This is a genomic window from Rhodopseudomonas telluris (assembly GCF_042432815.1).
GTDB lineage: Bacteria > Pseudomonadota > Alphaproteobacteria > Rhizobiales > Xanthobacteraceae > Rhodopseudomonas > Rhodopseudomonas telluris.
In genome coordinates this window covers 1-113,702 of the sequence record NZ_JBHLWM010000005.1, presented here as the reverse complement: position 1 = coordinate 113,702, position 113,702 = coordinate 1, and the positions used below count along the sequence as shown (strand labels likewise).

Genomic DNA, 113,702 nt, shown 5'->3' with positions numbered 1-113,702 from the left:
CAAGTCCGACACATACGCCGGTGCGGCCTATGCGAGCTGGACTCCCGGCGCCGCTGTCGTCGATGTCCGGGTCGCCGCCGGCCCGAGCCAGATGTCGACCAGCCGCCAGATCATGTTCTCGCCCGCCAGCCTGCAGGGCAGCTCCAACGGCGTCGGCGTCGGCACAACGGTGGAGGCCGGTTATCGCTTTGCGCTTGCCCCCAACGTCACGATCAAGCCGTTCGCCGGCCTGAGCTGGCAGGGTTTCCGCCGTGACGCCTATAGTGAGAACCAGCAGTCGTTCGGCCTCGCCTATGCGGCACAGACCTACGACAAGCTCACAACGACACTCGGAACCTCGCTGAGCGCGCGGCTGCGCACGATCGACGGGATCACCATCATGCCGGAGCTGAAGGTCGGCTGGGGCTACGATCTGCGGGATACCACGCTGGTCAGTCAGGCCGCGCTGCTCGATCAGCCCTTCCTGGTTCAGGGAGCACAGCCCGGCCGCAACGCCGCTCTTGTCGGCGCTAAGGTTTCCGGATGGCACACCGAAACCTTCCGGATGTTCGCTGCCTATAACGGTGAGTATCGCAGCAATGCGACGAGCCACCAGGTCTCGGCAGGCGCTCGCGTCAACTGGTAAACAGGGCGAGGGCGAACGAGCAACCAGAGCGCTCGCCCTCGGCCAATCCTGCCGCTTCGTCACTGCTTCTTGCCGCCCCGTCGCTCCGCGTTGCGCGAACAGGCTTGACCCCGCACCGGGTCAGGACGCCACACGTTGGTAGCGCCCCTGCCGTGATGGGCCATGCCCCGCAGTGACAAGTTCAAACGATCTGTTGGCGGCGGTCTGCAAGGTGACGCCAGCGGCTCGGCCTCGCTACGACGCTGGAGGCGGCTACCGGTTCGCGCTGACGTCCGACATCCTTCTCAAGCCTTTTGTCGCCGCGAGCTGGCAAGCCCTTCGGCGCGGCGGCTTCGCAAGGTATCCTTCCGGATGTTTTCGGCGTGTAGCGGCGAATATCGCAGCAACGCGGCGAGACACCAGCTCCAGCTCGGTGCACGCGTCACCTGGCGAGCGCTGCTGCCGTCGTGCCCCTCGCACCTTCTCAAGAAGCAAACCCTCAGGCGGGTCTTGAGGACGTTTAAGCGGCCATCCTGTGCTGCCGGCTGTTGCGCGGCAGCTTGACCATCACGATGGTGCCGGCGCCGAGCGTCGAGCGCAGCTGCATCGAGCCGCCGTGCAGCTTCGTCAGCGACTTGGCGATGGCGAGGCCGAGACCCGAGCCATGATAGCTCTTGGTAAGTTGGCTTTCGACCTGCTCGAACGGCTGGCCGAGCCGCCGCAGCGAATGCGGCGCGATGCCGATGCCGGTGTCGGCGATCATCAGGACGATCGAATCCTGTCGGGTTCGGCTGCGCACTTGGACGCGGCCACCGTCCGGGGTGAACTTGACCGCGTTGGACAGCAGATTGATCAGGATCTGCTTGATCGCCCGCCGATCCGCAACGATCGGGATGTCGGCTTCGATGTCCGAGCGTAGGTCGAGATGCTTGTTGTGGGCACGGCCGGCGACGACCTTCAGCGACTCGCCGAGCGTGCGGGCGAGGTCGAGCTCCTCCATCTCCAGCCGCATCCGGCCGGCCTCGATCTTGGACATGTCGAGGATGTCGTTGATGACCTCGAGCAGATAGTGCCCGCTGGTCATGATGTCGTGGCAGTATTCCTGGTACTTCTCGGAGCCGAGCGAGCCGAACATCCCGCTGCCCATGATCTCGGAAAAGCCGATGATCGCGTTGAGCGGCGTGCGCAGTTCGTGGCTCATATTGGCCAGGAACTTCGACTTGGTCTGGTTGGCTTCCTCGGCGCGGGTTTTCTCCTCGGAATATTTCCGCGCGAGGTCGGCGAGCTCGATCGCCTGCCGCTCCAGCTTCACCTGGGAGATCTTGAGGTCGGCGACGGTGGCGCGCAGCCGCAGGTCGTTGTCGACCAGCTTCTGTTCGTGCGCCTTGATGCGCGTGATGTCGGTGCCGACGGCAACGTAGCCGCCGTCCTTGGTGCGGCGCTCGCTGATGTGCAGCCAGCTGCCGTCGTCGAGCTGTGCCTCGAAGGTCCGCGCGCCCAGCCCTGCGCGTCCGCTGCTGTCGGTCAGTCGCGTACGGATCTCCGGCATCCGGCCGACTTCGATCACCGTCTCGTACGAGGTGCCCGGCGCCACCGCGGAATCCGGCAGCTTGTGCAGGCGCTGGAAGTGCGAGTTGCACAGCACCAGGCGATTGTCGGAATCCCACAGCACGAACGCTTCGGGGATGGTTTCAATCGCGTCGCGCAGCCGAAGGTCGGCCTCGACGGTGCGTTCCGCCAAACTCTTTTGCTCGGTGATGTCGACCGCGATGCCGATCAGATGCTTGTTCTCGGTGAGCGTCTCCTGGCTCAATTCGCAGCGCATCCGCAGCCAGATCCAATGGCCGTTGGCGTGGCGCATCCGGAAGCTGTGGTCGATGTGGTCGGCGTTGCCGGCGATCAGCTTGTCGCCGATCGCGAACAGATCGATGTCGTCGCTGTTCACCAGTGCATTGACCTCGCCGAACGTCAGAAGGTCGCTGCGGCTCTCGAGCCCGAGCAGTTCGAACATCGACCGCGACCAGAAGATGCGGCCGCGCGACAGATCCCAATCCCACAGGCCGCAGCGCCCGCGGTTGAGCGCGGTGTCGATCCTGCTGCGCACCGCGTCGTTGATCAGATCGCCCTCCCGGGCGCGGGTCGACTGCCAGTGGAATGCGAAGCCGAGGATCAGCACGACGAAGCCGGTGGTGGCCGACAGCGTGATTTGCAGGGCTGCGTTGGAACGCAGGAACGAGCTGGTGTCTTCCTGGATGACGATGACCTGGCCGGGCAGGGACTTGACGATATGCAGCGTCGCCAGCGCGGTCGCGCCGCTCGGCAAGACGATTTGCGAGACGGTGCCTTGCTGCGCCGAGCGAGTCAGCGGCGGCGCGGCACTGATGATCTCCAGAAACTTGTTCGCGGATCGCGCGCTGTCGTCGCCGGGAACGCGCGCCAATACGCGTTGATCAATCCCGGTGACGATGACGTGCCGTCCTGCGGCGATGCCCCAGGACGGAATCAGGGCGGGCAGCAGATTTTGCAGACGCTCGACCGAGGCGGGACGGTCGAGCCGCACCACGCCGATATGCTCGAGCCGTTCGGCGAGCAGATCGGCGAGTGCGCAGAGATCGCGATTGAGGGCGGAGTTCTTTTGACGCGTCTGGTCGACGACCTGTACGGCGGCGCCGAAGCAGATCGTCACGAGGAATGCGATGATCAGGATTGGCACGGCGCGGCGGAGCACCGGCTCGGCCGTCAACAGCCGATGGTAGGCCGGTTTAGCGATCGACTGCGCAAGTCCTTTGATCGAATCGGACTGTACGCAGGCGCTCGCCGCCTGCACGCGCGCCATACTGTGGCCCCCACCAATGTCTGTCAGCACCCCGTTCGAACGACATTTTCGTCGTTCGAATCATAGCTGATTTGAATCCACTTTTCGGGGGCTGTCGAGAGTCAACGATTCTGCCGATCGGATAAATTCTTATCCAAAGATGAATCGGACTCTCATTTGTGTGTGAGGACGAGTCCGAAACGAGAACGGGACTCGTAGTTCACGCAGGTGGGGCGGCTCACTCGGCGTTCGGCGGCTCGGCGTGACTGATCACGCGCTTCACGGTCGGGAACGCGCGGCGAAGCCGCCGCTCGATGTCGTCGACCTGTTCGTGCACCGAGATCACGCTGAGCGAGGGCGCGGCGTAACAATGGAAATTGACGATCTCGCCCGCCTCGGTGTCGCGAACGCGCACATTGTGGATGTTGTAGATCACGCCTTCACCGGCGAGTTCGATCAGCGCGCAGCGGATCTCCTCGGTGCGGCGCGGCGCGGCGTCCGAGCCGTGCGGCATTTCCGGCTCGAGCGGCTCGATATGGGTATCGACTTCGACGTCCGTGCCGAAGTCTGCCCGGATGTGCCGTTCGAGTTCGTGCGCGATGTCGTGGGCCGCGACCAGCGGCATGTCGCCGTCGACTTCGAGGTCGATGCTCACGGTGATCTTGCAGCCGAGATCGTGCACGGTGACGTGGTGGATGGCGAGGCCGGAATTGCGAGCAATCACCATGACGCGCTCGCGCACCGTCTCATTGTCGCGGGCCACGGGGATCGCCGTAAAGGTGAGGTCGGCGTCCTCGAACACCTGCTGCAGGGCGTCCTCGGCGCGCCGCTTGATCTCGTCGATGCGATCGATCGGGTAGGTGCGCGGCACCTCCACCAGTGCGTCGATGAAATGCGTCGGGCCGACCATGCGGGTCCGCAGCCGTTCGATGCCGACGACGCCGGGGACGGCGCTGATCACGTCGCGGGCTTTTTCGGAGACGCCTTCGGGGGCGCGGTCGAGCAGCGTCTGGATCGTCGAACGTCCAAGCCGCAAACCGAGAATCGAGATCATGACGGCCACGCCGATCGCAGCAGCGGCGTCGCCCCAGGTGAAGCCCAGTGCCGACAGGGAAAGACCTGCGATCACCGCGAACGAGCCGAGCACGTCGGACGAGAAGTGCAGTGCGTCGGCGGCCAGCGCCTGACTCTTGGTCGCGACCGCGGTTCGGTGCAGTGCCCATGCGCGCCATGAGTTCACCACGATATCGACGCCGAGGATGCCGAAGGCGAGCCACGAAAACGCAGGCGGCGGCGCGCCTTCGCGCAGCCGGCTGGTCGCCTCGACCAGGATGCCGCCGGCGAGTACGTATAACAGCGCGATGACGCCGAGCGCCGACAGGCTTTCGATCTTGCCGTGGCCGTAGTGATGCGCATCGTCGGCCGGCCGGTCCGAGATTCGGACCACGAACCAAGTGATAATCGTTGCGACGAGATCGATCGAACTGTGCAGAGCTTCGGAGATCAGCGCCAGCGAACCAATGGCGAGTCCGATGGCGAATTTGGCCGCGGCCATGCTGGCGCTCGCCAGCACGGACACCGCAGCCACACGCGATTTGGTGCTGGCGTAGTTACTCATGGGCCGGGGTTTAGCAGCCCGATCCTGAACATAAAAGCCGACGAATCCGAGAATACGCGCGCAATTGCGCGAGGCGCGCTAATGCGAACTATTCTTAGATTTTTCGGCGTCGCCTCGTCGTCGTGGAACTCGTTACAGCGTCACGACAATCTTGCCGAGATGCCGGTTGGCTTCCATGTGTGCGAACGCCTTGTCGATCTCGGCGAATGGGAACACTCGGTCGATCGGCAACTGCAATTTGCGGCTTTCGACGGCGGGCCAGATATCTCCGCGCACTTGCCGGAAGATCTCTCGGATTTCCTCGATGCTGCGTGACCGGAAGGTGACGCCCACGTAGTCGATGCGGCGCGCCGCATGCAGGTCGAAGTTGAAGTCGGCATGCGTGCCGCCGAGACGCCCGACATTGACGATGCGGCCGAGCACGCGGGTGGCAGCAAGAGTCTGATTGGCGATGCTGCCGGAGATCTGGTCGATGACGAGATCGACGCCGGCGCCGCCAGTGGCCGCCAGCACCTGATCGACCCAGCCGGCTCCGGACGTGTCGATCGCGAGGTCGGCTCCGAACTCTGCCAGCCGATCGCGCCGTCCCTTGTCGGTCGACGAGCCGATCACCAGCTTGGCGCCCTTCAGCTTGGCGATCTGCAGCGCCATCAGCCCAACGCCGGAGCTGGCTCCCTGGATCAGCACTGAATGACCGGCGCGCAGCTTGCCGACCGCGATCAACGCATTGTGCATCGTGGTCAGAGCAACGGGCAGGGTGGCGGCCTGCTCGAAGCTCATGTTGTCGGGGATCGGAAACAGCCGGCCGTGATCGGCGAGAGTGTATTCGCCGAACGCCGCAGCGCCCGAGCCCATCACCCGATCGCCCACCTTGCAGCCATAGGCCTCGTCACCGAGCGCGACGATCTCCCCGGCCCATTCCATCCCCAGCACCGTGCCGACACCGCCGGCTGCGCCGTGGGCATGGCCCTTGGTCATGCCCAGATCGGCCCGGTTGAGGCCGCAGGCGCGGACCCGGATCAGCGCCTGCGGTCCGGTCGGAGCCGGCTTGTCGACATCGGCGAGGGCGGCGCCGCCGGCGCCGTAGACATAGGCCTTCATCTGGCTGCTTCCCGTATGGTCGCCCGGCGGCGGTTTACTCCGCCGCTTGGCGTGCGCCACCCGATAGCATCGATTCCAGCCGCGCGCGAATGATCGCTTCGGCGTCCCGCACGATGCGCGAGACGAGCTCGGCGCAGCTCGGGATGTCGTGGATCAGGCCTTGTACCTGGCCGGCCGACCAGACGCCTTCGTCGGTGTCGCCATTGACGTACACCATCTTGCCACGCGCGCCGGCCACCAGCTCCTTCACCTGCTCGAACGTTGCGCCCTGCTTCTCCAGCGCGATCACCTGCTGGCTGACCGCGTTCCTGGCGACGCGCGAAGTGTTGCGCATGGTGCGGAAGATCAGGTCGGTCGAACGCTCGTCGTTTGAGACGATCTTCTCCTTCACCGCCTGATGGATCGGGCTCTCCTTGGTGCACATGAAGCGCGTGCCCATGTTGATGCCGTCGGCGCCGAGCGCCAGCGCCGCGACGAGGCCGCGCGCATCGGCGAAGCCACCGGAGGCGATCATCGGCACCTTGATCTTGTCGGCGGCGGCCGGGATCAGGATCAGGCCGGGGGTGTCGTCTTCCCCAGGGTGTCCGGCGCATTCGAAACCGTCGATCGAAATGCCATCGACGCCCATCCGCTCTGCCGACAGCGCATGGCGGACGCTGGTGCACTTGTGCAGCACCTTGACGCCGGCCTTCTTGAATTCGTCGACATGCTCCTGCGGCTTGTTGCCCGCGGTCTCGACCACCTTCACGCCGGCTTCGATGATCGCCTGACGATACTCGGCATAGGGCGGCGGCTTGATGGCCGGCAGGATGGTGAGATTGACGCCGAACGGCTTGTCGGTGAGGTCGCGGCAGCGCGCGATTTCCTTGGTGAGATCTTCCGGCGTCGGCTGCGTCAGCGCGGTGATCATGCCGAGCGCGCCGGCATTTGCGACCGCTGCCACCAGCTCGGCGCGGCCGACCCATTGCATGCCGCCTTGCACGATAGGATGCTCGACGCCAAAGGCTTCGGTGAAACGGGTCTTGATCATGATGGGATCCTCGGACGTTCGCGGCGCCTCACGCGCCTGTTGCTGTTGTGGTGCGGCGGCAGATTGCCGAACCCAACACGAAATGTCCAATGCGGCGCCAGCGCACCGCCTTTCCCGAGTCTTTCCGGGGGCGCTCGCGCAGCGAGTGAGCCCAGGATCACTGTGTTGCTACAACTTCACGATTCTGGGGTCGCGGACTGTGTCCGCGCCCCGGATGAGATGCCTGAGGAGAGACCTTTAGCCTTTCACCGCCTGATGGAATTCATTGTGCAGTTCGCCGATGCCTTCGATCGCGATGGTGACGCTGTTGCTGGCTTCCTTCATCACGCCGACGCCGACCGAAGTGCCGCAGCAGATCAGGTCGCCGGGCTCCAAGGTCATGTCGTGTGACAGCAGGCTGACCAGCTTGTGCGGAGCAAAGATCATGTCGGCGACCGGGTAGTTCTGCCGCTCCGCTCCATTGAGGATGGTGCGGATCGACAGCGTCTGTGGATCGAGGCCTGTGGCGATCGCCGGGCCGAACGGTCCGAAGCCGTCGAAGCTCTTGGCGCGCGCCCACTGCGGGAAGCTCGGATCGCGGTTGAGGATATCGGCCGCAGTGATGTCGTTGACGCAGGTGTAGCCGAAGATATGCGACGCAGCGTCGGCTTCCGAGATGTTGCTGGCGCGCTTGCCGATGACGATGCCGAGCTCGCCTTCGTACACGACCTTGCCGTCGTAGGAGACGGGGCGGCTCACCACCGTGCCGTGCGCCGCGACGCTGGTGGTGGCCTTCAGGAAGTACAGCGGCTCCGGTGGGATCGACTGGTTGAGCTTCGCCGCGAGCGCGCGAAAATTGTTCCACAGGCCGATGATCTTGCCCGGCGCACACGGTGCCAGCAATTCGACGTCGCCGAGCTGCAGAGTCTGCCCGGTCGGCTTGTTGGCGCCGAACATGTCGCCGTCATGCACGGTGATATCCGAATGCGCGATAGTGCCGAACCCGATCGCGCCACCGGCGCGGAAGCGAACCCATTTGGTCATGGCGTGTGTCTCCTGAAGTCCAGACTAGTTAGTTGCGGGCGCGCTGGCCAAGCTCATTCCGCCATGCCCGGGCTTGACCCGGGCATCCACGCGTTCAAGCAAGGCCCTGCTTGCGTCCTTGGATGGCCGGGTCAAGCCCGGCCATGACGGGGAGAGGTGGTCGAGCGAATTAATAAAGGCCCGCCACCTTGGCGCGCTGGATCACCAGGCCGAGCACGGCGTCGATCGCCGGGGTCGGGATGCCGGTCATCTTGCCCATTTCCTGCACGACGGTGACCAGCGGATCGATCTCCATCGGCCGGCCGCGTTCGAGGTCCTGCAGCATCGAGGTCTTGTGGGCGCCGACCTTGCGGGCCCCTTCGATGCGGCGTTCGACGTCGACGCGGAACTTGACGCCGAAGGTCTCGGCGATCTGCTGCGCTTCCAGCATCATTGCCTTCGACAGCGCGCGCGTCGCCGGATCGGACGCGATCACGTCGAGCGTGGCATGGGTGAGGGCGCTGATCGGATTGAAGCAGACATTGCCCCACAGCTTCAGCCAGATCTCGTCGCGGATGCGGTCGAGGATCGGGGCCTTGAGTCCGGACGCTTCCAACAGCTTCGACAGCTTCTCGACGTCCGCGGTGGTCTCGCCGGAGGCTTCGCCCACCGGGAATTTATCGCCGTAGACGTGGCGCACCACGCCGGGGCCTTCCAGTTCGGTCGCCGGATAGACGATGCAACCGATGCCGCGCTCCGGACCGAGCTCGTTCCACTGCCGGGCGCCCGGGTCGATGCTCTCCAGCGTGCGGCCCTCGAACTGATTGCCGTGCTTGTAGAAGTACCAATACGGCACGCCATTGACGGCAGTGACGATGCGGGTGTGCGAGCCGAGCAGCGGCTTCATCGCGTCGATCGCGCCGGTGATCGAATGCGCCTTGAGGCAGATGATGATGAAGTCCTGCGCGCCGAGTTCGGACGGCGTATCGGTCGCCTTGACCTTAACCACGCGCTCCTCGTCGCCGATCAGCAGCTTGAGGCCCTTCTCCTTCATCGCGGCGAGATGGGCGCCGCGCGCCACCAGGCTGACGTCTGCGCCCGACTGCGCGAGCTGAACGCCGAGATAGCCGCCGATCGCGCCGGCGCCGTAGATACAGACTTTCATCGATCATCCCAGTTGCGAAGCCGGGCAAAGCCGGCGACGAGGTGTGCGACATCGCGAACGGCTCCGCGAGGTCTTGATGGTGAGTGGTTATTCAACAGTTCAGGGGCCTCTTCAAGCGGCGCGATTGAGCACGCCGGTCCGCAGCTTGCTCCATCCGTCATTGATCACCGACCAGAACAGCGCGATCAGGCCGAGGATCATGATCGAGCTGACCAAACCGTTGGAGAAGAACACGCCAAGCGAGCCCTGCGAGCCCAGCAGCGACTGCCGAAATGCCTCTTCGGCCTTGTCGCCCAGCACGATGGCGAGCACAAGCGGCGCCAACGGGTAGTCGCACTTCTTCAGCACATAGCCGATGACGCCGAACATCAGCATCAGCATGACGTCGACGGTCGAGTTGTGCACCGAATAGGCGCCGATCGCGCACAGCACCAGGATCAGTGGCGCGATGATGCTGAATGGAACGCGCAAGATCGCGGCGAACAGCGGCACGCAGGTGAGCACGACCAGCAGGCCGGCGAGGTTGCCGAGATACATCGATGCAATCAGGCCCCAGACGAACTCCTTCTGCTCGACGAACAGCATCGGGCCTGGTTGTAGGCCCCAGATCAACAACCCGCCGAGCAGCACCGCGGCGGTGGGCGATCCGGGAACGCCGAGCGACAGCATTGGCAGCAGCGCCGCGGTGCCGGCGGCGTGCGCCGCGGTCTCCGGCGCGATCACGCCGTCGATCTCGCCCTTGCCGAAATTACTGCCGCGCTTCGAAACCCGCTTGGCGATGCCGTAGCTCATGAACGAGGCCGGCGTGGCGCCGGCCGGCGTGATGCCCATCCAGCAGCCGATCACGCAGGAGCGCAGCGAGGTCATCCAATAGCGCGGCAGTTCCTTCCAGGTGTGCAGCACCACGCGCAGATTGATCTTCGCTTTGCCGCCGCGGAAGGCTAGGCCGTCCTCCATCGTCAGCAGGATTTCGCCGATCCCGAACAGGCCGATCACCGCGATCAGGAAGTCGAAGCCGTTCAGCATCGGCGTGAAGCCGAAGGTCAGGCGGAGCTGACCGGTCATCGAATCCAGCCCGACAGCTGCGAGCGCGAAGCCGATCATCATGGCCGCGAGCGTCTTGAACGGCGGCTCCTTGCTGAGGCCGATGAAGGAACAGAACGCCAGGAAATACACCGCGAATTTCTCCGCGGGGCCGAACCGCAGCGCGAAGCCGGCGACCAGCGGCGCCACCAGCGTGATCATGATCACCGCGAACAGCGCGCCGACGAAGGACGAGGTGAAAGCCGCGGTCAGCGCTTCGCCGGCCTTGCCCTGCTGCGCCATCGGATAGCCGTCGAAGGTGGTGGCGACCGACCACGGCTCTCCGGGAATGTTGAACAGGATCGAGGTGATGGCGCCGCCGAACAACGCCCCCCAATAGATGCACGACAGCATGATGATCGCCGAGGTCGGCGACATGCTGAAGGTCAGCGGCAGCAGGATCGCGACCCCATTGGCGCCGCCGAGGCCGGGCAGCACGCCGATGATCACACCGAGCACGATGCCGATGAACATCACCGCGATGTTGAACGGCTGTAGGGCAACAGCGAAGCCGTGAAACAGATTGACGAGTTCTTCCATGCGCGGGGTCCTGCCGGGGCCTGATGCTGACGGTTACAGTCCGAGCCAGTCTTCGAGCGGGCCTTTGGGCAGCGGCACCAGGAACCAGCGTTCGAACACGATGTAGGCGACCACCGGCGTGCCGATCGCGACGGCGAGCGTCGTCAGCCAGCGATATTTGCCGAGGACGCGCATGAAATAGGCGATGAAGAGCGCGGAGCCGACATAGAGCCCGACGAACGGCATCGCCAGCACGTAGACGGCGGTCGGATTGATGACGCTGAAGACGTGCCGGATCTGGACCCACTCGGCGAACAGCGTGTCGGGATCGCTGCGCAGCGCGTTGAGGAAATTGATCGCGCTGGCGGCGATGATGCACAGGCCGACATAGAACGGGAAAAAACCGGCGCGAGGGCCTTCGGGGCCCCAGGTGATGCCGGCTTGAACGCTACCCAGCACCACGACACCGCCGAACACCGCGATCACGACGGCGACGACGGCTTCGACGCCCCGATGCGTCGGCGCTGAGGTCTTGGTCTCGATGACTGGCATGGATCCTCCGCGATGGTCATCCGCTGCAAAGGGCGACGGTCCACCGGTCGCCTATGTGGTGATCGCTCGGTGTGATCAGTTGCCCGGTGCGAGGAAGCCGGCGTCCTTCATCAGCGTCTCGTGCCGCTTCTCTTCGGTCGCGAGCCATTTGGCGAAGTCGTCGCCGGTCATGAAGGTGGTGTTGAAGGAGCCGCTCTTCATGAATTCCTTCCAATCCGGCGTCTCGCGCACCTTGTTGAACAGGTCGACGTAGTAGGCGACCTGATCCGGCTTCGCCTTCGGTCCCATGAACACGCCGCGCAGCATCAGGTACTCGATGTCCAATCCTTGCGACTTGCAGGTCGGAATGTCCTTCCAGGCCTTGTCGTCGGCCACCGGGTCGGCGTAGTCCATCGGCTTGGCGTCGAACACGCAGAGCGGCCGCAGCTTGCCGCCGCGCCACTGTGCCACCGCTTCGATCGGATTGTTGACCGTCGAATCGACGTGGTTGCCGACGAGTTGGACCGCGACTTCGCCGCCGCCCTTATAGGGGATGTAGGTGAGCTTGACGCCGGCGGCCTTCTCCAGCGCCACGGTGATGATCTGGTCTTCCTGCTTGGAGCCGGTGCCGCCCATCTTGATGCTGCCGGAGGGCGCGGCCTTCACCGCATCGAGATAGTCCTTCGCGGTCTTGTAAGGCTTCTCGGCATTCACCCAGAGCACGAATTCGTCGAGCGCCAGCATCGCGACCGGGGTGAGGTCTTTCCAGTTGAACGGGATGCCGGTGGCGAGCGGGGTGGTGAACAGATTCGACAGCGTGATGATGATCTTGTGCGGATTGTTCGCCGCCATCTTCACGTCGAGAAAGCCCTCGCCCCCGGCGCCGCCTGATTTGTTGACCACCACCAGCGGCTGCTTCATCAGATTGTATTTGGTGACGATGCCCTGAAGGGTGCGGGCCATCTGATCGGCGCCGCCGCCGGTACCTGCAGGAACGATGAATTCGACCGGCCGGGTCGGTTCCCATGCGGCGTTTGCCGGACAAACTGCAACGGCGCTGCTGATCGCTGCCGCGACGCCAAACGCAAGACGAGCCACTCCACGTGCCATGTCGCTTCTCTCCCTGGATGGTTCGCCGATCTTTGTCGTCGGCTTCGCTGAATTGATCAGTCGCTGCGCATGATTGTTCCATCAACGCAGCAAAGCTGCAAACGAAATTGCTGAAAATCGCTTAGTATCATCGGATGGCCGGCGCGGGCTGTGTTCCCGCGCCGATACCGCCTCGTGGACCTTTGGCCTCGGTGCTCGATCGGATGCAGCGGTGGCCTATTCGGCCGCTTGCTTCCGCGGCGGCGTGGTGGCGCCGGACTCGTGGATCTCGGCGACGTGAGCGTCGCTGAAACCGAGCACCTCGCGCAGGATTTCGTCAGTGTGCTCACCCAGCAGCGGCGAGCGCTCGACGTGCGTCGGCGAGTCCGACAACTTGATCGGGTTGCCGACCGACAGGTACTTGCCGCGGGTCGGGTGATCGACCTCGACGATCGTGCCGGTGGCGCGCAGCGACTGATCCTCGGCCAGTTCCTTCATCGACAGGATCGGACCGCAGGGGATGTCGTCCTGGTTGAGGATTTCCATCGCCTCGAACTTGGTCTTGGTCATCGTCCATTGTTCGATGCGGGCGAAGATCTGGTTGAGATGCTTCAGCCGCGCCGGCGGCGTCGCGTAGTCCGGGTGGCTCTTCCAGCCGGTCTCGCCGATCACGTCGCAGATCTTCTCCCAAACCGGGGCCTGGGCGATGAAATAGATGTAGGCATTGGGATCGGTCTCCCAGCCCTTGCACTTGAGGATGCGGCCGGGCTGGCCGCCGCCGGAATCGTTGCCGGCGCGCGGCACGGCGTCGCCGAACGGAATGCCTTCACCGAACTGGCTGTATTCCTTGAGCGGGCCGTGGGCGAGACGCTGCTGATCGCGCAGCTTGACGCGTGACAGGTTGAGCACGCCGTCCTGCATCGCGGCGGTGACGCGCTGGCCGCGGCCGGTGTGCTGGCGCTGATACAGCGCGGTGACGATGCCGAGCGCGAGATGCAGGCCGGTGCCGCTATCGCCGATCTGCGCACCGGTGACCAGCGGCGGGCCATCGCGGAAGCCGGTGGTCGAGGCGGCGCCGCCGGTGCACTGCGCGACATTCTCATAGACCTTGCAGTCCTCGTACGGACCCGGGCCGAACCCCTTGATTGACGCGACGATCATGCGCGGGTTGATCTCCTGGATCTTCTCCCAGGTGAAGCCCATGCGATCGAGCACGCCGGGGCCGAAATTCTCCACCAGCACGTCGCAGGTGCGGATCAGCGCGGTCAGCACCTCCTTGCCCTTCGGGTTCTTGGTGTCGAGCGTGATCGACCGCTTGTTGTGGTTCAGCATGGTGAAATACAGGCTGTCCACCTTCGGGATGTCCTGTAGCTGACCGCGGGTGATGTCGCCGGTGCCGGGCCGCTCGACCTTGATAACGTCGGCGCCGAACCACGCCAGCAACTGCGTACAGGTCGGCCCGGACTGGACGTGGGTGAAGTCGAGAACGCGAACGCCGTCGAGCGCCTTGGTCATCTGGTTACTCCGGAGTGCCTAATTCGTGTTGAGGTGAAAGCTCAATTCCGTCATTGCGAGGAGCGAAGCGACGAAGCAATCCAATGGCCCCGTGCTCGGCGCCACTGGATTGCTTCGCCTTCGGCTCGCAATGACGTGGAGAGGTTGCGTCACGCGAACAGCTCCTGGCCGTGCGCCTCGACATAGTCGGCGAGCCGCAGCGTGTGATCGCGCGCCAACTTCTCGGCGAGTTCGGTATCGCGCGCTTCCAGCGCCTCGATCATTGCCAGATGTTCCGGCAACGATGCGGCGATGCGTTCCTTGCGGCCGATGGTCAGCTGACGATAGCCGCGCACGTGGATCAGGATGTCGTCGGTCATGTCGACCAGCACCTGCGACTCGCTCAGCGAGATCAGCGCCTGGTGGAACACGATGTTGGCGCGCGAATATTCTTCGATGTGATCCTGCGGCAGCCGGTCCGGGCCGAAGTCCTTGAACACGTCGCGCAGCGCTGTGATGTCGCGCTTGCGGGCCATCGTGGTGATCAGCCGTGCCGCCATGCTTTCCAGCGCCGCCCAGGCGCGGATCATGTCGACGATCTCGGCTTTGGTTCGGCGCACCACGACGATGCCGCGGCGGGGCAACGCCTTCACCAGCCCGTCCTGCTCGAGCATCGCGATCGCTTCGCGGATCGGCGTGCGGCTGACGCCGAGCTTGTCCGACAGCGCGCGCTCGTCGAGCATCACCGGCTCGGGCGTTGTGTAGATGTCCATCTTGAGGATGGCCTGCTTCAGCGCCTGATAGGCCTTGGCCTTGTAGCTGACTTCCGGCGCAAGGCGCGCGACAGCGAGATCCGGCTCGCTGACGACGTCCACTGCTCGGGGTCTGGCGCGCGCGATCATCTCGTCCGGTCGGCCTCAGTCTCTCTGGCAACTTGATCTGGCATACCAGATGCCAGGGGTCAAGGGCGCGATTTCGCTTCTGCGAGATGTCGAACTCCCGCGAGAGAGCTGTGGCATGCCAGCAATGGATCGGTGGGCGGAGGGGGTTTTGGCCGGGTTTTGCCCGCTCGCGGAGACGTAGGACTGTTTTGAACTCGCTCTGCAGAGCGAAAGACGCCTGCCAACTAATAACTCCAGCGTACGTGCAACAACTGATCTTGCGTCGCAGCAGAAATTTGCTGCGACTGCTCACCTTCAAGTGATGCGTGGGTTCGCAACCACGCGATGCTTGCGCGCGTTTCGTCCGGACTCTATCTTCGATCTATTGCGACATCAGTTCTGCAATCCTCGGGAGGACATCATGGCCTGGAAGAAACCTGCGATCGTCGAAATCTCCGTCGGCATGGAAATCAACATGTACGCCTGCGCGGTGCGCAAGTAATCAGCCGCAGCGCGGTTGTTGAGTTCCGAGCAGTCGGCGTGTTGCGCCGGCTGCTTTGTTTTTTGTGCGAGGGGACTGAATGATGCGCGTCGTCGTGCTGGGCGCCGCAGCGGGAGGTGGCGTTCCGCAGTGGAATTGCGGATGCCCGGTGTGCCGTGAGGCATTCGCCGATCCGGCGGCGCGCCGGACACAGGCGTCGGTGGCGGTCAGCGCCGATGGCGCGCACTGGTTCCTGATCAATGCCTCGCCGGATTTGCGCCAGCAGGTGATCGCGACGCCGCAGCTGCATCCGCGCGACGGCGCGTTGCGCCACAGTCCGATCGCCGGCGTCATTCTCACCAACGGCGAGGTCGACGCGGTCGCCGGCCTGCTGTCGATGCGCGAAGGCTCGCCTTTCAGCATCTACGCACATCCCAAGGTTCTGGCGATCCTGAAGGCCAACAGCATCTTCAACGTCCTGAATGAGCGGCTGGTGCCGCGACGGCCGATCGGCATCGATCAGCCGTTCGAGCCCGCGCTGCCGGACGGATCGCCCTCAGGCCTCCTCGTCACGGCCTTCGTGGTTCCTGGCAAGGGTGCGTGGTATCTCGAAGGTCAGGTGCATCCCGGCGGCGACGCGGGGGATGGCGACACGATCGGCCTGACCATCACCGACAAGGTGACGGGCACATCGGTTCACGTCCTCACCGCCTGCGCGCGGGTGACCGAGGAACTCAAGGCGCGGCTCGCGGGCGCGGCCCTCGTGCTGTTCGACGGCACAGTGTGGCGTGACGACGAACTGATCGCCGCAGGGCTCGGCCACAAGACCGGGCAGGCGATGGGCCATATTTCGATGGCGGGCAACGATGGTGCCATCGCCGCGCTCGGCGACATCGGCATTGCGCAAAAGCTGTTCGTGCATATCAATAACTCGAACCCGGCACTGCTGGCGGAGTCCGCCGAGCGTCAAGCCGTGGAGCAAGCGGGTTGGACGATCCCGCCCGACGGGATGGAGGTGACGCCGTGAACGCGATGACGGCTTTTTCGATCAACGGCGCCGCGCCTCTACAGACCGCCGACGAGCTCGAAGCGGCGCTGCGCCAGATCGGCGCGGCGCGCTATCACAATCTGCACCCCTTCCATCGCCTGCTGCACGGCGGCAAGCTGAACAAGGGGCAGGTGCAGGCCTGGGCGCTGAATCGCTACTACTATCAGAGCACGATCCCGATCAAGGACGCGGTGGTGATCTCGCGCTTTCGCGACCGTGCGACGCGCGTCGAATGGCGGCACCGGATCGAGGATCACGACGGCGATCTCGGCAGCGAAGGCGGCATCGAGCGCTGGCTGAAGCTCACCGAAGGCCTCGGCCTCGACAGCGCCTATGTCGAATCCACCGAGGGCATTCTGCCGGCGACGCGGTTTGCGGTCGATGCCTACGTGCATTTCGTCAGGGATCGATCGCCGCTGGAGGCGATCGCGTCGTCGTTGACCGAGCTGTTCGCGCCGAACCTCCACGAGGAGCGTATCTCCGGCATGCTGGCGCATTACGACTTCGTCAATCCGGATATCATGAGCTACTTCAAGCGTCGCCTGACTCAGGCGCCACGCGACGCCGATTTCGCGCTTGAGTACGTCAAGCGCCATGCGACCACTCCGGCGGAGCGCGAAGCAGTCTGCAACGCGCTGATTTTCAAGACCAACGTGCTGTGGGCGCAGCTCGACGCGTTGCATCACGCCTATGTGGACGGGCACATTCCGCCCGGCGCCTTCGTGCCGCGGGTCGGGTGAGGGCGGGCGATGGCGCGCAAGGTCGACATCACCGAAAGCAGCCGGCCAATCTTGCCGCGCCACGCCAAGCTGCGCTTCGACGAAACGCGGCAGCGCTGGGTGATCCTGGCGCCGGAGCGCGTGCTAGCCCCCGACGAGATCGCGGTCGAGATCCTGCAGCTGTGCGACGGCGTGCGCAGCGTCTCTGACATCGTCGATGAACTCGCCGCCAAGTACACGGCCGATCGTACCGAGATCGGCGCGGACGTCGTGGCGATGCTGCAGGACCTCGCCGACAAGGGGTTTATTGCCGAGGCGCGGGAGCCGGCGCCATGAGCGATAGCGTGCTTTCAAAAGCGTCGGCTGACGCCGCGGTGTTGGATAAGCCCGGCAGCGTCGCGGAGAGCTACGGCATTCCGCTGGCGGTGCTGCTCGAGCTGACGCACCGCTGCCCGCTGCAATGCCCGTACTGCTCCAACCCGGTCGAGCTGGAGCGCGGGAGTGCGGAGCTGTCGACCGACGAATGGAAGCGCGTGCTGAGCGAACTCGCCGCGATCGGCGTGCTGCAGGTGCATTTCTCCGGCGGCGAGCCGACCGCGCGCAAGGATCTGGTCGAACTCGTTCAGCACGCCAGCGACCTCGGCCTCTACACCAATCTGATCACTTCCGCCGTGCTGCTGACGCGCGAGCGGCTGGCCGCGCTGGCCGATGCCGGCTTGTGCCATGTCCAGATCAGCTTCCAGGGCAACGAACCGCTGCTGGCAGATCGCGTCGGCGGCTATGCCAATGGCCATGCCAAGAAACTGGAGGTCGCGCGCTGGACTCGCGAGCTCGATCTGCCGCTGACCGTCAATGCGGTGATGCATCGGCAGAACCTGCACCAGTTGCCGAACATTATCGAGATGGCCGTGGCGCTCGATGCCGACCGGCTCGAAGTCGCCAACGTGCAGTATTACGGCTGGGCACTGAAGAACCGCGCCGCGCTGATGCCGACGCTGCAACAGATCGAAGACTGCACCGCGCTGGTCGAGGCTGCACGCGAGCGACTCAAGGGTGTGCTGGCGATCGACTACGTCGTGCCGGATTACTACGCGCTGCGGCCGAAGACCTGCATGGGCGGCTGGGGCCGGCAGTTTTTCAACATCTCGCCGAGCGGCAAGGTGCTGCCGTGCCACGCCGCCGAGACGATCACCGGGCTGGCGTTCGATTCCGTTCGCGATGGAACGTCGATTGCTGAAATCTGGCGGGATTCAGAGGCGCTCAATCGTTATCGCGGCACGGGCTGGATGCAGGAGCCGTGCGCGAGCTGCGCCTTCAAGGAAGTGGATTTCGGTGGCTGCCGCTGCCAGGCCTTCGCGCTGGCCGGCGCCGCCGCGGCGACCGATCCGGCCTGCGCGCTATCGCCGCTGCACGAGCGGATCTTCAAGACCGCGGAGGCGGAAGCGGAGGGCGGTGGGGACAGGTTCGTGTACCGCAACTTCGCGGGTGGCACGGCGGAGACATAAGAGTGTGAGCACGACCTCACCCCGTCAGTCCGGGGCGCGCGCAGCGCGAACCCGGAATCCATAACCCCAGGTGTCAGCTATTACTACGCGATGGGGGCACCGCGGTGCTTCACCGCGAGTCCAGGGGCTATGGATTCCGGGTCTGCGCGCCAAGGGCGCGCATCCCGGAATGACACGTCGATAGGACGTGCCTAGAACACCACCACCGACCTGATCGACTTGCCCTCATGCATCAGCTCAAAACCCTTGTTGATATCCTCGAGCTTGAGCACGTGCGTGATCATCGGGTCGATCTCGATCTTGCCGTTCATGTACCAGTCGACGATCTTCGGCACGTCGGTGCGGCCGCGCGCGCCGCCGAAGGCGCTCCCTTTCCAGACCCGGCCGGTGACGAGCTGGAACGGGCGGGTCGAGATTTCTTTGCCGGCTTCGGCGACGCCGATCACCACCGAGACGCCCCAGCCGCGGTGGCAGGCTTCCAGCGCCTGGCGCATCACCGTGGTGTTGCCGGTGCAGTCGAAGGTGTAGTCGGCGCCGCCGTCGGTCAGCGCAACCAGATGCTGGACGATGTCGCCCTCGATCTTCTTCGGGTTGACGAAGTTGGTCATGCCGAAGCGGCGGCCCCATTCGGCCTTGTCGTCGTTGATATCGACGCCGACGATCTTGTCGGCACCGACCATCTTGGCGCCCTGGATGACGTTGAGGCCGATGCCGCCGAGGCCGAACACAACGACATTCGAGCCGGGCGTCACCTTGGCGGTGTTGACCACCGCGCCGACGCCGGTGGTGACGCCGCAGCCGATGTAGCAGCTCTTGTCGAACGGCGCGTCGTCGCGGATCTTCGCCACCGCGATCTCCGGCAGAACGGTGAAGTTCGAGAACGTCGAGCAGCCCATGTAGTGGAAGATCGGCTGGCCCTTGTAGGAAAAGCGCGAGGTGCCGTCCGGCATCAGGCCCTTGCCCTGGGTGGCGCGGATTGCGGTGCAGAGATTGGTCTTCTGGCTCAGGCAGCTTTTGCACTGCCGGCATTCCGGCGTGTACAGCGGGATGACGTGATCGCCGACCTTCACCGACGTCACGCCGGGGCCGACTTCGCGCACGATGCCCGCGCCTTCATGGCCGAGGATCGAGGGGAAGATGCCTTCGCTGTCGAAGCCGTCGAGCGTGTAGGCATCGGTGTGGCAGATGCCGGTCGCCTTGATCTCGACCAGGACCTCGCCGGCCTTCGGCCCTTCGAGATCGACTTCGACGATTTCGAGCGGCTTCTTGGCTTCGAACGCGACGGCGGCCCGTGTCTTCATGGCGATCCTCCTGGCAGGCAACATGCGAGTGCCACCCGGTATCGCAAATCGGCGCGGCGACTTGAACCGTTTTCTGACCGTTGCGGATACGAGGCTCAGGCGGAGGCGGCGCGGACTTCGTCGTCGACCGGCATCTCCTCGGCCGCATTCGGGTCGCCCGGCGCAGTGGCCCAGGCGAGTTCGACGAGCGTGACGATGCGGCGGCCGGTGCCGTCAAACTGGCAGACGATCAGGCCTTGTTCTTCGATATAGGTCAGCAGCCGGCGCGCGCGGCGTAGCGAGTGCGTGCCGTAGGCGCGGGCAATCGCCGCGTCGCCGGGGCAGGGCCAGCCTTCCTTGGCGGCGCGCGCGATCATCATGAACACGCCCTGCATGTCGTCGGGCAGGATGCTGGCGCGCAGCGTCACGTCCTGCCAGCCGTCGTCGGCCGCCATCTCGGCCGTGAGGCCGGCGCGCGCATGCGTCAGCATCCGGCGAAACTCGACCATGTCGGGGATCGTTGCAGCCAGGCCTTCGATCCGGCAGCGCACGATGAATTCCTGATACAGCACGCCGATCGCGCGGAAGCCGGCATCGGGCTCGGCGAGGATCGCGCGCAGGATGCGGTCGAGCCGCTCGCGCCGCTCGGCGAGTTGCTCATCGGTCAGCGGCGCGGCTTCCGACTCGGGACGAGCCTCGAGCGCGGCCGACTTCGCCGCCATCAGCTGGCTGAGCAGGTCGGGCGCCGGCTGCCGGCGCTGCGGCCGCGTGATCGCGGCGTCGGGCGGCGGGGCGGCGAGGATGACGGCGCGGGCGTCTTCCAGCGCGGCTTCCGGCAGCGGCATCAATTTCGGCGAGGCGTTGCGCGGATGCGTTTCGGTCGGTCCGATGCGCAGGCCGAGCGGGCGGCGGGAGAGGGCCGGGCCGAGCGCCATGAACTGACCGCGCTCGAGATCGCGAAACGCTTCGGCCTGCCGACGCTCCATGCCGAGCAGATCGGCCGCGCGCGCCATGTCGATGTCGAGGAATGTGCGGCCCATCAGGAAGTTCGAGGCCTCGGCCGCGACGTTCTTGGCGAGCTTGGCGAGCCGCTGCGTGGCGATCACGCCGGCCAAACCGCGCTTGCGGCCGCGGCACATCAGATTGGTCATCGCGCCGAGCGACAGCTTTCGCGCATCGTCCGACACTTCACCGGCGACGGCGGGCGCGAACAATTGCGCCTCATCGACCACCACGAGCATGGGGTACCAATGATCGCGCGCGGTGTTGAACATGCCGTCGAGAAACGCAGCGGCGCGGCGCATCTGATTTTCGGCGTCGAGGCCTTCGAGATTGAGGACGGCGGACACACGATGCATGCGGGCGCGCTCGCCCGCGACCTGCAGGCCGCGCTCGGTGTGGTCCTCGGCGTCGATGACGAGATGGCCGAAGCGCTCGGCCAGGGTAACGAAGTCGCCCTCGGGATCGATGATCGCCTGCTGCACCCAGGGCGCGCTCTGCTCCAGCAGGCGGCGCAGCAGATGGGACTTGCCGGAGCCGGAATTGCCCTGCACCAGCAGACGGGTGGCCAGCAATTCCTCGAGATCGAGAGTCGCCGCGCCGCCGCCGCTGGTTTGCCCCATCTCGATCGCAACGGTCATGTCGGCCCGACTCTCCTTTCGGAGGAGGGGGCTTAACAATCCGAAGCTACCCCGTCGAGCGTGCAGAGGGGATTGCTCGCCGTTATGCACCGGAGGGTGGTTACAGGAACCGCCAGCTATTTCGATGAAGCGTGATTCGAAATGCCGTACAGCACCAGATCGACGCTGGCTTCCGTGAATCTGCCGATCTCGAACTGCTTGCGAGTTCCGAACAGCATCGACCACAGGCAGACCAACAGCGAGGGGCTCATAATCATCTCGATGAATTCCGTCGCCGGCGTGGGCCGGAATTCGCCTGCGGCGACGCCTCCGTCGATCACCGTTTTGAATTGCTCCAACATCGGCAAGACGAATTCGTCGTAGTGACGGTCGACCAACTCGGGAAAACGCCCGCCCTCTGAGATGAGGAATCGCAGGACTTCGCGGGATTCGCGATTGTCAGCGATATGGCCGTAGGTGAAGGCCATCAGCGCGCGCAACCGCTCGGTGTAGGAGCCCTGCAGGGTGGATACGTAATTCGCCAGATCGGGAAGGAAGGTCTGCGACTTATGCCGGACCATCTCCTCGAACACGCGCTCCTTGGCGTCGAAATAAAAATAGACTGTGCCCTTGGTCACACCGGCTCGAGCCGCCACGTCTTCGAGGCGGGTGGCCGAATAGCCGTGCTGCACAAATTCTTCGAACGCTGCGTCCAGAATCTCGGCGGGGCGCTCGGCTTTGCGTCTTCTGCGCGTTTTGACTTCGGAAGGCATTACGAACTCCAGTTGTCGGACCATACTATTGACTTCCGAGTCAGTCAATAATACTGAGGGCGGGCCGATTGATGGAATGGGTCGTTTTTGCATGCTCTCTTCGTTCCGGATCATCCTGCTGGCGCTTCTCGCGTTGAGCCTGGCGGGCTGCGGGGGCGAAAAATCCCAGCCCGCGCGCCAGCACATGCTGGTCAAGACCGAAGTGGTCCAGCTGCAGCCCTGGCAAACCGTCATCCGGCTGACGGGCGACGTGCAGGCGCGGGTCAGCACTGAATTGTCGTTCCGGGTCAGCGGTCGGGTAACCGAGCGGCTGGTCGACGTCGGGGCCCATGTGAACGCCGGAGACGTGCTGGCGCGGATCGATCCCACCGAACAACAGGCAGATCTCGCCGGGTCTCAGGCTGCGGTCGCTGCGGCCGAGGCGCAGCTGCGGGTCGCGAAAGCCAATTTCGAGCGCCAGAAATCGCTGATCGACAAGGGCTTCACCACCCGCGTCGCATTCGACCAGGCGCAGGAGTCGCTGCGCACCGCCGAGGGCTCTCTGGAGACCGCCAAGGCGCAGCTCGGCAATGCAACCGACGCCTTGAGCTACACCGAGCTGCGCGCTAGCGCCTCCGGCATCATCACTGCCCGCAACATCGAAGTTGGTCAGGTCGCCCAGGCGGCTCAATCGGCTTACACGCTGGCCGAGGATGGCGCGCGGGATGCCGTGATCGACGTCTACGAGTCGATCTTCCTGACGCCGTGGGAGGGGCGAAGCGCCAAACTGACGCTGCTGTCCGATCCGTCCGTCACCGCGATGGCGACGCCGCGCGAGATCTCGCCGACCGTCGACCCGAAAAGCGGCTCGGTGCGCGTCAAGATGTCGATCATCGATCCGCCCCCGGCGATGACGCTCGGCAGCGTGGTCGTTGCGGAAGGGCGAAGCAAGCCGGTCCAGCGGATCGTCGTTCCCTGGAGCGCTTTGACCTCGGATGCCAATGGACCCGCCGTCTGGGTGGTGGATCCGCAGAGCCACGCGGTGTCTTTGAAGAGCATCGTCGTTCAGACATACGAGACCAATTCGGTTGTTGTCGCCAATGGTCTGGCGCCCGGTGACCGCGTCGTGACGGAGGGCGGCAAACTGCTGCGCCCGGCTCAAGTCGTCACCTACGACGGGGTGAACGCATGACGACGCTTCGAATAGTCGGCGTCGCCGTCGCCTGTGTGCTGGTCGCCGGCTGCGGCAAGAAGGCTGAGCATCCGGAGCCGATCCGGCCGGTGCTCTCGACGGTGGTCGCACCGCTGGAGGCGACCAGCCTTGCGGTGGTCGGCACCGTCGAGCCGCAGTTCAGGACCGATTACGGATTCCGCATGCTGGGGCGCCTGATCGCCCGGCCGGTCAACATCGGCGACACGGTCGAAAAGGGCCAACTGCTCGCGGCGGTCGATCCGTTTGCGGCCGAATTGTCGGTGCGATCGGCGCTGGCCGATCTGTCGACCGCGCAAGGTCAGTTTGCCAATGCCAGCGCGACGGCCGATCGCCAGCGCACGCTGATCGAGTCCGGAGCTACCACCAAGGCGACGCTCGACTCCGCCGAGCAGAGCAGTGCGGCCGCGCAGGCCGCGGTGACGCGCGCGCAATCCAATCTGACCAAGGCGCGCGAGCAGCTCAGCTACACCAAGCTCGAAGCAGAGTACGCCGGCGTCGTCACGGCGGTCAGCGTGCAGGTCGGCCAGATCGTCAATCCCGGTCAGACGGTGGTGACGGTCGCAAGACCGGATATCCGCGAGGCGGTGATCGACGTCGCGGACGAACTCGCCGGCATGCTCAAGATCGGCACGCCGCTGACGGTGAAGCTGCAGCTCGATCAGCAGATCCAGACCGGAGGCAAAGTGCGCGAAGTTGCGCCGCAGGCGGACCCCGTCACCCGTACGCGCCGCGTTCGTATCACCCTGATATCGCCACCTGACACATTCCGGCTCGGCTCGACCATCACCACGCTGATCCCCGGCAAACCGCGGCGCGGCTATCTGCTGCCGGCGACGGCGATCCTGACCGAGAATGGTCAGTCCAGCGTCTGGGTGATCGATCCGGCCACCAAGTCGGTCCACAAGCGCAAGGTGCAAGTCGCGCAGAGCGACGACGGTTCGGTCGAGGTGACCGAAGGAATCAACGCGGGCGAGCGCGTGGCGAGAGCGGGGGTGCATCAACTTAAGGAGGGCCAGCGCGTCCGCCTCGAAGGGGAACCGCAAGCGTGAAGAAGTTCAACCTCTCCGACTGGGCTCTGCACCATCGTTCGATGGTGTGGTACTTCATGATCGCCTTCATGGCGGCCGGCCTGTTTTCGTATCTCGAACTCGGCCGTGAAGAAGATCCGGCATTCACGATCAAGACGATGGTGATCCAGGCCAAATGGCCCGGCGCCTCCGCCGAAGAGACGACGCGCCAAGTCACCGATCGGATCGAGAAGAAGCTCGAGGAGCTGGAGTCGCTCGACTACACCAAGAGCATCACCACCGCTGGCGAGACCACGGTGTTCGTCAATCTGCGCGACACTACCAAGGCACGGGACGTCGTTCCGACCTGGGTGCGCGTGCGCAACATGATCAATGACATCAAGGGCGACTTCCCGCAGGGCGTCGTTGGTCCGGCCTTCAACGACCGTTTCGGCGACGTGTTCGGCAATATCTACGCCTTCACGAGCGACGGCCTTACGCAGCGCCAGCTCCGCGACCAGGTCGAGGACGTCCGCGCCAAGGTATTGCAGGTGCCCAATGTCGGGCGCGTCGATATCGTCGGCGCCCAGGACGAAGTGATTTATCTGGAATTCTCGCCGCGCAAGCTGGCGGCGCTCGGGCTCGACCAGCGCTCGATCATCTCGTCGTTGCAGGCCCAGAACGCCATCACGCCGTCGGGTGTGCTGCAGGCGGGGCCGGAGCGCGTCGCGGTCCGCGTCAGCGGGCAGTTCACGTCGGAAGAGAGCCTCAAGGCGATCAATTTGCGGGTCAACGACCGGTTCTTCCCGTTGACCGAGATCGCCACCATTCACCGCGGCTATATCGATCCGCCGACGTCGCTGTTCAGGTTCAAGGGCGAGCCGGCGATCGGGCTGGCGATCGGCATGAAAGCTGGCGCCAACCTGCTGCAATTCGGCGAGGCGCTCAAAGAGAAGATGAAGCTGATCTCCGCCGATCTTCCGGTCGGCGCCGAAGTCCATCTGGTCTCGGATCAGCCGCAGATCGTCGATGAAGCTGTATCGGGGTTTACCCGTGCGCTGTTCGAGGCGGTCGCGATCGTGCTGGCGATCAGCTTCATCAGCCTCGGCCTGCGCGCCGGCCTGGTGGTGGCGATTTCGATTCCGCTGGTGCTGGCGATCACCTTCCTGGTGATGTCGTATTCCGACATTTCGCTGCAGCGGATTTCGCTCGGCGCGCTGATCATCGCCCTGGGTCTTCTCGTCGACGACGCCATGATCGCGGTCGAGATGATGGTGGCGCGGCTTGAAATCGGCGACTCCCTGGAGAAAGCGGCGACCTACGTCTACACCTCGACCGCGTTTCCGATGCTCACCGGCACGCTGGTGACGGTGGCGGGTTTCATTCCGATCGGCCTGAACAGCAGCGCCGCCGGTGAATTCACCTTCACGCTGTTCGTCGTCATCGCGGTGTCGCTGATCACGTCGTGGATCGTCGCGGTGCTGTTCACGCCACTGCTCGGCGTCACCATCCTGCCGAAGAAGATGAAAGGCCATCACGAGACCAAGGGGTGGTTCTCGAGGGCCTTCACCCGCGCGCTGACATTCTGCATGACCTGGCGGTGGCTCACCATCGGCGTCACGGTGGCGGCGTTCGCGCTGTCGATCGTCGGAATGGGCTTCGTGCAGCAGCAGTTCTTTCCGTCTTCGGATCGCAACGAACTGATCGTCGACTGGAATCTGCCGCAGAACAGTTCGATCGCCGAGACCAGCGCGCAGATGGCGCAGTTCGAGCGCGAGGTGCTGCAAGGCAAGGACGGCATCGATCACTGGTCGACCTATGTGGGTCAGGGAGCGCCGCGTTTCGTGCTGTCGTTCGACGTGCAGCCGGCCGATCGGGCGTTCGGTCAGATGGTGATCGTCACCAAGAGCCTCGCCGATCGCGATCGGCTGCAACCCGAGCTGCAGGCCTATCTGAAGAAGACGTTCCCCGGCACGGATGCGCTGGTGAAGCTGCTGGATATCGGCCCGCCGGTGGGCCGGCCGATCCAGTATCGCGTCAGCGGGCCTGATATCGGCAAGGTCCGCGAATTGTCTCGGCAACTCGCTGGCATCATGGCGACCAATCCGCACCTTGGCGACGTGGTGTACGACTGGATGGAGCCGGGGCGGGTCGTCAAGGTGAACGTCCTGCAGGACAAGGCGCGGCAGCTCGGCATCACTTCCGAGGACATCGCGTCGACCTTGAACGGCATCCTCGACGGCACTTCGGTCACTCAGGTTCGCGACGACATCTATCTCGTGAACGTGCTGGGTCGCGCCAATGCGGCGGAGCGTGGGTCGATCGAGACGCTGCGTAACCTGCAATTGTCGGGAAGCAGCGGGCAGTCGGTGCCGCTCGCGGCCGTTGCGACGTTCCGCTACGAGCTGGAGCAGCCGACGATCTGGCGACGCTCGCGGCTGCCGACGATCACGCTCAAAGCCGGCATCATCGACGGTGTTCAGCCGGCGACCGTCGTCGATCAGTTGAAGCCGAAGCTGACCGAGTTCCAGGCCAAGCTGCCGTTCGGCTATTCGGCGGTGGTCGGCGGAACCGTGGAGGAAAGCGCCAAGTCGCAGGCGCCGATCGCCGCCGTCGTGCCGATCATGCTGTTCGTGATGGCGACGATCCTGATGGTGCAGCTGCAGAGCTTCCACCGGCTGTTCCTGGTGTTCGCCGTCGCGCCGCTCGCGCTGATCGGCGTCGTCGCCGCGCTGCTGCCCAGCGGCGCGCCGCTCGGCTTCGTCGCGATCCTCGGCGTGCTCGCGCTGATCGGCATTCTGATCCGCAACTCGGTGATCCTCATCGTGCAGATCGAAACGCTGCGGAGCGAGGGCAAGCCGCCATGGGATGCGGTGGCCGAGGCGACGGAGCACCGCATGCGGCCGATCCTGCTGACCGCGGCGGCGGCCAGTCTCGCGCTGATCCCGATCGCCCGCGAAGTGTTCTGGGGGCCGATGGCCTACGCGATGATGGGGGGCATCATCGTCGGCACGGTCCTTACCCTGCTGTTCCTGCCCGCGCTCTACGTCGCGTGGTTCCGTATCAAGATGCCGGAAGAAGGCGCCCATTCATGAAGATGACAGATCATGTTTCATCCTTGCCGCTGTGCCGTGGTGCTCGCGTTCGCATGAGCCCCCTCGGGCGGTCACGTCATCCGAAATACGGCGACCGCGAAGGATTGATCGTCGGGCAGGGCTCGCCGAGCAGCTGGCGCGTAAAGTTCGACGATCGGAAAACGATCCAGGCGATCCATCAGGACTATCTCGAGCGGGTTCCACGTTCGACCCAGCCGCATCATTCTGTGGATACAACAGCCGAACGACACTGCGACGCCTCAAATCCCTAATTGGTTGTCAACCCTTTGGAAGCACCATGCGTCGCATGTCCCGGCCTCTCGTCGTTTCGCTTGTTATCGCCCTGAGTTGGATGCTGGCGGCGTGCGCGTCGCCGCCGCGCGTGCCGTATACGGTTGCCGAGGCGAAGGCTGCGCGCGTCCTCAACATGGACGATCTGCGCCGCTACGCCGACGAGCCGGCCTCGGCTTTCGCCGGGACGAAGCTGGTTGCTGGCCCGCGATACTATCTGGCCTTGTCGGGCGGCGGGGCCGATGGTGCCTATGGGGCGGGATTGCTCAACGGCTGGACCGCGGCCGGCACGCGCCCGAACTTCTCGATCGTCTCGGGCGTCAGTACGGGAGCGCTGATCGCGCCGTTTGCGTTCCTGGGGCCGCAATACGACCCGACCCTGCGTGAGTTCTACACCAGCGGCATCGCCGAGACGCTGTTGGACTCGCCGAACCCGCTGAACGCCATTTTCGGTTCCGGCCTGTTCGGCAACAAGCGCCTGCGCGAGCTCGTGGCGCAGTACATCAGCCAGGACTTCGTTGCTGCGGTCGCGTCCGAATACGCCAAGGGGCGCATGCTCTTCGTGGTCACGACGAACCTGGATTCGCAACGCTCGGTGATCTGGGATCTCGGCCGCATCGCGTCGCTGCAGACACCGGAATCGCTCAACCTGTTCCGCGACGTCGTCGCCGCGTCCGCCAGCCTGCCGGCGGTGTTCCCGCCGATGCTAATCAATGCGGAGGCCGGCAGCGCGCGGTTTCAGGAGATGCATGTCGACGGCGGCGTGATGGCGCCGGTGTTGACGCTGCCGGAGGCCTATCTGCTGCGAAACGCATCGGGCAAGATGCTCGACCTGCAGCTCTACATCCTGATCAACAACAAGATCGAACCGGAATTTCAGGTGGTTCCCGACAGGACGCTCGAGATCGCCGGGCGCTCGTCATCGACGATCGTCAAGACGCAGACGCGATCGATCCTGTACACCACTTATGACTTCGCTCGGCGCAACAAGTTCGGCTTCAACCTCAGCTACATCGAGGCCGATCGTCCGGTGTCGCCTGCCGGCTTCAACACCGCCTACATGCGCGATCTGTTCCAGTACGGCTACGACAAGGCGATGTCGGGCCACGCTTGGGAGAAGGCGCCGCCCGCAGACGCCCCGCCTGCGGCGCCGATGGCCGAGACGAGCCGCGTGCGGCGAGTAGCTGGCGCAAACTAACAAAGTGACCCGGCCGCCGTGACGTGCCGCGTCGAGGATCAACGAGGCGGCGATGTCTTTACGGAGTCTTCTGCTCCCATCTGTTCTGGTGCTGTGTCTGATCGGGCAGGGGATGACCGACGCGCGGGCCGCGCGCGAAACCGAGGCTGTTGATCGTGCGCCCGGTGCCGGCGCTTCCGAGCCCGAGCTGGTCGTCGGATCAATCCCGTCGGGAACGGATCTCGTGGCGATGGTCGAGCGTCAGCTCGGCGGCGCGCGTGTGTACGACGTGGCGTTGAACGATCAGGGCGGAGCGCCATTCTTCGAGATCAAGTCCATCAAGGACGGCAACGTCTGGGATACGGTGGTCGACGTGAAGACGCGCCAGGTGATCAGCTCGATGGTCGTGATGCCGGTGGCGGAATTGCAGGGCGACGACAAGCGCAACGTCGAGGCCTTTGAGCGATCGCGCATGCCGCTCACCGAGGCGATCGGGATCGCCGAGAAATACGGCGCGGGGCGGGCGGTCAGCGCGGGGCTTCACTTCACCGACAACAGGCTGGTGATCGTCGTCGATGTCGTGTCCAACGGCGCCTTGAAGGAAATCCAGGTCGAGCCGGACAAGCGCCCCGCGCGCGAACGCTCGCGCGACGGCCGGCAGCGAAGCCCGCGCTGAGCGGGGCCGCCGGATCGCCCGAGGTCGAAGGCTGCCGCAGAGCGATCAGCGCCAGCCGAGCGCCGGCGCGACGTGGGTGAGGATCGCCTCGATCACGTGCGCGTTGTAGTCGACGCCGAGCTGGTTCGGCACGGTCAGCAGCAGCGTGTCGGCCTCGGCGATGGCCTCGTCCTGCTTGAGCTGTTCGATCAGCTTGTCCGGCTCCGCCGCGTAGGAGCGGCCGAAGATCGCCCGGGTCTGCGCATCGAGATAACCGACCTGATCCTGCTGCCCACCTTCGCCGCCGAAGTAAGCGCGGTCGCGATCGTCGACCAGGGCGAAGATGCTGCGGCTGACCGAGACGCGCGGAGTCCGCGTGTGGCCGGCTTCCCGCCATGCCGCCCGATAGGCGCGGATCTGTGCCGCCTGCTGGACGTGAAACGGCTCGCCGGTCTCGTCGTTTTTCAGCGTTGAACTCTGCAGGTTCATGCCGAGCTTGGCGGCCCACACCGCCGTGGCGTTGGAGCCGGCGCCCCACCAGATGCGGTCGCGCAGCCCTTCGGAATGCGGCTCGAGCCGCAGCATCCCGGGCGGGTTGGGAAACATCGGCCGCGGGTTCGGCTTGGCGAAGCCTTCGCCGCGTAGCACGTCGAGCAGAACTTCGGTGTGGCGACGGCCCATGTCGGCGTCGCTCTGTCCTTCGGCCGGTTGATAGCCGAAATAGCGCCAGCCATCGATCACCTGCTCGGGCGAGCCGCGGCTGATGCCGAGCTGCAGGCGGCCGCCCGCGATCAGGTCGGCGGCGCCCGCATCCTCCGCCATGTACAGCGGGTTCTCGTAGCGCATGTCGATCACAGCGGTGCCGATCTCGATGCGGCTGGTCTTGGCACCGATCGCGGCGAGCAGCGGAAACGGCGAGGCGAGTTGCCGGGCGAAATGATGCACGCGAACATAGGCACCGTCGGCGCCGAGCTGCTCGGCAGCCTGCGCCAGCTCGATCGATTGCAACAAGGCATCGGCCGCCGAGCGCGTGCCGGATTGCGGCGACGGCGACCAATGGCCGAACGAAAGAAAGCCGATCTTTTTCATATGGGAGGGGCCTCGAAGGTTTGAGGCCCTAGATAGGCAGTTTCCCGACGTTGGGAAGTCGTGCCTGCAATGCGAGCGCGGCGACCGGCGACCTCAGGCGTTATCGAGATCCTCGACCACTTTGGCGAGCGTCTCGCGCACCTCTCCGCGATCGGCCGCGGCCGTGTCGATGAACAGCCGCATCCCGGGCAATTCCTTGCGGATCACGGCGGTCGGCGCCACGGCCTTGACGCCGCGCACCGCATAGGCGCGCACCGGCTCGCCGAAGCCCTTCACGCTCAACGCCGGACGTTCTTCGGCATCGATCATCTCGTTCACCAGCGACCAGGTGACGTGCGAGATCAGGATCGACCCCGGCTCGCAGCTCTGCTCGAGCCGGGACGTCAGGTTCACTTCGCCGCCCACGATGGTGTAGTCCATCCGGTCCGGGCTGCCGAAATTGCCGACCGTGCAATAGCCGGTGTTGATGCCGATGCGGGCGCGGAACGGACGCTCCGCACCGGTCTCCATCCACTCGGCTTCCAGCTGCTTCAGCTTCTGCTGCATCTCGATCGCCATCATGACGCAGGCGATCGCGTCCTCCTTGACGCCGCGGCTTTCCGGGTCGCCGAAGAAGGCGAGCACCGCGTCGCCGACATATTTGTCGATGGTGGCGCCGTGCTTGAGCGCGATCTGCGCCATCTCGGCGAGATAGCGATTGAGCATCGCGGTGAGGTCTTCGGACTCGAGCTTGTCGGTGGTCGCGGTGAAGTTGGCGATGTCCGACAGAAAGATCGTCAACTTCTTGCGCTTCGAAGCGATCTCGGCGACCTGGCGGCCGCTGAAAATCGAGGAGTAGACCTGCGGCGACAGATACTTCGACAGCGCGGCCGAGAGTCCTTCGAGACTGCGGTTGCGGTTTTCCAGTTCTTCGGTGCGCTGCTTCACCATGGAGTCGAGATACTCTTCGCGGGCCGCGACCTGGCCGGCCATGCCGGTGAACACCCGCGCCAGTTGCCCGAGTTCGTCGCGGCGCCTCAGCACTGGCGACAGCAGCTTGGGGTCGAATTTATGTGCTTCCAGCGCAGCGGCGGCGCGGGTGATCCGGCGCAACGGCGCCGATTGATAGCGCGCCACGGCGATCGACAGCAGGATGCCGATTGCGGCGATCGCCGAGGCGGTGACGGCGGCGATCTCGGCCTGGCTCTGCACGGTCGCCCACACCCGGTTCATCGGCAGCCGCACCAGCGCCGCACCGACGATTTCCTTCTGCTCGTTCCGCACCGGCGCGATGACGCTGAGATTGTTGCGGCTCTCGACATGGCGCGTCTGTCCGTCGGCGATCACCAGCTGGACCGGGCCGAGCTCCTTCTGGTTCGGTCCGTCCCGCAGATTGGCGCCGTAGACGCCAGGTCCGACCAGCGCGTCGAGCTTGCGATCGAACACCCAGACCGCGTCGATGTCGCCGTCGGCGAGCAGATTCTCGACCGTACGCGGCAGCCCGACTTTCTGGGTGAGCTGCTCGAGAAATTTCGCACTGCGGCCGACCTGGATGATCCGCGGCTTGTCGATGCCGCCGACGCCGACGTACTTGAAGTGCTCGTTGTCGATATCGCGCTTGCGGGCTTCCTGGTTGACGACTTTCTGTTTGCCGTCCAGCAGATCGTGAAATGCATAGGCCTGCGGCTGGACTTGCGGCGAGTTGCTGAAGGTGAAATCGACGCCTGGCATGCTGTGCAAATAAGCATGGCCGTTGTCGTCGGTGATCCAGATCTCGTCGAGCGTCGTGTCGTCGGTGATGCTCTTCAGCCGGCGATTGATTTCCTCCGGCGGCATGCCGGCACGTTCCGCTGCCTCGACGAAGTGCCCGAGAATGGTGCCTTGCGCCACCATCTCCTGGGCGAGGATCGATTCCACTTCGGTCGGGATCGAACTGGCGAGGCTGGCGCTGCGCGCGAGCAGCCGCGCGACCTTTTCGCCGGACGCCTCCGCCTCGGTGATGATGGCGCGCCGTGTCGTCCAGGTCAGCAGCGCCGCGGTGACCAGCGTTGCGCTGACGGTCAAGACGGTGACGAGAAGAACCAGGCGTGTGGTGAATTTCATCGAAGAACCTGTTCTTGCCGCTCGTGCGCGAGGTCACGAGGCGAAGAGCCGCAAAGCGTTTGGAAACGACGAGGCACAGGCTCGTATTGCGACGAGGGAACTATCGTCGGGGGTGGATCGCGCTGTCAATCATTCGACCGGCGCACACGACCGCCATGCTGCGGCGTCTTGGCTCACGCCTAGGCCTCAGGCGCGAACCGGAATCAGAGCCGGGACGCCGGGCCGTTGAAGCGAGGCGTTTTCCGCACCCGAACGCCCTGCGATTGTGCGAACGCGCTCAGCATGGACGCTTCATGGCGTCGAAGATCGCGGCATCGAATAGTGCCCGATGAACATGGCGATGCTGCTGCGCGCCAGTTCTCGACTCTTTTCCTTCGACTTCCCGGGCAGGCAAAGCGCCCCGCGTAACTCAAGGTCGCCGCTGACCAGGAAGATGAATTGTTCGGCGGCAATCTCCGCATCCGGAATTTTCAAGCGACCCGTATCCGAAAGGCTTTGCAGATACGCAGCGGTGTCGCGGATCGCGGCCCCCGGGCCTTCTTCGAAGAAAATCTGAGCCAAACGCGGGAAGCGCGCCGCGACGGGGACGATGATCCGGTAAATGGCAGGAACGTCGTTCTCGCTGAACAGCTTCCGAAGATTCGTCGCCAGCTTCTCCAACTCCTCGGCCCAGGCCTCCGCGAGTGGGTCGGGGCGATAGAAGCTGGCGCCGATCGTCTGGCATTCGAACCGGATCAGGGCCTCGAACAGGTCCTCCTTGTTTTCGAAATGCGCATAAAGCGTCGCCTTCGACACTCCCGCGTGCCGGGCGATCGCATCCATCGAGGCGGCATCGAAGCCGGCGTCGAGAAATATCACCCGCGCGGCATCGAGGATCTGCTGCGCTTTTGGCCGCAGATGGCGAACGCGGCCTTGGCCATAGGACACCACAACGGTCATCGGCGTGGCGAAATTGAATTGAACTGAACGGTTCGGTTCATATTGACTCCCCCAAAAGTGCGGTCTAACCATAAACTGAACTGTACAGTTTAGTTTCTAAAAGTTTCGGCCGCCATGATTCTAAAGAAGCACGAGGCTAGCGCGTTCGGGTTGTGGGCGGGGAGGGCTGCCAGTCAGGTCTCCCTGCTGCTGCTGGCGGGGTGCATGGCCGGGCCCGACTTTGTCCCGCTGGAGGCCCCTGCGGTTACCGGGTACGTCAGGGAAACCAGCCTGCCGCCAACCAGTTCGGCGGAGACGCATGCCGGGGAGGCGCAGGCCTTCAGTACGGGCCGCGATCTGCCCGGGGACTGGTGGTCGATCTTTCGCAACCGGCAGATCAACGACTTCGTCGCCGAGGCGATCCAGAACCATCCCGACATCGCAGGGGCGCAGGCCGCGCTGCGGGCCGCCCGCGAGAATGTGCTGGCCGAACAGGGGGCGCTGTTTCCCCAGATCTCCGCGAGCAGCAGTGCGACCCGGGAGTTGGTGTCGCCCGCCACGCTCGGCCAGACCGGCTCGGGCAGCCTGTTCAATCTCTACAATGCCAATGTCAGCGTCAGCTACGCGCTCGACGTCTGGGGCGGCACGCGCCGCCAGATCGAGGCGCTGCAGGCGCAGGCGGACTATCAGCGCTTCCAGCTCGAAGCGAGCTATCTCAGTCTCACCGCGAACGTCGTGACGGCGGCGATCAATGACGCCTCGCTTCGGGCCCAGATCGACGCCACCAACGACATCATCAAGTCGGAGCAGGAGCAGCTCACGCTCGTCCAGCGTCAGTTCGACCTCGGCGCGGTGGCGCGCTCGGACGTGCTGTCGCAGCAATCGACCTTGGCCCAGACGCAGGCGACCTTGCCGCCTCTGGAAAAGCAACTGGCGCAGCAGCGCAATCAGTTGATGGCCTATCTTGGACGGCTGCCCAGCCAGGATCGGGGCGAGCACGTCAGCCTTGCCAGTCTGACGCTACCGCGCAATCTGCCGGTCAGCGTGCCGTCCGCGCTGGTGCGCCAGCGACCCGACATCGCTTCGGCCGAGGCCAGTTTGCACAAGGCGACCGCCACCGTCGGCGTCGATATCGCCAATATGCTGCCGCAGGTGAAGATCACCGGCAGTTTCGGCGGCTCCAGCCTGACACCCGACAAGCTGTTCTCGCCGAGTTCGGCGGCCTGGAGCGTCGCGGGCAGCGTCGCCCAGACGGTGTTCGACGGCGGCACGCTGTTCCACGACAAGGAGGCGGCGATCGCGCTGCGCGAGCAGGCCTTCGCCAGCTACAAGAGCACGGTGATCACGGCGTTCCAGAACGTCGCGGACTCGCTGCGCGCCATTCAGGCCGATGCCAAAACGCTGAAAGCACAACTCGCCTATGAGCGCGCCGCTCAGGACAATCTGAAGATCGCGCGCTCGCAGTACCTGTCCGGCGCCGTGACCTATCCTTCCGTGCTCACCGCGCAGCAGAACTATCAGCAGGCGGTCATCGCCCGCGTCAAGGCACAAGCGTCGCGCTTCAGCGACACGGCGGCGTTGTACCAGGCGCTCGGCGGCGGCTGGTGGAATCGCATGGATGAGACCGCGCAGGCCGTCCCTCGCACGCGGGCGGGCTTGTTTCAGGATCATTGATCGGATCGTCCGCGAAGACTGAGCGCCAGCCGCTGATCGCCGGCGGACAGGAGAGATACGAATGAAGAAACGTATGATCATCATGCTGGCCGCCGTCGGCCTCGTGTTCGGCGCGCTGTATGGCTTTCAGACGTTCAAGGCGAGCATGATCAAGCAGGCGCTCGCCTCGCTACGCGATCCGCCGCAGACCGTGGCGACGACGCAGGCCACGATGACGCCCTGGCAGACCACCATCAAGGCGGTCGGCAGCGTGCGCGCCGAGAAGGGCGCCGACCTGGCGCTCGAGACCTCCGGAACGGTGACCGAGCTGAACTTCAAGTCAGGCGATGATGTTCGGGAAGGTCAGGTGCTGATGCGGCTGCGCGCCGATGACGATATCGCCAATCTCGACTCACTCAAGGCGACGGCCGATCTCAATGGGATCGTCCTCAGGCGCGATCAGGAGCAGATCAAGATCCACGCCGTCAGCCAGGCCACGATCGACAGCGATGCCGCCAACTTGAAGAAAGCCATCGCCCAGGTGGCGCAGCAGCAGGCAATCGTCAACAAGAAGATCCTGACGGCGCCATTCTCGGGTCGGCTCGGGATTCGCTCGGTCGATCTCGGCCAATATGTCAGCGCCGGCACCACAGTGGTCACGCTGCAGTCGCTCGACCCGGTATTTGTCGATTTCTATCTGCCGCAACAGGCGCTCGCCAACGTCAGGTCGGGGCAGAGCGTGAAGGCGCGCGTCGATACGTACCCCGACGCCGCCTTCGACGGTACCATCACCGCGATCAGTCCGAAGGTCGATAGTACATCGCGCAACGTTCAGGTGCGGGCCGAGTTCGCCAATGCCGACCATCGGCTCGTCCCGGGCATGTTCGCCACCGTGGAGATCCTGATCGGCGATCCCGCTGGATTCGTGACCCTGCCGCAGACCGCCATCAGCGAGAATCCCTATGGCGACGTCGTTTTCCTGGTCGAGAAAAAGGACGGCTCCAGCACCGGACTGGCCGTGAAGCAGGTGTTCGTCAAAACCGGCGAGACACGCGGCGATCAGATCGCCGTCACCTCCGGCGTACAGGCGGGCGATCAGGTGGTGATCGCCGGGCAGATGAAGCTGCACAACGGTTCGCAGGTCAAGGTGAACAACGCCGTCGTCCCGACGGATGACGCCAATCCCACGATCGTCGACCGCTGAGCGGAGCTCCCATGGCGTCCTTCACCGACATCTTCATCCGCCGGCCTGTGCTGGCCATCGTGGTCAGCGTGATGATCCTCGTGCTCGGCTTGCGCGCGATGAGCGGGATGCCGATCCTGCAATATCCACGGACGCAGAATGCGATCGTCACGGTGACCACGTCCTACCCGGGCGCCGATCCCGATGTCGTCGCCGGCTTCATCACGCAGCCCTTGGAGAACGCCGTCGCCCAGGCGAACGGGATCGACTACATGACGTCGACCAGTACGACGGGCACGAGCACCATCTCGATCAACCTGCGGCTCAACTACGACACCGGCAAGGCGCTCACCGAGATCAACACCAAGGTCAATTCGGTGCTCAACCAGTTGCCGTCCGGCACCCAGCAGCCGGTCCTGACCGTGAAGGTCGGGCAGACGATCGACTCGATGTATATCGGTTTCCGCAGCGACGTGATCGCGAGCAACCAGATCACGGACTATCTGCTGCGCGTGGTGCAGCCGAAGTTGCAGTCGGTGGAGGGCGTGCAGACGGCCGAATTGCTCGGCAGCAAGACCTTCGCGATGCGGGCGTGGCTCGATCCGATCCGGCTCGCGGCCTACGGGGTGACGGCGAGCGACGTCTCGACCGCGCTCAGTAACAACGACTACATCGCGAGCCTCGGCAACACCAAGGGCCAGATGGTGCAGGTCAACCTGACAGCGTCCACCAGCCTGCACAGCGTGGACGAGTTCAAGAAGCTGATCGTCAAGCAGGCCAACGGCGCGATCGTTCGGCTGCAGGACGTCGCCAACGTGACGCTCGGCTCGGACGACTACGAATCCGCCACGATGTTCAATGGGCGGCAGTCCGTCTACATCGGAATCCAGATCGCGCCGACCGCCAATTTGCTCGACGTCATCAAGGGTGTGCGCGCGGCGCTGCCCGGGATCGAACAGCAGTTACCCAACGGGCTGACGATGGGGGTGATCTACGACAGCTCCGAGTTCGTCAACAGCTCGATCAGCGAAGTGATCCATACGCTGGTGGAGGCGCTGGTGATCGTGACGCTGGTGGTGTTCGCGTTCCTCGGGTCGTGGCGCTCCGTATTGATTCCGGTGATCGCGATCCCGCTGTCGCTGGTCGGCACCTTCCTGATGATGCTGGTGTTCGGCTTCAGCATCAATCTGCTGACGCTGTTGGCGCTCGTGCTCGCGATCGGGCTTGTCGTCGATGATGCGATCATCGTGGTGGAGAGCGTCAATCATCATATGGAAGAGGGGATGACCGCGCGCCAGGCGGCGTTCGCCGCCGCGCGGCAGCTCGCCAATCCGATCATCGCGATGACCGTCGTGCTGATCGCCGTGTACGTTCCGATCGGCTTCCAGGGCGGCCTCACCGGCGCGCTGTTCACCGAGTTCGCCTTCACGCTGGTGGGCGCGGTGACGATCTCGGCCATTGTCGCGCTGACGCTGACGCCGATGATGTCAGCCAACATGCTCAAGCCGGTGGATCACGCCGGCGGCGATCTCGAATCCCGCATGGTGCTCGCGGTCGACCGGGTGATGGGGCGGGTGACGGCCGCATATTCCCGCTCGCTTGCCGGCGCGCTGAATTATCTTCCGGTGATCACGGTGTTCGCCGTTCTGATCCTGGGCAGCGTGTACTGGCTCTACACCTCTTCGCAGAGCGAACTCGCCCCGGAAGAGGATCAGGGCATTATCCTGGCGCAGAGCGTGTCTGCGCCGGATGCGACCCTGCAGCAGAAGCTGCTCTACACCCAGCAGGCGTACGAGACGTTCAAGAAGCATGCCGAGACTGAGGCGGTGTTTCAGGTGGAGGCGCAGAGCACCAGCATCGCGGGTTGGGTGCTCAAGCCGTGGGATCAGCGCGGGGCGACGACGAAGACGCTTCAGCCGATGATCCAGCAGGAGCTGAACGAGATCGCCGGTCAGAAGATCGTCGCGTTCCAGCAGTCGCCGCTGCCGGGGTCGAACGGTCTGCCGATGCAGGTTGTGATCGGCACTTCCGACGGCTTCGACAAGCTCAACAGCGTCGCCGACAAATTCATGCAGGACGCGCTGAACACCGGCCTGTTCATCTTCCTTAATAACGATCTGAAGATCGACCAGCCGCGCGCCTCGGTCGTCATCGATCGCGAGAAGACCTCGTTGCTCGGTCTCAAGATGAGCGACGTCGGCTCCGCCTTGTCCAGCCTGCTGGGCGGTGGCTATGTGAACTACTTCAGCCTCGACGGACGCTCCTACAAGGTGATTCCGCAGGTGAAACAGGAGGCGCGGCTGAACACCGACCAGGTGCTCGATTATTATATCCGTGCGTCTGATAACACGATGGTGCCGCTGTCAACGGTCGCGCGCATTCAGAAGAAGACCGTTCCGGAATCGCTCAATCACTTCCAGCAGGTCAATGCCGCAACGATCGCGGGCGTCGTCGCGCCGGGAATCGCGACCGGCGATGCGATTGCGGCCTTGAAGGATCTGGCCAAGCGCACCCTGCCGGCGGGCTATACGATCGACTTCGGCGGCGCATCCCGGCAGTATGTTCAGGAGAGCGGCGGCTTCGTCACTACCTTCGCGTTCGCGCTGATCGTGATCTTCCTGTCGCTCGCGGCGCTGTTCAACAGTTTCCGCGATCCGATCGTGATCCTGCTGTCGGTCCCGATGTCGCTCGCCGGCGCGCTGATCTTCATCAGCCTTGGTATCGGCGGTGCGAGCATCAACATCTACACCCAGGTCGGCCTGACCACTCTGATGGGCTTGATCAGCAAGCACGGCATCCTGATGCTCGAGGTCGCAAACGAGGAGCAGATCGCCGGCAAATCGAAACGGGACGCGATCATCGCGGCGGCGACGCTTCGCCTTCGGCCGATCCTGATGACCACGGCCGCCATGGTGCTCGGCGTAGTTCCGCTGATCATCGCCTCCGGCGCGGGCGCGTCCGCGCGCTACAATCTCGGGCTGGTGATCGGCACCGGGCTTGCGATCGGAACCCTGTTCACGCTCTACGTGGTCCCTGCGGCCTACGTTCTGTTGGCCAAGATGCATTCGGCCGATGTCGAAGAGGCAACAGCAGAGCCTGTGGTCCATCCGGCGTGATCGGAGCGGCCTGGCCCCATCGGTCCGTTCCGGAGATACAAAAACGCCGCGAGATGGCGTAAGACAGCGGGGAGAAACGCGACCCACCTCAACCGGCCGGAAAACGTGTGACCAGTCAGGCATTTAGATTCTGTACCGCTCCGATGATGGACTGGAGTGATACGCACTGCCGCGTGTTCCATCGGCTGCTGACGAAGCGGGCGCGGCTCTACACCGAGATGGTCACGACCGGCGCGATCATTCATGGCGATCGGCATCGGCTGCTCGGGTTCGATCCGGCGGAGCATCCGGTCGCGCTGCAGCTCGGCGGCTCCGATCCGCGCGACCTCGCGACCTGCGCGAAGATCGGCGAGGATTTCGGCTACGACGAGATCAACATCAATGTCGGCTGTCCGTCGGATCGCGTGAAGGAGGGGCGGTTCGGCGCCTGCCTGATGGCGGAGCCGCAGCTCGTCGCCGATTGCGTCGCAGCCATGAAGGCCGCGGTGAAGGTGCCGGTAACGGTCAAATGCCGCATCGGCATCGACGATCAGGACCCGGAAGTCGCGCTCGACGCGCTGGCGCGCGCGGTGGTCGCCGCCGGGGTCGATGCGCTGATCGTGCACGCCCGCAAGGCCTGGCTGAACGGCCTGTCGCCGAAGGAAAACCGCGATATCCCGCCGCTCGACTACGATCGCGTCTATCGCCTCAAGCAGGCGATGCCGACTGTCCCGATCATCATCAACGGCGGCATCAAGAGCATCGCCGAGGCGAAGCTGCATCTCGCCCATGTCGATGGCGTGATGCTCGGCCGCGCCGCCTATCAGGATCCGTGGCGGTTGCTCGATGTCGATCCGGAGCTGTTCGGCGAGGAGCGGCCGTATCCGACCATGAAGGACGCGCTTGAGGCGCTGATCCCGTATATCGAGCGTCAGCTCGCGCAGGGCCTGCGGCTGCACGCGATCACCCGGCATCTGATCGGCGCGTATCAGGGCGTGCCCGGCGCGCGCGCGTTCCGCCGCTATCTGTCGGAATTCGGCGTTCGGCCGGATGCCGATGCCAGCGTGCTGCTGAAGGCGATGGTCGCCGTCACCGATAGGGCGTCGGCCGAGGCGGCCTGAGCGCGCGGCTACGGATAGCCGTGCAGCCGAAGCTGATCGGCGCGCACCTCCCAGCTCTCCAGCCGGTCGAGGAAGCTCATGCCGAGCAGGTTGGTCTTCATCTGGCCGCGCGGGACCACCAGGGCCGGCACCGAGCGCTCCACCAGCTTGCCGATCGCGATGCTGTCGAGCGACAGCCTCGCGGCGCGGGTGCGGCCGCCGACCGTGTCGAGATCGACGTTGTAATCGAGGATTTCCAGCGGCAGCCCGGCGGCCTTGGCGGTCTCGTAGGTGAGGACCACCGACGTCGCACCGGTGTCGATCACCATCGGCGCGCTGACGCCGTTCACCTTGGCGCGCACCGCGAATTCACCGCCGGTGCCGCGCGGAATCTGCACCACCCGATCGTGAGCCGCCGCGGCCGTCGCCGCCGCCACCCGCTTGCGCACCATGGTGGAAACCGCGTCGCCGGCGTCGGAAATGCGCTTCGGATCGCCATAGGCCACGACCGCGCCGGCGGTGCCCAGCAGCACGGCCAGGACCAGCAGCAGCCGGCTCACGTGGCACCTGTCAGCGCGCGGGGGCCGGGCGCGGCTCGGGCGGTTCGAGCCCGGCTTCGGCCATCCGTGCCGGCAGCGCCGCCATGATGGTGAGGCGCTCGTCGCGGTCGAGGCGATGCCAGCGTGCGATTTCCGGCAGGGTGCGGCCGCAGCCGAAGCACAGGCTGGTTTGCGGATCGATCAGGCAGACCGCAATGCAGGGCGTTTCGATGCTCATAGCCGCTAGTGACGGACATTGGATGATTTCCGCAAGTCCCCATCGCTACAATCCGGTGCCGGCATTCATGATCGGCTTGCCGCGTGCGCGGCTGCGATCGTCGGTTTCGGTGAGGCTCGGCTGCAGCGGCGCTTCGTCGGCCATCGGCGCGAGCGCCGACATCACGCGCTCCGGCGGGAAGGTGACGATCACCTCGGTGCCGATCCGCAGCTTCGACTTCAGCGTGAAAGTGCCGCCGTGCATGTCGATCAGGCTCTTGGCGATCGGCAGACCGAGGCCGGCGCCCTGTTCGGCGGATTTGATCGAATTGGAGCCCTGGCCGAACGACGCCAGTACGATCGGAATTTCCTCTTCCGGAATTCCCGAGCCGGTGTCCTTGACGCTGAGATACTGCCCGCCGGACGCGGTCCAGCCGACCTTGAGCCAGATCTCGCCGCCCTGCGGCGTGAACTTGATCGAATTCGACAACAGGTTCAGCACGACCTGACGCACCGCGCGCTCGTCGCCCCATAGCCGCGGCATGCCCTGCTCGAATACTTCGTGGATCGTGATGCCGCGGCTGCTGGCGCGCAGCTTGAGCAGGTGATGGCAGTCGCTCACCACGTGCACCAGCGAGATCGCTTCCTCATTGAGTTCGTAGCGGCCGGCTTCGATGCGTGACAGATCGAGGATTTCGTTGATCAGGTTGAGCAGGTGGACGCCGGAATTGTGAATGTCGCCGGAGTAATCCTTGTAAACCGGAACGGCGTGGCCGCCGAAGATCTCGCTCTTCATCACCTCGGAGAAGCCGAGAATGGCATTGAGCGGCGTGCGCAGTTCGTGGCTCATCTGCGCGAGGAATCGCGATTTCGCCACGTTGGCGGCCTCGGCGCGGTGACGCGCCTCGTCGGAGATCGCCTTCGACTGTTCGAGTTCGCCGATCAGCGCGTCCTTCTCGGCGCGCGCCTCCAGCGTCGCCAGCGTCGTCGAATGCAGGCGATGCGACAGCAGCGCGAAGCACGCCTCGGCCGCGACCGTCAGGGCCGCCAGCACGTAGCCGTCGAGCGTGCCGCCGAGCGCGAAGTTGAGCGCGATCGCGCAGGTCACCGGAACGGTCGCCGCCAGCGCCGCGATCGGCAGGCTCGCCGCCAGCATGCTGGAGACAGCGACGACCAGCAGCATCAGGAACATCAGCAGCGTGTTGGAGACGGTGCTCAGTCCCAGCGGATGAACCAGGATGGAGGTCCAGCCGAGGCCGTAAAACAGGTCGAGGATCACGAAGCGCCGGTGCCACGACCGCGTGCTCTGTGGCGACGCCGGCTCCTGCAGGAAGCGCTTGCAGCCGCGGATCACCACGGCGTGGATGGAGAGCATCGCGACCGCCCAGACCGCCGCGGTGATCGGGTCGATCCAGAACCCGAACAGCGCGCCGGTGGCGATCACCAGCAGCATGATGACGAAGGAGGCCGACAGCCGGGTCTGGGCGTATTGGCGGATCAGTTCATGATCGAAGGCGGGGCGGGTGCCGCTGGTCGAAGTCAGCCGGTCGCGCGCTTCGCGTACGCGCTGAGCGGCGGCGCGCCGGTTGCGGGCCGGGGCGACCACCGGGTCCTCAGCCGGAAGCTGGAAAACTTCGGGCTTTTCGGTGGACTCACTCATCACCAACACGATTCCAGCGCAAAAAACGCGCGCAGTTACATCAGCCTATATCTGGCGAGAAATCCTTAAGAGTAGCCTTAGAGGGAAAGATATTCCGGTTAACGACGTGCTAACGATCGCGGTTACCGGAAGGTAAACACCGCGATCGTCGGCATGGTGTGGATGGCGCGCCTCAGCGCTCCAGCCGGGCCAGCAGGCTGGAGGTGTCCCAGCGGCGGCCGCCGAGCTTCTCGACTTCGGCATAGAAGGCGTCGACCAGGGCGGTGACCGGCAGGCTGGCGCCGTTGCGGCGGGATTCGGCGAGGCAGATCGACAGATCCTTGCGCATCCATTCGACCGCGAAGCCGAAATCGTATTTGCCGTCGTTCATCGTCTTGTGCCGGTTCTCCATCTGCCAGGACTGCGCCGCGCCCTTCGAGATGGTGTCGATCACCGCGTTGACGTCGAGCCCGGCCTTCTTGGCGAAATGGATGCCCTCCGACAGGCCCTGCACCAGTCCGGCGATGCAGATCTGGTTGACCATCTTGGTGAGCTGGCCGGAGCCGGCCGGGCCGAGCAGCTTGCACATCCGCGCGTAGGACGCGATCACCGGCTCGGCACGCGCATAGGCGGCCGGATCGCCGCCGCACATCACCGTCAGCACGCCATTTTCGGCACCGGCCTGTCCGCCCGACACCGGCGCATCGATGAAGCCGAAGCCGGCCTTGACGGCGGCAGCATCCAGCTCGCGCGCGACCTCGGCGGAAGCCGTGGTGTGATCGACGAACAGCGCGCCGGCCTTCATCGCCGCGAAGGCGCCGTCCGGGCCGAGCGTCACCGAGCGCAGGTCGTTGTCGTTGCCGACGCAGGCCATCACGAAGTCCTGACCCGTGGCGGCCTCGGCCGGCGTCGCCGCGGTCTTGCCGCCGAACTGATCGGCCCACGCCTTGGCCTTGGCTGGCGTGCGGTTATAGACGGTGACCTCGTGGCCTCCCTTCTTGACGAGATGTCCGGCCATCGGAAAACCCATCACGCCGAGACCGAGGAAAGCGACTTTGGCCATGTCTGTACCCTTCATTGCGCGGCTTGAACGAAGCGCCGGATAGATGAATTGAGGGAGCGGGCGGCCTGATGCAGGCCGGCGGCAGGGGCTGCAGCATAGGCCGCGAGGTTTGGCGGGCAAGAGGCCGACCGGCGATTTGTCGAGCGCGCATGGGCGACGCTGTCTTGCACTGCAGCAGGCTCATCGGCGCCGCGAGGCGCGGCGATCACGCCGCCGCGACGTGCCCGGTCCAATTCCGGCCTTGAACCGCGCGGTGCCATGTGATCGTTGAGGGCCGACCGGCGGAGGAGATTTGCATTGAGCGTCACCCAGCAACAGATTCGCGACAGCCTGGCCAAGGTGGCGACCCCGCGCGGCGTTCCGCTGATGCAAGCGGACGTGCTCTCCGAGATCGCCGTCACCGACGGCAAGGTGTACTTCTCGATCAACGTCGACGCCGCCGAAGCGCGGGCCTGGGAAAGCGTGCGGGCCGCTGCTGAAGCGGCCGTGCGCGCGGTTCCCGGCGTCGTCAGCGCGCTTGTCGCGCTGACCGCCGAGCGCAAGCCGGGCGCCCCGCAGCCGCAGCGCACCGGCGTCGCGCCGGCCTCGGCGCATCGTCCGGCCCCGACGGGAGGCGCTCAGTCGCCGATGTCCAAACAGGCGGAGATCCCGGGCGTCCGCGCGGTGATCGCGGTGGCGTCGGGCAAAGGCGGCGTCGGCAAGTCGACCACGGCGCTCAACCTCGCGCTCGGGCTGCGCGATCAGGGGCTGCGGGTCGGACTGCTCGACGCGGATATTTACGGCCCCTCGGTGCCGCGGCTGACCGGCATCCACCAGAAGCCGGAACTCGACGAGAGCCGCCGGATGATCCCGATCAAGCGCTTCGGCCTGTCGGTGATGTCGATCGGCTTCCTGGTCGACGAGGAAGCGCCGATGATCTGGCGCGGGCCGATGGTGATGTCGGCGATCACCCAGATGCTGCGCGACGTCGATTGGGGCCAGCTCGACGTGCTGGTGGTCGATATGCCGCCCGGGACCGGCGACGCCCAGCTGACGCTGGCGCAGAATGTGCCGCTGAAAGGGGCGGTGATCGTTTCGACGCCACAGGACCTCGCGCTGATCGACGCGCGCCGCGGCCTCGCGATGTTCACCAAGGTCGACGTGCCGGTGCTCGGCATCATCGAGAACATGAGCTACTTCATGTGCCCGCATTGCGGCACGCGCTCGGACATCTTCGGGCACGGCGGCGCGGCGCACGAGGCCGAGCGACTCGGCGTGCCGTTCCTCGGCGAGGTGCCGCTGCACATGGAGATTCGCGCCAGCTCCGATGCTGGCACGCCGGTGGTGGAGAGCGAGCCGAACGGTCCGCACGCGGCGATCTACCGGACCATCGCCGGCAAGGTGCGGGATCGGTTGAAAGCGGCCGCTGCAATCTGACGCAGCTTGGGCGCGTCCGGCCGGCTGTTCGCGCTGGCCTTGGATTCGACTTTGGTTGAATCTGGACTATCCGGCCGCCGGCAACGTTTCCGCCGCTGACCAATCATGATAGAGACGCACCACCAATCGGCTTCGCACGGATATATTCTTATCCGCCGACGCAGCCGGGAATCCGGGAAACGCCGGCAACCAAGGAGATGCCTTATGAAGCGTCGTGACTTTCTGAAAGTATCAGCAACCGGCGCCGCGGTCGCGGCAGTGGCTTCGCCGGCGATCGCGCAATCGTCGCCCGAAGTGAAGTGGCGGTTGACCTCGAGCTTCCCGAAGTCGCTCGACACCATCTATGGCGGCGCGGAGTATCTCTCCAAGCAGGTCGCCGAGATGACCGACAACAAGTTTCAGATCCAGGTGTTCGCCGCCGGCGAAGTCGTCCCGGGCCTGCAGGCGCTCGATGCGACCTCGAACGGCACCGTCGAGATGTGCCACACCGTATCCTACTACTATGTCGGCAAGGATCCGACCTTCGCGGTGTTCGCCTCGGTCCCGTTCGGCCTCAACGCCCGTCAGCAGAACTCCTGGCTGTATCAGGGCGGCGGCAACGAGCTCGCCAACGAATTCTACAAGAAGCACGGCGTGATCGGCTTCCCCAGCGGCAACACCGGCACCCAGATGGGCGGCTGGTTCCGCAAGGAGATCAAGACCGTCGCCGACATGAGCGGCCTCAAGATGCGCATCGGCGGCATCGCCGGTCAGGTGCTGCAGAAGGTCGGCGTGGTGCCGCAGCAGATCGCCGGCGGCGACATCTACCCGGCGCTGGAAAAGGGCACCATCGACGCCGCCGAGTGGGTCGGTCCCTATGACGACGAGAAGCTCGGCTTCCAGAAGGTCGCGAAGTACTACTACTATCCGGGCTTCTGGGAAGGCGGTCCGACCGTGCACGCCTTCGCCAATCTCGAGAAGTTCAACGCGCTGCCGAAGAGCTACCAGTCGATCCTCGCCAACGCGGCGGAAGCGACCAATACCTGGATGGCGGCGCGCTACGACATGCAGAACCCGACCGCGCTGAAGCGGCTGGTGGCGAGCGGCACGCAGCTGCGTCCGTTCTCCAACGAAATCCTCGACGCCTGCCTCAAGGCCACCAACGAGCTGTGGGGCGAGATCTCGGCGAAGAACCCCGACTTCAAGAAGGCGATCGACGCGATGCAGGCCTATCGCTCGGATCAGTATCTGTGGTGGCAGGTCGCCGAATACACCTACGACAGCTTCATGATCCGCTCGCGCACCCGCGGCTGATCAAGCAAGCATCGTTACCAAACAATCAGCCCGGCCTCCGCGAGGAGGCCGGGCTTTTTTTGTTGCCTACAGGTCTGTCTGAATTTGATCCGGCCTTCATTCTGAGAGACCGTGCCGACGGTGGAGCTCAAGGCGCTTGTTGGTCTCCGCGGCGTCTCAGCCCGTCATTGCGAGCGGAGCGAAGAAATCCACCGCCGTGCACCGATCTGGATTGCTTCGTCGCGGAGCCTGTGCCCGGACGGCGCGAAGCGCCGATCCGGGTGCTCCTCGCAATGACGGCGAGGGCCTCGTGCCCCAATCAGAACTTCGGCGGCCCGAAGTCGAGCTGCGGGGTTTCCATCTGCGGGATGTCGATCTGCACCTTGGACGGATCGACCGTGCTGGCAATGCCTTTGTAGTGCATCACCATGGCCGGGAAGGTGATCACCAGGCCCACCATGATCAGCTGAATGATCACGAACGGCACCGAGCCCCAGTAGATCTGGCCGGTGGTGACCGGCTCCATCCGCTTGCCGCTGACCCGGTCGATGTAGGATTCCTTCGGCGCCACCGATCGCAGATAGAACAGCGCGAAACCGAACGGCGGGTGCATGAACGAGGTCTGCATGTTGACGCCGAGGATGACGCCGAACCAGATCAGGTCGATGCCCAGCTTCTCGGCCGGCGGGCCGAGCAGCGGAATGACGATGAAGGCGAGTTCGAAGAAGTCGAGGAAGAACGCCAGCACGAACACGAAGGCGTTGACGAAGATCAGGAAGCCGATCTGGCCGCCGGGCAGCGACACCAGCAGTTCCTCGACCCAGCGATGGCCGTCGACGCCGTAGAAGGTCAGTGAGAACACGCGGGCGCCGACCAGGATCATCACCACGAAGGCCGACAGCTTGGCGGTCGCTTCGGTCGCCTGACGCGTCAGGTCGAAGGTCAGCCGGCCCTTCATCAGCGCCAGGATCACCGCGCCCGCGGCGCCCATCGCGCCACCTTCGGTCGGCGTCGCGACGCCGATGAAGATGGTGCCGAGCACCAGGAAGATCAGGCCGAGCGGCGGCACCATCACGAACACGACCTGCTCGGCGAGCTTGGAGAGCAGGTTCAGCCGCGTCACCCGGTTGATCACCGCGATCACGAACGACATCGCGACCGTCACCGACATCGTCAGCACGACGTAGTCGGCGCCGCCTTTGACCTCGGTGAAGCTCATCGCCACGATGCCGACCGCGGTGGACAGCGCCACCACGAGATACAACGACATCGTCAGGGTGCGGATTACGCCGATGAACGGCCGGAACAGCACGGCGAGCAGGATCACGAACCAGAAGCCCTGCATCACCAGCTTGGACAGGCCGATCTTGGCGAAGGCCGGCATGCTCCAGTCGAACAGGTCGAGATGCACGGCGAAGAAGTACGCCGTGGCGGCGGCCGAGATCGCCGCCAGCGGCATGATCAGCGGATGGCGGGCGGTTTCGGGCTCGCGCAGCGTCTGCGCTTCGAGCGGCAGGCCGGGCGCGGCCTGCGGGGCTAACACCGTGACCAGGAAGATGTAGAAGGCATACAGCAGCGACAGCACGATGCCGGGAATGAACGCGCCTTCGTACATGTCGCCGACCGAGCGGCCGAGCTGGTCGGCCATCACGATCAGCACCAGCGACGGCGGGATGATCTGCGCCAGCGTGCCGGACGCGGCGATGATGCCGGTGGCGACGCGGCGGTCGTAGCCGTAGCGCAGCATGATCGGCAGCGAGATCAGGCCCATCGAGATCACCGACGCGGCGACCACGCCGGTGGTGGCGGCGAGCAGGGCGCCGACGAACACCACCGCATAGGCGATGCCGCCGCGGATCGAGCCGAATAACTGACCTATGGTCTCGAGCAGATCCTCGGCCATGCCGGATCTCTCCAGCACAAGCCCCATGAAGGTGAAGAAGGGAATCGCCAGCAGGGTGTCGTTGTTCATCACGCCATAGACGCGATCCGGCAGCGCCTGCATGAAGTCGGGGCGGAACAGTCCGAGCTCGATGCCGATGAAGGCGAATAGCAGGCCGTTAGCAGCCAGCGAAAAAGCGACCGGGTAGCCCAGCAGCAGAAAGATCACCAGGGAGCCGAACATGATCGGCGCCATGTAGTGGATGAACATTGCGGTCATTCGACCCGGTCCCCCTCAGACAATGACCACAGTTCGATTTACGGCTTGTCGCCGGTGATGTTCATCACCAGCCGCTCGGCTTCGAGCTCGGCGGCGTGCGCCGAACTCTTGGCGTTGCTGTCCGGGATGGTCCCGGCCAGCATCGCGGCGCGTTTGATGATTTCGGAAATGCCCTGGATGATCAGCAGTACGCAGGCGATCATGATCAGCGACTTCGCCGGCCACTGCGGCAGGCCGCCGGCGCTGAACGACTGCTCGTTCTGGCGATAGGACACGAGGAAGAAGGGGATCGACCACCACAGCAGGATGATGGCGAACGGCATCAGGAAGAAGACGTGACCGATCATGTCGATCCAGCCGCGTACCTTCAGCGGCAGGGTGTGATTGATGATGTCGATCCGGATGTGTTCGTTACTCAGCAGCGTCCAGGGCGAGCACAGCAGAAACACGATGCTGAACAGCACCCATTGCAGCTCGAGGAAGGAGTTCGACGACATGTCGAGGAGTTTGCGGATGATGGCGTTGGCCGACGAAATGATCACCGCGACCACGATCAGCCATGACAGCCAGCGTCCGACCAATGTGTTGAACGCGTCGATCTTCCGGCTCAGTGCCAGCAAAGCCTGCAACGGTCGACTCCTCCCGCATGGCCCTGATCATGCAGTGTTCGATCCTGCACTTGCAGCCAGGGCGTGAAACGGGGGCACCATTTCAGCGCGTACGCATGCCGTCAATCGGAATTTGGCATTCCGATGACGTATCAAAAGGTTGAGGTGAAATAACGAGCAGGCCGCCGGGCGATCAACCGCCGGTGACGCTCATGTGGCGGCTCACGCTCGGCCTGTTGTGCTTGCGGTCGATAATGAAATCGTGGCCCTTCGGCTTGCCGCCGATGGCGCGGTCGATTGCAGCATTGAGCAGGTCGTCGTCGGGCGACGCGCGCAGCGGACGCCGCAGGTCGGACGCGTCTTCCTGGCCGAGGCAGGTGTGGATCGTGCCGGTGCAGGTGATCCGCACCCGGTTGCAGGATTCACAGAAATTGTGGGTGAGGGGGGTGATGAAGCCGAGCTTGCCGCCGGTTTCCTCGACGCGGACATAGCGCGCCGGACCGCCGGTCGAATCGGGCAGATCGCTCAGCGTGTAGTTGTTGGCGAGCCGGGCGCGGACCAGCGACAGCGGCACGTATTGATCGATGCGGCCTTCGCCGACCTCGCCGAGCGGCATCACCTCGATCAGCGTCAGGCCCATGCCGAGGCCGTGTGCCCACCGCATCAGCGCCGGGATCTCGTCCTCGTTCTCGCCCTTCAGCACCACGGCGTTGATCTTGACGGCGAGACCGGCGGCGAGCGCGGCGTTGATGCCTTCGAGCACGCGATCGAGATCGCCCCAGCGGGTGATGGCGCGGAACTTGGCCGGATCGAGCGTATCGAGCGAGACGTTGACGCGGCGCACGCCGCAATCGCGCAGCTCGGCGGCGAAGCGGGCGAGCTGCGATCCGTTGGTGGTCAGCGTGAGTTCGTCGAGCGCGCCGGAATCGAGATGGCGCGACAGCGAGCGCACCAGCGACATCATGTTGCGGCGGACGAGGGGCTCGCCGCCGGTCAGCCGCAGCTTGCGGACGCCCCGGGCGATGAAAGCCGAGCAGAGACGGTCGAGTTCTTCGAGCGTCAGCAGATCCGCGCGCGGCAGGAAGGTCATGTCTTCCGACATGCAGTACACGCAGCGGAAATCGCAACGATCGGTGATCGACACCCGCAGGTAGCTGATCGTTCGACCAAACGGATCGGTCATCGCCGATCCCCCAGCGCGCGGGGACATCACATCACTGATCATTCGCGGCCCTGTCAGACACGCCCGCACCATGGCGGGCGTTCGACTTTATATTTAGGCATGATCAGGGCGGCACACAATCGCATCGTGGGCCGCAGCGCCCGTCAACGTGCGGGTGCGGCAGCCGGGGCCGGGAACGGCGAGCCTTCGGCAGCCGGCGCGGCCGCGGCGGCCGCCGGCTTCGGCTTGCGCACGCGCTTGGCGGCCTTCTTGCGGGCGGGCTTCAGCGGCTGCAACTCGGCGACGACCGGGTTCGGCGTCGCGGTCACGGTCGCGGAGGTCGTGAAGTCGCCCGGGTTGACCACCACCTGCACCGGAACGGTCGCGGGCTGGAACTTGTCGAGGCTGAAGGTGACGCTGAAATCGTTACCGGGAACCGTGATCGAGCACGGCGTCTTGCAGCTTTGGCCGGAAGAGGCGAGCGCCTCGGCACCCGGCGGCGTCGATTCGAGCTGGACGGTCGTGGTCGGCGGAGCCGACTTGAACGCGTCGAACGACATGGAAGAACAGCCGGCAAGGCTCAGACCTGCCGCAGCGATAACGACGAGACGACGCATGGATACCCACCCTTGGTGCGGCTAACAGCCACAGCCCCCGGCGGGACCATAAAAGGCTCGGCGGGCGCATGCAACTGCCCGCTCCGCAATCTTAAGTATTGGTTAACGTAACTTGCCGCGCAGACCGTGTGGCCCACCGGCCTCAGACGGGCAGCAGCCGGGTCACCGCCTGCGGCAGGTCGCGCATGTGGCCGACCACGACGTCCGGATTGAGCTCGGCGATCGGAACCTCGGTGTAGCCGAATTCCACCCCGATCACCGGGACGCCCGCGCGGCGGGCGACGCCGACATCGGGACCGGCATCGCCGACCATCACGGTCGCGGCAAGGCTGCCGCCGGCCTTGGCGACGGTCTCGCGCAGGATGGTCGGGTCCGGCTTGGCCGCCCCGAACGTATCCGCGCCGCAGATCGCGGCGAAGCGGGAGCTGAGGCCGAGCTGGTCGAGCAGCAGCTTCGACAGCCATTCCAGCTTGTTGGTGCAGACCGCAAACTGGTAGCCCTGACCCGACAGGTGGTCCAGCGTGGCTTCCAGCCCCTCGAACGGGCGGGATTCGACTGCGATGTTGGCGGCGTAATAGTCGATGAAATCGACCGCCAGCCGGTTGACGTCGTCGGGGCTGATGACGCGGCCGTCGAGCTCCAGGCCGCGCTCGAGCAGGCGCCGGGCGCCTTGTCCGATCATGTTGCGCGCCTTGGCCAGCGGTACGGCGGGCATGCCTTCCCGGACCAGGATGTAGTTGAGGGCGTTGATCAGGTCCGGCGCGGTGTCGATCAGCGTGCCGTCCAGGTCGAAAACAACGGTGCGAACTGTGCTCATGGGATCAGCGCTACCGTTCCCAGCGGATTTCTGCAACCGGACGATGGGCGGCCGGGACCGGAATCCGCCCTGTTGTTCTCCCGCAAACGCCGCTAGATATGCCGCGCCCGCGGGGACTCGGGCGCGAGCGGGGGTATCCGATGGACAAGGAAAATCTGAAGCGGCAAGCGGCAGCGCGGGCCCTGGAAGAGGTGCGCAGCGGCATGAGGCTCGGCCTCGGCACCGGCTCCACCGCCAAGCATTTCGTCGAGCTGCTCGGCGAAAAGGTCCGCGGCGGGCTCGATGTCATCGGCGTGCCGACCTCGGAGGTGACCCGCGCCGACGCCGAGCGCTGTGGGATCCGGCTGACAACGCTCGATGAGATCGACCATCTCGACCTGACGGTGGACGGCGCCGACGAGGTCGATACGCGGCTCGACCTGATCAAGGGCGGCGGCGGCGCGCTGCTGCGCGAGAAGATCGTCGCGGCGGCATCCGATCGCATGATCGTGATCGCCGACGAATCGAAATGGGTCGAGCGGCTCGGCCGCTTTCCGCTGCCGGTGGAGGTGATCCCGTTCGGCCTCGCGGCGACGCGCCGGGCGATCGAAAAGGCCTGCGGAGATGTCGGCGCGGCGGGCGAATTAAAGCTGCGCGCTGGCAAGGACGGCCATGCTTTCGTCACCGATGGTGGCCACTGGATCGTCGATGCCCATCTTGGGCAAATCTCGGATGCTCCTCGCCTGGCCCAGTTATTGTCCGCGATTCCGGGCGTAGTCGAGCATGGATTGTTTATCGGCATCGCCGGCACGGTCGTGCTCGCGGGGGCCGAAGGAATTCGAACTGTCGAACGGGCGTAGCGCCCACATCCTGGAGAATTGCAATGAAGTACCTGTCGAAAGCACTGCTGGCCGCCGGCCTGTCGCTGGGCATCGCGCTGTCCGCGGGGCAGGCGATGGCCCAGGCGAAGCCGCCGACCCCGGCGGCGATCGCCGCCGCCAAGGAGATCCTGGAGCTGAAGCGCGCCAACACTATCTATGCCAATGCGGTGCCGAACATCGTCCAGCGCACCATGGACACCCTGATGCAGACCAATCTGAACTATCAGAAGGATCTCAAGGAAGTCGCCGAGGTCGTCGCCAAGAACATGGCCGGCCGCGAGAAGGAGATCGGCGACGGCATGGCGAAGATCTACGCGCAGGACTTCACCGAGCAGGAGCTGAAGGATCTGGTGACGTTCTACAAGACGCCGCTCGGCCAGAAGCTGCTGAACGAGGAGCCCAAGGCGATCGCCTCGAGCATGCAGTACATGAACCAGTGGGCGCAGACCTTCGCCGAGGAAGTCAACGGCCAGTTCCGCGCCGAGATGCGCAAGCGCGGCAAGGCGATCTGATCGACGGCATCTAATTCGTCATTGCGAGCGAAGCGAAGCAATCCAGCCGCGTGCACTGTCTGGATTGCTTTGTCGCTTCGCTCCTCGCAATGACGAGGGCGCTTTTCAGGCCGCACTCTCAGGGCGAACATGTCATGACCGACTTCGACACAGATCTGTTCGTCATCGGTGGTGGGTCCGGCGGCGTGCGCGCCGCCCGGATCGCCGCCGGCCACGGCGCCCGCGTGATGATCGCCGAGGAATATCGCTTCGGCGGCACCTGCGTGATCCGCGGCTGCGTCCCGAAGAAGCTGATGGTCCACGCCTCGCACGTTCACGACGAGATCCGCGACGCCGCGGGTTTCGGCTGGATCATTCCGGAAGCACGTTTCGACTGGCCGACGCTGGTCGCCAACATCGACACCGAGATCGCGCGGCTCGAGAAGATCTACGCCACCAATGTCGAGAAGACGGGCGCGCGGACCATCAAGGCGCGCGCCGTGTTCGAGGACCCGCATACGCTGCGGCTGTCGACCGGCGAGACCATCCGGGCTCAGCACGTGCTGATCGCCACCGGCGGCGCGCCCAACCACGGCACCATGATCCCGGGCATCGAGCACGTGATCTCGTCCAACGAAGTCTTCCACCTCAAGCAGTTGCCGAAGCGCATCCTGGTCCAGGGCGGCGGCTATATCGCGCTGGAATTCGCCTGCATCTTCGCGGGCCTCGGCAGCGACGTCACCGTGGTGTATCGCGGCGACAACGTGCTGCGCGGCTTCGACGAGGACGTCCGCACCCACGTCCGCACCGAGATGGAGCGGGCCGGCATCACCATCCTGACCGGCTGCACCGTCGCGCGGGTCGAGAAGCCGGGCGAGGAGTACATCTCGCATCTGTCGAGCCGCTCCAGTGTCGCGTCCGATCAGGTGCTGTTCGCGATCGGCCGTCACCCCAACGTCGCCAATCTCGGGCTCGAAAAGGCCGGCGTGGCGATGAATCCGGACAATGGCGGCATCGCCGTCGATGAGTTCTGCCGGACCTCGGTGCCGCACATCTACGCGATCGGCGACGTCACCCATCGGACCAACCTGACGCCGGTGGCGATCCGCGAGGGCCACGCGTTCGCCGACACCGTGTTCGGCAAGCGGCCCGTGCAGGTCGACTACACCAACATTCCGACCGCGGTGTTCTCGCAGCCGGAGGTCGGCACGGTCGGCCTCACCGAGCAGCAGGCCCGCGCGATGTATCCGCGCGTCGACATCTACCGGACCGATTTCCGCCCGCTGAAGGCGACCGTGTCGGGCAGCCAGATCCGCACGCTGATGAAGCTGGTGGTCGACGGCGCCACCGACCAGGTAGTCGGCTGCCACATCGTCGGCCCCGAGGCGGGCGAGCTGGTGCAGGTGCTGGCGATCGCGGTGAAGATGAAGGCCACCAAGGCCGACTTCGACGCCACCATGGCGCTGCACCCGACCGCCGCCGAAGAGCTGGTGACGATGCGGACGCCCACGGCCCGCTACGGCCTCGAAGCCGCGGAGTAGCCTCCCGGCGGCCCGGCCTGCGGCCGGCGTCCGTGATTGCCCGGAATTGATTTCCGCTGCCCACGCAACAGGTTGTAGTCTTGGGCGGATTTCCGTCTAGCGATTGGCGGGGAGGCTGTGTATAACGCGGCCGCCGCGAACCATTGTTAAGTCGTGGCTTTCCTTCAGGAGTTGGTCCCATGTCCGAGCGGTGGACACCCGATAGTTGGCGCAGCAAGCCCGTGCAGCAGATGCCGGGTTATCCCGACGCGAAAGCGCTTGCGGATGTCGAGGCCCAGCTCGCGACGTTTCCGCCGCTGGTGTTCGCCGGCGAGGCGCGCAACCTGAAGAAGCAGCTCGCCAGCGTGGCGGCGGGCGAGGCGTTCCTGCTGCAGGGTGGTGACTGCGCCGAGAGCTTCGCCGAGCACGGCGCCAACAACATCCGCGACCTGTTCCGCGTCTTCCTGCAGATGGCGATCGTGCTGACTTACGCCGGCGCATCGCCGGTGGTGAAGGTCGGCCGCATCGCCGGCCAGTTCGCCAAGCCGCGCTCGGCCCCGGTCGAGAAGCGCGACGGCCTCGAGCTGCCGAGCTATCGCGGCGACATCATCAACGACATCGCCTTCACCGAGGACGCGCGCGTGCCGGATCCGCGCCGCCAGCTCGAAGCCTATCGGCAGTCGGCCGCGACCCTCAACCTGCTGCGCGCCTTCGCCAAGGGCGGCTATGCCAGCGTCGAGAACGTGCATCGCTGGATGCTGCAGTCGGTCAGCGACAGTCCGCAGTCGAAGGCCTACGCGGATCTCGCCGATCGCGTCTCAGGCGCGCTCGATTTCATGCGCGCCTGCGGCCTGACCTTCGCGGTCGATAGCTCGCTCGGCACCACCGATTTCTACACCAGCCACGAGGCGCTGCTGCTCGGTTACGAGCAGGCGATGACCCGCGTCGACTCGACCACCGGCGACTGGTACGCGACCTCGGGCCACATGCTGTGGATCGGCGACCGCACCCGCCAGCTCGACCATGCCCATGTCGAGTACTTCCGCGGCATCAAGAATCCGATCGGCCTGAAGTGCGGCCCGTCGCTGAAGACCGACGAGCTGCTCAAGCTGATCGACGTGCTCAACCCCGAGAACGAACCCGGCCGGCTGACGTTGATCGGCCGGTTCGGCCACGAGAAGATCGGCGATCACCTGCCGGCGATGGTCCGCGCCGTGCAGCGCGAGGGGCGCAACGTCGTGTGGTCGTGCGACCCGATGCACGGCAACACCATCACCTCGAACTCCGGCTACAAGACCCGGCCGTTCGACCGCATCCTGTCGGAAGTGCGCTCGTTCTTCGCGGTCCACGCCGCGGAGGGGACGCATGCCGGCGGCGTGCATCTGGAGATGACCGGCCAGAACGTCACCGAGTGCCTTGGCGGCGCCCGCGCGATCACCGACGAAGACCTCAACAACCGCTATCACACCGCCTGCGACCCGCGGCTCAACGCCGAGCAGTCGATCGACATGGCGTTCCTGATCGCGGATCAGCTGAAGCAGGGCCGCGCCGGCAAGGTCAGTCCGCTGCCGGTGGCGGCTGGGCTGTAAGAGTCGGCCACCATCATCGATCTCTCTTCCGTCATGGCCGGGCTCGTCCCGGCCATCCACGCCTTACTTGGCGTCGCCTCCGAAGACGTGGATGCCCGCGACAGGCGCGGGCATGACGACAAATAGGGGCTGCGGGTCAGTTGCTGAGGTTCTGGCGGGCGACGATCAATTCGTGGCGCGGACTGAAGTTCGCGACCCGTTCCGAACAGGCGATCCGCGAGGAGCTGGTCGCGCTGGTGCTGGCCGTGCCGGCCGCCTGGCTGATCGGCGCAACGCCGGCGCGCCGCGTCGAACTCGTCGCGGTGGTGGCGCTGGTGATCGTGGTCGAACTGCTCAACACCGCGATCGAGAAGCTCGCCGACCGGCTCACCACCGAACACGACCCGCAGATCGGCCGGGTCAAGGACATGGGCTCGGCCGCGGTCGGCGTCGCGCTGGCGATCGCCGGGCTCCTCTGGCTGTTCGCGCTCGGCGAACGCATGGGCGTGTTCTAGCGCCGCCGATTGCGGACCGGCCAGGGGGCCGTTACATCTCGGGCATGACCGACACAGCCCGCTTCACCCTCACGCTCGCCCAGCTCAACCCGACGGTCGGCGATGTCGCCGGCAACGCCGACAAGGCCCGCGCCGCGCGCAAGCAGGCGGCGGCGGACGGCGCCGCGCTGATCGTCTTCCCCGAGCTGTTCATCGCCGGCTATCCGCCGGAGGATCTGGTGCTGAAACCGGCCTTCCAGGCCGCGTGCCGCTCCGCCGTGGAGGAGCTGGCGCGCGAGACCGCCGATGGCGGGCCGGCGATGCTGATCGGCTCGCCCTGGGTCGATAACGGCAAGCTGTACAACGCCTGCGCGCTACTCGATGGCGGCCGGATCGCGGCGATCCGCTACAAGGTCAATCTGCCGAATTACGGCGTGTTCGACGAGAAGCGGGTATTCGCCCGCGGCCCGGTGTCCGGTCCGGTGACGATCCGCGGCGTGCGGGTCGGCGTGCCGATCTGCGAGGACACCTGGCTCGAGGAATCCGAAGAGTACGAGAACGTCGTCGAGTGCCTGGCCGAGACCGGCGCCGAGCTTCTGATCGTGCCGAACGGCTCGCCCTATGCGCGCGGCAAGCAGGACCTGCGGATGTCTGTGTCGGTGGCGCGCGTCACCGAAAGCGACCTGCCGCTGGTCTATCTCAATCAGGTCGGCGGCCAGGACGAACTGGTGTTCGACGGCGCGTCCTTCGTGCTCAACGCCGATCGCACGCTGGCAGCGCAGCTGCCCGGCTTCGCCGAGAGCCTCACCACGCTGAGCTTCGCCAAGGGCGCGGCAGGCTGGCGCTGCGACGGTCAGGTCGCGCCGGTGATCGAAGGCGACGAGGCTGACTACGCGGCCTGCGTGCTCGGTCTGCGCGACTACGTGCGGAAGAACGGCTTCCCCGGCGTGCTGCTCGGCATCTCCGGTGGCATCGACTCGGCGCTGTGCGCGGCGATCGCGGTCGATGCGCTCGGCGCCGAGAAGGTTCGCGGCGTGATGCTGCCGTTCCGCTACACCGCGCAGATCTCGCTCGACGACGCGGCGCGGCTCGCGGGCGCGCTCGGCTTCAGCTACGAGGTGCTGCCGATCGCCCAGGCGGTCGAAGGCTTCGAGGCGATCCTGGCGAAGCCGTTCGCGGGGCTGGAGCGCGACATCACCGAAGAGAATCTGCAGGCGCGCACCCGCGGCACGCTGCTGATGGCGATCTCCAACAAGACCGGCGCCATGGTGGTGACCACCGGCAACAAGTCGGAAATGAGCGTCGGCTACGCCACGCTGTATGGTGACATGAACGGCGGCTTCAACCCGATCAAGGACATCTACAAGACCCAGGTGTTCCGGATGTCGAGCCTGCGCAACCGCTGGAAGCCCGACGGCGCGCTCGGCCCGGACGGCGAGGTGATCCCGGAAAGCATCATCGTGCGACCGCCGACCGCCGAACTCCGCGAAGACCAGACCGACCAGGACTCACTGCCGCCCTACGACATGCTCGACGGCATCCTCGAACGCTTAGTCGAACGCGAAGAGCCGCTGGCCTCGATCGTCGCCGAAGGTTTTGACAAGGACACGGTGGTGCGGATCGACCGGTTGTTGAACATCGCCGAATACAAACGCCGCCAAGCCGCGCCGGGCGTGAAGGTGACGCGCAAGAACTTCGGCCGAGATCGGCGCTATCCGATCACCAACCGCTTTCGCGACAAGGCGGAAGCGCTGGCCGAGCCGGACGAGTCGCTGCTGGTGCGGGCGGGTCGCGCGTCGAGCGAGGCGTTCGAGGGGTAGGAGACGGAGTAGTTGCACCGCAACCAAGCTCAGGCGGCTTGCTAACAGGCAGGTTGTATCGTCTCGCCTTGTTCTTTCCAGGGAGCCGCCGTTCTGCCAGACTTCTCCCACGCCCGCACAGACGGGCTTCAAGGGTTGGGAGGACGTCATGCTGACACGGAGAGGATTTGCGGCGGTCGCTGGCTGTGCGATCTGCAGCATCGCGGGGTTCGGGGCGACCGAGGCCTTCGCGCAGGGAGCCGCCGCCACGACCGCCAACGGCGTCACGCGCAAGATCCTGAGCCGCACCGATGGTCCGGCCGCGGGCTATGAGACGATTATCATGGACGTGACGCTCGATGCCGGAGCGACCGTCGGCCGCCATACGCATCCGGGGATCGAGTCGACCTATGTGATGGAAGGCGAGCTTGAGCTTCCGATCGAGGGACGGCCGACCACGATTGCCAAGGCCGGCGAGGCCTTCCAGGTCCCACCCAACACGCCGCACGCCGGCGGCAAACCGTCGACGGCGAAGACCCGGCTGATGGTCAACTACATCGTCGAAAAGGGCAAGCCGCTCGCTAGCCCGGCGTAAGGCCGCCGGACCACTCGCTTCGTTCGTCATGGCCGGGCTTTGTCCCGGCCATCCACGTTCTTGCGGGTGCGTTCCGAAATGGTGCTGCAGCGTCTAGTGACAAGCGCACGCAGGATGAGTGAAGCGCGCGCTGATGGTATTCGGCGCTGCTGAATTGCGAGCGCCTCGCGAGCCGGTCTCAAGGTACCGCCGTGATTGTGGTTCCGGACCGGCGCCTCGGCGGCAGATTCGTGGCGGGAGCGCCTGTTCGGATTGTGGCGGAGAACACCGTTTCGCCGCAACGAATTTTGCCGCCGCGCGCCGCTGCCACAGGTTTGCCGCATGGTTTTTTGGGTGGCTTATCGGGGCATTCGCGGTCCCCGCGACCTTGCAGCGGGGGCCGTGACCCGGTTTGATGACGGCGTCACAAACAACCGCGCCGTCGCCTCGCCCAGCACATCGGCGCGGCACGGGCAGACCACAGCGAGCCGTGAATGCCGATCCGCGATCCTGCCGCCATGGGCCTCGATCCGTCTCGACCTGCTACGCCTTTCGTGTTCGCCGAGGCCGCGCTGCGGTCGCTGCGGCCGGTCTTCGGCGCGAGCCGTGCGGTGTTCTCGGATCGACAGCGCGGCCGGCCGGGCGAGATGCACTTCATCAACTGGCCGTCCTGGTGCAAGTCGCATTACTGCGCCGAGGTACGCGCCCGCGATCCGATCCGGACCTGGCTGGACGGCGGTGCTGCATCCCGAGATGACGGCGTCGCGCGGCTGTCCGAACTGATGCCTGCGGCGCGGTCTGATGAACCGCTGCTGAGTGATTGCGGGGCGGCGTTCGTGCTGACGCTGGCGCTGCGCGACCGCAACCGGATCGTCGGCGCTCTGAGCTTGGTCCGCGATGCCAGCCGCGGCGATTTCAACGAGCGCGACCGCGGGATGGCGGTGTCGTTGCTGCCGCTTCTGGAAATGGCGTATGGCGGCGTGGCGGCGCGTCTCGACACGGCGCAGCGACCGGCTGGCGATGATCCACTGCGCGCGCTTACGCCGCGCGAAAGCGAAGTCGCGAGGCTCGCTGCGGCAGGCTATTCCAACAAATCGATCGCCCGGATGCTCGATATCAGTCCGTGGACGATCAAGAACCAGATGCGCGCGGTGCTGGACAAGACCGGCACGCGCAATCGCACCGAGCTGAGCGCGCTACTTGGATCGCGGGCCAGCGCGGACGACGCCCGTTAGTTGCCGCGCGCGATCAAATCCTCCGCGGCCTTCAGCCCCGACCAATGCGCCTGACCGACCGTGCTGTTGGTGAGGTAGTCGCCGCAGAACGCGACGCGCGGCATCGGGCCGAGCTCGAGAAAGCGGCGCAGGCCGCGGATGTAGCCCTTGGGGCGCTTGCAGATCGCATCGGGCTGACGCGAGATGAAGCTGTCGATCACCCGCGTTTCGGCGAGCTGGGGCAGGGCGTCGACCACGTCGCTCCAGGCGATCGTGAGCAGATCCGCCGTGCTGGCGTCGGCATGCTGCCGGCAGCCCCAATCCTTCCACTGCGAATGGGCGAAGGTCGTGCCGTCGCCCATGTCGGTGAAGCGCAGATTGCCGGTGCGGCGGAAGCCGTCGGCGGCGGGCAGCAAGTAGGTGTCGAGAAGATCGCCTTTGGGCCGGTCGAGCAGATAGTAGACGATGTGGTGGCCGGCGTAGTCGACGCCGTCGAAGAAGCGTCGTCGCTCCGCATCGAGCCCCGGCATCAGCGCCGACACCTTGTTGCCCGGCACGGCCATCACCACTGCGTCGCCCCGAACGGTCTCACTGCCGCCATTGCTGATCGCATCGACTTCCACGCCGTCCGCGCGGGTGCGAACTTCGGCGACGCTGCAGCCGAGCCGGAGGTCGACGCGCGGATCGGCGGCGAGGCTGCGGCCGAGCTCCCAGGTGATCCGGCCGGCCCCGCGCTCCTTGAAGCTCCAGATCTGATCGCCCGACCAAGACAACCGTCCGGCCGTGCTCCAGGCCGTCCAGGTGAGCGAGAAGTCGTCTTCGCCATAGCCGCAGAACATCGCGACGCACGGCTCGAGGAAGTAATCGACGAAGGTCGGCGAGAAGCGCCGGAAGTACTCGCAGGCGTTGACGTCGTCGAACGCCGCCGCGCTGGTGATGTCGCGTGGATCGCCGTTCATGGCGATCTGCGCCAGTTTCGGCAGCGTTGCCAGCAGACGGGTTTTCTCGGCGAAGGGGATATACGGATGCTTGGCCGCCGCAATCAGGTCGAAGGCGCCGAAGCCGACGTTCTGTTTGCGCTTGACCAGCACGTTCCAGCGGTGCGCGGCCGCCAGGTCGGCGATGCCGTCGGGCTTGTCGATACCGAGCTTGCGGGCGAGATCGCCGAGGTTGGTTTCGGCGCCGAGAAAGGCGAACGCGCCGGTGACGGCCCACACGCCGTGCCACAGCACGGAGCGGCAACGCCCGCCCGGCTCGGTGTCCTGTTCGAGCAGCACGACCTCGTGGCCATCGTCACGCAGCCGATCGGCCGCGCCCAATCCGGCAATGCCGCCGCCGACAACGATGACCCGCATGCTGCGCCTCCTCTGACATCGCGAGAGAGGCTGCAGGCTGGAGCATGGCGACGCGAGGGACCATAGCCCCGATGGGCTATGTGGCTCGTCGTCTGCGACCGGGCCGGCTTAGCGCGTGTTGGGCAGGAAGGTCGGGCCAACGGTGCGGATCTTGTTCGGATCGGTCGCGGGCGCGCCCGGGTCCGGTTGCGCGGCGGCGCCGTTGGCAGTGGCCGGAGCGGGGGCCGCGCCCTTCCGGGCATTGGCGCGCTGCGCCGGCGGCAACGCCATGCGCTTGGCGCTCTCTTCGGTGACGATGATGTCGCCGTGTTCGCGCGCGGACGTATCGTCGACGCCCTTCAGCGCGTCGGCCCAGCTCTGGTTCGCCGCCTTGCAGGTGCACGCCGGATCGAACGACTGCCGATAGCGGAAGGCTGCGGGCAGCGACGTGTAGGGCTGGCCGCTGATCGACACCGCGGAGTTCATGTCCTGCCCGGGATTGCGATACGCATACAACGCGGCATCGGAGGCCGGGCACAGGCTCTTGCAGGTCTTTTCGTCGTCGGCGAAGCGGGCCGGGACGGTGGCGAAGGAGATCGGGAAGTAATAGCCGTCGCAGGTGCGCACGCAGACGGTGCGGAACGTGCCGCCGTCGGTGTTGAAGTCGGGCAGCGGTGCGCCGGGGGCGCCCGGCGCTGGCGACGCGTTGCCGCCGAACAGGTTGTTGAGGAAGCCTCCGCCGCCCTGCTGCGCGGCCGCGGCGTATTGCGGGCCGCAATTGTTCTGCGCCAGCGCGGTCAGCACCGAGCGGCGCTGATTGTCACGGTCGGACCCGCCGGGCCCGCCGGAGCGCAGGCGCTCCAGGCTCGACGTCATCTGGTCGAGATTGCCGCGCATCTGCTGGATCTGGTTGTTGACCGGACCGCACTGCGCCGACTGGCCATTGAACAGCGAGAAGAAGCCCGAGCTGTCGCAGCCCATCCGCTTGGCCTGCATGGTGACGCGGTCGAGTTCGCCCTGTTGGCGATTGACGGCGTCCTCGTAGCGACGGATCTGGTCGGCGCGCGCCGGGTCGCCGCCGCCGCGGTCGATCGAGGCGAGCTGCGCTTCGAGCCGCGGGCAGACCGGATTGACCGCGCCGCCCTGCTGGCCGCCGGGTGCCTGCTGATAGCCGGTCGGCGGGTAACCCTGCTGCGCCAGCGCGGCGGACGACAGCATCGCGGCAGCCGCCAGGACAGCGCCACTCAGCCACCGGCGGCGGATCAAACTCGCGGTCTCGAAGAAGTCGGGCATTCAGGAATTCCGGCGGATGGTGATCTCGGCGATCGGCCGAATCGTCTCAGCAAATCCGCGCGATCGATGCCGTCCGGCAATCGGTTCAAGCCGCGACGGTTGCGGGTCTTCTACCGGCTTCTCGCGGCATCGTCACGTCGTTTCCGGGGCGTCTCTGTGGCGAAACCCCAGGCATTTTCGCGCAGTTCAGCGCTGGCAGGTGATCGCCACATACTCGTTGCAACCGCCTCGGCCGCAGGCAAGACCCGCGGTCTTCGGCACCGCGCCGGTGATCTCGTCGGGATCGACCCGGCGATAGGCGAGAGCCTGGGCGAAATCCCGCGCTTGGCAATAGGCAAGGGCCGCATGGGCCCCGCAGCTTTCGCTCTTCGCCAGACACTGATCGATGCCATAGCCGTCCGGCTGGTTGGCAACGATGAAGACGCGGCTGTCGGCCACGGCGGCCGACGCGGACAGCAGCGCCGAGCAGGCAAAAAGAGCGGGAAGGAGCTTCATGGGACACCGGTGAGCAAGGGCGCCGAGCCCCGATCAATAATCGGGAAATGGTAAAGAATCGTTAACCATGGCGAGGAGCCGTGGCGCTGGGCGTTAGGCGCCGATCATGGCCAAAATCGGCCGGGACCGGGACTTAGGGCGTTTGCCGGGCTTGACGTGCCCCGGCGGGCTGGCCATGGTGCGGGAATGAACGGTCTTTTCTCGATTTGTGGCATTTGCCGCGAGATTACGAGCTAGCTCAACGCTGGCTGAGGCCGTCTTTTCTCTCATGAGATCACTGGACGCCCGGCCGCAGGGGACGGGAATCCATGGCTTTGCGCCTTTACGACACGCTGACCAAGGAGAAGCGCGATTTCGCGCCGATCGATCCGTCGAACGTGCGGATGTATGTCTGCGGCCCGACGGTCTACGACTTCGCCCATATCGGCAATGCCCGGCCGGTCATCGTGTTCGACGTGCTGTTCCGGCTGCTGCGGCACCTCTACGGCGAAGCCCACGTCAAATACGTCCGCAACATCACCGACGTCGACGACAAGATCAACGACCGCGCCGCCTGTGACTTTCCGGGCCTGCCGCTCAACGAGGCGATCCGCAAGGTCACCGAGCGCACCGAAAGCCAATTCCACGACGACGTCGACGCGCTGGGGTGCCTGCGTCCAAGCGTCGAGCCGCGCGCGACCGAGCACATCGCCGAGATGCGGCAGATCATCGAGAAGCTGGTGGCCGGTGGCTTCGCTTATGTGGCGGCGGACCATGTGCTGTTCTCGCCGGCCGCGATGAACGCGGCGAACGGCCTGTTGCCGCGCTACGGCGCGCTGGCCAATCGCACGCTGGACGAGATGATCGCCGGCGCCCGCGTCGACGTCGCGCCCTACAAGCGCGATGCGACGGACTTCGTGTTGTGGAAGCCGTCCAAGCCAGGTGAGCCGTCCTGGCCGTCGCCGGCCGGCATCGCGGTCGAAGGCCGTCCGGGCTGGCACATCGAATGCTCGGCGATGTCGTGGAAGCACCTCGGCGAGACCTTCGACATCCACGGCGGCGGCATCGACCTCGTCTTCCCGCATCACGAGAACGAAGTTGCGCAGACCTGCTGCGCCTTCCACACCTCGCGCATGGCCCAGACCTGGATGCACAACGGCTTCCTGCAGGTCGAAGGCGAGAAGATGTCGAAGAGCCTCGGCAATTTTGTCACGATCAGGGAACTGCTGGAGGGGTGGAAGGGATATAGTTGGCCAGGCGATGCACTGCGTCTAGCAATGTTGAAGACCCACTACAGGCAGCCTCTCGATTGGACCTATGAGAATCTCGATCAGACCCACAAATTTTTGTGGGATTGGTATCTCGACATAGAGGATGTGGCACCATCGTCCGTGGTGCCAGCAGAGATTGTCACCCCGCTGGCTGACGACCTCAATACGCCCGCAGTAATCGCAGGACTGCATGTCCTCCATAAGTCGGGGCGGCTGGACGAGTTGAAAGCAGCACTGGTTTTCCTGGGATTAAGCGCAGACCGGGCTCGTATCCATCGATGGCCTATGGTTCCGCTCGTTGATGCTGGCGCGTTTAACGACGCTAATAATACTGTGTTAGCAGCAGCTCATCGGCGAAGCCTATCCGGCACCATTGCAGCTCAGAACGCTGATAGTTCAGTAGCTATCCAAAAGCTTGTGGATGCCCGCACTGCCGCCCGGGCCAACAAAGACTGGAAGGAATCCGACCGCATCCGTGACGAGCTCGCCGCAATGGGCATCACCATAAAGGACGGCAAGGACGCCGACGGCAAGCCGGTGACGACTTGGGAGATTGCGCGATGAGCGTCCCCCGCCCACGACGTCATTCCGGGGCGCGCGTCTTCGCGCGAACCCGGAATCTCGTCGCCGCAATCTCGGGATTCCGGGTCTGCGCTGCTGACGCAGCGCATCCCGGAATGACGAACGAGAGGGAGTGGGGCGCGGCTGGCGCAGCCGAGGCTCGCGGCGAAGTCTTGAGATTCAAGCTGACTACGCAGCGGGAGTTCGCCCGATGAACGACTCGAAGCCAACGTCGCGGCCGGACACGCCGTTTCCAAAGCACTGGCTGTACTACATCGCGTTGAAGATCGCGCTGCTGGCCGGCGCGACGGCGTTGGTGCTGAAGTTTTACGGATTTTGGTGAGTCATGAGCCTGACGGAAAAGCCCGGCCTGCGGCCGTATCTGCCCGAGGATGCCCAGATCGCGGCAGCGATCTTCATCGCGGCGATCGAGCAGCTCACCGAGGATGATTACAGCGAAGCGCAGCAGGAAGCGTGGGCCTCGGTGGCCGACGATGACGCGAAGTTCGCCGCACGGCTCGCTTCGCAGCTGACGCTGATCGCAACGCTGGGCGGCGCGCCGGTCGGCTTTGCGTCGCTGAAAGGCGCGGATCACATCGATATGCTCTATGTGCATCCGGATTTCACCCGGAGGGGTGTCGCGACGTCGTTGATCGACGCTCTGGAAAAGCTCGCCGGAGCGCGCGGCGCACAGGCGCTGACGGTCGATGCCAGCGACAACGCTGCCGAGTTCTTCACGCGCCGCGGCTACGTCGCGACGCAGCGCAACACGGTCACCATCAATGGCGAATGGCTCGCCAATACTTCGATGAAAAAGACGCTGGCGGACTCCGCGGCGCCGGGAGCGGATCAATGAGTCGCGAACGTCTGTATCTCTACGACACCACGCTGCGCGACGGCGCGCAGACCAATGGCGTCGACTTCACACTGCACGACAAGAAGCTGATCGCCGGACTGCTCGACGATCTCGGCATCGACTATGTCGAAGGCGGCTATCCCGGCGCCAATCCGCTCGACACCGAGTTCTTCGGCGAAGATCAGAAGCTGCAGCGCGCCACCTTCGCGGCGTTCGGCATGACGCGGCGGCCGGGCCGCTCGGCATCGAACGATCCGGGCGTCGCGCTGCTGCTCGAGGCCAAAGCGGGCGCGATCTGCTACGTGGCGAAGTCCAGCGAGTATCAGGTCCGCGTCGCCCTGGAGACCACCAACGAGGAGAATATCGCCTCGATCCGCGACAGCGTTGCGCTGGCCAAGGACAAGGGCCGCGAAGTGCTGGTCGATTGCGAGCACTTCTTCGACGGCTACAAGGAAAATGCCGCGTTCGCCCTGCAATGCGCCGAGGCGGCGTATCAGTCCGGCGCGCGCTGGGTGGTGCTGTGCGACACCAATGGGGGCACCATGCCGGACGAGATCGAGGCGATCGTCGGCGAGGTGGTGAAGCGCATCCCGGGCAGCCACGTCGGCATTCATGCGCATAACGACACCGAGCAGGCGGTGGCGAATTCGTTCGCGGCGGTGCGGGCCGGCGCGCGGCAGATCCAGGGCACGCTGAACGGGCTGGGCGAGCGCTGCGGCAACGCCAATCTGGTGTCGATGATCCCGACGCTGAAGCTGAAGAAGGAATTCGCCGACAAGTTCGAGATCGGCGTCTCCGACGAAAAGCTTGCCACGCTGGTGCAGGTGTCGCGCGCGCTCGACAACATCCTCGACCGCGCGCCGGATCCGCACGCGCCCTATGTCGGCGGCAGCGCTTTCGTCACCAAGACCGGCATTCATGCCTCGGCGGTGATGAAGGATCCGCATACGTACGAGCACGTCGCGCCCGAGACCGTCGGCAATCATCGCAAGGTGCTGGTGTCGGACCAGGCCGGCAAGTCGAATGTGCTGGCGGAATTGGCGCGCACCACCATCCAGGTCGACCGTGACGATCCGAAGCTCGGCCGGTTGATCGAGAAGATGAAGGAGCGGGAAGCGGCTGGTTACGCCTATGAGTCGGCGAATGCCTCGTTCGATCTGCTGGCCCGCGGCGTGCTCGGCAAGGTGCCGGAGTTCTTCCATGTCGAGCAGTTCGATGTGAACGTCGAGCAGCGCTACAATTCGCACGGCAAGCGCGTCACCGTGGCGATGGCCGTGGTCAAGGTCGTGGTGGACGGCGAAACCTTGATCTCGGCCGCGGAAGGCAACGGCCCCGTCAACGCGCTCGACGTCGCGCTGCGCAAGGACCTCGGCAAGTATCAGAAGTACATCGAGGGTCTGAAGCTGGTCGACTACCGCGTCCGCATCCTCAATGGCGGCACCGAGGCCGTGACTCGGGTGCTAATCGAGAGCGAGGACGAACTGGGCGAGCGCTGGACTACAATCGGCGTGTCGCCGAATATCATCGACGCCTCGTTCGAGGCGCTGATGGACTCGGTGGTCTACAAGCTGATCAAGAGCAACGCGCCGCTGTGAGTGCGCGCGGCGGTCTCCGCCGCCGCGTCTCGCTAAACGTTCTGTTCCGCACAGCGGCGCCTGCTCTGGCAGGGCCGCCGACGGCTAATAGCGCGCGTCCTTCGGCTTGGGGTCCTTCGGCCAATCCTTGACCTTGCCGGCGAAGTCGGGGCGTTCCATGTGCGAGAAGTAGTCCGCGACGTCGATTGCCTCCTGGTCGGTCAGGGCGCCGCCCTGGCCGAGCGGGAATTTGTCGTGGGTGCCGATCGGCATGTTGCGTTTGACGAAGGCGGCCGCCGTATAGGTTCGGGCCATGCCGGCACCGATGTTGAACGAACGCGCGCCCCACAGCGGCGGATAAACGAGCCGGCCGGCGTCATCCTTCAGGCCTTCGCCGTCGGCGCCGTGGCAGACTGCGCATTGCTTGGCGTAGATCTCCTTGCCGTGCTCCGGGTTCGGCGTCAGTGAAGTGTCGACCTTGCCGACGCCGCGGCCCGCGACCTTGTCCTCCGGCTTGGTTGCGCCCTTCATCCAGTCGAAATACGCAATCATCGCTTTCATGTCGTCGCCCTCGACCGGAAGCGGCTTGCCGTTCATCGAGCGCAGGAAGCAGCCGTTGATGCGATCTTCCAGCGTGATCACCCGGCCGGCACGCGGTGCGTAGCTCGGGAAGAACGCCGAGACGCCCACATAGGGGCTGCCGTCCGCGACGGTGCCCGCGTTGAGATGGCACGAGGTGCAGTTGAGGTCGTCGCCGACATAGTTGGGCAACAGCGTTCGGGTCTCGACATTCAGCCGCATGCCTCGCACTAACTGCTCGGCGTTCGGCTGGGCCAGCAGGTCGGCGAGCCGCGGTGTCTCGAACGGCGAATTGTCGATCGCGGGTCCGAGCGCTTTACGCGCCGCGGCGACATAGGCGGCGCTGACCGGGCCGACGCCCTGGCCCCAGCTTTCGCGCACGAAACTGAGGATGTCGGCGATCTCCTGGTCGCTGAGACGGGCGAAGGCCGGCATCGTCCACACGCGCGGATGTGCGGTTGTGGCGGCGGTCTTCCAGCCGGTGAGGGCGATGTGTACCAGCGTCGAAGGATCGTTGGCGGTGACGGTCGGATTGCCGGCGAGCGGCGGGAACACGCCCTTCACGCCGGTCCCGTCCGGCCGATGGCAGTCGTTGCAGAATTGCGTGTAGCCGAGCCCGCCGCGAGTGGTGAACGTATTTGTGGGCGGCTCGTGCGAGTTGGCGGGCGGCGCGACGTTGGGACGGTCCGACGGCAGCGCCTTCAGATAGCTGGCGATTGCCGTCAGGTCGTCGTCGGTGAGACGCTGCGTCGAGTGCAGGATGACGTCGGTCATGCCGCCAGCAGCGGTGGCGAACCGGTTCTGTCCGGTCTTCAGCATCTCGACCGTGTCGGGCACCGTCCACAAGCCGCGGAGGTTGAGTGCGTTCCAATGCTCGACGCGCGCGCCGGCGAGATAGAGCCGTCCGGTCGGGCCGGCGTCGCTCATCGCCTTCTCCTGGAAGGCAACGCCGCGCGGCGTATGGCATGCGCCGCAATGGCCGAGGCCCTGTACCAGATAGGCGCCGCGATTCCACACGGCGTCCTTTGCCGGGTCGGGCTTGAATGGCGAGGTGTCGAGGAAGACGTAATTCCACAGCGACAGACCGAACCGCAGACTGAACGGGAAGCGCATCTCGGCGGGGCGATTGGGCTGCGCCACCGGCTCCAGGCCGCGCTGCAAATACGCCCACAGCGCCTGCATGTCCGGCTCGGTCATCTTGGCGTAGGACGGGTAGGGCATCGCCGGATAGAGATTATGGCCGTCGGCGGCGACACCCTTGCGCATGGCGCGATCGAAGGCGGCGAACGACCAGTCGCCGAGGCCCGTTTGCGGATCCGGCGTGATGTTGGTCGACCAGACATTGCCGAACGGAGTTTCGAGCTTACGTCCGCCGGCCATCGTGGCGCCGCCATCAGCGGTGTGGCAGGCAACGCAGTCACCGAGCCTTGCAACGTATTCGCCGCGTGCGATCAAGGCAGGGTCGACTGGACCATCATCTTTCGCCTCGACTCGTGTCGTCTCCGCGATCCCGGCTGCTGCGCTAGCCGCCAGGGCCGCACTGATGACAGCCGCGGCAAGGCCGAGACGGTGGGCGAGCCTGTTATTTCTTTTTGTCATGGTCTGCTTCGTGCCGAACGTGTTGCGGCGCGAAAGCTAGGCTTCCACCGGAGTCTCGCCAACTCGGGATGTTCCCATAGGTCGCAATCGTATCTCGAGATCCGAATATATCGGATCGCGTGCGGCCGCGATGGTCGGCCGAGTCTTTGCGTCGGACTCCGGTAAGCGCAGCTTGCCCTTGGGAGCCGCGACTTCGTGGCTATGCTACAGCCGCTCGGCGATCTCGGGCGGCATGCCTTTCACGTCAGCCTCTGCTGCCGCTTCGCGAAGCTTCGGCAGGATGTCCGGGACGCGGTCGGCCTTCAGCACCTCGATCGCGAGCTGGGGCCGGATGAAGGCGGCCGCGCGCATGTGATCGATCAACGCCACGAACGGATCCCAGAACCCGTCGATATTGGCGATCAGGATCGGCTTCTGATGGCGGCCGAGTTGCTGCCAGGTCATCTGCTCGACCAGCTCCTCGAGCGTGCCGATGCCGCCCGGCAACGCCACGAAGGCGTCGGAGTGCTCGAACATCAGCCGCTTGCGGGCGTGCATGTCGTCGGTGACGATCAGGTCCTGCACGCGCTCGAGCGCGATCTCTTTGCTTCGTAGGAATCCGGGGATGATGCCAGTAACGGCGCCGCCGTGATCGAGCACCGCGTTGGCGACGGCCCCCATCAGGCCCACCGCGCCACCGCCATAAACCAGCCGAATGCCGGCCTCCGCGAGTTCCTTGCCGAAGGCCTGTGCGGCCTCCATGAAAAGCGGGTTGGTGCCGGGGCCCGATCCGCAATAGACGCAGACTGTCTTGATTTCGCTCATGGTCGGCGATGTGGCACCGCGAGATCACAGCGTCAAGACAAGACCGGATTGCGCGGCGCAACAGCCTGTTATGACGCGAACAATCGCGCTCTCAGGGTGCACGCGGGCGATGAAACACTATATGACAGCGCATCCGACGCATTTCCTGTCCGCCGCCTGTCCGGCGGACCTTTTCAGGCAGTCTTGATGGCCCACCCACATTCCCACTCGCAGAGCGGTCCCTCGGTCGCAACTCCGGAGGACGCAGCCGCCCAGAAGGCGACGCTCGGCGCCACGCTCGTTCATCTGTGGCCGTATATCTGGCCCGGCGACCGGGCCGACCTGAAGATGCGGGTGGTCTGGTCGGTGGTCCTGCTGCTGATCGCCAAGGCGGCGACGTTGATCGTGCCGTTCACCTTCAAATGGGCGACCGATGCGCTGACGGGCGCTGATACGGCCCCTGTCGAGAGTTCGAACTGGACCCTGTGGCTGCTGGCGTCGCCGTTGGCGCTGACGCTGAGCTACGGCCTGACCCGCGTGCTGATGGCGGTGCTGACGCAATGGCGTGACGGCATGTTCGCCCAGGTGGCGATGCACGCGGTACGCAAGCTCGCCTATCGCACCTTCGTCCACATGCACGAACTGTCGCTGCGCTTTCACCTCGAACGCAAGACCGGTGGACTGACGCGCGTGCTGGAGCGCGGCCGGCTCGGCATTGAAGTCATCGTCCGCATGGTGATCCTGCAGCTGGTGCCGACGATCATCGAGCTGTCGCTGGTGATGGCGGTGCTGCTGTGGCAATTCGACTGGCGCTACGTCGCGGCCGTCATGGTCACCGTCGTGGTCTACATGCTCTATACCTACAAGGCGACCGAATGGCGGATCGGCATCCGCCGCCGGATGAACGATTCCGACAGCGACGCCAATCAGAAGGCGATCGACTCGCTGCTCAACTATGAAACCGTGAAGTATTTCGGCGCCGAGGAGCGCGAGGCCAAGCGCTACGACAAGTCGATGCAGCGTTACGAAGACGCCAGCGTCTCGACCTACACCTCACTCGCCGTGCTCAACGCAGGGCAGGCGGTGATCTTCACCTTCGGTCTCACCACGACGATGCTGATGTGCGCCGTCGGCGTACGCAACGGCACCAACACGGTCGGCGATTTCGTGATGGTCAACGCGATGATGATTCAGCTTTATCAGCCGCTGAATTTCATGGGCATGGTGTATCGCGAGATCAAGCAGGCGATCATCGACATCGAGAAGATGTTCGCGGTGCTGTCGCGCAATCCCGAGGTCAAGGACAAGCCGAGCGCGACGCCTTTGCTCGTCACCAATGGCACTGTGCAATTCGACGATGTCCGCTTCGCCTATGATCCGTCGCGGCCGATCCTGAAGGGGCTCAGCTTTGAAGTGCCGGCCGGCAAGACGGTCGCGATCGTCGGCCCGTCCGGCGCCGGCAAGTCCACGATCTCGCGGCTGTTGTTCCGGCTGTACGACGTGTCGGCGGGCGCCATTCGGATCGACGGCCAGGACATCCGCGACGTGACACAGACGTCGTTGCGTGCGGCGATCGGCATGGTGCCGCAGGACACCGTTCTGTTCAACGACACCATCCGTTACAACATTCGTTACGGCCGCTGGGACGCGACCGACGCGGAAGTGGAGGAGGCGGCCGGGACCGCGCAGATCGATGCTTTCATCAAGGCGTCGCCAAAGGGCTATGAGACCGAAGTCGGCGAACGCGGCCTGAAGCTGTCGGGCGGTGAGAAGCAGCGCGTCGCGATTGCGCGAACCGTTCTCAAGTCGCCGCCGATCCTCGTGCTCGATGAAGCCACGTCGGCGCTCGACAGCCACACCGAGCACGAAATTCAGGGCGCGCTCGAGCGCGTGTCGAAGAATCGCACTTCGCTGGTCATCGCGCACCGGCTTTCGACCATCGTTGGGGCTGACGAGATCATCGTCATCGATCAAGGGCGGATTGCCGAGCGCGGCAGCCACGCGCAGCTGCTGGACCACGGCGGGCTGTACGCCAGCATGTGGAATCGGCAGCGGGAGGCCGAAGAGGCGCGGGAGCGGCTGGCGATGATCGGCGACGACGAGTCGCAGCCGCGGTCATCCACACTCGACGACGATCTGGCAAGTTCGGCCGCGGCGGAGTAATCGTGTCGCTGCATTTGGCCCGTCGTCTTCGAAGCTAGGGGACCTTCCATGTCCATCGTGAATTCCGTCCGCGCCCAGATCCCGCCGGTCCATCGGGAAGGCTATCCGTTCATCGCCGCGTTCGCGCTGGCGACCCTGGTCCTGTTCCTGATCTGGGCACCGCTCGGCTGGATCGGCGTGGTGCTGACGATCTGGTGCGCGCTGTTCTTCCGCGATCCGGTGCGGGTCACGCCGGTTCGCGACGGGCTTGTCGTCGCGCCGGCCGATGGCCGCGTGTCGATGGTGGTGCAGATCATCCCGCCGCCGGCGCTCGGGCTCGGCGACAAGCCGCTGCCGCGCGTGTCGATCTTCATGAGCGTGTTCAATTGCCACGTAAACCGCAGTCCGGTTGCCGGCCGGGTCGAGCGGATCATCTATTCGCCGGGCAAATTCATCAACGCCGAGCTGGACAAGGCGAGTGAGGACAACGAGCGCAACTCGCTGGTGATCTCGACGCCGACGGGGCAGATCGGCGTGGTTCAGATCGCCGGGCTGGTCGCGCGCCGGATCGTGTCGTTCGTCCGCGAAGGCCAGCCACTGGCGGTGGGCGAGCGCTTTGGTCTGATCCGCTTCGGCTCGCGCCTGGACGTTTACCTGCCGGAAGGCACCAAGCCGCTAGTGTCCGAGGGGCAGACCGCGATCGCCGGCGAAACCGTGCTGGCGGATATCAGCCTCGGCGACGGCGGCCGGACGTTCCGGGCCGACTGAGACAGCCTGGAGGGGCGGCCCAAAGCCTGCCATGATGGCGGCGCAGCCTGCGGGCTGCGTAAGTGAGGCAATGCAGATGCACTACGACCAGACGCCCCCCGAGACGCCGCGTCGCCGATTCGGTCCGATCCCGGTGCGCTTGCTGGTGCCGAACGTCATTACGCTGCTGGCGATTTGCGCGGGCCTGACCGCGATCCGGCTTGCGGTGGAAGGCCGGATGGAACTTGCGGTCGCGGCCATCGTGTTCGCCGCCGTGCTCGACGGCATCGACGGCCGCGTCGCGCGGATGATCAAGGGACAGTCAAAATTCGGCGCCGAGCTCGACAGCCTCGCCGATTTCGTCAATTTCGGCGTGGCGCCGGGCCTGATCCTGTATTTCTGGCAGCTGCATTTCCTGAGCAATGTCGGCTGGATCGCCGCGATGATCTTTGCGATCAGTGGCGGCCTGCGTCTGGCGCGCTTCAACGCGACGATGGACGATCCCAACAAGCCGGCCTTTGCGGCGAACTTCTTCACCGGCGTTCCGGCGCCAGCCGGGGCCATCACCGTGTTGCTCCCGGTCTACATGGGCTTTCTCGGCGCACCGACGCCGCCGGCCGTGCTGATCGCGCTGTACACGCTGCTGATCGCCTTCCTGATGGTGTCGCGCCTGCCGGTGTTCTCCGGCAAGGCGGTGCGGCTCCGGGTCGCTCCAGAAATGGTGCTACCCGTATTCGTCTCGGTGGTGCTCTTCATCGCGCTGCTGATCGGTTACCCGTGGCACATGCTGTCGGCGGGCTCGGTGCTCTATCTGCTCAGCCTGCCGCTCGGCTGGCGGTCCTACCGTGATCACAAGCGCAACGCCGCCGCGCAGGCGCCGCAGTCCGCTCCGTCTACGGCCGCCAAGAAGCCGACTCTCGTGGTGCCCGAGCAAGCATCGCAGGACGATCGACCTACCCGGCTGAACTGACATATCCCGTAAGCTCGTCGATCATCGGCCGGGGTCACCGCCGGCGGATGTGCCGTGCATGGTTAGCATTGCGTTGACGTGCTGCCATCGTGCCGGCGCCGCCCCCATCTCGCGATCAAGCCCGGCGCTGCGAGTTTAACCTTTACGCGTCTTTAATGGCGGCTGCTTACGGTGACTCCGTGCAGCGCAGAACGTGCTGCGCCGCCGCCAGCCCGGACTGGCGCGCATGTGCGCGTGTCGGAGTATAAGATGGATATCGCCACACTTCTCGGCCTCGTCGCGGGCGCCGCTGTCGTGTCTTCGCTCATCCTGATGGGCGGCAACTTCGGCATGTTCTACGACATCCATGCGGTGATCGTCATTTTCGGCGGATCCTTCGCAGCAACCCTGATCCGCTTCCCGCTGTCGGCGATGCTGCATGGCCTGCCGCTCGGCGCCAAATTTGCCTTCACGCTCAGCAATCTTTCCGCGCGCGACCTGGTCGACGAACTCGCCCGCATTGCCGAAATCGCCCGCAAGTCCGGTCCGGTCGGCCTGGAAAAGGTCGAGGCCGACGATCCCTTTCTGGCCAAGGGTGTACGCTACGTGGCCGACGGCTACGACATCGAGTTCATTCGCGACAACCTCGAGCGCGATCGCGACAACTTCCTGCTGCACCTCAACGAGGGCTCGAAGATCTACCGCGCGATCGGCGACTGCGCCCCGGCCTTCGGCATGATCGGCACGCTGCTCGGCATGGTGCAGATGTTTTCCAACATGCAGGATCCGTCCAAGCTCGGTCCGTTCATGGCGGTGGCGCTGTTGGCGACGCTGTACGGCGCGGTGGTGGCGAACCTGATCTGTCTGCCGATCGCCGACAAACTGCACACCAAGCTTGTGGACGAGGATACCAACCGCACGCTGATCATCGATGGCATTCTGATGATCCGCGACTCCAAGAGCCCCACGCTGGTCCGGGAAATGTTGCTCGCCTATCTGCCGGAGAAGCATCGCCACACCGAGGACGAAGGCGTTCCCGCTTAGTCGGGACGATAGCAACTCGGAAAGCGAGCCATGGCCAAGAAGAAGCGCGAGGAGGCACACGGCGGTCACGGCTGGTTCGTGACCTTCGCCGACCTGATGGCTCTGCTGCTCGCGTTCTTCGTGATGCTCACCGCGTTCTCGACGCAGGACAAGGACAAGCTCAAGGTCGTGGCCGGATCGATGCGCGAAGCCTTCGGCGTTCAGTCGGACGCGCGCTACTCCGGCATTATCGAGAACGACGGCCTGCCCACCCGCGGCAAGGTCAAGAACACCGAGCACGTCAATCCTGAGCTTTCGACCAGCAAGCCGGCACCCGGCGAAGCGAGCAAGGACGAGGGCGTTAATACCAAGGAAGAGCGCGAATTCGCCCTCGCATCGGCGTCGCTGCGTCAGGCTCTGCAGGACATGCCGGAAATCACCGAGCTGTCCAAGAACGTCATGTTCGAGGAAACCAAGCAGGGCCTCAATCTGGAGATCATGGACCAGGACGGACGTGCAATGTTCGCCGATGGCTCCAAGGCTCCATTCGAACGCACTCGGCGGCTGTTGCAGCGGCTCGCAGGGCCACTGCGGGCAACACCCCTGCGGATCACGATCTCTGGTCACACCTCAGCCGGGCTGATGCCGGCACGGAGCGATTACAACGGATTCGACCTGTCGGCCGACCGCGCCAACGCGGTGCGTCAGATCCTCGAACGGGAGGGCGTGCCGATGTCGCATTTCTTTGCGGTGACCGGCAGGGCCGACACCCAGCCGCTTTTTCCCGAAGATCCGTCGATCGCCGCAAACCGCCGCGTGACCATCACGCTGATGCGCGAAAACCCGACGCTGCCGCCGGGGCTGAAGCCGTAACAGCCTTGCCGAGCCTTGAAGCGCAAGCGGTGCTGCGCTCGCTCTGCCGTCCGCCGTCTTGACGGCGGCTATCTGCCGACCGCACACTTTTGGATGAGTTGAGAGACAGCCCCGGTTGGATCAAATCCGGAGGACGAACGTTCTACGGCGACCATGGCCCTGACCGAGGCATCGAAGCAGACGCCAGAAGCTCCCGCGGCGGCCGGATTCTGGACGCTGACGTTGGGCGGCATGGGCGTGGTGTTCGGCGACATCGGAACGTCGCCGCTCTATGCTTTCCGCGAGGCGGTTGCCGGCGCAGCCGGGGGTGAGCCCGCCACCCGTGTCATGGTTCTGGGTGTGCTTTCCCTGATCCTGTGGGCCCTGCTGATCGTCGTCACGGCGAAATACGTCCTGTTGTTGCTGCGCGCCGATAACAACGGCGAGGGCGGAACGCTCTCGCTGATGGCGCTCGGGCAACGTGCTCTGCGCCGGCGCAGCCTGGTGCTGCTGACCCTCGGCGTCGTCGGCGCGTCGATGTTTATCGGCGACTCGATGATCACGCCGGCGATTTCGGTTTTGTCCGCTGTCGAAGGCCTGAAGATTGCTGCGCCTGCGCTCGACCACTACGTAGTCCCGCTTACGCTCATCATTCTGGTCGCGCTGTTCGGCGTGCAGAGCAGCGGCACAGCCAAAGTGGCGCGGGCATTCGGTCCGGTGATGTTCGTCTGGTTCGGCATCCTCGCCGCGATGGGACTGACGCATATCAACGACGATCCAACGGTGCTCGCCGCGATCAATCCCTGGTATGCAGCACATTTCCTGCTCACCCACGGCACGATCGGTCTGGTGACGCTGGGCGCCGTCTTTCTCGCCGTGACCGGCGGGGAGGCGCTGTACGCAGATCTCGGCCATTTCGGGCGGCGGCCGATCCAGGTCGGCTGGCTCGGTTTCGTGCTTCCGGCGCTGCTGCTCAATTACTTCGGTCAGGGCGCGCTGGTGCTGTCCAATCCGGCGGCGCTCGAGAATCCCTTTTACCGGATGGTGCCGGACAGCTTCGTGCTGCCGCTGGTCGGAATGGCCACAGCAGCGACGGTGATCGCCAGCCAGGCGGTGATCACTGGCGCCTATTCGCTGATCAGTCAGGCCGTCCAACTCGGGCTGCTGCCGCGCTTCGAGGTGCGGTACACATCGGAAAGCCATGCCGGTCAAATCTATCTGCCGCGGGTCAACGCGCTACTGCTGATCGGCGTCCTGATTCTGGTGCTGGTGTTTCAGAGTTCAAGCCGCTTGGCGTCCGCCTATGGCATTGCCGTGTCGACGACCATGGTGACCGACGGCATCATGGGGTTCGTGGTGGTCTGGAAGCTATGGGGCTGGCGGCCGGCCGCCGCGGCGCTGCTGATCCTGCCGTTCGTGGCGGTCGACGCGATGTTCTTCAGCGCCAATCTACTCAAGCTGTTGGACGGCGCCTGGGTGCCGCTGCTGTTTGGTCTGTCGATGGCGGTGGTGATCTGGACGTGGCGCAAGGGCGTCACGATGCTGATGATCAAGACCCGGCGCTCCGAGGTACCATTTCGCGATCTGATCGACAGCCTCGAGCGGCATCCGCCGCATATCGTCAAGGGCAATGCGGTGTTTCTGACGTCCGATCCGGACTACGTGCCGAGCGCGCTGCTGCACAATCTCAAGCACAACAAGGTGCTGCACGAGCACAACGTCATCCTCACCATCGAGACCGCTCATACACCCCGGGTTAGGCCCTCTGATCGCGTGCATCTGGAGAAGGTCAGTGAGAAGTTCAGCAAGGTCCGGCTGCGCTTCGGCTTCATGGAAACGCCGAACGTTCCCAAGGCGCTGGTGCTGGCGCGCAAGCTCGGCTGGCCGTTCGACATCATGACGACGTCGTTTTTCGTCTCGCGCCGGGCGCTGAAGCCCGCCGCGCAATCCGCGATGCCGCGCTGGCAGAACAAGCTGTTCATCGCGCTGAGCCGCTCGGCCAACGATGCCACCGACTATTTCCATATCCCCACGGGGCGCGTGGTCGAGGTCGGGACGCAGGTCACGATCTGACCGAGCCGCCTGCGACCAAAGGGGCGGTGCATTTCGGGCGGGCAGGCGCTATGCAGCAAAGATGGCCGCAACTCTTTCCCGACGCTTGATTTTCCTCGCACTTGGCGCGACCTTGGCGGCGCAATGGCCCGGCTTGGTTCGCGTTATTGCGCAATTGGGTCCGGACAGTGCGATCGCGGGGGAACAGAGAGTGGTTGGCCAGGTTGAGGATTTGACGCCGCAGGAGGTCTCCAAGGGCATCGCGGAAGGACGCTATCTGCTGGTGGACGTGCGGGAGCCGAACGAGGTGGCCGCCGAGGCTTATCCCGATGCCGTGGTGGTTCCTCTGTCGACCTTCGACCCCAAATTGATTCCAGATCCGGCCGGCAAGGAGATCGTGTTCGCCTGCCGCTCCGGCAAGCGCTCGGTGACTGCCTCGCAAGCGGCCCAGGTCGCCGGCTTTGGGTACAACAAGCACTTGGCCGGCGGGATCCTCGGCTGGAAGGCGGCGGGCCTGCCCACAACGCCGGGCCGCTGACGGCGCGATGAACAGGGTTTTTGCCGATCTGCCCGTCACCGTGTTCGAGGCGATGTCGCAGCTGGCGCGCGACAACAACGCCATCAATCTGGGGCAGGGGTTTCCGGACGATCCGGGACCCGAAGACATTCGTCGCGCCGCCGCCGACGCGGCGCTGAACGGTTACAACCAGTACCCCTCGATGATGGGGATCCCCGAGCTGCGGCAGGCGATCTCCACGCACTATGCGCATTGGCACGGCGTCACGCTCGATCCGATGACCGAGGTGATGGTGACGTCCGGCGCGACCGAGGCGCTCGCCAGCGCGATCCTTTCGGTAGTGTCGCCCGGCGACGAAGTGATCGTTTTCCAGCCGGTGTATGATTCCTATCTGCCGATCATCCGGCAGGCCGGCGGCATCCCAAAGCTGGTCCGGCTGGAGCCGCCGCATTGGCGCGTCACCGAAGAGGCGTTGCGTGAGGTTTTCAGTCCCAAGACTAAGGCGATCGTCTTCAACAATCCGCTGAATCCCGCCGCGGTGGTGTATCCGCGGGAGGACCTCGAGTTGCTGGCGCGGTTCTGCCAGGAATTCGACGCGGTGGCGATCTGCGACGAGGTCTGGGAGCACGTCACCTTCGACGGGCTCAGCCACATCCCGCTGATCTCGATCGAGGGGATGCGGGACCGCACCATCAAGATTGGCTCGGCCGGCAAGATCTTTTCGCTGACCGGTTGGAAGGTCGGTTTCGTCTGTGCCGCGCCGCCGCTGCTGCGGGTGGCCGCCAAGGTTCACCAGTTTCTTGCCTTTACCACCGCGCCGAACCTGCAGGTCGCGGTCGCTTATGGCCTCGGCAAGAGCGACGATTACTTCCTGCAGATGCGCAAGGAACTGGCGCGCAGCCGAGATCGGTTGGCGGACGGCCTCGCTCGCATCGGCTTCCCGGTGATCCGGTCGCAGGGCACGTATTTTCTTACCGTCGATCTGGCGCCGCTCGGTCTCAATGAGACCGATGAGGCGTTCTGCAAGCGGATTGTCAACGACTACAAGGTTGCGGCGATCCCGGTGTCGGCCTTCTACGAGGAAGAGCCGGTCACGTCGGTGGTGCGGTTCTGTTTCGCCAAAAAAGACCAGACGCTGGATACCGCCCTGGAGCGTCTGTCGGACGCGGTGCACGGGCGGTAGGGCTTCGACGATGCGTATCTCTCTCTCCCGGTCGCTGCTGATGCTGAGCGCGGCCGCCGCTCTCGTTGCTGGTGCTGCAGCCCCCGCGCTGGCTCAGGACCGCACCGTCAATTTCTACAACTGGTCGAACTACGTCGCGCCGGGCGTGCTCGAAGAGTTCACCCGCGAGACCGGCATCAAGGTTGTCTACGACACCTTCGATGGCAATGAGACGCTGGAAACGAAGCTGCTCGCTGGCAAGTCGGGTTACGACGTCGTCGTGCCGACCGCCTATTTTCTGCAGCGCCAGATTGGCGCCAAGGTGTTCCAGAAGCTCGACCCTGCGAAGCTGCCGAACCTGAAGAATTCATGGGACGTGGTGACCAAGAAACTCGCGCTGTACGACCCCGGCAATCATTACGCCGCCAACTACATGTGGGGCACCACCGGCATCGGTTACAACGTCGCGGCGGCGAAGAGGATTCTCGGCGAGGGCGCTGCAATCGACAGCTGGAGCCTCGTATTCAAGCCGGAGAATCTCGCAAAGTTTAGGGACTGCGGCGTGCAGATGCTGGACTCGGCGGACGACATCCTGCCGGCGGCGCTGACCTATCTCGGTCTCGATCCGAATTCGACCAAGCAAGCCGATCTCGAGAAGGCCGCCGACGTGGTCGCGCAAGTGCGCTCCTCGGTGCGCAAGTTTCATTCGTCGGAATATTTGAACGCGTTGGCGACCGGCGAGATCTGCCTCGTGGTCGGCTGGTCGGGTGATATCAAGCAGGCGCAGTCGCGCGCAGCCGAGTCGAACAACGGTGTCGAGATCGGCTACGCGATCCCCAAAGAGGGGGCGCAGATGTTCTTCGACAATCTGGCGATCCCGGCGGACGCCCGGAATGTCGCCGAGGCGCACGAACTGATCAACTTCCTGTATCGTCCCGAAATCGCGGCGCGCAACTCCGACTTCCTGTCCTACGCCAACGGCAACAAGGCCAGCCAGGAGTTCATCAATCCGCGTATCCTGAACGACAAGACGATCTATCCGGACGAGGCGATGCAGGCACGCCTATTCGTGATCACCGCACGGGATCCGGCGACCCAGCGGGTGATCAATCGGCTGTGGACGCGGGTGAAGACGGGGCGCTGACACTCGGTCCCGATTGCCTGCGGTTGCGGGAGTAAATTCCGAGCACCGACATCAGCCAAACTGCGTAAGCGCACGAGTGCCCGAATCGGCCTCGGCGGGCGCAGGATCGGCTCATGCAAATGGCGATCCGATCCCTCGTGAGACTTCGTGGGGGCTACTCTTTCGCCGACTTGTGGCTGTGCGTTCTGGTTGTCTTCACCGGCCTCACGGGGACCGCCAGCGCTGGCGATGCGCTTCGAGAGCGCTGGGCGCCGCGCTGGACTGTTTCCGCCGAAGCGTTGGTGCTCGGCCGCGCAGGGGCAGGCAACCAATCGCTGGTCGCGCTGGTGCCGGGCGACGTGCCGTGGTGGACACCGGCCGGTCCGAACACGACCAACGTCCCTGGTGCCGAGGTGCTGAACAGCAATCAGCTCAACCAGCGCTTGGCCGCAGGGCCGCGGATCGGTATCAGCTACCGAGACCCATCGGGCTATGGCGTCGAGCTGTCCTACTTCAATGTGCTCGGATTAAAGGCGTCCAAAAGCGTCGGCCCCGAGACGCCCGCGCAATGGCTGGTGATGAAAGCGCCCGGCACGTTCTGGCAGACCCAGGACTACGCGTATCAGTCCATGGTGTGGCAGGACGAAAGCCGGTTGCACAGCCTGGAGGCTAACGTTCGGTTCGAACTGTCGCCGCGCGTCACGCTGCTGGCCGGCGTTCGCTGGCTGCAGCTGCACGACCAGCTGCAAGGCACGTTGGAGCCGGCCGACCTTGGCCAGCCGATGTGGAAGTTCAACGTTCCGAGCCGGCTGTCCGACGCCGTTCCGGTCCCCGACAGCCCGGTCGTGATCAATCCGCCGTTCTGGACGAGTTCGACGACCAACAACCTCTACGGCGTGCAGGTCGGCGCGCGCGCGATCCTGTGGGAGATCGAGCGGGTCTCGGTCGAGGGCCTGGCGAAGATCGGCCTGTTCGACAATCACGCGACGCAATTAGCGCTGGTCAGCATGCAGAAGCAGATCTACCCGACCGAGGCGACGACGGACGCCGCCGCGTTTGTCGGGCAGGGCGGCATCGCCGCGAGGTATCGGCTCAGCGATTACGTCGCGCTAAAGCTCGGATACGAAGCGCTATGGCTCGGCCGCGTGGCGTTGGCGCCCGCCCAAATTCAGGCGATTTCGACGACGCGGACCACCATTGCGGCGACCGGGGTGAACTGCCGCTCGTCGACGCTGTTTCAAGGCGTTACTGTAGGCATGGAGTACGCGTTTTAGTGTCGCGACGCATCACCGCCGTTGTCGTCCGGCTTGACCGCGCTGCATTATCCTAGAGCGCCGATGAGGAGGCGAAGCTGCTGACACTCTTGGATACTGGATGCCCCGCATGCGCGGGGTGAACCCGATCTGATGGAGGCCCTGCGGTCAGAAGGTCAAGCGGTCTTCGCCAGTTCGGGCGCTGGTGCGCCGCGGAGCGGGACCTTTCCGAGATCCCGTAGATCGACCGTCCCGGGCAGCGCATGGTCTGAGGGCTTGTCGCCGACGCCGCGCATCGGGATCGGGCTGACGGGCGCGCGGTCGTGCCGCTCGATCTTGCTGTGGAACAGCCGCCACGCCCAGCCGGCCGTCCGCCGATAGGTGTGGGCCAAGCCGATCATGCCGTAGATCTGCGCACCGGCATCGATCAGGTGCGCGCGGAGCTTGAGCTGGAAGCGGCGGCGCAGCTTCTTGATCGTGGAGTAGTTCTTGACCTCTTCGGCCGGCCGGGTTTCGGCGCTCGAAAACACGTCCGCGGTTTTCGAGAACACCAAGGCGGACATGAATCGGATCGGATTGAAGAAGTAGGTATAGGCGATCAGCAGATTGATCTGCTTCACCCATGGCCGAGCGTGCTTGGAGGCGACCACGTAGTTGCCGTCCATGATGTGCGGCTCGACGGTGACGTTGCCGGCCTTGCTGAAGGCGGTGCCGGATTCGAACACGTTCTCGTACCACTTCGAGCCCGGCGCCGGCGTCAGCATCATCACCTGCGTAGTGATCGAGCCGGCCTTGCGCAGCAGGCGGATCTGATTGATCAGGCCGTAGTTCGAATTCCACGTCACCAGCGGCTGGCTGTCGTGGTGCATCATCATCGGCATCGGCAGGATGTTGTTCTCGCGCAGCAGGCGGAAGGCGAGTTCGGTCTTATCCTTGTCCTGCGCCTTCTTCACCAGCGTTGCCGTCATGTCCTCGACGCCGAGCCACACCGCGGCGAAGCCGGCTTCGCGGATCAGCGGCAGGTGATCGCGCATGCCGACGGTGTCGTGCACGGTGACTTCGGTGCCGATCCGCACCTTGCAGAACGGCCGGCCATCCCGCGCCTTCTTCGCCAGCGTGCCGGCGATGTCGAGCGTGCGCTTGGTGTTGTTGAAGAAATTATCGTCGGCACCGAAGAAGTGATAGATGCCGAACGTGTTGGCGATCTGCTCGATTTCCTCGGCGATGCGTTCGCCGCTCTTGGCGCGAAACTGCGACTGGTTGTAAGCGGGGATCGGGCAGTAGGAGCAGCGGAACTTGCAGCCGGCGGTCATGACGAGCCCGGCGATCGGGCTGTGGCGCTTGACGCGATTGGCCGGCAGCGGCTGACTGGCCAGCGTCGCGGCGTTGCTGGGCGCTTCCAGCATGGTGAAGCCGTACATCGGGCTCGGCAGTTCGTCCATGTCGCCGAGCAGGCGTTGGACGCCGGTGTCGACCAGTTCGTCGATCGGGCCGTTCGGCGAGGCGCGGTTGGCGTAGACGATGCCCGGGACCTCATCCAGCGCGCCGATTGCCCGCGCGCGATGGAACACCGACCGCATCGTCTCGCCATCGGCACGCATCGACAGCAGCACGTTGAGCAGATCGAGAAAGACGTACTCCTCGCCGGTCACTGCGACGTCGGCAGACCAGGAGGCGTGACGATCGCCGCCGAAGACGTGCCACGGCTCGTAGCGAATGCGGGGGCCACCGACCATGATCAGCGGACGCTTGTCCGGCTCGATCGCGCAGGCTTCGCTGATCAGCCGATCGCATTCGGCGGAATGCAGATGCATGCTGGAAACCAGGAACAGGTCCGGAATGCGGCCGTCGAGCCGCATCTGCATCGGGCTGAAATTCCGGTTCCACTGCTGCAGCACAATCCGGGTCTTATGGAAGCCGACGTCGGCCAGCGCCGAGCCGATCGCGCGCACGCCGCCGGGAGCGAGCCGTGTGTCGGCGAGGACGAAGGGCAGGACGCGGGTGCGATGATCGAAGGCGTTGACGATAACGGTCGTCAGGTCATGCCGAGCGGAGAGGCCGCGTAGCCGCGTCCGCAAAGCCGCCATCTGGCCGGGAACCAGTAGTTCATCCCCACGGGCACGCCTTGGAAGTTCCATCTGGGCCTCGATCCTTAGCCGACATTCCGCGAAGCGCTGCTGCGCTACTCTGGAAGTAATCCAGGGGCCGGTCAAGCCGAGCGCCTCCAGGCGGGTCTAAGACCGCGAGAAATGGCCGCAGTATGTGCTCAATGTGTGACGCGGCTGTCTCATAGCGCACGATCGAGGACGCCGGTGTTGCGGCCCGAAGTTCCACCGGAGCCCAAAATCAAGGGCTCAATGACGGCCGTGCTATGCCAACAGGAGTCGACCGCTACTAAGCGTCGACTAAGTGCGCGGTTAGCGCCAGCGGCGATGAAGCCAAAGCCACTGCTCGGGCGTTTCGCGAATCCAGCTTTCGACCACCGAGGTAACCGCCTGCATCGTGCCCTGGATGTCGATCCGGCCGTCGGCGTCGCGGATCGGCGGGATCTCGTCGGTCAGCTCGGCGCGAAACCGGCCATCGGGCAGGCGGATCACGCGGGCGCCGTGCAGCGGGCATTCGATCTGGCGCAGGAGCTTCGCCAGCAGCGGATTGGCCTTCGCGGTGCGGCCGAAGAACGTGACGTCGACGCCTTTGGTGAAGTGTTGATCAATCAGCATCCCGACGTGCTTGCCGTCCTGTAGCGCCTGCGCCAGCTTGAACGGCGCGGTCGATCCGGCGGCGACGAGCTGCCCCATCTTCACAGAGCGGATCTCCTCGACGATACGGTCGGCGGCTTCGATATTCGGGCGGCGGTACAGCACGGCGGTGTCCAGCCCGTGCGCCACGGCGGCGACGGCCGGAAGCTCCCAATTGCCGAGATGGCTGGCGAAGATCAGCGCCGGCTTGCCGTCGTCGCGCAGCTTCTCGAACAGCTCGAGCGATCGAGCCGTGATTTCGATACGGCTGCGTTCGGGATGCTCGACGTCGTAATCCCACACCGAGTCGAGGTGCGCGAACTCTGCGGCCGAACGGCCGAGATTGTCCCACACGCCCGCGAGGATCGCGTCGATCTCTTCAGGCAATTTTTCCGGAAACGCCGCGGTGAGATTGGCGCGACCGATCCGTTGCTCCGGGAAGCGCGGACCGAACCTGCGCGCAACCGCGCCGAAAAGGCGGGCGCTCTTGTCCGGATCGAACTTCCGGGCCAGATGCAGCGCGCCGATCGCGACCGGCCCGACGATCTTGCCGACCAGACTCTTGGCCGCGCGCTGCGCACGCAGCTTGGTTCGGTAGAGGGCGAGCTTCATCAGAAGCGGACGATGATCTTGCCGAAGACCTGACGGCTTTCCATCCGCTTGAGCGCGGCTCCGACGTCGTCGAGCGGCACTTCGGTGTCGATCACCGGCAGCATGCCCGCCGCCATCTTGTCGAGGCTTTCGGCGATGTTGGTCATCGTCGCGCCGAACGAGCCGAAGATCTTGTATTGCTGCTGGAACAGCTGCATCAAATTGATGGTGGTCGTCGGGCCGGAGGTCGAGCCGCAGGTCACCAGTCGGCCGCCGCGCTTGAGGCTGAGCAGCGAGCCGTTGAACGTATCGGCACCGACGTGTTCGAAAACGACGTCGACGCCCTTCTTCTTGGTGATCTTGCGGGTCTCGTGCTCGAAGCGATCCTTGCGATAATTGATGACGTGATCGGCGCCGAGCTTCTTGACGCCTTCGATCTTGCTGTCGTCGCCGACGGTGGTGATCACCGTGCATCCGATCGCCTTCGCCATCATGATCGCGACGGTGCCGATGCCCGAGCCGCCGGCGTGGACCAGCACGGTTTCGCCGGGCTGCAGCTTGGCGTTGTCGAACAGCATGTGCTGCACGGTCGAGAATGCGATCGGCGCGCAGGCGGCGTCGCGCAGGTCGACGTTGTCCGGCACTGGGATCACCAGCCGCTCGGCGATGTTCATCAGCTCGCGCGCGAAGCCGTCGACATGGAAGCCGATCAGGCCGCCGACGTTTTCGCAGAGATTGTCGCGGCCTTCCTGGCAGGCCTTGCAATGCCCGCAGGTCAGCGCGCCGTACATCACGACCTTCTGGCCCGGCTTGAAGCGCGTCACGCCGTCGCCGACCGCCTCGATCGTGCCGGACGCCTCGGCGCCGACCACGATCGGAAGCTTGCGCTTGACGAAGGCCATGCCGCGATAGCCCCACACATCGATGTGGTTCAGAGCGACCGCAGCGATGCGGACCTGCACTTCGCCGGCCGCCGGCGGTGGGGGAGGCGGCAAGTCCGCGACCACGAGGTCGCGGTCGGCAACGAGGGTGAGCGCGCGCATCTTGCGTGTTCCGAAAATAAGAGCTGCGCGACTAGACCGGCTCGCGCGTCAGGATCAGGGAAGCGTTCTGGCCGCCGAAGCCGAACGAGTTCGACATCACCGCGGTTACGCGAGCGTCGCGTGCCTTGTTCGGCACCACGTCGAGCGGGATCGCCGGGTCCGGCACGTCGTAATTGATGGTCGGCGGAATCCGCTGATGCTCCAGCGTCAGCAGCGAGAAGATCGCCTCGACGGCGCCGGCGGCCGACAGTGTGTGGCCGACCATCGACTTGTTCGAGGACACGGGGATCGTCGACGCGCGCTCGCCGAACACGCTGGAGATGCCGAGGTACTCCATCTTGTCGTTCTCGGGCGTCCCAGTGCCATGAGCGTTGATGTAGTCGATCTGCTCGACACCGATGCCGGCGTCGGCCAGCGTCTTGTTGATGCAGCCGATGATCGGTTTGCCGTCCGGGCTCGAGCGGGTGCGGTGAAAGTTGTCGGCAAGCTCGCCGCAGCCGGCAATCACGCCGAGAATCTTGGCGCCGCGCGAGATAGCCGCTTCGTAGCTTTCCAGAACCAGCGCGCCGGCGCCTTCCGCCATGACGAATCCATCGCGGTTCTTGGCGAACGGCTTGGAGGCGGCTTGAGGTGCATCGTTCTGGGTCGACAGTGCCGACAGCAGCGAGAAGCGGATCAGCGCTTCGGCGTTCACCGAACCATCGGTCGCGACGCAGAGTGCGGCATCGGACTCGCCGCGGCGGATCGCTTCGACGCCGAGCTGGATCGCGCTGGCGCCTGAGGCGCAGGCGGTCGAGAGCGAGATCGGCGAGCCCTTGGTGCCGAAAGTCTCGGCCAAGTGGTCGGCGACCGAGCCAAACAGGAAACGGCGATGATACTGGGTGAAGTGGCCGCCGCCGGAGACGCGGAGCAGGGCGTCGTAATCGATTGCCGTGTTGGCGCCGGTGGCGCGCGCCAGCTCCTGCCGCGGCAGCCATTCGAGTTCGACCGGCGCGACGGCGAGAAACAGCGGGCCGGGGAAGTCGCCCTTGCGGCCGATGCCGGCCTGCGTGATCGCTTCCTCGGTAGCGAGATCGGCCAGCTTTTCGCCGAGCACGGTGGAGGAGAACGGCTCGACCGGGACGAAGTCCACGGTGCCGGCCATCGTCGTTTTCAGCCCGTCGATCGGAAACCGGGTGATGGTGCGGATGCCGGATTCGCCCGCCGTGAGCTTGGCCCAGTTATCGGTCTTGCCTGCGCCGAGCGACGTCACCACGCCCATGCCGGTGACGACCACGATTGGCCTGCCGAATTTGTCGTGCGTGACGGTCATCGCGTCCCCCTCGGTCGGTCGATCGAAATCACCGGACAGCCTCGACCAGGGCCATGCCTTCGCCGCGCCAATGGCCGGCGCCGATCACCACAATCTGGTCCGGTGCCTTGCTGGTTTCAATCTCCAGCCCGCTCGGATCGTTCGCCGCGAACAGCGCGCCGCGCGACAGAGACAGCGCCGCGAGCGCGATGCCAAGCGGAAATTGCGCTTCCATGATGTGGCCGAACGAGGTGCCGGTTGCGCGCACCGGATGGCCGCTCTGCGCGCGCAGGAAGTCGACTTCCTCGGCCGTCACGGGCTGCGCACCGGTGGCACCTGTGATGATCGCGGCGTCGTCATGAACGTTGCCGAGTTGCCCCCACAGCCGCTGCATCGAAATGGTGACGTCGCCCTCATTGCGCCGACGCGACATGTCGGCGACGACATTGGTCAGCCGCGCATACGGCTTGGCGCCGCGTGCTTCGGCATGCGCCCGCGACTCGATCACCAGGAAGGCACTGCCGGAGCCGAGCGCGAACCCGCCCTTGGAGCCGCGCGCAAACACCGGCGCGTAGCTGTCCTTCAGGTTGAAGTCGCCGAACTCGTAGAGCATCAGCAGATCTTTGCGCTCGCCGTTCTGTGCGGCGCCGATCAGCGCGATGTCGCTTTGCCCGGCAGCGATCCGCGCGAGCGCGATCCGTGCGGCGTCGACGCCGGCTTCCTCTTCGCCCATGAAGGTGCGCGACGAGCCGGTGACGCCGTGAACGATCGCAATATTGCCGGCGAGCAGGTTGGAGAGCTGCGCCAGAAACAGCGTTGGCCGCAGGTCGTTCATCAGCCGCTCGTTGAGCGCGCCTGGCGTGGCGTTGCCGTAATCGTCGGAACTCAGCACGGCGGAGTCGACCGCGAGATCGCGCTCGCCACCGCCGGCCGCGACGATCATGTCGGTGCGCGACAGGATCTCGGTGTTGCCCTTGATGCCAGCCGAATCCAGCGCGAGGCCGGCCGCATAGGTCCCGATCCGCTGCCAGGCTTCCATCTGGCGCTGGTCGCCCTTCTTGGGGATCTGCTTGTCGAAGCTCAACGGCGCGAGCGGGTGCACGACGTAGGGCGCAAAGCTCGTGGTATCGACATTGACGCGGCGCTCCGCCAGCGCATCCCAATGCGCGTCGAGTCCTTCGGCCAGCGAGGACGCCAGGCCGATGCCGGTGATCCAAGCTTCCGCCGGTTGCTTATGCGATGTCTCAGCCATGGATCATCTGCTCCGGGAATCCGATCTGCCTGGCTATCGTCTCCATATGTCCGCGCAGATCTGGATGCGGGAAGGGCACATGGCGAAAGGTGAGTGTCGCGTTGCAGGCGAGCTTGCCGCCGGCTTTGATCTTCGCTTCGGTCATGGTGTAGCCCGAACCTTCGTGGATCACCTTCGCGTCGATCGAGAGCAATTCGCCCGGCGTGACGAAGCTGCGCATCTTTGCTTCCTTCACGGCAGCCAGGAACGGCATGCGCTGAAATTGCATCAGCGCGATCTGCAGCCAGCCCGAGGTCTGCGCCATCGTCTCGATCAGCAGCACGCCCGGCATCAACGGATAGCCGGGAAAGTGGCCTTCGAAGATCGTGCTGGTCTCAGGCACCCGCGCTTCGACCGTGATCTCGCGCTGCTCAAGGCGAAGGTCGGCGATCCGGTCGATCAGGTGAAAATATTCGAGGTTCATGGTGTGGGCGGCTTCTCGACCGCGCCACTACGCGCCCTTGGCGGCGACCAGCTCGTCGATGCGGGCGGCGAGGTTCTTCAGCACGAAGTACTGTTCGGTCGTCGCCTTGCCGTCGTTGACCTCCTGGGTCCACTTTTCGAGCGGCAGTTTGATACCGAATGCCTTGTCGATCGCGAAGGCGATGTCGAGGAAATCCAGGCTGTCGATACCCAGGTCATCGATCGCATGGCTTTCCGGGGTGATCGTATCGCGCGGAATATCGCAGGTTTCCGCGATGATGGTAGCCACCCGATCGAATGTGGAGGTCATCATTAAGCCTTTGAAATTGTGCCGAAAATAGCAGGCGCGCCGGAGGCGCGGCCGTGGTCGTGACGACAGGTTGATGCCCGTATATCGGAGCGCTGCCCTGAGTTCAATGGCACGTGGGCCACAGCCTATGGGGGCGGCGGGGGCCTGTTTTCGGCCATCGCAGGGAATCAGCCCTGCGGCGTCGGGATGTTCGCGCAATCGCGCCGGCCCATCAACACACAATCCTGGGTCTTGCGCATGTCCGCGATGCTGGTGGCGAGCCAGAAGCCGATCACGGTCAGCGCCACGGTGAACGCCAGCGCGGCCAGATTGGTCATCATGCGGTGGCGAAAGTCGTCGGTCGATGGATCGTTGGCGCGCTCGTAACGGGAGAGATCGTTGTCGATCGGCGTGACCTGCTTCGGTCTCGTTGCGGTCGATCCCTCGATCGATCCGATCGCTGCGCCCTTGAACGAGTCCTTCGGCACCGTGCGCGGCCGGAACTGCAGGACGCGGTGCTCGTCGTCATCGGGAGCGCTAAGGCGGTGGTTTTTCATGGCGGCCGGCCCTCGCGGCGGCTGATCGGAAAACTTTGGTACTTATCCTAGTTGATGTGGGACGCGGCGCAAACTCCGCAAGTTGACGGAGTGAGTTCGGCCTGCGCTGTGGCCCGCGCGCTCCATGCTGCGTTGCGTCGATGGTCCATCATGGCATAATCCCTCGCTGCCAGCCGATCAGGAGACCGACGAATGGCCAATCCGCGCGAACCCTTGCTGCATCCGATCCCGATTCTGTCGTTGCGCCCGACGCAAATGACGGTCGGGTTGCGCGAAGTGGAGGAGAAGCGTCGACGCTGGCGCGCCCACGCGTCGAAAAAGAAGAAAGAAGGCGAGCGGCTCGCCGAGCATATGATCCCGGTTGTGCTCGGTCCGGGCAAACGCCACTACGTGGTCGATCACCATCACTTGGCCCGTGCGCTGCACGAAGAGGGCATCAAGGACGTTGCGATCACGGTGATCGCCGATCTCAGTATGGTGGATCGTGATGCGTTCTGGGTCGTGCTCGATAGCCGGCGCTGGGTCTATCCTTACGATGCCAAGGGAGAGCGGCATCATTTCAAGGATCTTCCGAAGACAGTCGCCGGGCTGAAGGATGATCCGTTCCGCTCGCTGGCCGGCGAGCTGCGCCGGATCGGCGGTTACGCCAAGGACACCACGCCGTTCAGCGAGTTTCTGTGGGCGGATTTCCTGCGCCGCCGACTGTCGCGCAAAGCTGTGGAGGCCGATTTCGAGAAGGCGATCGAGCGGTCGCTGGCGCTGGCTAAGAGTAAGGACGCGATCTATCTGCCTGGATGGTGCGGGCCTGCAGCCGACGATTAAAGGCCGCGCGACCTGCCGAGCTCGGCGATCAGTCTTCCGGGCCGGCCGTGCTCTTCTCTTCGCTCTTGCCACCGAGCAGGCGGTGAAGACGGTGCTCGACGCGGTGGCCGCCGATCAGCACCACGAAGGCGATCACAAAAGCGACGCCGACGATCAGCCAATGGCCGGCGCCGCAGGCGACGCCGATGCAGGCCGCGAGCCACACGCAGGCGGCCGTCGTCAGCCCGTGGACTTCGTAACGGCTGCCGGTATGCACGATCACGCCAGCACCGAGAAAGCCGATGCCGGTCAGGATGCCCTGGATCACCCGCGCGCTCGCATCGGTGATCTGGTCATGCGCGGCCGATTGGTCGGAGACCGCCACCAGGAGCGCCGATGCCAGCCCCACCAGCGATAGTGTGCGCATGCCGATCGGCTTGCCCTTGAGGTCACGATTGAGCCCGATCAGTCCGCCCGCCAAGGTGGCGACGCCGAGCCGCAACAGGATGTCCCACAGAGGCAGCACGTCTCAATCTCCCGGTCGGGCCGTCACGCCTTAGGTTGCCGGCCCATCAAATAGAACTCATCGTTCGGCCGCATTGCGGTGACGTTGGCCATCCGGTTCGACAGCGCGAAGAACGCCGCGACAGCGGTGATGTCCCAGATGTCGTCGTCGCTGAAGCCGTGCGCCTTCAGTGCGTCGAAGTCCGGATCGCCGACGGTCTCGGCCTCGCGGCTGACCTTCATGGCGAAGTCGAGCATCGCGCGTTGCCGCGGCGTGATATCGGCCTTGCGATAGTTGGTTGCGATCTGGTCGGCGATCAGCGCGTTCTTGGCGCGGATGCGCAGGATCGCGCCGTGCGCGACCACGCAATACTGGCACTGATTAGCCGCCGAGGTCGCGACCACGATCATCTCGCGCTCGGCCTTGCTGACCCCGCTGTCCTTGTCCATCAGCGCATCGTGATAGGCGAAGAACGCCCGGAACTCATCGGGCCGCGCCGCGAGCGCGAGAAACACGTTGGGCACGAAGCCCGATTTCTCCTGCACGCCGACGATGCGGCTGCGGATGTCGTCCGGCATCTCGGCGAGCGAAGGGACGGGAAAGCGGGAGACGGCAGGCGTGGTCATTGATGGGATCCGCTGAGCTAAACGATGGATCGTGAACCTTAAAGCCTGCCGGAGCGCAGTCAATCATGCGAGCGCTGCTGATCGGTGCACGCTGCGCTGGTCGAGTGAGACGATGTGAGCGGCGTCCCTCGCACCGTCGTTGAAACTCTTCTAGTGGCCTGTTCCAAAGCGCCTGTTCTATGCGGACGAGGCGATCGATGAATCGCATTGCGCGAGCAGGGTAGCGCGATCAAATCGAAGTTTCCGGGGGGAACACTGAGCAATCTGAATTTCCGCGCGGCGGGCGCGGTATCGATGCTGTGTGCCTCGGCGGCATGCCGCTCAGCATTGTGCTGGGGCCATGCTGCACTTCGACACGCTCGATTGGCTCGAGCGCAAGATTGAACGGCGGCACCATCCATCTGGTCCCGAAGCAGGCGGCCGACGTGCCGCTGACGCGGTTCACCACCGGGTTCATCTCCAACGCGCAGAGCTACAATGCCATCGATGTCGGCCGGCGCTATGGCGAGCAGGGAGAATGGGGCGTTCGTTTCAACGGCGCGTATCACTCCGGCCGCACGCCGATCGACAACCAGTCCCAGAAACATGGCGTCACGGCGCTCGCCCTTGATTATCGCGGCGAGCGTCTGCGGCTCGGGCTCGATCTCGGTAATCAGAAGGGTGACTTCAATTCGCCGTTGCGCAATCGCTCTGTGCTGTCGGGCTTTCCGATTCCGTCGGCCCCCGATCTGCGGATCAATCAGCAGGGCTCCGCGTCCTCGGCGGCGTGAGCTGGATTGAAGGCGTGCTGACCAAGGCTGCGATGCCGGCGCTGAATGGCAACACCGCGGTCGGCGTCCCCGCGATGCAGCTCAATCTCTACGGCGAATACGATTTGCCCGCCTTCGCGCGCGGCGTGACCTTGACGGGTCGGGTGATCCACACCTCATCGCAGTACTACGATCAGGCGAATACGCAGAGCATTCCGGCCTGGACGACGTAGGATCTGGGGGTGCGCTACGCGACCACGATCGATCGCAAGCCTGTGACAATTCGGGCGAACGTTCAGAATGTCGCTGGGCTGAATTACTGGGCTACGACGGGCCGGGGCATTCTCAGCCCCGGCCCACCACGGACCTATCTGTTGTCGGCGAGCTTCTGAACGCTCAGCGCAGCGGCTTCTTCAGCAGCGAGAAGCGGTCGGGGTCGAGGCCGAGCGAAGGCTGCAACATCGGCGCATCGACGGTGCGGGCGAGCGGCCGCTCCGTGAAGCCCGGATCGTTCGGCACGTCGCGATGGGAGGTAGCGCCGCGCCAGCGCTCCAGCACGGCGCTCACAAAGTGCATGTCGTGGCCGGCGGATGTCGACGGCACTGTCGAGATCGCCGCTTCGGAGCGTGGCAACTGCTGCGGCGGAACTTCCTTGAAGCGTAGCCGCGTCGGCAGCGCGACGCCTTCGCCGAACGCAAGCACTTCGCGGGTGCCGAGCGAGGGGACGAACGACAACAGATTGGCGGCGGCGTCCGACACCGCCGAACGCAGCAGCGACTGGTCGCGATCGTTCGCGAGCCGCATTGCAAATAGCGTGTTGCACTGCGACAGGATGGTGGCATCGAGTTCGGCGGGACGCTGCGTCACGAGACCGAGATAGACACCATACTTGCGACCTTCCTTGGCAATCCGTGACACGGCCTTGCGGGTCGGGCCGAAGCCGATCGCTCGGTCGGCGGCCGCGTAGCGATGCGCCTCTTCGCAGACGAACAGCAGCGGCGATACGCCGTCGCTCCATAGTCCGAAATCGAATGCCATGCGGCACAGCACCGACACGACCGAGTCGACGACCTCGGCCGGAAAGCCGGCGAGCTGCATGATGGTCATCGGCTTGCCGTTGGCCGGAAGGCGGAACAGATGGCTGATCACTTCCGCCATCGTGTCGCCGCCGACATTGGCGTTGTCGAACATGAAGGCGTAGCGCGGGTCGTTGCGCACCGTCTCAATGCGCGAAATCAGCTTGTGATAGATGATGCGCGAGGAGCGGTTCTCAAGCTTGCCCATGCGTTCGTCGATCAACGAGATCAGATCGACCAGCCGGTACGGAACGGGCGTATCTGCCGTGTAGCCGATCGCCTTCGGATCGACGCGCTTCAGGCCGATGCGATCGGCGCTGGTGTATTGTACATAGAGGCCCTTGGCGATCGGGATCACTTCGGCGAGCACGTCGAGCTCTTCGGGCACGCCCGGCCGGCCGGCGAACAACACGTCGACGATCTCGTCGAAGTTGAACAGCCAGAACGGCAGCTTCAGGTTACGCGGGTTCAGCACCAGCGCTTTGTCGCCGAAGCAGCGGCCGTATTCGTTGTGCACGTCGAGCAGGAAAATGCGCAGCGCCGGCCGCGACTTCAGGATCTCGTTGAGCAGCAGCGACACGCCGGTGGATTTGCCGACACCGGTCGAGCCGAGCACCGCGAAGTGCTTCGACAGCATCTCCTCGATGTCCACATAGGCGATCACCGACGGATCCTGCTGCAGGGTGCCGACATTAATCTGATCCGAGCCGTTCGGCGCGTAGACGATGCGTAGTTCCTCGCTGCTGATCGGTTCGACGGCGTCGCCGATCGTCGGATAGGTGGTGACGCCGCGTTGGAACTTGGCACGCACCGGACCGGGCAGGATTTCGCCGAGCAGATCGACAGAGGCGCTCGCGATATAGGCGTTACCGACGACGTCTTCGCAAGATGTTTCCGTGATCATCGCGATGATCGTGGAGGTCGCAGTGCGGATGCTGATGAAGCGGCCGACGGTGGCGCGCAGCGCCGCGGGTGACAGTCGGCTTTCGGGCAGGATGCCCGCGCGCGCCATTGAGCCGCGCACGGAGATGATCTTGCCGAAGGCCGGCGTCGTAATAGCTTCTGCCATTTTCTGGAACTCGTTCAGGGCTCAGTTTGGCGGGACTATGCGCGGCCGATGCTGAGAAATTATTAAGTGTCTGCAGTGGCAATCCACTACAACCCAGCCGCGAGTGGTAAGTACGCGGCAGTCAAGTGCGCTTTTCCCGCAAGTCCGGCAGTAACCGAGTAAATGCTGTTAACCGCTCGTTGACCATACTGGCTGAGCGTTTGGCACGGGGCGAAGTCCAGGGCGGCCATGCGTTGCAGTCCGCCGAGCGTGTGAATCGGTCCCCCTTGATCGCGCTTCGCTACATCGAGGCAACGGGCGCGATTGTTCGTTCGTCATTGCCGGTTCGCGCTGTCTCACGCCCCGGAATCGCGAGCTTTCTTTGCCGAAGTTAGACTCAGCTTCAGCGATGATCGACCGAATGCGGCAGCGTTCGAACTAATCGCCGACGAACTCGTCGCGCCGATAGCCCTGCGCGTAGAGCAGCGCGGTGAGATCGCCGTAGTCGATGCGGCCGTGGGCGGCGGCGGCGACGGCCGGTTTGGCGTGGTAGGCGATGCCAAGGCCGGCGGCCTGGATCATGCCGAGGTCGTTGGCCCCATCGCCGACCACCAGCGTGTCGATGGCATCGAGATCGTCGGCTTCGCGCAGCGCCAGCAGCGTCGCCAGCTTGGCTTCGCGGCCGAGGATCGGCTCGGCGACCTTGCCGGTCAGTTTGCCGTCTTCACTCAGAAGCTCGTTAGCACGGTGCTCGGCGAAGCCGATCCGCTCGGCAACCACGCGCGTGAACTGGGTGAATCCTCCCGACACCAGGCACGTATAGGCGCCGGCAGCGCGCATCGTCTGAACCAGCATGCGGCCGCCCGGGGTGAGAGTGATGCGGCTGTCGAGCACCTGATCGATCACCGAAAGCGGCAGCCCCTTGAGCAGCGCGACGCGCTCCCGCAGCGCCGGCTCGAATTCGATCTCGCCGCGCATCGCGCGTTCGGTGATCGCCGCGACGTGGTCTTTCAGGCCGGCGAAATCGGCGAGTTCGTCGATGCACTCCTGGCCGATCATGGTGGAATCCATGTCGGCGAGAAAAAGCTTCTTGCGCCGCGTCGCTTCCGGCTGCACGACGATGTCGATCGGCAGGTCGTTGCGCGCCGAGCGCAGCCGCTCGGCGATCGTCAGCGCGTCCTCGCCGCTGGCGAAGGTGATGTCGGCGGCGACTTCGTCGTGCAGCCAGCGCGCCGCATTCGGCTGCGGCAGCACTGCGCGCGCGCCCTCGATCACGGTCGAATCGAGCGCGGGATTGTTCGGATTGCAGATGAGCGTGGCGACGAGCGACATGTCGGGAGCGGTTCCGGAGCAGGGGCAAAGGCCGGCGGCCGTGCTTATCGCAGGGCCGACCGCCAGCGGCAAGTCGGCGCTCGCCCTGCGGCTGGCCCAGGCCTGCGACGGCGTGGTCATCAATACCGATTCGATGCAGGTGTATCGCGATTTGCGGATCATCACCGCCCGGCCGACGCCGGCCGAGGAGGCGCTGGTCCCGCACCGCCTCTACGGCACGGTCGATGCTGCGGTGAATTTTTCCGCGGGGGCATTCGTCGAGGCTGCGGCCGGGGCACTGGCCGAGGCGCGGGCGGCCGGCCGGCTGCCGATCTTCATCGGCGGCACCGGGCTCTATTTCAAGGCGCTGACCCGAGGCCTGTCGGCGGTCCCGCCGGTGCCGGCGGAGGTGCGCGACGCGGTGCGGCTGCGGCTCGACCGGGACGGTGTGCTGGCGCTGCATGCCGAGCTCGCCCGGTACGATCCCGCCGCGGCCGACCGGCTGGCGCCTGTCGACCGCTCCCGGATCGCCCGGGCGCTGGAAGTGGTGCTGGCCACCGGACGACCGCTGGCCGACTGGCACGGCGAGGCTTCGCCGCCGCTGCTGCCGCCGGATGGCGTCACGGCGCTGTTTCTGGCGCTGGATCGGGAGGCGCTGTATGCGCGGATCGATGCCCGATTCACCGCGATGCTGCAGGCCGGCGCGCTCGACGAGGTCGCGGCGCTGGCGGCGCGGGGGCTCGACCCGCTGCTGCCGGCGATGAAGGCCCACGGCGTCCCGGCGCTGATCCGGCATCTGCGCGGCGAGCTGTCGGTGGAGGAGGCGGCCGTGATTGGGGCCGCTGATACACGGCATTATGCCAAGCGGCAGTTCACCTGGTTCCGGCACCAGTTACCTGAGTTCAGGTGGGTGAAGCCGGAGGAGGCGAGCGCGTTCCTGCACTCCGTCATTATGCGTCCCTAACACCGTCTTTCCGGGGGCGCACCAACGGGGCCGGGCTTGCCGGCCGCGATGGTGCGAACCCGGGAATCTCACGGTTTTGGCAAGGGGCGGGGTGCCCCGAACTCTCAGGATTTCGGGTTCGCAAGCTAGGCTCGCGCCCCCGGAACGACGTGTTGGGGTTGGAGGAGGCTGGCGCCGAAGGGTGCGCGTGACCACATGAGGCGGACGCAGCCGTTTCAGTGACCCGAACGCAGAGCGGCTTGGCATGGCGCCTGCCACTTATTACCTCTCGCGAGCACGCGGAAATCCGGCTAAGGTGTGATCCTTACGGCGTCTGCACGCCTTGACATTCGAGGTTTCGGGGGTATGGTCCCGCGCAACCTTTGGGAAGCTGAGCTGGCCACATGCGACACAAAATTTCCAACCTGCTTCTCGTCATCGTACCCAGGCGCACCGCCGGGGGTGGATAGAGTCCACCCCACGAACGGACGGTGCGCTAAGGGCCTTGAACGGGCCCTTTTTTATTGTCCGAACGCTTTCGACCCGAGCTTGTCCGAACCACCCGAACGTCAGCGCCAGACGGCGCCCCGGAGCCCACCATGAGCGACAGCACCAGCCACGATCCGAACCAAATGACCGGCGCCGCGATGATCGTCCGCGCGATGAAGGACCATGGCGTCGAACACATTTTCGGCTATCCCGGCGGCGCGGTGCTTCCGATCTATGACGAGATCTTCCAGCAGTCCGACGTCCAACACATCCTGGTTCGCCATGAGCAGGGCGCCGGCCACGCGGCCGAGGGCTATGCGCGCTCGACCGGGAAGCCGGGCGTCGTGCTGGTCACCTCGGGCCCCGGCGCCACCAACATGGTGACGCCGCTCGCGGACGCGCTGATGGATTCGATCCCGATCGTCTGCATCACCGGCCAGGTGCCGACGCATCTGATCGGCAACGACGCCTTCCAGGAGTGCGACACCGTCGGCATCACCCGGCCGTGCACCAAGCACAATTGGCTGGTGCGCGACATCAAGGATCTGGCGCGCGTGCTGCACGAGGCGTTTTACGTCGCGACGTCGGGCCGTCCGGGCCCGGTCGTGGTCGACGTGCCGAAGGACGTGCAGTTCGCCACCGGCACCTATCATCCGCCGCGCAAGGACGACGTTCACGTCTCCTACAAGCCGCATATCAAGGGCGATCCGAACCAGATCCGCAAGGCGGTGGCGCTGCTCGCCGGCGCGCAGCGGCCGGTGATCTATTCGGGCGGCGGCGTGGTCAATTCCGGCGACGAGGCGTGCCGGCTGCTGCGCGAGTTGGTCGAGGTCACTGATTTCCCGATCACCTCGACGCTGATGGGGCTCGGCGCCTATCCGGCGTCCGGCAAGAACTGGCTCGGCATGCTCGGCATGCACGGCACCTACGAAGCCAACATGACGATGCATGATTGCGACGTCATGCTGTGCATCGGCGCGCGGTTCGACGACCGCATCACCGGTCGCACCGACGCGTTCGCGCCGAACGCCAAGAAGATCCACATCGACATCGATCCGTCGTCGATCAACAAGAACATCCGCGTCGACGTGCCAATCATCGGCGACGTCGCCAGCGTGCTGGGCGATCTGTTGGCGCTGTTCAAGGCGGAAGCGAAGAAACCCGATATCAAGTCGTGGTGGCACCAGGTCGCGACCTGGCGCGCGCGCAATTCGCTGGCATACAAGAAGAACAACGACCTGATCATGCCGCAATACGCGATCCAGCGGCTGTACGAGGGCACGCGCGGCCGTGATACTTACATCACCACCGAAGTCGGTCAGCATCAGATGTGGGCGGCGCAGTTCTACGGCTTCGAGCAGCCGAAGCGCTGGATGACCTCGGGTGGCCTCGGCACCATGGGCTACGGCCTGCCGGCTGCGCTCGGCGTCCAGGTGGCGCATCCCAAGAGCCTCGTCGTCGACATCGCCGGCGACGCCTCGGTGCAGATGACGATGCAGGAGATGGCGACGGCGGTGCAGTACGAACTGCCGATCAAGATCTTCATCCTGAACAATCAGTACATGGGCATGGTGCGGCAGTGGCAGCAACTGCTGCACGGCAACCGGTTGTCGCATTCCTACACCGAGGCGATGCCCGATTTCGTCAAGCTCGCCGAGGCCTATGGCGGCGTCGGCATGCAGGTGACCAAGCCGGGCGATCTCGACGGCGCGATCGCCGAGATGATCAAGGTCAACAAGCCGGTTCTGTTCGACTGCCGCGTCGCATCGCTCGAGAACTGCTTCCCGATGATCCCGTCCGGCAAGGCTCACAACGAGATGCTGCTGCCCGCCGAAGCCACCGACGAAGCCACCGCCGCCGCCTTCGCCGGCGGCAAGGCGCTGGTGTGAGGTGATCGGTCTGAGGTGATTGTTACCAACGGCGGTGCTCCTTGCTCCGCCGTCATCGCCCGGCTCGACCGGGCGACCCAGTATTCCAGAGCGCGTGTTGTTAAGCCGAGGCTCTGGAATACTGGATCCCCGCTTTCGCGGGGATGACGGCAGAGGGTGGGGTGGCGCTGCGCACAACCGAAATTGTCCGACGCAACCGGACCCGAGATTGACAGGGAATTGAGATGACCCAGCCCGCATCCGCTTACTTCATGGAAGAGCGCCAGGACCCCAACGAGACTCACACGCTGTCGGTACTGGTGCAGAACGAGCCCGGCGTGCTGGCGCGGGTGATCGGGCTGTTTTCCGGGCGCGGCTACAACATCGAGAGCCTCACCGTTTCGGAGACCGAGAACCAGAAACATCTGTCGCGCGTCACCATCGTGACCACCGGCACGCCGATGGTGATTCAGCAGATCAAGAACCAGCTGGATCGCATGGTCCCGGTGTATCGCGTCGTCGATATGACGCTGACCGGCCGCTCGATCGAACGCGAGTTGGCGATGGTCAAGCTGCGCGGCACCGGCGATCACCGCGTCGAGTCGCTGCGGCTCGCCGAAGCCTTCCGGGCTCGCGTGATCGACGCCTCGACCGAGAGCTTCGTGTTCGAGATCACCGGCAACACCTCGAAGATCAATCAGTTCATCGAGCTGATGCGTCCGCTTGGCCTGGTTGAAGTGGTCCGCACCGGCGTCGCAGCAATCGGCCGCGGCGCCGAGGGAATGTGACCTCCGCTACGCTGCGATCGCTTCGGCGATCTGCTCAAGCGGGTGGTTGGTCAGGTCCTTCGCCAGCGAGCGGATCAGTGACGCTTCGACGGTCTTGTGCAGGATCGGCCGCATCTGGCCGAGCGTCTGCGGGTCGGCGACCAGCACCAGCTGATCGAACTCGCCGTCGAGCTTCATCTTGTTGATCGTGTTGCTGAGCTGCTTGGCGAACGTGGCTTCGTCGGTCTGGCTTTGGCTCTGCTCCTCCGGGCGTGATCCGGACGGGCCGTCGTTGTCGAGATCGACCGGCTCCAGCTTGCGCTCCTGACGGAGTGTCACCTGAGCCGGCTTGCCGTTGTTGCGCAGCAGCAGCGCGCCACGGCCATCGGCGACGACGACGAGGGTGTTGTGCGGAATGAGAGCCATCTGGCGAACGATCCTCCGTTGATTTTACGCATCGCGTCATGCGCGTGCCGAAGCCAACCGGCCGCGCAATTTTTCGTTCCGGGTTGCGTCATCGTTGCGCGGGATGCAGATCCGCGCGCCAGCGGGTTACGACACTGCGTCGGATCAGCTAGGAAACCCGAAACGCCGCATCTTTCCGAGCCGGCGAATCCGGGGCGGAAACCCAATGAAGCCGGCCGACATCGCGCTAGCGCTCCTCGTTGCCCTGATCTGGGGCCTCGGTTTCGTATTCACCCGCTACGCGCTCACCGAAATGTCGCCGACGGTGCTCAATCTGCTGCGCTTCGCCATCACGGCGCTGCCGTGCCTGGTGCTGCCGCGGCCGAAGCTGGCGCTGCCGGTGTGGATCGGCATCAGTTTGTTGCTCGTGTGGCAGTATCTCACCCAGAGCTGGGGCATCTCGCAGGGCGTGCCGGCGGGACTGACTGCCGTGATCGTGCAGAGCCAGGCGCTGTTCACGATCGCGTTCGCTGCGGTGCTGCTGAACGAGCGGCCGACCAAGGCCCAATTGGCCGGCATCTGTGTTGCCGCCTGCGGGCTGCTGCTGATCTGTCTGACAGTGGGCTACGATTTTACGGTGCTGGCCTTCGCCGTCACCATGACGGCGCCGATTGCGTTCGCGCTGTCGAATCTGTTGCTGCGCCGGGCGCAGGGCGTGCCGATGCTCGATCTGTTCGCTTGGATCAGCGTGGCGTCGCTGCCGCCGCTGGCGGTCGCCGCCTTGGTGACCGACGGCGGCCCGGCGATCTGGCGCGAACTGACGCATCTATCGCCCGGCGTGATGGCGGCGATGCTGTCGCTGTCGATCGGCTCGACCACGGTCGGCTATTGGATTTGGGGCCGGCTGCTGCACGCTTACAGCGCCGCGCAGGTCGTGCCGTTCGCGCTGCTGGTGCCGTTCATCGGGGCGGGGGCCTCCAGCCTGGTGTTCGGCGAGATTTTCGGGCCGCTGCGGCTCGCCGGCATGCTGATCGTGGTCGTCGGGCTGGCGATCATGCTCGTGTTCGGCCGCGCTAAGCCGGAGCTGCCCGAAACTGCCTGACGCTTCACCCCAAAGTCGTAAGCCGCCGATTCCGCGCCGCGGCAGCCATGACGCCGCAAAGGGCCACAAATCACCGCCGCGGGCTTGTGTCCGGGCAGCCGGACCCCTAAAAACCGGCAGCAATTCGAAGGTCGGCCGGGACGGCCCGATCACCACAGCACGGGCGGGACGGGCCGCCGAACACGAGGAACGAGGATGCGAGTTTACTACGATCGCGACGCCGACCTGAACCTGATCAAGGGCAAGAAGGTCGCTATTGTCGGCTACGGCAGCCAGGGCCATGCCCACGCGCTGAACCTCAAGGATTCCGGCGTCAAGGAAGTCGCGATCGCGCTGCGCAAGGGCTCGACCTCGGCGCAGAAGGCCGAGAATGCCGGCTTCAAGGTGATGGAAGTCGCCGAGGCCGCGAAGTGGGCCGACGTGATCATGATGCTGACGCCCGACGAGCTGCAGGGCGACATCTATCGCGAGCATCTGCACGACAACATGAAGAAGGGCGCGGCGCTGCTGTTCGCCCACGGCCTCAACGTGCACTTCAACCTGATCGAGCCGCGCGCCGACCTCGACGTGCTGATGGTCGCACCGAAGGGCCCGGGCCACACCGTGCGTTCGGAATATCAGCGCGGCGGCGGCGTGCCGAGCCTGATCGCGATCCATCAGGATCCGTCGGGCAACGCCCACGACCTCGGCCTCTCCTACGCCTCGGCGATCGGCGGCGGTCGCGCCGGCATCATCGAGACCTCGTTCAAGGAAGAGTGCGAGACCGATCTGTTCGGCGAGCAGGTGGTGCTGTGCGGCGGTCTGGTCGAGCTGATCAAGGCCGGCTTCGAGACGCTGGTGGAAGCCGGCTACGCGCCGGAGATGGCCTACTTCGAGTGCCTGCACGAAGTGAAGCTGATCGTCGACCTGATCTATGAAGGCGGCATCGCCAATATGAACTACTCGATCTCCAACACCGCGGAATACGGCGAATACGTCACTGGCCCGCGCATCGTCACCGCCGAGACCAAGGCCGAGATGAAGCGCGTGCTGGCCGACATCCAGAACGGCATCTTCACCCGCAACTGGATGCTCGAGAACAAGGTCAACCAGACCTCGTTCAAGGCCACCCGCGCAAAGCTCGCCGCCCATCCGATCGAAGAAGTCGGCGCCAAGCTGCGCGAAATGATGCCCTGGATCAAGAAGGGTGCACTGGTCGACAAGAGCAAGAACTAAGCACGTCTAGCTGACAGCTTTTGAGGAACGGGACCGCGGCGACGCGGTCCCGTTTTCGTTTGCGGGGGACGACGACCCGGTAGGGCGGATGAGCCGAAGACGCCATCCGCCGTCTTGCGCGTGGGGTGGCGGATGGCGGCGCTGGTGCGCCTTATCCGCTCTACGCGGCTGAGGGGCGCTGCCCAATCGCCCGGTGCAATCCGCCGCAGCTGCACGCCTTGATCTGGTCTGACCAGATTGGTAGGGTCAGTCATGGCCTCGCAGCTCAGTTCCGAAACTTCCGCGACCGTCCGCAAGACTCTCGAATTCGTCCAGCATCACCGGCTGGCAAAGGGCGACCGGCTGCCGTCGGAGCGGGAGTTGTCGGAGCGGTTCGGGGTGGCGCGCGGTTCGGTGCGCGAGGCGCTGGCGGTGCTCGACGCAATGCGCATCACCGAGCGCAAGCCGAAATCGGGCATCTTCCTGCGCAACGCGATCGAGGACGGCGGGCTCGACGCGCTGGTGCTGCAGGCCGATCTCGGGCTGACGTTCGATCCGCAGGTGACGCGCGACGTCACCGAGGCGCGGATCATCTGCGAGGGACAGGCGCTGCAGCTCGCCTGCCGCCGGCGCACCGAGGCTGATTTGGTGAAGCTGCACGGGCTGCTCGATGCCTATGCGGCGATGATCGAGGCGGATGGCCATCCGGCCGACGCCGACGTCGACTTTCATCTGGCGATGGTCGCCGCCAGCCAGAACCGCATTCTGGTCCGCACGCTGACGCCGCTGATGCTGATGAGCCGGCGCTGGCGGCAGCGCTATTTCGAATCCGACGCGATCCGCCGCCGCTCGCTCGACGATCACCGCGCTTTCGTCGCCGCGATCGAAGCGCGCGACGAAGCGGCCGTCGCCACGCTGGTGCGGCAGCACGTGCAGACCGCCGCTACCGACGTACGGGCCTTGGCGGAGCAGGGCGCCGCTTCGTCCGACACCACCTGAAACACGCGCATATCCGACGCGCCACAACAGCCCTGGTCAACGGGTGAGCTTCGCGCGGCAGCAGCCGCACCGAGGAAACGCAAGAAGAAGGATCAAGAATGCGTACCACGACTTCCTTGGCCGCAGTTGCGGCCGCGATCGCGATGCTCGCCGCGAGCCCCGCGCTGGCGCAAAAGAAATACGGCGTCGGCGCCAGCGACACCGAAATCAAGCTCGGCAATACCGTGCCCTACAGCGGCCCGGCCTCGGCCTACGGCATTCTCGGCAAGACCTATGCGGCGTACTTCAAGAAGATCAACGACGAAGGCGGCATCAACGGCCGCAAGATCAACCTGATCTCCTATGACGACGCGTACTCGCCGCCCAAGACGGTCGAGCAGACCCGCAAGCTGGTCGAGAGCGACGAGGTGATGGCGCTGGTCGGCAACACCGGCACTGCATCGAACGCCGCGATTCAGAAATACGTCAACGCCCGCAAGATTCCGCAATTGTTCCTCGCCACCGGCGCGTCGCGCTGGAACGATCCGAAGGCATTTCCGTGGACGATGGGCTGGCTGCCGAGCTACCAGGCCGAAGCCACCGCCTATGCCAAGTACCTGTTGAAGGAAAAGCCGAACGCCAAGATCGGCGTGCTCTATCAGAACGACGATTTCGGCAAGGACTACATCCGCGGCTTGAAGGAAGGGCTGGGTGACAAGGCGGCGTCGATGATCGTGGCGGAGGCGAGCTACGAAGTCGCCGAGCCGACCATCGACTCGCAGATCGTCAAGCTCAAGGCGTCCGGCGCCGACACACTGCTGTCGTTCGCCACCGGCAAGTTCGCCGCGCAGGCGATCAAGAAGCTGGCCGAACTCGGCTGGAAGCCGCTGCACGTCGTGCCGAACGCCTCGTCCTCGCTCGGCACCGTGCTGAAGCCGGCCGGCCTCGAGAACGCGCAAAACCTGGTGTCGGCGACCTTCGCCAAGGATCCGACCGATCCGCAGTGGAACGACGATCCGGGCATGAAGAAATTCCACGCCTTCGTCGAGCAGTACATCCCCGAAGGCAAGCCGATGGAGAGCACCGTGCTGTCCGGCTACAGCATCGCCCAGACCATGGTCGAAGCGCTGCGGATGTGCGGCGACGATCTGACCCACGAGAACCTGATGAAGCAGGCGGCGAACATGAAGGATGTCCAGCTCGACGGCCTGCTGCCGGGCGTCACCGTCAATACCTCGCCGACCGACTTTGCGCCGATCGATCAGTTCCAGATGATGACCTTCAAGGGCGAACGCTGGCAGCGCTTCGGCGATGTCATCAAGGGCGAGGTCGCGGTGGCAGGACGGTAAGCTGACGGCAGGCATACCCTTCATCTCTCCCCGAGCGATAGGCGAGACCGGATTGCAATCATCCGGCTGAGCCATCGGCTCTTTCGGATTCTTATTCGAATACCAAGCGGGATCGCGGTGACGCGGTCCCGTTTTCATGTGGCTGTGCTACGATCGCGCCGTCGAAAGGAGCGGATCAATGCCATCAGTCGTCGTCACCGGTGTGTCCACCGGGATCGGTCATGCCATCGCGAAGCTGCTGCTGGATCAGGGCTTTCGCGTGTTCGGCAGCGTCCGCAAGGTGGCCGATGCGGAGCGGCTGATCCATGAGTTCGGAGCCAACTTCAAGCCGCTGATCTTCGACGTCACCGACGAGGCGGCGATCCGGGGTGCGGCGGACGAGGTCCGTGGCGCACTCGGCGGCGAGCGGCTGGCTGGGTTGGTCAACAATGCCGGCATCGCCGTGTCGGGCGCGGTGATTGATCTGTCGGCCGACGAGTTTCGTCGGCAGTTCGAGGTCAATGTGATCGGCCCGATCGTGGCGACGCAGGCGTTTGCGCCGCTGCTAGGCACCGATCCGGCGCTGCGCGGCGCGCCGGGGCGGATCGTGATGATGAGTTCGATCGCCGGCAAATTCGGCAATCCGCTGATGGCCGCTTACTCCGCGTCCAAGCATGCGCTGAATGGCCTGTCGGACGGGCTGCGTCGCGAGATGATGCTGTTCGGCATCGACGTCGTGACGATCATGCCGGGCGCGGTGAAGACGCCGATCTGGGGCAAGGCCGAGCAGGAAGATCTTTCCAAATACGCAGCGTCCCCATTCTATCCGGCGCTGCAGAAGATCCGCGCGATGCTGCCTCAGATGGATGCCAGCGGTCTGCCGCCGGAGACGATCGCGCAGCACGTCTACGACGCGCTGACGTCGCCGAAGCCGAAGGCGCACGACGTGATCACACCCGGGCCGATGCGGTTCTGGGTCTCGACCAAGCTGCCGCAGCGCTGGGTCGACAAGATCGTGGCGAGCAGGCTGGGGTTGAAGCCGAAGAAATAGGGCAGCGAGTTCAGTTCGGCCGCACGCGCTGCCAAAGCGTTCGCGCGACCGCGTCCGGCGTACTGCCGCCGGACCCGGCTTGCAGATTGGCATCGCGCATCGCTTCGATGTCGATGCGGCCGAGCAGGGGGGTCAGCGCAGCTCGGAGCTTGGCGTCGCCGGCGCGCTTCGGCGCAATCAGCAGCACGGCATCATATGGCGGGATCGCCTGCTTTGGATCATCGAGCACGACGAGGTTATACTTCGCGATCAGCCCGTCGGACGTGTAGCCGGCGATGACGTCGACTTCCCCGGAGGCGACGGCGGCGTACATGAAGTCCGGCTGCATCTGCCGTTCGGTCTTGAACGCGAGACGGTAGGCCTTGCGCAGGTTGGCCCATTCGGGCCGCGAGAAGAATTCGTAATCGCCGGCGATGGCCATCTGCGATGAGCGGGCGGCGAGGTCCGCGATGGAGCGGATGCCGAGGGCTTCGGCTTTCGCGCGCGGCATCACCAGCGCGTATGCGTTGGCGAAACCGAGTTCGCCGAGCATCGTCACCCCGTCCTTGCCGAGGTCGGACTTCAGGTCGGCGAGCACCTGATCCCGCGCGGCGAGGCCGGGGTGCTTGAACTGGTTGGCCCATAGCGTGCCAGAGTAATCGACGTAAGCATCGATATCGCCGCTCTTCAGCGCATCATAGATCACGCCGGAGCCGAGGCCGGCGCGCGTCGTTGCGGTGAGGCCGGCGGCGTCCAGGCGCTGCGCGAGCAGCGCGGCCAGCACATATTGCTCAGTGAAAGTCTTGGCGCCGATCACGTAGGTCGATCGCGCGCCGGCGAGGCCGGGGAGCAGCGTCGCGGTGATCAGCGCAGCGAGGCCGAGTGCGCCGATCGCCGCGCGGAGGCGGCTGCGCAGCTGCAGGCCGCGTTCGATCAACGCCAGTAATTGATCGACCGCCAGCGCCAGCACCGCGGCTGCTGCACAGCCGAACAGCACCAGCACCCAGTTCTGCGTCTGTAATCCAGCGAAGATGTAGTTGCCGAGGCTGGTCTGGCCGATTGGCGTCGATAGCGTCGCGGTGCCGATCACCCACACCGTGGCGGTGCGGATGCCGGCCATGATCACCGGCAGCGCCAGCGGCAGCTCGACCATGGTCAGCACCTGCCGCTGCGTCATGCCGACGCCCTGAGCGGCCTCGACCAGCGCGGGATCGACGCCGTCGAGTCCTGTGATGGTGTTGCGCAGCACCGGCAGCATCGAATACAGCGCCAGCGCCAGCACCGCGGGCAGGAAGCCGAACGCCGAGAAGCTGAGGCCGAACGTCCTCGTCGACAGAGCCGCGAGCGCGAGTAGCAGCGGATAGAACAGCGCCAGCAGCGCGAGGCCGGGGATGGTTTGCACGATGCCGGCAAAGCCGAGCAGGGTGCCGCGCAGCACCGGCTTGCGTCGCGCGAGGATCGCCAGCGGCAGGCTGATCGCGAGGCCGAGCGCGAGCGCGGCGAGGCTGACGCGGACATGGGCGCCGAGATAGTCCAGCAAATTGGCGAAGGCCTCGCGCCAGCGCGGATCGACGAACAGGCTCATGCCGTGCCATCCTTGAGCAGCGCGCCGAGCCGTTGCGCCTGACGGCGCGGCGTCTGCAGCAGCTCGGCGACATAGGGCTCGGTGCTGCGCGAAACCTCGGCGGGCGTGCCTTGGGCCAGCAGCCGGCCGGCGCGCATCACCGCGACGCGGTCGGCCAGCAGCAGCGCTTCGGTGATGTCATGGGTGATCAGCACGGTGGTGAGCTGCAGTCGTTCGTGCAGTGCGCGAAAATCTTCGCCGAGCGCATCGCGGGTCAGCGGATCGAGCGCGCCGAACGGCTCGTCCATCAGCACGATGGCCGGCTTTGCCGCGAGCGCGCGGGCGACGCCGACGCGTTGGCGCTGGCCGCCGGAGAGTTCGTGCGGAAACCGGTCGCGATGCCGGGCGCGATCGAGCCGGACCAGATCGAGCAATTCATCAGTGCGGGCGGTGATCGCCGCGGCATCCCAGCCGAGCAGCGTCGGCGTGATGCCGATATTGGCGGCGACGCTGAGATGTGGGAACAGCGCGCCGCTCTGGAACACCATGCCGATGCGACGGCGCAGCGCGATCGGATTGGTGGTGCTGATGTCATCGCCCTCGATGCTGATCCTGCCTGCATCCGGCTCGATCAAGCGGTTGGCGAGGCGCAGCAGCGTAGTCTTGCCCGAGCCGGAGCCGCCGACGATCGCAAGCAGTTCGCCGCGCGCCACGTTCAGCGACACGCCATCGACCGCCTTGATTCGGCCGCCGTCGAAGCTCTTGTCGACGCTGGTGTAGGCGATCATCGGCGCGGCGTCGCTCATGCTCGCGGCGTAGCACGGCCGGCCGCAGCGATAAAGCGCGGGCGGGCTTGCATGTGGGCGCGCGACGTTGAATGGTCGGGCCGCAATGATGCGGGGAGGGCGCGTGCAGGACGGAACGGGATCGGCGGCGGTCGCGCTGCGGAACGCGACGGTCGCATTCAAGCTGGCCGGCGGCCGCGTCTACACCGCGGTGGAGCAGGCGTCGCTCGACGTGGCTGATGGCGAGTTCGTCGCCATCGTCGGGCCGACCGGTTGCGGCAAGTCCACCCTGCTTAACGTCGCGGCCGGGCTGTTGCGGCCGGCGGTGGGCGAGGCGCGGATTTTTGGCGCGCCGCTCCCGGGGCTGAATGCGGACGCTGGCTATCTGTTTCAGGCTGATGCGTTGTTCCCGTGGAAGACCGCGATCGACAACGTGGCGATTGGGCTCGAGATCGCCGGCGCACCGCGCGCCGATGCGCTGAGCCAGGCGCAGGGCTGGCTGGAGACGGTCGGGCTCGGCGCGTTCGCGCAGCGCTATCCGCACATGCTGTCGGGCGGCCAGCGCAAGCGCATCGGCCTCGCGCAAGTGCTGATCCGCGATCCGAAGATTTTGCTGATGGACGAGCCGTTCGGGCCGCTGGATGCGCAGACCCGGCAGATCATGGGCAACCTGCTGCTCGAGCTCTGGAGCAAGCATCGCAAGGCGGTGCTGTTCGTGACGCACGATCTGGAGGAAGCGATCGCGCTGGCCGATCGCGTCGTGATCATGTCGGCGGGGCCGTCGTCGCGCATCATCGGCGACTGGCGCGTCGACCTGCCGCGCCCGCGCGACATTTTTGAAATTCGCCTGACGCATGAATTCCACGCCCTGCATCGCGAGATCTGGACGACGCTGCGCGAGCAGGTGATGAAGGCATATGGGGCGGTGGCGTGATGGATCGATCGAATGCGATTGCGCGCTTGATGCAGAACGAGGCCTTACCCCTTGCACAGCGCGCTCCCTCCCCGCAAGGGGGAGGGGAGAAGAGGGGCTCGCCATGTCGCGCGTGAAGCTTCTGGCTTTGCAGCTGCTTGTCGCGATCGTCGCGCTCGCGATCTGGCAGATCTTCAGCACCATGCCGATCGCCGGCAAGCTGCTGTTGCCGCCGTTCTTCTTTTCGACGCCGGTGGACGTTGCCAAGCAGGTGTTCGCCTGGTTCGCGTCAGGGGTGATCTGGAAGCACCTTTGGATCACGCTGTGGGAGTCGCTGCTCGCCTTTGGCATCGGCTCGGTGGCCGGCGTGCTGGTCGGGTTCTGGTTCGCGCGGCAGCCGCGGGTCGCGGCCGTGTTCGATCCCTATGTGAAGATGGTCAATGCGCTGCCGCGCGTGGTGCTGGCGCCGATTTTCACGCTTTGGCTCGGGCTCGGGATCTGGTCGAAGGTCGCGCTCGGCGTCACGCTGGTGTTCTTCGTGGTGTTCTTCAACGTCTATCAGGGCGTCAAGGAAACCAGCGCGACGCTGGTCGACAATGCGCGGATGCTGGGGATGAGCGAGCGGCAGATGATGCGCCACGTGTTCTGGCCGTCGGCGCTGTCCTGGATGTTCTCGTCGCTGCACACCGCGATCGGTTTTGCAGTGGTCGGTGCAGTTGTCGGCGAATATCTCGGCGCCGCGGCCGGGCTCGGCTATCTGATCCAGCAGGCCGAAGGCGCTTTCGATGTCGCCGGCGTGTTCGCCGGGATGTTCGTGCTGTCGGTGTTTGTGATCGTCATCGACATTGCGGTTAGCCTAGTGGAGCGCCGCCTCCTGGTGTGGCGGCCGCAACCGAGCGGGCAGCCGGCGGACTAGAGCGCCGCGCAGCTTTGGCTTATTGTCCTTTTCGCTTCGTCCGGGGAGATCAGACGCCATGAAGGCCGGTTTCAAGTCCATCGTCGCGGCATTGGCCGCCGTCCTGCTCACCGCCGGCGCCGCGTCGGCGCAGAGCAAGGTGACGATCGCGATCGGCGGCGGCGCCTGCCTGTGCTATCTGCCGACCGTGCTGGCCAAGCAGCTTGGCGAATACGACAAGGCCGGGCTGAACGTCGAACTGGTCGACCTCAAGGGAGGTTCGGACGCGCTGAAGGCCGTGCTCGGCGGCAGCGCCGACGTCGTCTCCGGCTATTTCGACCACACCGTCAACCTCGCCGCCAAGAAGCAGGAGATGCAGAGCTTCGTGGTCTATGACCGTTATCCGGGGCTGGTGCTGGTGGTGTCGCCCGGGCACACTGCGGAGATCAAGTCGGTCAAGGACCTCGCCGGCAAGAAGGTCGGTGTCAGCGCGCCGGGCTCTTCGACGGACTTCTTTCTGAAGTATCTGTTGAAGAAGAACGGCGTCGATCCGAACAACGTCTCGGTGATCGGCGTCGGCCTCGGCGCCACCGCGGTGGCGGCGATGCAGCAGGGCCAGATCGACGCCGCGGTGATGCTCGATCCGGCGGTGACGATCCTGCAGGCGGCGCATGCCGACCTGCGCATCCTCAGCGATACGCGCACCGAGCACGACACCCGCGAAGTCTTCGGCGGCGACTATCCGGGCGGCGCGCTGTACGCGACGACGGCCTGGATCAAGGCGCATCCCAAGGAGGCGCAGAGCCTGACCCATGCGATCCTCGGGACGCTGGCCTGGATCCACACCCATTCCGCCGAGGAGATCGCCGACAAGATGCCGCCGACCATCGTCGGCAAGGACAAGGCGCAGTATATCGCCGCGCTGAAGAACACGATCCCAATGTATTCGACCACCGGACTGATGGACCCGAAGGGCGCCGAGGCGGTGCTGGCCGTGTTCAGCGCCAGTTCGCCGGACGTGGCGAAGGCCAATATCGACGTCACGAAGACCTACACGAATGCCTTCGTCGAACAGGCGAAGACGTCGGGCACCGCCAAATAGGTGCCTGCGTGAACACCGACGTCCCTGTCACCATCCATCGCGTCACCCACCTCGATCTTTGGGTGGGCGATCACGCCTGGCCGTTCGCGGAGAAGCGCCGGACGGAGATCGACGCGCATTTCGCCGAACGGCAGCGCGACAAGCCCGAGCTGTGGAACGGGCGGGTGCTGCTGGGGCGGCAGCCGCGGTTCGACGGCGTGTATTTCAGTGCCGAGTATTTCGAGACCGATTTCGCCAGCTTCATGGCGTGGCGCGATTGGGGCTTCCCCGACGCCTCGGTGTTCAACGGCTTCGGCATGGGTGTGATCCGCGCCCGCGACGGCGCGATCGTGCTCGGCGAGATGGGCGGGCACACCGCCAATGCCGGCAAGGTGTACTTTGCCGGCGGCACGCCAGACCCGTCCGACGTGCGAAACCGCCGGCTGGAAATTGCCTCCAGCGTCGCCCGCGAGGTCAAGGAAGAGACCGGCTTGACCAGGCTCGATTATCAGGCAGCCGATCACTGGCACTGTGTCGAGGCCGGCTCGCTGGTGGCGATGCTGCGGATTCTCGACGTCGATCAGCCCGGCGACGCGCTGAAGTCGCGGATCGAGGCTTTCCTGGCGCGCGAGACCAAGCCGGAACTGAGCGGCATTCATCTGGTCCGCTCGAAAGCCGACTTCCTCCCGACGATGCCACGCTTCGTCACCGCTTATCTGACGGCGCTGCTCCGCGGGGATGATTAGCTCTACCTCTCGGCGTCATTGCGAGCGAAGCGAAGCAATCCAGCGCCGTGCAGTAGTTTGGATTGCTTCGTCGCTACGCTCCTCGCAATGACGGGGTGAGGGCACGTGTCGCATCAAGACGAAAGAGCACCTAGCTTCGTCATGGCCGGGCTTGTTGTTCAGCCCGGAGACATGACCGACAGGTGTTCGGAGACATAGTCGACACAT

At 65.0% G+C, this 113,702-nt stretch carries 102 protein-coding genes (1 of these 102 running past the window's edge); 56 read left to right on the top strand and 46 right to left on the bottom strand.

Annotated features, from left to right (window positions below; translation table 11 throughout):
- On the top strand, positions 1-625 hold the 3' end of the coding sequence (locus tag ACFFJ6_RS12070) for an autotransporter domain-containing protein (RefSeq protein ID WP_378387945.1). Its footprint begins 2,834 nt before the window's first position; only the last 625 of its 3,459 coding nucleotides appear in the window; its start codon lies beyond the left edge, outside the window; its stop codon occupies positions 623-625.
- Between the two features lie 499 nt (positions 626-1,124).
- On the opposite strand, the gene ACFFJ6_RS12065 is transcribed toward ACFFJ6_RS12070, so the two are convergent.
- From ACFFJ6_RS12065 to ACFFJ6_RS12025, 9 genes are all read right to left on the bottom strand, one after another.
- A complete protein-coding gene (locus ACFFJ6_RS12065; RefSeq protein WP_378387943.1) occupies positions 1,125-3,440 on the bottom strand; it encodes a PAS domain-containing sensor histidine kinase in 2,316 nt (771 codons plus the stop codon).
- Between the two features lie 217 nt (positions 3,441-3,657).
- Positions 3,658-5,037, bottom strand: coding sequence for a cation diffusion facilitator family transporter (locus ACFFJ6_RS12060; protein ID WP_378387941.1), 1,380 nt, complete (start codon positions 5,035-5,037; stop codon positions 3,658-3,660).
- Positions 5,038-5,169: 132 nt separating this feature from the next.
- A complete protein-coding gene (locus ACFFJ6_RS12055) occupies positions 5,170-6,138 on the bottom strand; it encodes a zinc-binding dehydrogenase (protein WP_378387939.1) in 969 nt (322 codons plus the stop codon).
- 34 nt (positions 6,139-6,172) lie between these two features.
- The gene (locus ACFFJ6_RS12050; RefSeq protein WP_378387937.1) at positions 6,173-7,168 is read right to left on the bottom strand and encodes an NAD(P)H-dependent flavin oxidoreductase; all 996 of its coding nucleotides are present in this window, start codon (positions 7,166-7,168) and stop codon (positions 6,173-6,175) included.
- Between the two features lie 237 nt (positions 7,169-7,405).
- The gene (locus ACFFJ6_RS12045; RefSeq protein WP_378387935.1) at positions 7,406-8,191 is read right to left on the bottom strand and encodes a fumarylacetoacetate hydrolase family protein; all 786 of its coding nucleotides are present in this window, start codon (positions 8,189-8,191) and stop codon (positions 7,406-7,408) included.
- Positions 8,192-8,360: 169 nt separating this feature from the next.
- On the bottom strand, positions 8,361-9,335 hold the full coding sequence (locus tag ACFFJ6_RS12040) for a 2-dehydropantoate 2-reductase (protein ID WP_378387933.1): 975 nt from the start codon (positions 9,333-9,335) through the stop codon (positions 8,361-8,363).
- Positions 9,336-9,446: 111 nt separating this feature from the next.
- Positions 9,447-10,958 carry a tripartite tricarboxylate transporter permease gene (locus ACFFJ6_RS12035; RefSeq protein ID WP_378387931.1) on the bottom strand — a complete coding sequence of 504 codons (1,512 nt, stop codon included), beginning with the start codon at positions 10,956-10,958 and terminating at the stop codon, positions 9,447-9,449.
- Positions 10,959-10,991: 33 nt separating this feature from the next.
- Positions 10,992-11,489, bottom strand: a complete 498-nt coding sequence (locus tag ACFFJ6_RS12030; protein ID WP_378387929.1) for a tripartite tricarboxylate transporter TctB family protein — start codon at positions 11,487-11,489, stop codon at positions 10,992-10,994.
- A gap of 75 nt (positions 11,490-11,564) precedes the next feature.
- Complete coding sequence (locus tag ACFFJ6_RS12025; RefSeq protein WP_378389651.1) at positions 11,565-12,533, bottom strand: Bug family tripartite tricarboxylate transporter substrate binding protein; 969 nt, start codon at positions 12,531-12,533, stop codon at positions 11,565-11,567.
- Here ACFFJ6_RS12025 and ACFFJ6_RS12020 point away from each other — a divergent pair.
- Positions 12,466-12,651, top strand: coding sequence for a hypothetical protein (locus ACFFJ6_RS12020; protein ID WP_378389730.1), 186 nt, complete (start codon positions 12,466-12,468; stop codon positions 12,649-12,651). The genes ACFFJ6_RS12025 and ACFFJ6_RS12020 overlap by 68 nt on opposite strands.
- A 143-nt stretch (positions 12,652-12,794) precedes the next feature.
- Here ACFFJ6_RS12020 and frc read toward each other — a convergent pair whose 3' ends face one another.
- Together frc and ACFFJ6_RS12010 are read right to left on the bottom strand one after the other, a co-directional pair.
- On the bottom strand, positions 12,795-14,072 hold the full coding sequence (gene frc, locus ACFFJ6_RS12015; RefSeq protein ID WP_378387927.1) for a formyl-CoA transferase: 1,278 nt from the start codon (positions 14,070-14,072) through the stop codon (positions 12,795-12,797).
- A 149-nt stretch (positions 14,073-14,221) separates the two neighbouring features.
- Positions 14,222-14,953, bottom strand: a complete 732-nt coding sequence (locus ACFFJ6_RS12010; protein WP_378387925.1) for a GntR family transcriptional regulator — start codon at positions 14,951-14,953, stop codon at positions 14,222-14,224.
- A gap of 400 nt (positions 14,954-15,353) precedes the next feature.
- Here ACFFJ6_RS12010 and pqqA point away from each other — a divergent pair, with 400 nt between their 5' ends.
- The 5 genes from pqqA to pqqE all read left to right on the top strand — a co-directional run bounded on the left by pqqA (position 15,354) and on the right by pqqE (position 18,685).
- On the top strand, positions 15,354-15,434 hold the full coding sequence (pqqA, locus tag ACFFJ6_RS12005) for a pyrroloquinoline quinone precursor peptide PqqA (RefSeq protein WP_054161083.1): 81 nt from the start codon (positions 15,354-15,356) through the stop codon (positions 15,432-15,434).
- Between the two features lie 79 nt (positions 15,435-15,513).
- On the top strand, positions 15,514-16,440 hold the full coding sequence (gene pqqB, locus ACFFJ6_RS12000) for a pyrroloquinoline quinone biosynthesis protein PqqB (RefSeq protein ID WP_378387923.1): 927 nt from the start codon (positions 15,514-15,516) through the stop codon (positions 16,438-16,440).
- On the top strand, positions 16,437-17,201 hold the full coding sequence (gene pqqC, locus ACFFJ6_RS11995) for a pyrroloquinoline-quinone synthase PqqC (RefSeq protein WP_378387921.1): 765 nt from the start codon (positions 16,437-16,439) through the stop codon (positions 17,199-17,201). The genes pqqB and pqqC overlap by 4 nt, the downstream gene beginning before the upstream one ends.
- A gap of 9 nt (positions 17,202-17,210) precedes the next feature.
- The gene (gene pqqD / locus ACFFJ6_RS11990) at positions 17,211-17,516 is read left to right on the top strand and encodes a pyrroloquinoline quinone biosynthesis peptide chaperone PqqD (protein WP_378387919.1); all 306 of its coding nucleotides are present in this window, start codon (positions 17,211-17,213) and stop codon (positions 17,514-17,516) included.
- Positions 17,513-18,685, top strand: a complete 1,173-nt coding sequence (pqqE, locus tag ACFFJ6_RS11985; protein WP_378387917.1) for a pyrroloquinoline quinone biosynthesis protein PqqE — start codon at positions 17,513-17,515, stop codon at positions 18,683-18,685. The genes pqqD and pqqE overlap by 4 nt, the downstream gene beginning before the upstream one ends.
- 191 nt (positions 18,686-18,876) lie before the next feature.
- Here the strand turns inward: pqqE and ACFFJ6_RS11980 are convergent, their stop codons facing one another.
- The 3 genes from ACFFJ6_RS11980 to ACFFJ6_RS11970 all read right to left on the bottom strand — a co-directional run bounded on the left by ACFFJ6_RS11980 (position 18,877) and on the right by ACFFJ6_RS11970 (position 22,357).
- Positions 18,877-19,986 (bottom strand): S-(hydroxymethyl)glutathione dehydrogenase/class III alcohol dehydrogenase, encoded by a 1,110-nt coding sequence (locus ACFFJ6_RS11980; protein ID WP_378387915.1) that lies wholly within the window; start codon positions 19,984-19,986, stop codon positions 18,877-18,879.
- A gap of 95 nt (positions 19,987-20,081) precedes the next feature.
- Entirely contained in the window at positions 20,082-21,605 is a 1,524-nt protein-coding gene (locus tag ACFFJ6_RS11975) for a helicase HerA domain-containing protein (RefSeq protein WP_378387913.1), read from the bottom strand.
- A 116-nt stretch (positions 21,606-21,721) separates the two neighbouring features.
- Positions 21,722-22,357 (bottom strand): TetR/AcrR family transcriptional regulator, encoded by a 636-nt coding sequence (locus ACFFJ6_RS11970; protein ID WP_378387911.1) that lies wholly within the window; start codon positions 22,355-22,357, stop codon positions 21,722-21,724.
- Between the two features lie 76 nt (positions 22,358-22,433).
- Between ACFFJ6_RS11970 and ACFFJ6_RS11965 the strand changes: the two genes are divergently transcribed.
- From ACFFJ6_RS11965 to ACFFJ6_RS11940, 6 genes are read left to right on the top strand one after another with little or no spacing between them, the layout of a single operon-like run.
- A complete protein-coding gene (locus tag ACFFJ6_RS11965) occupies positions 22,434-23,528 on the top strand; it encodes an efflux RND transporter periplasmic adaptor subunit (protein ID WP_378389648.1) in 1,095 nt (364 codons plus the stop codon).
- Entirely contained in the window at positions 23,525-24,598 is a 1,074-nt protein-coding gene (locus ACFFJ6_RS11960; protein ID WP_378387909.1) for an efflux RND transporter periplasmic adaptor subunit, read from the top strand. Before ACFFJ6_RS11965 ends, ACFFJ6_RS11960 begins: the two co-directional genes overlap by 4 nt.
- Positions 24,595-27,651, top strand: coding sequence for an efflux RND transporter permease subunit (locus ACFFJ6_RS11955; protein ID WP_378387907.1), 3,057 nt, complete (start codon positions 24,595-24,597; stop codon positions 27,649-27,651). Before ACFFJ6_RS11960 ends, ACFFJ6_RS11955 begins: the two co-directional genes overlap by 4 nt.
- Positions 27,648-27,923, top strand: a complete 276-nt coding sequence (locus ACFFJ6_RS11950; RefSeq protein WP_378387905.1) for a hypothetical protein — start codon at positions 27,648-27,650, stop codon at positions 27,921-27,923. Before ACFFJ6_RS11955 ends, ACFFJ6_RS11950 begins: the two co-directional genes overlap by 4 nt.
- 26 nt (positions 27,924-27,949) lie before the next feature.
- On the top strand, positions 27,950-29,140 hold the full coding sequence (locus ACFFJ6_RS11945; RefSeq protein WP_378387903.1) for a patatin-like phospholipase family protein: 1,191 nt from the start codon (positions 27,950-27,952) through the stop codon (positions 29,138-29,140).
- 52 nt (positions 29,141-29,192) lie between these two features.
- Positions 29,193-29,795 (top strand): PepSY domain-containing protein, encoded by a 603-nt coding sequence (locus ACFFJ6_RS11940; RefSeq protein WP_378387901.1) that lies wholly within the window; start codon positions 29,193-29,195, stop codon positions 29,793-29,795.
- 45 nt (positions 29,796-29,840) lie between these two features.
- On the opposite strand, the gene ACFFJ6_RS11935 is transcribed toward ACFFJ6_RS11940, so the two are convergent.
- The 3 genes from ACFFJ6_RS11935 to ACFFJ6_RS11925 form a co-directional block, all read right to left on the bottom strand.
- Positions 29,841-30,863: an LLM class flavin-dependent oxidoreductase gene (locus tag ACFFJ6_RS11935; RefSeq protein WP_378387898.1), complete on the bottom strand. Its 1,023-nt coding sequence runs from the start codon at positions 30,861-30,863 to the stop codon at positions 29,841-29,843.
- Positions 30,864-30,956: 93 nt separating this feature from the next.
- Positions 30,957-32,945 (bottom strand): adenylate/guanylate cyclase domain-containing protein, encoded by a 1,989-nt coding sequence (locus ACFFJ6_RS11930; RefSeq protein ID WP_378387896.1) that lies wholly within the window; start codon positions 32,943-32,945, stop codon positions 30,957-30,959.
- Between the two features lie 291 nt (positions 32,946-33,236).
- The gene (locus ACFFJ6_RS11925) at positions 33,237-33,884 is read right to left on the bottom strand and encodes a TetR/AcrR family transcriptional regulator (RefSeq protein ID WP_378387894.1); all 648 of its coding nucleotides are present in this window, start codon (positions 33,882-33,884) and stop codon (positions 33,237-33,239) included.
- Between the two features lie 114 nt (positions 33,885-33,998).
- Between ACFFJ6_RS11925 and ACFFJ6_RS11920 the strand changes: the two genes are divergently transcribed.
- From ACFFJ6_RS11920 to dusA, 4 genes are all read left to right on the top strand, one after another.
- Positions 33,999-35,537 (top strand): efflux transporter outer membrane subunit, encoded by a 1,539-nt coding sequence (locus ACFFJ6_RS11920; protein WP_378387892.1) that lies wholly within the window; start codon positions 33,999-34,001, stop codon positions 35,535-35,537.
- A 61-nt stretch (positions 35,538-35,598) separates the two neighbouring features.
- Complete coding sequence (locus ACFFJ6_RS11915; protein WP_378387889.1) at positions 35,599-36,720, top strand: efflux RND transporter periplasmic adaptor subunit; 1,122 nt, start codon at positions 35,599-35,601, stop codon at positions 36,718-36,720.
- Between the two features lie 11 nt (positions 36,721-36,731).
- The gene (locus ACFFJ6_RS11910; protein ID WP_378387887.1) at positions 36,732-39,815 is read left to right on the top strand and encodes an efflux RND transporter permease subunit; all 3,084 of its coding nucleotides are present in this window, start codon (positions 36,732-36,734) and stop codon (positions 39,813-39,815) included.
- 107 nt (positions 39,816-39,922) lie between these two features.
- Entirely contained in the window at positions 39,923-40,915 is a 993-nt protein-coding gene (dusA, locus tag ACFFJ6_RS11905) for a tRNA dihydrouridine(20/20a) synthase DusA (RefSeq protein ID WP_378387885.1), read from the top strand.
- 8 nt (positions 40,916-40,923) lie between these two features.
- On the opposite strand, the gene ACFFJ6_RS11900 is transcribed toward dusA, so the two are convergent.
- From ACFFJ6_RS11900 to ACFFJ6_RS11885, 4 genes are all read right to left on the bottom strand, one after another.
- Positions 40,924-41,454, bottom strand: coding sequence for a TIGR02281 family clan AA aspartic protease (locus tag ACFFJ6_RS11900; protein ID WP_378387883.1), 531 nt, complete (start codon positions 41,452-41,454; stop codon positions 40,924-40,926).
- 10 nt (positions 41,455-41,464) lie between these two features.
- A complete protein-coding gene (locus ACFFJ6_RS11895) occupies positions 41,465-41,671 on the bottom strand; it encodes a DUF1289 domain-containing protein (RefSeq protein ID WP_378387881.1) in 207 nt (68 codons plus the stop codon).
- Positions 41,672-41,716: 45 nt separating this feature from the next.
- The gene (locus ACFFJ6_RS11890) at positions 41,717-43,309 is read right to left on the bottom strand and encodes a sensor histidine kinase (RefSeq protein ID WP_378387879.1); all 1,593 of its coding nucleotides are present in this window, start codon (positions 43,307-43,309) and stop codon (positions 41,717-41,719) included.
- A 172-nt stretch (positions 43,310-43,481) separates the two neighbouring features.
- Positions 43,482-44,351 (bottom strand): NAD(P)-dependent oxidoreductase, encoded by an 870-nt coding sequence (locus ACFFJ6_RS11885; RefSeq protein WP_378387877.1) that lies wholly within the window; start codon positions 44,349-44,351, stop codon positions 43,482-43,484.
- A gap of 297 nt (positions 44,352-44,648) precedes the next feature.
- Here ACFFJ6_RS11885 and ACFFJ6_RS11880 point away from each other — a divergent pair, with 297 nt between their 5' ends.
- Entirely contained in the window at positions 44,649-45,767 is a 1,119-nt protein-coding gene (locus ACFFJ6_RS11880) for an Mrp/NBP35 family ATP-binding protein (RefSeq protein WP_378387875.1), read from the top strand.
- 204 nt (positions 45,768-45,971) lie between these two features.
- Positions 45,972-47,060 carry a TRAP transporter substrate-binding protein gene (locus ACFFJ6_RS11875; protein WP_378387873.1) on the top strand — a complete coding sequence of 363 codons (1,089 nt, stop codon included), beginning with the start codon at positions 45,972-45,974 and terminating at the stop codon, positions 47,058-47,060.
- Between the two features lie 298 nt (positions 47,061-47,358).
- Here ACFFJ6_RS11875 and ACFFJ6_RS11870 read toward each other — a convergent pair whose 3' ends face one another.
- The 5 genes from ACFFJ6_RS11870 to ACFFJ6_RS11850 all read right to left on the bottom strand — a co-directional run bounded on the left by ACFFJ6_RS11870 (position 47,359) and on the right by ACFFJ6_RS11850 (position 52,404).
- The gene (locus ACFFJ6_RS11870) at positions 47,359-49,200 is read right to left on the bottom strand and encodes a TRAP transporter large permease (RefSeq protein WP_378387871.1); all 1,842 of its coding nucleotides are present in this window, start codon (positions 49,198-49,200) and stop codon (positions 47,359-47,361) included.
- Positions 49,201-49,238: 38 nt separating this feature from the next.
- The gene (locus ACFFJ6_RS11865) at positions 49,239-49,829 is read right to left on the bottom strand and encodes a TRAP transporter small permease subunit (protein ID WP_378387869.1); all 591 of its coding nucleotides are present in this window, start codon (positions 49,827-49,829) and stop codon (positions 49,239-49,241) included.
- 172 nt (positions 49,830-50,001) lie between these two features.
- Entirely contained in the window at positions 50,002-51,033 is a 1,032-nt protein-coding gene (gene moaA / locus ACFFJ6_RS11860; protein ID WP_378387867.1) for a GTP 3',8-cyclase MoaA, read from the bottom strand.
- Positions 51,034-51,134: 101 nt separating this feature from the next.
- A complete protein-coding gene (locus ACFFJ6_RS11855) occupies positions 51,135-51,587 on the bottom strand; it encodes a PEGA domain-containing protein (protein WP_378387865.1) in 453 nt (150 codons plus the stop codon).
- A 142-nt stretch (positions 51,588-51,729) separates the two neighbouring features.
- Complete coding sequence (locus ACFFJ6_RS11850; protein ID WP_378387863.1) at positions 51,730-52,404, bottom strand: HAD-IA family hydrolase; 675 nt, start codon at positions 52,402-52,404, stop codon at positions 51,730-51,732.
- Between the two features lie 140 nt (positions 52,405-52,544).
- On the opposite strand from ACFFJ6_RS11850, the gene rpiA reads away from it, so the two are divergent.
- The 8 genes from rpiA to ACFFJ6_RS11810 all read left to right on the top strand — a co-directional run bounded on the left by rpiA (position 52,545) and on the right by ACFFJ6_RS11810 (position 60,945).
- Entirely contained in the window at positions 52,545-53,243 is a 699-nt protein-coding gene (gene rpiA / locus ACFFJ6_RS11845) for a ribose-5-phosphate isomerase RpiA (protein ID WP_378387861.1), read from the top strand.
- Positions 53,244-53,266: 23 nt separating this feature from the next.
- Positions 53,267-53,776, top strand: coding sequence for a DUF2059 domain-containing protein (locus ACFFJ6_RS11840; protein WP_378387859.1), 510 nt, complete (start codon positions 53,267-53,269; stop codon positions 53,774-53,776).
- Between the two features lie 134 nt (positions 53,777-53,910).
- Positions 53,911-55,296, top strand: a complete 1,386-nt coding sequence (gor, locus tag ACFFJ6_RS11835) for a glutathione-disulfide reductase (protein ID WP_378387857.1) — start codon at positions 53,911-53,913, stop codon at positions 55,294-55,296.
- Between the two features lie 179 nt (positions 55,297-55,475).
- On the top strand, positions 55,476-56,864 hold the full coding sequence (locus tag ACFFJ6_RS11830; protein ID WP_378387854.1) for a class II 3-deoxy-7-phosphoheptulonate synthase: 1,389 nt from the start codon (positions 55,476-55,478) through the stop codon (positions 56,862-56,864).
- Positions 56,865-57,004: 140 nt separating this feature from the next.
- The gene (locus ACFFJ6_RS11825) at positions 57,005-57,358 is read left to right on the top strand and encodes a diacylglycerol kinase (RefSeq protein ID WP_378387852.1); all 354 of its coding nucleotides are present in this window, start codon (positions 57,005-57,007) and stop codon (positions 57,356-57,358) included.
- A 44-nt stretch (positions 57,359-57,402) separates the two neighbouring features.
- A complete protein-coding gene (locus ACFFJ6_RS11820; RefSeq protein WP_378387850.1) occupies positions 57,403-59,157 on the top strand; it encodes an NAD+ synthase in 1,755 nt (584 codons plus the stop codon).
- A gap of 148 nt (positions 59,158-59,305) precedes the next feature.
- On the top strand, positions 59,306-59,731 hold the full coding sequence (locus tag ACFFJ6_RS11815) for a cupin domain-containing protein (protein ID WP_378387848.1): 426 nt from the start codon (positions 59,306-59,308) through the stop codon (positions 59,729-59,731).
- Between the two features lie 473 nt (positions 59,732-60,204).
- On the top strand, positions 60,205-60,945 hold the full coding sequence (locus ACFFJ6_RS11810) for a helix-turn-helix transcriptional regulator (protein WP_378387846.1): 741 nt from the start codon (positions 60,205-60,207) through the stop codon (positions 60,943-60,945).
- Here ACFFJ6_RS11810 and ACFFJ6_RS11805 read toward each other — a convergent pair.
- The 3 genes from ACFFJ6_RS11805 to ACFFJ6_RS11795 form a co-directional block, all read right to left on the bottom strand.
- Positions 60,942-62,279 (bottom strand): FAD-dependent oxidoreductase, encoded by a 1,338-nt coding sequence (locus ACFFJ6_RS11805; protein ID WP_378387844.1) that lies wholly within the window; start codon positions 62,277-62,279, stop codon positions 60,942-60,944. The genes ACFFJ6_RS11810 and ACFFJ6_RS11805 overlap by 4 nt on opposite strands.
- A 108-nt stretch (positions 62,280-62,387) precedes the next feature.
- Entirely contained in the window at positions 62,388-63,551 is a 1,164-nt protein-coding gene (locus ACFFJ6_RS11800) for a DUF2865 domain-containing protein (RefSeq protein WP_378387842.1), read from the bottom strand.
- Positions 63,552-63,737: 186 nt separating this feature from the next.
- Positions 63,738-64,046 (bottom strand): hypothetical protein, encoded by a 309-nt coding sequence (locus tag ACFFJ6_RS11795; RefSeq protein ID WP_378387840.1) that lies wholly within the window; start codon positions 64,044-64,046, stop codon positions 63,738-63,740.
- 308 nt (positions 64,047-64,354) lie between these two features.
- Here ACFFJ6_RS11795 and cysS point away from each other — a divergent pair, with 308 nt between their 5' ends.
- The 4 genes from cysS to cimA all read left to right on the top strand — a co-directional run bounded on the left by cysS (position 64,355) and on the right by cimA (position 68,308).
- Positions 64,355-65,860: a cysteine--tRNA ligase gene (gene cysS, locus ACFFJ6_RS11790; protein ID WP_378387838.1), complete on the top strand. Its 1,506-nt coding sequence runs from the start codon at positions 64,355-64,357 to the stop codon at positions 65,858-65,860.
- A 208-nt stretch (positions 65,861-66,068) separates the two neighbouring features.
- The gene (locus ACFFJ6_RS11785; RefSeq protein ID WP_378387836.1) at positions 66,069-66,200 is read left to right on the top strand and encodes a hypothetical protein; all 132 of its coding nucleotides are present in this window, start codon (positions 66,069-66,071) and stop codon (positions 66,198-66,200) included.
- Positions 66,201-66,203: 3 nt separating this feature from the next.
- Entirely contained in the window at positions 66,204-66,713 is a 510-nt protein-coding gene (locus ACFFJ6_RS11780) for a GNAT family N-acetyltransferase (RefSeq protein ID WP_378387833.1), read from the top strand.
- Positions 66,710-68,308, top strand: a complete 1,599-nt coding sequence (gene cimA / locus ACFFJ6_RS11775; protein WP_378387831.1) for a citramalate synthase — start codon at positions 66,710-66,712, stop codon at positions 68,306-68,308. The genes ACFFJ6_RS11780 and cimA overlap by 4 nt, the downstream gene beginning before the upstream one ends.
- An 84-nt stretch (positions 68,309-68,392) precedes the next feature.
- Here the strand turns inward: cimA and ACFFJ6_RS11770 are convergent, their stop codons facing one another.
- Together ACFFJ6_RS11770 and ACFFJ6_RS11765 are read right to left on the bottom strand one after the other, a co-directional pair.
- Positions 68,393-70,465 (bottom strand): c-type cytochrome, encoded by a 2,073-nt coding sequence (locus tag ACFFJ6_RS11770; RefSeq protein WP_378387828.1) that lies wholly within the window; start codon positions 70,463-70,465, stop codon positions 68,393-68,395.
- 204 nt (positions 70,466-70,669) lie between these two features.
- Positions 70,670-71,269 carry an LOG family protein gene (locus ACFFJ6_RS11765; RefSeq protein WP_378387826.1) on the bottom strand — a complete coding sequence of 200 codons (600 nt, stop codon included), beginning with the start codon at positions 71,267-71,269 and terminating at the stop codon, positions 70,670-70,672.
- Positions 71,270-71,455: 186 nt separating this feature from the next.
- On the opposite strand from ACFFJ6_RS11765, the gene ACFFJ6_RS11760 reads away from it, so the two are divergent.
- The 10 genes from ACFFJ6_RS11760 (at position 71,456) to ACFFJ6_RS11715 (ending at position 83,089) form a co-directional block, all read left to right on the top strand.
- Positions 71,456-73,411: an ABCB family ABC transporter ATP-binding protein/permease gene (locus ACFFJ6_RS11760; protein WP_378387824.1), complete on the top strand. Its 1,956-nt coding sequence runs from the start codon at positions 71,456-71,458 to the stop codon at positions 73,409-73,411.
- A gap of 48 nt (positions 73,412-73,459) precedes the next feature.
- The gene (locus ACFFJ6_RS11755) at positions 73,460-74,158 is read left to right on the top strand and encodes a phosphatidylserine decarboxylase (RefSeq protein ID WP_054163469.1); all 699 of its coding nucleotides are present in this window, start codon (positions 73,460-73,462) and stop codon (positions 74,156-74,158) included.
- A 76-nt stretch (positions 74,159-74,234) separates the two neighbouring features.
- Entirely contained in the window at positions 74,235-75,107 is an 873-nt protein-coding gene (pssA, locus tag ACFFJ6_RS11750) for a CDP-diacylglycerol--serine O-phosphatidyltransferase (RefSeq protein ID WP_378387821.1), read from the top strand.
- A gap of 249 nt (positions 75,108-75,356) precedes the next feature.
- Positions 75,357-76,130: a motility protein A gene (locus tag ACFFJ6_RS11745; RefSeq protein WP_054163489.1), complete on the top strand. Its 774-nt coding sequence runs from the start codon at positions 75,357-75,359 to the stop codon at positions 76,128-76,130.
- 30 nt (positions 76,131-76,160) lie between these two features.
- Positions 76,161-76,982, top strand: coding sequence for a flagellar motor protein MotB (locus ACFFJ6_RS11740; protein ID WP_378387818.1), 822 nt, complete (start codon positions 76,161-76,163; stop codon positions 76,980-76,982).
- 153 nt (positions 76,983-77,135) lie between these two features.
- Positions 77,136-79,034 carry a potassium transporter Kup gene (locus tag ACFFJ6_RS11735; RefSeq protein WP_378387816.1) on the top strand — a complete coding sequence of 633 codons (1,899 nt, stop codon included), beginning with the start codon at positions 77,136-77,138 and terminating at the stop codon, positions 79,032-79,034.
- A 190-nt stretch (positions 79,035-79,224) separates the two neighbouring features.
- Entirely contained in the window at positions 79,225-79,551 is a 327-nt protein-coding gene (locus ACFFJ6_RS11730) for a rhodanese-like domain-containing protein (RefSeq protein ID WP_378389646.1), read from the top strand.
- Positions 79,552-79,558: 7 nt separating this feature from the next.
- Complete coding sequence (locus tag ACFFJ6_RS11725) at positions 79,559-80,713, top strand: aminotransferase (RefSeq protein WP_378387814.1); 1,155 nt, start codon at positions 79,559-79,561, stop codon at positions 80,711-80,713.
- Positions 80,714-80,753: 40 nt separating this feature from the next.
- On the top strand, positions 80,754-81,836 hold the full coding sequence (locus ACFFJ6_RS11720; protein WP_378389644.1) for a polyamine ABC transporter substrate-binding protein: 1,083 nt from the start codon (positions 80,754-80,756) through the stop codon (positions 81,834-81,836).
- 137 nt (positions 81,837-81,973) lie between these two features.
- The gene (locus ACFFJ6_RS11715) at positions 81,974-83,089 is read left to right on the top strand and encodes a hypothetical protein (RefSeq protein ID WP_378387812.1); all 1,116 of its coding nucleotides are present in this window, start codon (positions 81,974-81,976) and stop codon (positions 83,087-83,089) included.
- 155 nt (positions 83,090-83,244) lie between these two features.
- On the opposite strand, the gene ACFFJ6_RS11710 is transcribed toward ACFFJ6_RS11715, so the two are convergent.
- From ACFFJ6_RS11710 to ACFFJ6_RS11675, 8 genes are all read right to left on the bottom strand, one after another.
- Positions 83,245-85,155, bottom strand: a complete 1,911-nt coding sequence (locus tag ACFFJ6_RS11710) for a B12-binding domain-containing radical SAM protein (RefSeq protein ID WP_378387809.1) — start codon at positions 85,153-85,155, stop codon at positions 83,245-83,247.
- Between the two features lie 330 nt (positions 85,156-85,485).
- Positions 85,486-86,418: a lipid A biosynthesis lauroyl acyltransferase gene (locus ACFFJ6_RS11705; RefSeq protein WP_378387807.1), complete on the bottom strand. Its 933-nt coding sequence runs from the start codon at positions 86,416-86,418 to the stop codon at positions 85,486-85,488.
- Positions 86,418-87,440, bottom strand: coding sequence for a zinc-binding dehydrogenase (locus ACFFJ6_RS11700; protein WP_378387805.1), 1,023 nt, complete (start codon positions 87,438-87,440; stop codon positions 86,418-86,420). The genes ACFFJ6_RS11705 and ACFFJ6_RS11700 overlap by 1 nt, the downstream gene beginning before the upstream one ends.
- A gap of 31 nt (positions 87,441-87,471) precedes the next feature.
- Positions 87,472-88,752 carry a beta-ketoacyl-ACP synthase gene (locus ACFFJ6_RS11695; protein ID WP_378387803.1) on the bottom strand — a complete coding sequence of 427 codons (1,281 nt, stop codon included), beginning with the start codon at positions 88,750-88,752 and terminating at the stop codon, positions 87,472-87,474.
- A 28-nt stretch (positions 88,753-88,780) separates the two neighbouring features.
- Positions 88,781-89,983, bottom strand: coding sequence for a beta-ketoacyl-ACP synthase (locus ACFFJ6_RS11690; RefSeq protein ID WP_378387801.1), 1,203 nt, complete (start codon positions 89,981-89,983; stop codon positions 88,781-88,783).
- The gene (locus ACFFJ6_RS11685; RefSeq protein ID WP_378387799.1) at positions 89,976-90,446 is read right to left on the bottom strand and encodes a 3-hydroxyacyl-ACP dehydratase FabZ family protein; all 471 of its coding nucleotides are present in this window, start codon (positions 90,444-90,446) and stop codon (positions 89,976-89,978) included. The genes ACFFJ6_RS11690 and ACFFJ6_RS11685 overlap by 8 nt, the downstream gene beginning before the upstream one ends.
- A gap of 27 nt (positions 90,447-90,473) precedes the next feature.
- A complete protein-coding gene (locus tag ACFFJ6_RS11680; RefSeq protein ID WP_054163491.1) occupies positions 90,474-90,755 on the bottom strand; it encodes an acyl carrier protein in 282 nt (93 codons plus the stop codon).
- A gap of 167 nt (positions 90,756-90,922) precedes the next feature.
- Positions 90,923-91,291 (bottom strand): hypothetical protein, encoded by a 369-nt coding sequence (locus tag ACFFJ6_RS11675; protein ID WP_378387796.1) that lies wholly within the window; start codon positions 91,289-91,291, stop codon positions 90,923-90,925.
- 192 nt (positions 91,292-91,483) lie between these two features.
- Between ACFFJ6_RS11675 and ACFFJ6_RS11670 the strand changes: the two genes are divergently transcribed.
- Positions 91,484-92,113 carry a ParB-like protein gene (locus ACFFJ6_RS11670; RefSeq protein WP_378387794.1) on the top strand — a complete coding sequence of 210 codons (630 nt, stop codon included), beginning with the start codon at positions 91,484-91,486 and terminating at the stop codon, positions 92,111-92,113.
- A gap of 28 nt (positions 92,114-92,141) precedes the next feature.
- On the opposite strand, the gene ACFFJ6_RS11665 is transcribed toward ACFFJ6_RS11670, so the two are convergent.
- Positions 92,142-92,618 (bottom strand): MgtC/SapB family protein, encoded by a 477-nt coding sequence (locus ACFFJ6_RS11665; RefSeq protein ID WP_378387791.1) that lies wholly within the window; start codon positions 92,616-92,618, stop codon positions 92,142-92,144.
- Between the two features lie 23 nt (positions 92,619-92,641).
- A complete protein-coding gene (locus ACFFJ6_RS11660) occupies positions 92,642-93,223 on the bottom strand; it encodes a peroxidase-related enzyme (protein WP_378387789.1) in 582 nt (193 codons plus the stop codon).
- 380 nt (positions 93,224-93,603) lie between these two features.
- Between ACFFJ6_RS11660 and ACFFJ6_RS11655 the strand changes: the two genes are divergently transcribed.
- The gene (locus ACFFJ6_RS11655; protein ID WP_378387787.1) at positions 93,604-93,993 is read left to right on the top strand and encodes a hypothetical protein; all 390 of its coding nucleotides are present in this window, start codon (positions 93,604-93,606) and stop codon (positions 93,991-93,993) included.
- 14 nt (positions 93,994-94,007) lie between these two features.
- Positions 94,008-94,205, top strand: coding sequence for a hypothetical protein (locus ACFFJ6_RS11650; RefSeq protein WP_378387785.1), 198 nt, complete (start codon positions 94,008-94,010; stop codon positions 94,203-94,205).
- Positions 94,206-94,368: 163 nt separating this feature from the next.
- Here ACFFJ6_RS11650 and ACFFJ6_RS11645 read toward each other — a convergent pair whose 3' ends face one another.
- Positions 94,369-96,117 (bottom strand): ATP-binding protein, encoded by a 1,749-nt coding sequence (locus ACFFJ6_RS11645; protein WP_378387783.1) that lies wholly within the window; start codon positions 96,115-96,117, stop codon positions 94,369-94,371.
- Between the two features lie 417 nt (positions 96,118-96,534).
- Complete coding sequence (gene serB, locus ACFFJ6_RS11640; RefSeq protein ID WP_378387781.1) at positions 96,535-97,428, bottom strand: phosphoserine phosphatase SerB; 894 nt, start codon at positions 97,426-97,428, stop codon at positions 96,535-96,537.
- On the opposite strand from serB, the gene miaA reads away from it, so the two are divergent.
- The 3 genes from miaA to ilvN all read left to right on the top strand — a co-directional run bounded on the left by miaA (position 97,427) and on the right by ilvN (position 101,495).
- Positions 97,427-98,371, top strand: coding sequence for a tRNA (adenosine(37)-N6)-dimethylallyltransferase MiaA (gene miaA, locus ACFFJ6_RS11635; protein ID WP_378389642.1), 945 nt, complete (start codon positions 97,427-97,429; stop codon positions 98,369-98,371). The genes serB and miaA overlap by 2 nt on opposite strands.
- 578 nt (positions 98,372-98,949) lie before the next feature.
- Positions 98,950-100,728, top strand: coding sequence for an acetolactate synthase 3 large subunit (locus ACFFJ6_RS11630; RefSeq protein WP_378387779.1), 1,779 nt, complete (start codon positions 98,950-98,952; stop codon positions 100,726-100,728).
- Positions 100,729-100,952: 224 nt separating this feature from the next.
- Positions 100,953-101,495, top strand: coding sequence for an acetolactate synthase small subunit (gene ilvN, locus ACFFJ6_RS11625; protein ID WP_378387777.1), 543 nt, complete (start codon positions 100,953-100,955; stop codon positions 101,493-101,495).
- A gap of 6 nt (positions 101,496-101,501) precedes the next feature.
- Here the strand turns inward: ilvN and ACFFJ6_RS11620 are convergent, their stop codons facing one another.
- The gene (locus ACFFJ6_RS11620) at positions 101,502-101,900 is read right to left on the bottom strand and encodes a host attachment family protein (RefSeq protein WP_378387774.1); all 399 of its coding nucleotides are present in this window, start codon (positions 101,898-101,900) and stop codon (positions 101,502-101,504) included.
- 205 nt (positions 101,901-102,105) lie between these two features.
- On the opposite strand from ACFFJ6_RS11620, the gene ACFFJ6_RS11615 reads away from it, so the two are divergent.
- From ACFFJ6_RS11615 to ACFFJ6_RS11595, 5 genes are all read left to right on the top strand, one after another.
- Complete coding sequence (locus ACFFJ6_RS11615; RefSeq protein ID WP_378387771.1) at positions 102,106-102,981, top strand: EamA family transporter; 876 nt, start codon at positions 102,106-102,108, stop codon at positions 102,979-102,981.
- A gap of 195 nt (positions 102,982-103,176) precedes the next feature.
- On the top strand, positions 103,177-104,196 hold the full coding sequence (ilvC, locus tag ACFFJ6_RS11610) for a ketol-acid reductoisomerase (RefSeq protein ID WP_378387769.1): 1,020 nt from the start codon (positions 103,177-103,179) through the stop codon (positions 104,194-104,196).
- Between the two features lie 252 nt (positions 104,197-104,448).
- On the top strand, positions 104,449-105,174 hold the full coding sequence (locus ACFFJ6_RS11605) for a FadR/GntR family transcriptional regulator (protein WP_378387766.1): 726 nt from the start codon (positions 104,449-104,451) through the stop codon (positions 105,172-105,174).
- A gap of 98 nt (positions 105,175-105,272) precedes the next feature.
- Positions 105,273-106,502, top strand: a complete 1,230-nt coding sequence (locus ACFFJ6_RS11600) for an ABC transporter substrate-binding protein (protein ID WP_378387763.1) — start codon at positions 105,273-105,275, stop codon at positions 106,500-106,502.
- Between the two features lie 178 nt (positions 106,503-106,680).
- Positions 106,681-107,532 carry an SDR family oxidoreductase gene (locus tag ACFFJ6_RS11595; protein WP_378387761.1) on the top strand — a complete coding sequence of 284 codons (852 nt, stop codon included), beginning with the start codon at positions 106,681-106,683 and terminating at the stop codon, positions 107,530-107,532.
- Positions 107,533-107,542: 10 nt separating this feature from the next.
- On the opposite strand, the gene ACFFJ6_RS11590 is transcribed toward ACFFJ6_RS11595, so the two are convergent.
- A complete protein-coding gene (locus tag ACFFJ6_RS11590; RefSeq protein ID WP_378387758.1) occupies positions 107,543-109,096 on the bottom strand; it encodes an ABC transporter permease/substrate-binding protein in 1,554 nt (517 codons plus the stop codon).
- Positions 109,093-109,881, bottom strand: a complete 789-nt coding sequence (locus ACFFJ6_RS11585) for an ATP-binding cassette domain-containing protein (protein WP_378387756.1) — start codon at positions 109,879-109,881, stop codon at positions 109,093-109,095. Before ACFFJ6_RS11585 ends, ACFFJ6_RS11590 begins: the two co-directional genes overlap by 4 nt.
- 88 nt (positions 109,882-109,969) lie before the next feature.
- Here ACFFJ6_RS11585 and ACFFJ6_RS11580 point away from each other — a divergent pair, with 88 nt between their 5' ends.
- The 4 genes from ACFFJ6_RS11580 (at position 109,970) to ACFFJ6_RS11565 (ending at position 113,495) form a co-directional block, all read left to right on the top strand.
- A complete protein-coding gene (locus ACFFJ6_RS11580; protein WP_378387753.1) occupies positions 109,970-110,794 on the top strand; it encodes an ABC transporter ATP-binding protein in 825 nt (274 codons plus the stop codon).
- A 103-nt stretch (positions 110,795-110,897) separates the two neighbouring features.
- Entirely contained in the window at positions 110,898-111,689 is a 792-nt protein-coding gene (locus tag ACFFJ6_RS11575) for an ABC transporter permease (protein WP_378387750.1), read from the top strand.
- A gap of 58 nt (positions 111,690-111,747) precedes the next feature.
- A complete protein-coding gene (locus tag ACFFJ6_RS11570; protein WP_378387748.1) occupies positions 111,748-112,770 on the top strand; it encodes an ABC transporter substrate-binding protein in 1,023 nt (340 codons plus the stop codon).
- Between the two features lie 8 nt (positions 112,771-112,778).
- Entirely contained in the window at positions 112,779-113,495 is a 717-nt protein-coding gene (locus ACFFJ6_RS11565; protein WP_378387745.1) for an NUDIX hydrolase, read from the top strand.
- Positions 113,496-113,702: the final 207 nt, after the last annotated feature.

Excerpts from the sequence above, each read along its gene's own strand:
- ACFFJ6_RS11590 (WP_378387758.1), bottom strand. The coding sequence starts at position 109,096 with ATGAGCCTGTTCGTCGATCCGCGCTGGCGCGAGGCCTTCGCCAATTTG.
- ACFFJ6_RS11780 (WP_378387833.1), top strand. The coding sequence starts at position 66,204 with ATGAGCCTGACGGAAAAGCCCGGCCTGCGGCCGTATCTGCCCGAGGAT.
- ACFFJ6_RS12060 (WP_378387941.1), bottom strand. The coding sequence starts at position 5,037 with ATGAGTAACTACGCCAGCACCAAATCGCGTGTGGCTGCGGTGTCCGTG.
- ACFFJ6_RS12010 (WP_378387925.1), bottom strand. The coding sequence starts at position 14,953 with ATGATCGCGCGCGCCAGACCCCGAGCAGTGGACGTCGTCAGCGAGCCG.
- pqqB (WP_378387923.1), top strand. The coding sequence starts at position 15,514 with ATGATGCGCGTCGTCGTGCTGGGCGCCGCAGCGGGAGGTGGCGTTCCG.
- cimA (WP_378387831.1), top strand. The coding sequence starts at position 66,710 with ATGAGTCGCGAACGTCTGTATCTCTACGACACCACGCTGCGCGACGGC.
- ACFFJ6_RS12035 (WP_378387931.1), bottom strand. The coding sequence starts at position 10,958 with ATGGAAGAACTCGTCAATCTGTTTCACGGCTTCGCTGTTGCCCTACAG.
- ACFFJ6_RS11710 (WP_378387809.1), bottom strand. The coding sequence starts at position 85,155 with ATGGCGGCTTTGCGGACGCGGCTACGCGGCCTCTCCGCTCGGCATGAC.
- ACFFJ6_RS12055 (WP_378387939.1), bottom strand. The coding sequence starts at position 6,138 with ATGAAGGCCTATGTCTACGGCGCCGGCGGCGCCGCCCTCGCCGATGTC.
- ACFFJ6_RS11765 (WP_378387826.1), bottom strand. The coding sequence starts at position 71,269 with ATGAGCGAAATCAAGACAGTCTGCGTCTATTGCGGATCGGGCCCCGGC.
- pqqE (WP_378387917.1), top strand. The coding sequence starts at position 17,513 with ATGAGCGATAGCGTGCTTTCAAAAGCGTCGGCTGACGCCGCGGTGTTG.
- ACFFJ6_RS11855 (WP_378387865.1), bottom strand. The coding sequence starts at position 51,587 with ATGCGTCGTCTCGTCGTTATCGCTGCGGCAGGTCTGAGCCTTGCCGGC.
- ACFFJ6_RS11850 (WP_378387863.1), bottom strand. The coding sequence starts at position 52,404 with ATGAGCACAGTTCGCACCGTTGTTTTCGACCTGGACGGCACGCTGATC.
- ACFFJ6_RS12030 (WP_378387929.1), bottom strand. The coding sequence starts at position 11,489 with ATGCCAGTCATCGAGACCAAGACCTCAGCGCCGACGCATCGGGGCGTC.
- ACFFJ6_RS11805 (WP_378387844.1), bottom strand. The coding sequence starts at position 62,279 with ATGCGGGTCATCGTTGTCGGCGGCGGCATTGCCGGATTGGGCGCGGCC.
- ACFFJ6_RS11895 (WP_378387881.1), bottom strand. The coding sequence starts at position 41,671 with ATGAGCATCGAAACGCCCTGCATTGCGGTCTGCCTGATCGATCCGCAA.
- ACFFJ6_RS11725 (WP_378387814.1), top strand. The coding sequence starts at position 79,559 with ATGAACAGGGTTTTTGCCGATCTGCCCGTCACCGTGTTCGAGGCGATG.
- moaA (WP_378387867.1), bottom strand. The coding sequence starts at position 51,033 with ATGATCAGTGATGTGATGTCCCCGCGCGCTGGGGGATCGGCGATGACC.
- ACFFJ6_RS11965 (WP_378389648.1), top strand. The coding sequence starts at position 22,434 with ATGGGTCGTTTTTGCATGCTCTCTTCGTTCCGGATCATCCTGCTGGCG.
- ACFFJ6_RS12065 (WP_378387943.1), bottom strand. The coding sequence starts at position 3,440 with ATGGCGCGCGTGCAGGCGGCGAGCGCCTGCGTACAGTCCGATTCGATC.
- ACFFJ6_RS11980 (WP_378387915.1), bottom strand. The coding sequence starts at position 19,986 with ATGAAGACACGGGCCGCCGTCGCGTTCGAAGCCAAGAAGCCGCTCGAA.
- ACFFJ6_RS11935 (WP_378387898.1), bottom strand. The coding sequence starts at position 30,863 with ATGAAAAAGATCGGCTTTCTTTCGTTCGGCCATTGGTCGCCGTCGCCG.
- ilvC (WP_378387769.1), top strand. The coding sequence starts at position 103,177 with ATGCGAGTTTACTACGATCGCGACGCCGACCTGAACCTGATCAAGGGC.
- ACFFJ6_RS11760 (WP_378387824.1), top strand. The coding sequence starts at position 71,456 with ATGGCCCACCCACATTCCCACTCGCAGAGCGGTCCCTCGGTCGCAACT.
- ACFFJ6_RS11745 (WP_054163489.1), top strand. The coding sequence starts at position 75,357 with ATGGATATCGCCACACTTCTCGGCCTCGTCGCGGGCGCCGCTGTCGTG.
- ACFFJ6_RS11945 (WP_378387903.1), top strand. The coding sequence starts at position 27,950 with ATGCGTCGCATGTCCCGGCCTCTCGTCGTTTCGCTTGTTATCGCCCTG.
- ACFFJ6_RS11940 (WP_378387901.1), top strand. The coding sequence starts at position 29,193 with ATGTCTTTACGGAGTCTTCTGCTCCCATCTGTTCTGGTGCTGTGTCTG.
- ACFFJ6_RS11645 (WP_378387783.1), bottom strand. The coding sequence starts at position 96,117 with ATGGCAGAAGCTATTACGACGCCGGCCTTCGGCAAGATCATCTCCGTG.
- ACFFJ6_RS11660 (WP_378387789.1), bottom strand. The coding sequence starts at position 93,223 with ATGACCACGCCTGCCGTCTCCCGCTTTCCCGTCCCTTCGCTCGCCGAG.
- ACFFJ6_RS11885 (WP_378387877.1), bottom strand. The coding sequence starts at position 44,351 with ATGGCCAAAGTCGCTTTCCTCGGTCTCGGCGTGATGGGTTTTCCGATG.
- ACFFJ6_RS11620 (WP_378387774.1), bottom strand. The coding sequence starts at position 101,900 with ATGGCTCTCATTCCGCACAACACCCTCGTCGTCGTCGCCGATGGCCGT.
- ACFFJ6_RS12040 (WP_378387933.1), bottom strand. The coding sequence starts at position 9,335 with ATGAAAGTCTGTATCTACGGCGCCGGCGCGATCGGCGGCTATCTCGGC.
- ACFFJ6_RS11815 (WP_378387848.1), top strand. The coding sequence starts at position 59,306 with ATGCTGACACGGAGAGGATTTGCGGCGGTCGCTGGCTGTGCGATCTGC.
- ACFFJ6_RS11705 (WP_378387807.1), bottom strand. The coding sequence starts at position 86,418 with ATGAAGCTCGCCCTCTACCGAACCAAGCTGCGTGCGCAGCGCGCGGCC.
- ilvN (WP_378387777.1), top strand. The coding sequence starts at position 100,953 with ATGACCCAGCCCGCATCCGCTTACTTCATGGAAGAGCGCCAGGACCCC.
- ACFFJ6_RS11890 (WP_378387879.1), bottom strand. The coding sequence starts at position 43,309 with ATGAGTGAGTCCACCGAAAAGCCCGAAGTTTTCCAGCTTCCGGCTGAG.
- ACFFJ6_RS11770 (WP_378387828.1), bottom strand. The coding sequence starts at position 70,465 with ATGACAAAAAGAAATAACAGGCTCGCCCACCGTCTCGGCCTTGCCGCG.
- ACFFJ6_RS11675 (WP_378387796.1), bottom strand. The coding sequence starts at position 91,291 with ATGAAAAACCACCGCCTTAGCGCTCCCGATGACGACGAGCACCGCGTC.
- ACFFJ6_RS11615 (WP_378387771.1), top strand. The coding sequence starts at position 102,106 with ATGAAGCCGGCCGACATCGCGCTAGCGCTCCTCGTTGCCCTGATCTGG.
- frc (WP_378387927.1), bottom strand. The coding sequence starts at position 14,072 with ATGACCAAGGCGCTCGACGGCGTTCGCGTTCTCGACTTCACCCACGTC.
- ACFFJ6_RS11695 (WP_378387803.1), bottom strand. The coding sequence starts at position 88,752 with ATGACCGTCACGCACGACAAATTCGGCAGGCCAATCGTGGTCGTCACC.
- ACFFJ6_RS11910 (WP_378387887.1), top strand. The coding sequence starts at position 36,732 with ATGGCGTCCTTCACCGACATCTTCATCCGCCGGCCTGTGCTGGCCATC.
- ACFFJ6_RS11970 (WP_378387911.1), bottom strand. The coding sequence starts at position 22,357 with ATGCCTTCCGAAGTCAAAACGCGCAGAAGACGCAAAGCCGAGCGCCCC.
- gor (WP_378387857.1), top strand. The coding sequence starts at position 53,911 with ATGACCGACTTCGACACAGATCTGTTCGTCATCGGTGGTGGGTCCGGC.
- ACFFJ6_RS11580 (WP_378387753.1), top strand. The coding sequence starts at position 109,970 with ATGCGGGGAGGGCGCGTGCAGGACGGAACGGGATCGGCGGCGGTCGCG.
- ACFFJ6_RS11605 (WP_378387766.1), top strand. The coding sequence starts at position 104,449 with ATGGCCTCGCAGCTCAGTTCCGAAACTTCCGCGACCGTCCGCAAGACT.
- ACFFJ6_RS11670 (WP_378387794.1), top strand. The coding sequence starts at position 91,484 with ATGGCCAATCCGCGCGAACCCTTGCTGCATCCGATCCCGATTCTGTCG.
- cysS (WP_378387838.1), top strand. The coding sequence starts at position 64,355 with ATGGCTTTGCGCCTTTACGACACGCTGACCAAGGAGAAGCGCGATTTC.
- ACFFJ6_RS11960 (WP_378387909.1), top strand. The coding sequence starts at position 23,525 with ATGACGACGCTTCGAATAGTCGGCGTCGCCGTCGCCTGTGTGCTGGTC.
- ACFFJ6_RS11585 (WP_378387756.1), bottom strand. The coding sequence starts at position 109,881 with ATGAGCGACGCCGCGCCGATGATCGCCTACACCAGCGTCGACAAGAGC.
- ACFFJ6_RS11950 (WP_378387905.1), top strand. The coding sequence starts at position 27,648 with ATGAAGATGACAGATCATGTTTCATCCTTGCCGCTGTGCCGTGGTGCT.
- ACFFJ6_RS12050 (WP_378387937.1), bottom strand. The coding sequence starts at position 7,168 with ATGATCAAGACCCGTTTCACCGAAGCCTTTGGCGTCGAGCATCCTATC.
- ACFFJ6_RS11820 (WP_378387850.1), top strand. The coding sequence starts at position 57,403 with ATGACCGACACAGCCCGCTTCACCCTCACGCTCGCCCAGCTCAACCCG.
- rpiA (WP_378387861.1), top strand. The coding sequence starts at position 52,545 with ATGGACAAGGAAAATCTGAAGCGGCAAGCGGCAGCGCGGGCCCTGGAA.
- ACFFJ6_RS11830 (WP_378387854.1), top strand. The coding sequence starts at position 55,476 with ATGTCCGAGCGGTGGACACCCGATAGTTGGCGCAGCAAGCCCGTGCAG.
- ACFFJ6_RS12020 (WP_378389730.1), top strand. The coding sequence starts at position 12,466 with ATGAATTCGACCGGCCGGGTCGGTTCCCATGCGGCGTTTGCCGGACAA.
- pssA (WP_378387821.1), top strand. The coding sequence starts at position 74,235 with ATGCACTACGACCAGACGCCCCCCGAGACGCCGCGTCGCCGATTCGGT.
- ACFFJ6_RS11570 (WP_378387748.1), top strand. The coding sequence starts at position 111,748 with ATGAAGGCCGGTTTCAAGTCCATCGTCGCGGCATTGGCCGCCGTCCTG.
- ACFFJ6_RS11785 (WP_378387836.1), top strand. The coding sequence starts at position 66,069 with ATGAACGACTCGAAGCCAACGTCGCGGCCGGACACGCCGTTTCCAAAG.
- ACFFJ6_RS11685 (WP_378387799.1), bottom strand. The coding sequence starts at position 90,446 with ATGAACCTCGAATATTTTCACCTGATCGACCGGATCGCCGACCTTCGC.
- ACFFJ6_RS11870 (WP_378387871.1), bottom strand. The coding sequence starts at position 49,200 with ATGACCGCAATGTTCATCCACTACATGGCGCCGATCATGTTCGGCTCC.
- serB (WP_378387781.1), bottom strand. The coding sequence starts at position 97,428 with ATGTCGCTCGTCGCCACGCTCATCTGCAATCCGAACAATCCCGCGCTC.
- ACFFJ6_RS11740 (WP_378387818.1), top strand. The coding sequence starts at position 76,161 with ATGGCCAAGAAGAAGCGCGAGGAGGCACACGGCGGTCACGGCTGGTTC.
- ACFFJ6_RS11600 (WP_378387763.1), top strand. The coding sequence starts at position 105,273 with ATGCGTACCACGACTTCCTTGGCCGCAGTTGCGGCCGCGATCGCGATG.
- ACFFJ6_RS11575 (WP_378387750.1), top strand. The coding sequence starts at position 110,898 with ATGTCGCGCGTGAAGCTTCTGGCTTTGCAGCTGCTTGTCGCGATCGTC.
- pqqD (WP_378387919.1), top strand. The coding sequence starts at position 17,211 with ATGGCGCGCAAGGTCGACATCACCGAAAGCAGCCGGCCAATCTTGCCG.
- ACFFJ6_RS11925 (WP_378387894.1), bottom strand. The coding sequence starts at position 33,884 with ATGACCGTTGTGGTGTCCTATGGCCAAGGCCGCGTTCGCCATCTGCGG.
- ACFFJ6_RS11595 (WP_378387761.1), top strand. The coding sequence starts at position 106,681 with ATGCCATCAGTCGTCGTCACCGGTGTGTCCACCGGGATCGGTCATGCC.
- ACFFJ6_RS11800 (WP_378387842.1), bottom strand. The coding sequence starts at position 63,551 with ATGCCCGACTTCTTCGAGACCGCGAGTTTGATCCGCCGCCGGTGGCTG.
- ACFFJ6_RS11630 (WP_378387779.1), top strand. The coding sequence starts at position 98,950 with ATGAGCGACAGCACCAGCCACGATCCGAACCAAATGACCGGCGCCGCG.
- ACFFJ6_RS11795 (WP_378387840.1), bottom strand. The coding sequence starts at position 64,046 with ATGAAGCTCCTTCCCGCTCTTTTTGCCTGCTCGGCGCTGCTGTCCGCG.
- ACFFJ6_RS11735 (WP_378387816.1), top strand. The coding sequence starts at position 77,136 with ATGGCCCTGACCGAGGCATCGAAGCAGACGCCAGAAGCTCCCGCGGCG.
- ACFFJ6_RS11720 (WP_378389644.1), top strand. The coding sequence starts at position 80,754 with ATGCTGAGCGCGGCCGCCGCTCTCGTTGCTGGTGCTGCAGCCCCCGCG.
- ACFFJ6_RS11690 (WP_378387801.1), bottom strand. The coding sequence starts at position 89,983 with ATGGCTGAGACATCGCATAAGCAACCGGCGGAAGCTTGGATCACCGGC.
- ACFFJ6_RS12045 (WP_378387935.1), bottom strand. The coding sequence starts at position 8,191 with ATGACCAAATGGGTTCGCTTCCGCGCCGGTGGCGCGATCGGGTTCGGC.
- ACFFJ6_RS11875 (WP_378387873.1), top strand. The coding sequence starts at position 45,972 with ATGAAGCGTCGTGACTTTCTGAAAGTATCAGCAACCGGCGCCGCGGTC.
- ACFFJ6_RS11810 (WP_378387846.1), top strand. The coding sequence starts at position 60,205 with ATGCCGATCCGCGATCCTGCCGCCATGGGCCTCGATCCGTCTCGACCT.
- ACFFJ6_RS11930 (WP_378387896.1), bottom strand. The coding sequence starts at position 32,945 with ATGAAATTCACCACACGCCTGGTTCTTCTCGTCACCGTCTTGACCGTC.
- ACFFJ6_RS11920 (WP_378387892.1), top strand. The coding sequence starts at position 33,999 with ATGATTCTAAAGAAGCACGAGGCTAGCGCGTTCGGGTTGTGGGCGGGG.
- ACFFJ6_RS11700 (WP_378387805.1), bottom strand. The coding sequence starts at position 87,440 with ATGCGCGCGCTCACCCTCGTTGCCGACCGCGACCTCGTGGTCGCGGAC.
- miaA (WP_378389642.1), top strand. The coding sequence starts at position 97,427 with ATGTCGGGAGCGGTTCCGGAGCAGGGGCAAAGGCCGGCGGCCGTGCTT.
- ACFFJ6_RS11680 (WP_054163491.1), bottom strand. The coding sequence starts at position 90,755 with ATGACCTCCACATTCGATCGGGTGGCTACCATCATCGCGGAAACCTGC.
- ACFFJ6_RS11975 (WP_378387913.1), bottom strand. The coding sequence starts at position 21,605 with ATGACCGTTGCGATCGAGATGGGGCAAACCAGCGGCGGCGGCGCGGCG.
- ACFFJ6_RS11915 (WP_378387889.1), top strand. The coding sequence starts at position 35,599 with ATGAAGAAACGTATGATCATCATGCTGGCCGCCGTCGGCCTCGTGTTC.
- ACFFJ6_RS11755 (WP_054163469.1), top strand. The coding sequence starts at position 73,460 with ATGTCCATCGTGAATTCCGTCCGCGCCCAGATCCCGCCGGTCCATCGG.
- ACFFJ6_RS11840 (WP_378387859.1), top strand. The coding sequence starts at position 53,267 with ATGAAGTACCTGTCGAAAGCACTGCTGGCCGCCGGCCTGTCGCTGGGC.
- pqqA (WP_054161083.1), top strand. The coding sequence starts at position 15,354 with ATGGCCTGGAAGAAACCTGCGATCGTCGAAATCTCCGTCGGCATGGAA.